Origin of the sequence: Blautia sp. LMAG:36, from assembly GCF_008680535.1 — a bacterium.
GTDB classification, from domain to species: domain Bacteria; phylum Bacillota; class Clostridia; order Lachnospirales; family Lachnospiraceae; genus Blautia_A; species Blautia_A fusiformis.
This window is the reverse complement of sequence record NZ_NALB01000005.1, coordinates 77,672-193,014: the sequence shown is the minus strand read 5'-3', so window position 1 is coordinate 193,014 and position 115,343 is coordinate 77,672. Positions and strand designations below refer to the sequence as shown.

General features: G+C 44.7%; 104 protein-coding genes, 1 tRNA gene, 1 pseudogene and 1 other annotated feature (1 of these 107 cut by a window edge). Of the genes and pseudogenes, 15 read left to right on the top strand and 91 right to left on the bottom strand.

The features are described from left to right. Positions 1-178: 178 nt before the first annotated feature. The 10 genes from dtd to CCC17_RS06875 all read right to left on the bottom strand — a co-directional run bounded on the left by dtd (position 179) and on the right by CCC17_RS06875 (position 9,163). Positions 179-628 (bottom strand): D-aminoacyl-tRNA deacylase, encoded by a 450-nt coding sequence (gene dtd, locus CCC17_RS06920; protein WP_015525153.1) that lies wholly within the window; start codon positions 626-628, stop codon positions 179-181. Then, positions 625-2,052: an AI-2E family transporter gene (locus CCC17_RS06915; RefSeq protein ID WP_173740289.1), complete on the bottom strand. Its 1,428-nt coding sequence runs from the start codon at positions 2,050-2,052 to the stop codon at positions 625-627. Before CCC17_RS06915 ends, dtd begins: the two co-directional genes overlap by 4 nt. Positions 2,053-2,222: 170 nt before the next feature. Continuing rightward, positions 2,223-2,864, bottom strand: a complete 642-nt coding sequence (locus CCC17_RS06910; RefSeq protein WP_022427272.1) for a cytidylate kinase-like family protein — start codon at positions 2,862-2,864, stop codon at positions 2,223-2,225. Positions 2,865-2,966: 102 nt separating this feature from the next. Further along, positions 2,967-3,881 (bottom strand): RluA family pseudouridine synthase, encoded by a 915-nt coding sequence (locus CCC17_RS06905; RefSeq protein WP_015525156.1) that lies wholly within the window; start codon positions 3,879-3,881, stop codon positions 2,967-2,969. A 47-nt stretch (positions 3,882-3,928) separates the two neighbouring features. Beyond that, positions 3,929-4,399: a signal peptidase II gene (gene lspA / locus CCC17_RS06900; RefSeq protein WP_242872557.1), complete on the bottom strand. Its 471-nt coding sequence runs from the start codon at positions 4,397-4,399 to the stop codon at positions 3,929-3,931. Between the two features lie 62 nt (positions 4,400-4,461). Continuing rightward, positions 4,462-5,553, bottom strand: a complete 1,092-nt coding sequence (gene aroB / locus CCC17_RS06895) for a 3-dehydroquinate synthase (protein WP_110103147.1) — start codon at positions 5,551-5,553, stop codon at positions 4,462-4,464. Positions 5,554-5,573: 20 nt separating this feature from the next. Beyond that, positions 5,574-6,326 carry a YlmH family RNA-binding protein gene (locus tag CCC17_RS06890; protein WP_021652062.1) on the bottom strand — a complete coding sequence of 251 codons (753 nt, stop codon included), beginning with the start codon at positions 6,324-6,326 and terminating at the stop codon, positions 5,574-5,576. A 4-nt stretch (positions 6,327-6,330) separates the two neighbouring features. Further along, complete coding sequence (locus CCC17_RS06885) at positions 6,331-6,984, bottom strand: cell division protein SepF (RefSeq protein WP_173739457.1); 654 nt, start codon at positions 6,982-6,984, stop codon at positions 6,331-6,333. 24 nt (positions 6,985-7,008) lie between these two features. Further along, entirely contained in the window at positions 7,009-7,701 is a 693-nt protein-coding gene (locus CCC17_RS06880) for a YggS family pyridoxal phosphate-dependent enzyme (protein WP_173745777.1), read from the bottom strand. A gap of 19 nt (positions 7,702-7,720) precedes the next feature. Beyond that, entirely contained in the window at positions 7,721-9,163 is a 1,443-nt protein-coding gene (locus CCC17_RS06875; RefSeq protein ID WP_287082788.1) for an HlyD family efflux transporter periplasmic adaptor subunit, read from the bottom strand. A gap of 214 nt (positions 9,164-9,377) precedes the next feature. Here CCC17_RS06875 and lexA point away from each other — a divergent pair, with 214 nt between their 5' ends. Further along, positions 9,378-9,998 (top strand): transcriptional repressor LexA, encoded by a 621-nt coding sequence (gene lexA / locus CCC17_RS06870; RefSeq protein WP_015525162.1) that lies wholly within the window; start codon positions 9,378-9,380, stop codon positions 9,996-9,998. 176 nt (positions 9,999-10,174) lie between these two features. On the opposite strand, the gene rsfS is transcribed toward lexA, so the two are convergent. From rsfS to CCC17_RS06780, 19 genes are all read right to left on the bottom strand, one after another. Beyond that, on the bottom strand, positions 10,175-10,540 hold the full coding sequence (rsfS, locus tag CCC17_RS06865) for a ribosome silencing factor (protein WP_015525163.1): 366 nt from the start codon (positions 10,538-10,540) through the stop codon (positions 10,175-10,177). A gap of 6 nt (positions 10,541-10,546) precedes the next feature. Then, positions 10,547-11,161, bottom strand: a complete 615-nt coding sequence (gene yqeK, locus CCC17_RS06860; RefSeq protein ID WP_015525164.1) for a bis(5'-nucleosyl)-tetraphosphatase (symmetrical) YqeK — start codon at positions 11,159-11,161, stop codon at positions 10,547-10,549. After that, positions 11,148-11,789, bottom strand: a complete 642-nt coding sequence (gene nadD / locus CCC17_RS06855; RefSeq protein ID WP_021652068.1) for a nicotinate-nucleotide adenylyltransferase — start codon at positions 11,787-11,789, stop codon at positions 11,148-11,150. The genes yqeK and nadD overlap by 14 nt, the downstream gene beginning before the upstream one ends. Before the next feature lie 16 nt (positions 11,790-11,805). Beyond that, the gene (yhbY, locus tag CCC17_RS06850; protein ID WP_021978046.1) at positions 11,806-12,096 is read right to left on the bottom strand and encodes a ribosome assembly RNA-binding protein YhbY; all 291 of its coding nucleotides are present in this window, start codon (positions 12,094-12,096) and stop codon (positions 11,806-11,808) included. Between the two features lie 11 nt (positions 12,097-12,107). Further along, positions 12,108-13,400 (bottom strand): GTPase ObgE, encoded by a 1,293-nt coding sequence (obgE, locus tag CCC17_RS06845; protein ID WP_114001606.1) that lies wholly within the window; start codon positions 13,398-13,400, stop codon positions 12,108-12,110. A 64-nt stretch (positions 13,401-13,464) separates the two neighbouring features. Next, positions 13,465-13,752 (bottom strand): 50S ribosomal protein L27, encoded by a 288-nt coding sequence (gene rpmA, locus CCC17_RS06840; RefSeq protein WP_015525168.1) that lies wholly within the window; start codon positions 13,750-13,752, stop codon positions 13,465-13,467. Positions 13,753-13,757: 5 nt separating this feature from the next. Further along, a complete protein-coding gene (locus tag CCC17_RS06835) occupies positions 13,758-14,078 on the bottom strand; it encodes a ribosomal-processing cysteine protease Prp (protein WP_015525169.1) in 321 nt (106 codons plus the stop codon). A 12-nt stretch (positions 14,079-14,090) separates the two neighbouring features. Further along, a complete protein-coding gene (gene rplU, locus CCC17_RS06830) occupies positions 14,091-14,396 on the bottom strand; it encodes a 50S ribosomal protein L21 (RefSeq protein WP_015525170.1) in 306 nt (101 codons plus the stop codon). A gap of 141 nt (positions 14,397-14,537) precedes the next feature. Beyond that, entirely contained in the window at positions 14,538-15,761 is a 1,224-nt protein-coding gene (locus CCC17_RS06825; RefSeq protein WP_059085871.1) for a ribonuclease E/G, read from the bottom strand. Continuing rightward, a complete protein-coding gene (locus CCC17_RS06820) occupies positions 15,745-16,461 on the bottom strand; it encodes a TIGR03936 family radical SAM-associated protein (RefSeq protein ID WP_334292737.1) in 717 nt (238 codons plus the stop codon). Before CCC17_RS06820 ends, CCC17_RS06825 begins: the two co-directional genes overlap by 17 nt. Next, complete coding sequence (locus tag CCC17_RS06815; RefSeq protein WP_287082787.1) at positions 16,436-18,307, bottom strand: TIGR03960 family B12-binding radical SAM protein; 1,872 nt, start codon at positions 18,305-18,307, stop codon at positions 16,436-16,438. The genes CCC17_RS06820 and CCC17_RS06815 overlap by 26 nt, the downstream gene beginning before the upstream one ends. Before the next feature lie 460 nt (positions 18,308-18,767). Next, positions 18,768-18,968 carry a hypothetical protein gene (locus tag CCC17_RS15200; protein WP_442859771.1) on the bottom strand — a complete coding sequence of 67 codons (201 nt, stop codon included), beginning with the start codon at positions 18,966-18,968 and terminating at the stop codon, positions 18,768-18,770. After that, positions 18,908-19,360 (bottom strand): alpha/beta hydrolase, encoded by a 453-nt coding sequence (locus CCC17_RS06810; protein ID WP_270389447.1) that lies wholly within the window; start codon positions 19,358-19,360, stop codon positions 18,908-18,910. Before CCC17_RS06810 ends, CCC17_RS15200 begins: the two co-directional genes overlap by 61 nt. After that, positions 19,288-19,560, bottom strand: coding sequence for a hypothetical protein (locus CCC17_RS06805; protein ID WP_287082827.1), 273 nt, complete (start codon positions 19,558-19,560; stop codon positions 19,288-19,290). The genes CCC17_RS06810 and CCC17_RS06805 overlap by 73 nt, the downstream gene beginning before the upstream one ends. 32 nt (positions 19,561-19,592) lie before the next feature. Beyond that, positions 19,593-20,054: an NUDIX hydrolase gene (locus CCC17_RS06800; protein ID WP_021652616.1), complete on the bottom strand. Its 462-nt coding sequence runs from the start codon at positions 20,052-20,054 to the stop codon at positions 19,593-19,595. 22 nt (positions 20,055-20,076) lie between these two features. Beyond that, positions 20,077-21,003, bottom strand: a complete 927-nt coding sequence (locus tag CCC17_RS06795; protein ID WP_287082786.1) for an AEC family transporter — start codon at positions 21,001-21,003, stop codon at positions 20,077-20,079. A 39-nt stretch (positions 21,004-21,042) separates the two neighbouring features. Next, on the bottom strand, positions 21,043-22,491 hold the full coding sequence (locus tag CCC17_RS06790) for an ATP-binding protein (protein ID WP_173753629.1): 1,449 nt from the start codon (positions 22,489-22,491) through the stop codon (positions 21,043-21,045). A 21-nt stretch (positions 22,492-22,512) separates the two neighbouring features. Further along, complete coding sequence (locus CCC17_RS06785; RefSeq protein WP_287082785.1) at positions 22,513-23,214, bottom strand: DNA alkylation repair protein; 702 nt, start codon at positions 23,212-23,214, stop codon at positions 22,513-22,515. Then, positions 23,211-24,527 (bottom strand): Na+/H+ antiporter NhaC family protein, encoded by a 1,317-nt coding sequence (locus CCC17_RS06780; protein ID WP_114001687.1) that lies wholly within the window; start codon positions 24,525-24,527, stop codon positions 23,211-23,213. Before CCC17_RS06780 ends, CCC17_RS06785 begins: the two co-directional genes overlap by 4 nt. A 314-nt stretch (positions 24,528-24,841) precedes the next feature. Here CCC17_RS06780 and CCC17_RS06775 point away from each other — a divergent pair, with 314 nt between their 5' ends. Then, positions 24,842-26,425, top strand: coding sequence for a glucose-6-phosphate isomerase (locus CCC17_RS06775; RefSeq protein WP_287082784.1), 1,584 nt, complete (start codon positions 24,842-24,844; stop codon positions 26,423-26,425). Positions 26,426-26,512: 87 nt separating this feature from the next. Beyond that, positions 26,513-27,343: a Cof-type HAD-IIB family hydrolase gene (locus CCC17_RS06770; protein ID WP_287082782.1), complete on the top strand. Its 831-nt coding sequence runs from the start codon at positions 26,513-26,515 to the stop codon at positions 27,341-27,343. A gap of 96 nt (positions 27,344-27,439) precedes the next feature. On the opposite strand, the gene CCC17_RS06765 is transcribed toward CCC17_RS06770, so the two are convergent. The 8 genes and pseudogenes from CCC17_RS06765 to CCC17_RS06730 all read right to left on the bottom strand — a co-directional run bounded on the left by CCC17_RS06765 (position 27,440) and on the right by CCC17_RS06730 (position 34,548). Then, entirely contained in the window at positions 27,440-28,888 is a 1,449-nt protein-coding gene (locus CCC17_RS06765; protein ID WP_287082780.1) for an Ig-like domain-containing protein, read from the bottom strand. Positions 28,889-29,181: 293 nt separating this feature from the next. Beyond that, positions 29,182-30,438, bottom strand: a complete 1,257-nt coding sequence (locus tag CCC17_RS06760; protein ID WP_022427252.1) for a competence/damage-inducible protein A — start codon at positions 30,436-30,438, stop codon at positions 29,182-29,184. A gap of 31 nt (positions 30,439-30,469) precedes the next feature. After that, positions 30,470-31,009: a CDP-diacylglycerol--glycerol-3-phosphate 3-phosphatidyltransferase gene (pgsA, locus tag CCC17_RS06755; RefSeq protein ID WP_015525184.1), complete on the bottom strand. Its 540-nt coding sequence runs from the start codon at positions 31,007-31,009 to the stop codon at positions 30,470-30,472. Then, a complete protein-coding gene (gene rimO, locus CCC17_RS06750; RefSeq protein WP_021978070.1) occupies positions 30,993-32,330 on the bottom strand; it encodes a 30S ribosomal protein S12 methylthiotransferase RimO in 1,338 nt (445 codons plus the stop codon). Before rimO ends, pgsA begins: the two co-directional genes overlap by 17 nt. A 100-nt stretch (positions 32,331-32,430) precedes the next feature. Beyond that, positions 32,431-32,685, bottom strand: a pseudogene (rpoZ, locus tag CCC17_RS06745) (DNA-directed RNA polymerase subunit omega); the annotation flags it as partial. Positions 32,686-32,738: 53 nt separating this feature from the next. Next, a complete protein-coding gene (gene gmk / locus CCC17_RS06740) occupies positions 32,739-33,359 on the bottom strand; it encodes a guanylate kinase (RefSeq protein ID WP_015525188.1) in 621 nt (206 codons plus the stop codon). Beyond that, complete coding sequence (locus CCC17_RS06735; RefSeq protein ID WP_059085886.1) at positions 33,352-33,624, bottom strand: DUF370 domain-containing protein; 273 nt, start codon at positions 33,622-33,624, stop codon at positions 33,352-33,354. Before CCC17_RS06735 ends, gmk begins: the two co-directional genes overlap by 8 nt. 45 nt (positions 33,625-33,669) lie before the next feature. Continuing rightward, positions 33,670-34,548 carry a YicC/YloC family endoribonuclease gene (locus CCC17_RS06730; RefSeq protein WP_287082779.1) on the bottom strand — a complete coding sequence of 293 codons (879 nt, stop codon included), beginning with the start codon at positions 34,546-34,548 and terminating at the stop codon, positions 33,670-33,672. Between the two features lie 149 nt (positions 34,549-34,697). Here CCC17_RS06730 and CCC17_RS06725 point away from each other — a divergent pair, with 149 nt between their 5' ends. After that, on the top strand, positions 34,698-36,449 hold the full coding sequence (locus CCC17_RS06725; RefSeq protein ID WP_287082778.1) for an Rqc2 family fibronectin-binding protein: 1,752 nt from the start codon (positions 34,698-34,700) through the stop codon (positions 36,447-36,449). A 176-nt stretch (positions 36,450-36,625) separates the two neighbouring features. Here the strand turns inward: CCC17_RS06725 and CCC17_RS06720 are convergent, their stop codons facing one another. The 6 genes from CCC17_RS06720 to leuS all read right to left on the bottom strand — a co-directional run bounded on the left by CCC17_RS06720 (position 36,626) and on the right by leuS (position 44,619). Further along, positions 36,626-37,864 (bottom strand): AGE family epimerase/isomerase, encoded by a 1,239-nt coding sequence (locus CCC17_RS06720; RefSeq protein WP_287082776.1) that lies wholly within the window; start codon positions 37,862-37,864, stop codon positions 36,626-36,628. Between the two features lie 169 nt (positions 37,865-38,033). Further along, entirely contained in the window at positions 38,034-38,237 is a 204-nt protein-coding gene (locus CCC17_RS06715; RefSeq protein WP_015525195.1) for a hypothetical protein, read from the bottom strand. A 147-nt stretch (positions 38,238-38,384) separates the two neighbouring features. Continuing rightward, positions 38,385-39,671 (bottom strand): chloride channel protein, encoded by a 1,287-nt coding sequence (locus CCC17_RS06710; protein WP_287082774.1) that lies wholly within the window; start codon positions 39,669-39,671, stop codon positions 38,385-38,387. 78 nt (positions 39,672-39,749) lie between these two features. Further along, positions 39,750-40,406, bottom strand: coding sequence for a TVP38/TMEM64 family protein (locus tag CCC17_RS06705; protein WP_287082773.1), 657 nt, complete (start codon positions 40,404-40,406; stop codon positions 39,750-39,752). Between the two features lie 91 nt (positions 40,407-40,497). Beyond that, entirely contained in the window at positions 40,498-41,859 is a 1,362-nt protein-coding gene (locus tag CCC17_RS06700; RefSeq protein WP_178016165.1) for a radical SAM protein, read from the bottom strand. Between the two features lie 342 nt (positions 41,860-42,201). Next, positions 42,202-44,619, bottom strand: coding sequence for a leucine--tRNA ligase (gene leuS, locus CCC17_RS06695; protein ID WP_021652634.1), 2,418 nt, complete (start codon positions 44,617-44,619; stop codon positions 42,202-42,204). Positions 44,620-44,872: 253 nt separating this feature from the next. Between leuS and CCC17_RS06690 the strand changes: the two genes are divergently transcribed. Beyond that, positions 44,873-46,102 (top strand): dicarboxylate/amino acid:cation symporter, encoded by a 1,230-nt coding sequence (locus CCC17_RS06690; RefSeq protein ID WP_021652635.1) that lies wholly within the window; start codon positions 44,873-44,875, stop codon positions 46,100-46,102. 217 nt (positions 46,103-46,319) lie between these two features. Here CCC17_RS06690 and CCC17_RS06685 read toward each other — a convergent pair whose 3' ends face one another. The 6 genes from CCC17_RS06685 to CCC17_RS06660 form a co-directional block, all read right to left on the bottom strand. Further along, positions 46,320-48,311 (bottom strand): glycoside hydrolase family 31 protein, encoded by a 1,992-nt coding sequence (locus CCC17_RS06685; protein ID WP_022426496.1) that lies wholly within the window; start codon positions 48,309-48,311, stop codon positions 46,320-46,322. Positions 48,312-48,325: 14 nt separating this feature from the next. Next, positions 48,326-50,002 carry a glycoside hydrolase family 13 protein gene (locus tag CCC17_RS06680; protein WP_287082771.1) on the bottom strand — a complete coding sequence of 559 codons (1,677 nt, stop codon included), beginning with the start codon at positions 50,000-50,002 and terminating at the stop codon, positions 48,326-48,328. A 218-nt stretch (positions 50,003-50,220) separates the two neighbouring features. Further along, the gene (locus tag CCC17_RS06675; RefSeq protein WP_118515381.1) at positions 50,221-51,228 is read right to left on the bottom strand and encodes a LacI family DNA-binding transcriptional regulator; all 1,008 of its coding nucleotides are present in this window, start codon (positions 51,226-51,228) and stop codon (positions 50,221-50,223) included. Continuing rightward, positions 51,225-51,395, bottom strand: coding sequence for a hypothetical protein (locus tag CCC17_RS06670; protein ID WP_015525206.1), 171 nt, complete (start codon positions 51,393-51,395; stop codon positions 51,225-51,227). The genes CCC17_RS06675 and CCC17_RS06670 overlap by 4 nt, the downstream gene beginning before the upstream one ends. Positions 51,396-51,553: 158 nt before the next feature. Further along, positions 51,554-53,644 (bottom strand): elongation factor G, encoded by a 2,091-nt coding sequence (locus CCC17_RS06665; protein WP_287082769.1) that lies wholly within the window; start codon positions 53,642-53,644, stop codon positions 51,554-51,556. A gap of 149 nt (positions 53,645-53,793) precedes the next feature. Then, a complete protein-coding gene (locus CCC17_RS06660; RefSeq protein WP_015525208.1) occupies positions 53,794-54,516 on the bottom strand; it encodes a phosphatase in 723 nt (240 codons plus the stop codon). 404 nt (positions 54,517-54,920) lie between these two features. Here CCC17_RS06660 and CCC17_RS06655 point away from each other — a divergent pair, with 404 nt between their 5' ends. The 3 genes from CCC17_RS06655 (at position 54,921) to CCC17_RS06645 (ending at position 58,585) form a co-directional block, all read left to right on the top strand. After that, positions 54,921-56,012, top strand: coding sequence for a prephenate dehydrogenase (locus CCC17_RS06655; RefSeq protein ID WP_287082768.1), 1,092 nt, complete (start codon positions 54,921-54,923; stop codon positions 56,010-56,012). 71 nt (positions 56,013-56,083) lie between these two features. Then, positions 56,084-57,358 carry a 3-phosphoshikimate 1-carboxyvinyltransferase gene (gene aroA / locus CCC17_RS06650; RefSeq protein WP_173775430.1) on the top strand — a complete coding sequence of 425 codons (1,275 nt, stop codon included), beginning with the start codon at positions 56,084-56,086 and terminating at the stop codon, positions 57,356-57,358. A 240-nt stretch (positions 57,359-57,598) separates the two neighbouring features. Beyond that, positions 57,599-58,585: a 2-hydroxyacid dehydrogenase gene (locus CCC17_RS06645; protein WP_287082767.1), complete on the top strand. Its 987-nt coding sequence runs from the start codon at positions 57,599-57,601 to the stop codon at positions 58,583-58,585. An 82-nt stretch (positions 58,586-58,667) separates the two neighbouring features. Here the strand turns inward: CCC17_RS06645 and CCC17_RS06640 are convergent, their stop codons facing one another. Both CCC17_RS06640 and CCC17_RS06635 read right to left on the bottom strand, forming a co-directional pair. Next, on the bottom strand, positions 58,668-59,204 hold the full coding sequence (locus CCC17_RS06640) for a ribonuclease domain-containing protein (RefSeq protein WP_215638347.1): 537 nt from the start codon (positions 59,202-59,204) through the stop codon (positions 58,668-58,670). 3 nt (positions 59,205-59,207) lie between these two features. Beyond that, positions 59,208-60,053, bottom strand: a complete 846-nt coding sequence (locus CCC17_RS06635) for a deoxyribonuclease IV (protein ID WP_186582299.1) — start codon at positions 60,051-60,053, stop codon at positions 59,208-59,210. A gap of 348 nt (positions 60,054-60,401) precedes the next feature. Between CCC17_RS06635 and CCC17_RS06630 the strand changes: the two genes are divergently transcribed. Next, entirely contained in the window at positions 60,402-61,523 is a 1,122-nt protein-coding gene (locus tag CCC17_RS06630; protein ID WP_442859770.1) for a CapA family protein, read from the top strand. A gap of 103 nt (positions 61,524-61,626) precedes the next feature. On the opposite strand, the gene queA is transcribed toward CCC17_RS06630, so the two are convergent. Genes queA through ylxM form a run of 7 tightly spaced genes read right to left on the bottom strand, consistent with a single transcriptional unit; the run spans position 61,627 to position 66,230 of the window. After that, positions 61,627-62,652, bottom strand: a complete 1,026-nt coding sequence (queA, locus tag CCC17_RS06625) for a tRNA preQ1(34) S-adenosylmethionine ribosyltransferase-isomerase QueA (RefSeq protein ID WP_129974522.1) — start codon at positions 62,650-62,652, stop codon at positions 61,627-61,629. Positions 62,653-62,654: 2 nt separating this feature from the next. Then, the gene (gene trmD, locus CCC17_RS06620) at positions 62,655-63,407 is read right to left on the bottom strand and encodes a tRNA (guanosine(37)-N1)-methyltransferase TrmD (protein ID WP_015525216.1); all 753 of its coding nucleotides are present in this window, start codon (positions 63,405-63,407) and stop codon (positions 62,655-62,657) included. After that, positions 63,408-63,914 carry a ribosome maturation factor RimM gene (rimM, locus tag CCC17_RS06615; protein ID WP_059085894.1) on the bottom strand — a complete coding sequence of 169 codons (507 nt, stop codon included), beginning with the start codon at positions 63,912-63,914 and terminating at the stop codon, positions 63,408-63,410. A gap of 59 nt (positions 63,915-63,973) precedes the next feature. Then, the gene (locus CCC17_RS06610) at positions 63,974-64,204 is read right to left on the bottom strand and encodes a KH domain-containing protein (protein ID WP_015525219.1); all 231 of its coding nucleotides are present in this window, start codon (positions 64,202-64,204) and stop codon (positions 63,974-63,976) included. A 55-nt stretch (positions 64,205-64,259) separates the two neighbouring features. Then, on the bottom strand, positions 64,260-64,505 hold the full coding sequence (gene rpsP / locus CCC17_RS06605) for a 30S ribosomal protein S16 (protein WP_015525220.1): 246 nt from the start codon (positions 64,503-64,505) through the stop codon (positions 64,260-64,262). Between the two features lie 45 nt (positions 64,506-64,550). Then, the gene (gene ffh, locus CCC17_RS06600; RefSeq protein WP_021652565.1) at positions 64,551-65,903 is read right to left on the bottom strand and encodes a signal recognition particle protein; all 1,353 of its coding nucleotides are present in this window, start codon (positions 65,901-65,903) and stop codon (positions 64,551-64,553) included. Positions 65,904-65,906: 3 nt separating this feature from the next. Continuing rightward, the gene (gene ylxM, locus CCC17_RS06595; protein ID WP_015525222.1) at positions 65,907-66,230 is read right to left on the bottom strand and encodes a YlxM family DNA-binding protein; all 324 of its coding nucleotides are present in this window, start codon (positions 66,228-66,230) and stop codon (positions 65,907-65,909) included. A gap of 358 nt (positions 66,231-66,588) precedes the next feature. Between ylxM and CCC17_RS06590 the strand changes: the two genes are divergently transcribed. Beyond that, complete coding sequence (locus tag CCC17_RS06590; protein ID WP_287082764.1) at positions 66,589-68,127, top strand: PucR family transcriptional regulator; 1,539 nt, start codon at positions 66,589-66,591, stop codon at positions 68,125-68,127. Positions 68,128-68,150: 23 nt separating this feature from the next. On the opposite strand, the gene CCC17_RS06585 is transcribed toward CCC17_RS06590, so the two are convergent. The 12 genes from CCC17_RS06585 to CCC17_RS06530 all read right to left on the bottom strand — a co-directional run bounded on the left by CCC17_RS06585 (position 68,151) and on the right by CCC17_RS06530 (position 86,300). Beyond that, the gene (locus CCC17_RS06585; protein ID WP_015525223.1) at positions 68,151-68,975 is read right to left on the bottom strand and encodes a TrmH family RNA methyltransferase; all 825 of its coding nucleotides are present in this window, start codon (positions 68,973-68,975) and stop codon (positions 68,151-68,153) included. A 131-nt stretch (positions 68,976-69,106) separates the two neighbouring features. Next, complete coding sequence (locus tag CCC17_RS06580) at positions 69,107-69,913, bottom strand: alpha/beta hydrolase (protein WP_278603477.1); 807 nt, start codon at positions 69,911-69,913, stop codon at positions 69,107-69,109. Between the two features lie 315 nt (positions 69,914-70,228). Beyond that, positions 70,229-72,037: a Na/Pi cotransporter family protein gene (locus tag CCC17_RS06575; RefSeq protein WP_173740301.1), complete on the bottom strand. Its 1,809-nt coding sequence runs from the start codon at positions 72,035-72,037 to the stop codon at positions 70,229-70,231. 252 nt (positions 72,038-72,289) lie between these two features. Next, positions 72,290-74,065 carry a hypothetical protein gene (locus CCC17_RS06570; protein WP_287082763.1) on the bottom strand — a complete coding sequence of 592 codons (1,776 nt, stop codon included), beginning with the start codon at positions 74,063-74,065 and terminating at the stop codon, positions 72,290-72,292. Positions 74,066-74,525: 460 nt separating this feature from the next. After that, positions 74,526-76,364, bottom strand: coding sequence for a glutamine--fructose-6-phosphate transaminase (isomerizing) (gene glmS, locus CCC17_RS06565; RefSeq protein WP_022427034.1), 1,839 nt, complete (start codon positions 76,362-76,364; stop codon positions 74,526-74,528). A gap of 107 nt (positions 76,365-76,471) precedes the next feature. Next, complete coding sequence (gene ilvA / locus CCC17_RS06560; RefSeq protein ID WP_287082761.1) at positions 76,472-77,683, bottom strand: threonine ammonia-lyase; 1,212 nt, start codon at positions 77,681-77,683, stop codon at positions 76,472-76,474. 6 nt (positions 77,684-77,689) lie between these two features. Beyond that, on the bottom strand, positions 77,690-78,628 hold the full coding sequence (gene ftsY / locus CCC17_RS06555; protein WP_015525230.1) for a signal recognition particle-docking protein FtsY: 939 nt from the start codon (positions 78,626-78,628) through the stop codon (positions 77,690-77,692). Between the two features lie 18 nt (positions 78,629-78,646). After that, entirely contained in the window at positions 78,647-82,207 is a 3,561-nt protein-coding gene (gene smc / locus CCC17_RS06550) for a chromosome segregation protein SMC (RefSeq protein WP_278603569.1), read from the bottom strand. A gap of 13 nt (positions 82,208-82,220) precedes the next feature. Then, positions 82,221-82,901: a ribonuclease III gene (rnc, locus tag CCC17_RS06545; protein WP_287082760.1), complete on the bottom strand. Its 681-nt coding sequence runs from the start codon at positions 82,899-82,901 to the stop codon at positions 82,221-82,223. Further along, on the bottom strand, positions 82,891-83,139 hold the full coding sequence (locus CCC17_RS06540) for an acyl carrier protein (protein ID WP_021652554.1): 249 nt from the start codon (positions 83,137-83,139) through the stop codon (positions 82,891-82,893). The genes rnc and CCC17_RS06540 overlap by 11 nt, the downstream gene beginning before the upstream one ends. Positions 83,140-83,187: 48 nt before the next feature. Then, positions 83,188-84,234, bottom strand: a complete 1,047-nt coding sequence (plsX, locus tag CCC17_RS06535; RefSeq protein WP_021652553.1) for a phosphate acyltransferase PlsX — start codon at positions 84,232-84,234, stop codon at positions 83,188-83,190. Between the two features lie 230 nt (positions 84,235-84,464). After that, positions 84,465-86,300, bottom strand: coding sequence for an ABC-F family ATP-binding cassette domain-containing protein (locus CCC17_RS06530; RefSeq protein WP_022427037.1), 1,836 nt, complete (start codon positions 86,298-86,300; stop codon positions 84,465-84,467). A 455-nt stretch (positions 86,301-86,755) separates the two neighbouring features. On the opposite strand from CCC17_RS06530, the gene CCC17_RS06525 reads away from it, so the two are divergent. Continuing rightward, complete coding sequence (locus tag CCC17_RS06525; RefSeq protein ID WP_114002550.1) at positions 86,756-87,484, top strand: LytR/AlgR family response regulator transcription factor; 729 nt, start codon at positions 86,756-86,758, stop codon at positions 87,482-87,484. On the opposite strand, the gene CCC17_RS06520 is transcribed toward CCC17_RS06525, so the two are convergent. From CCC17_RS06520 to pta, 7 genes are all read right to left on the bottom strand, one after another. After that, positions 87,423-89,291 (bottom strand): sensor histidine kinase, encoded by a 1,869-nt coding sequence (locus CCC17_RS06520; RefSeq protein ID WP_287082759.1) that lies wholly within the window; start codon positions 89,289-89,291, stop codon positions 87,423-87,425. The genes CCC17_RS06525 and CCC17_RS06520 overlap by 62 nt on opposite strands. Positions 89,292-89,331: 40 nt before the next feature. Further along, positions 89,332-90,006 (bottom strand): hypothetical protein, encoded by a 675-nt coding sequence (locus tag CCC17_RS06515; RefSeq protein WP_118369307.1) that lies wholly within the window; start codon positions 90,004-90,006, stop codon positions 89,332-89,334. A gap of 163 nt (positions 90,007-90,169) precedes the next feature. Beyond that, a complete protein-coding gene (locus CCC17_RS06510) occupies positions 90,170-91,537 on the bottom strand; it encodes an MATE family efflux transporter (RefSeq protein WP_118369305.1) in 1,368 nt (455 codons plus the stop codon). Between the two features lie 96 nt (positions 91,538-91,633). Then, complete coding sequence (gene rpmF / locus CCC17_RS06505) at positions 91,634-91,816, bottom strand: 50S ribosomal protein L32 (RefSeq protein ID WP_015525241.1); 183 nt, start codon at positions 91,814-91,816, stop codon at positions 91,634-91,636. 3 nt (positions 91,817-91,819) lie between these two features. Then, a complete protein-coding gene (locus CCC17_RS06500; RefSeq protein WP_092069907.1) occupies positions 91,820-92,347 on the bottom strand; it encodes a YceD family protein in 528 nt (175 codons plus the stop codon). A gap of 251 nt (positions 92,348-92,598) precedes the next feature. Continuing rightward, positions 92,599-93,789: an acetate/propionate family kinase gene (locus CCC17_RS06495; protein WP_118369303.1), complete on the bottom strand. Its 1,191-nt coding sequence runs from the start codon at positions 93,787-93,789 to the stop codon at positions 92,599-92,601. 27 nt (positions 93,790-93,816) lie between these two features. Further along, positions 93,817-94,824, bottom strand: coding sequence for a phosphate acetyltransferase (pta, locus tag CCC17_RS06490; protein ID WP_015525244.1), 1,008 nt, complete (start codon positions 94,822-94,824; stop codon positions 93,817-93,819). A gap of 428 nt (positions 94,825-95,252) precedes the next feature. On the opposite strand from pta, the gene CCC17_RS06485 reads away from it, so the two are divergent. Next, the gene (locus tag CCC17_RS06485; RefSeq protein ID WP_287082758.1) at positions 95,253-96,527 is read left to right on the top strand and encodes a tRNA(Met) cytidine acetate ligase; all 1,275 of its coding nucleotides are present in this window, start codon (positions 95,253-95,255) and stop codon (positions 96,525-96,527) included. A gap of 75 nt (positions 96,528-96,602) precedes the next feature. Here the strand turns inward: CCC17_RS06485 and CCC17_RS06480 are convergent, their stop codons facing one another. The 10 genes from CCC17_RS06480 to CCC17_RS06435 form a co-directional block, all read right to left on the bottom strand. Then, positions 96,603-97,763, bottom strand: coding sequence for a pyridoxal phosphate-dependent aminotransferase (locus CCC17_RS06480; protein ID WP_118369301.1), 1,161 nt, complete (start codon positions 97,761-97,763; stop codon positions 96,603-96,605). Between the two features lie 218 nt (positions 97,764-97,981). Continuing rightward, entirely contained in the window at positions 97,982-98,770 is a 789-nt protein-coding gene (locus CCC17_RS06475) for an ABC transporter ATP-binding protein (protein ID WP_015525247.1), read from the bottom strand. A gap of 3 nt (positions 98,771-98,773) precedes the next feature. Beyond that, on the bottom strand, positions 98,774-99,685 hold the full coding sequence (locus CCC17_RS06470; RefSeq protein WP_118624922.1) for an ABC transporter permease: 912 nt from the start codon (positions 99,683-99,685) through the stop codon (positions 98,774-98,776). Positions 99,686-99,757: 72 nt separating this feature from the next. Continuing rightward, on the bottom strand, positions 99,758-100,786 hold the full coding sequence (locus CCC17_RS06465; RefSeq protein WP_021652537.1) for an ABC transporter substrate-binding protein: 1,029 nt from the start codon (positions 100,784-100,786) through the stop codon (positions 99,758-99,760). Positions 100,787-100,918: 132 nt separating this feature from the next. Further along, positions 100,919-101,169: a binding site (T-box leader), on the bottom strand. 58 nt (positions 101,170-101,227) lie between these two features. Then, positions 101,228-102,592, bottom strand: a complete 1,365-nt coding sequence (locus CCC17_RS06460) for a PFL family protein (RefSeq protein WP_015525248.1) — start codon at positions 102,590-102,592, stop codon at positions 101,228-101,230. Between the two features lie 70 nt (positions 102,593-102,662). Next, entirely contained in the window at positions 102,663-102,935 is a 273-nt protein-coding gene (locus CCC17_RS06455; protein ID WP_015525249.1) for an ACT domain-containing protein, read from the bottom strand. 13 nt (positions 102,936-102,948) lie between these two features. Further along, the gene (locus CCC17_RS06450; RefSeq protein ID WP_022427103.1) at positions 102,949-103,746 is read right to left on the bottom strand and encodes an MBL fold metallo-hydrolase; all 798 of its coding nucleotides are present in this window, start codon (positions 103,744-103,746) and stop codon (positions 102,949-102,951) included. Further along, positions 103,733-104,332: a dephospho-CoA kinase gene (coaE, locus tag CCC17_RS06445; protein ID WP_287082757.1), complete on the bottom strand. Its 600-nt coding sequence runs from the start codon at positions 104,330-104,332 to the stop codon at positions 103,733-103,735. The genes CCC17_RS06450 and coaE overlap by 14 nt, the downstream gene beginning before the upstream one ends. Then, positions 104,333-106,972, bottom strand: coding sequence for a DNA polymerase I (gene polA / locus CCC17_RS06440; protein WP_287082755.1), 2,640 nt, complete (start codon positions 106,970-106,972; stop codon positions 104,333-104,335). 2 nt (positions 106,973-106,974) lie between these two features. Further along, the gene (locus CCC17_RS06435) at positions 106,975-107,358 is read right to left on the bottom strand and encodes an anti-sigma factor family protein (protein WP_022427101.1); all 384 of its coding nucleotides are present in this window, start codon (positions 107,356-107,358) and stop codon (positions 106,975-106,977) included. Between the two features lie 194 nt (positions 107,359-107,552). Between CCC17_RS06435 and CCC17_RS06430 the strand changes: the two genes are divergently transcribed. Continuing rightward, the gene (locus CCC17_RS06430) at positions 107,553-108,422 is read left to right on the top strand and encodes a DegV family protein (protein WP_129975042.1); all 870 of its coding nucleotides are present in this window, start codon (positions 107,553-107,555) and stop codon (positions 108,420-108,422) included. Between the two features lie 267 nt (positions 108,423-108,689). Here CCC17_RS06430 and ftsH read toward each other — a convergent pair whose 3' ends face one another. After that, positions 108,690-110,555, bottom strand: coding sequence for an ATP-dependent zinc metalloprotease FtsH (ftsH, locus tag CCC17_RS06425; RefSeq protein ID WP_015525255.1), 1,866 nt, complete (start codon positions 110,553-110,555; stop codon positions 108,690-108,692). A 221-nt stretch (positions 110,556-110,776) separates the two neighbouring features. On the opposite strand from ftsH, the gene CCC17_RS06420 reads away from it, so the two are divergent. Together CCC17_RS06420 and CCC17_RS06415 are read left to right on the top strand one after the other, a co-directional pair. Continuing rightward, positions 110,777-110,858, top strand: a tRNA-Leu gene (locus CCC17_RS06420). 77 nt (positions 110,859-110,935) lie between these two features. Continuing rightward, entirely contained in the window at positions 110,936-112,312 is a 1,377-nt protein-coding gene (locus CCC17_RS06415) for an MATE family efflux transporter (protein WP_287082753.1), read from the top strand. Positions 112,313-112,438: 126 nt separating this feature from the next. On the opposite strand, the gene CCC17_RS06410 is transcribed toward CCC17_RS06415, so the two are convergent. The 3 genes in view from CCC17_RS06410 to CCC17_RS06400 are tightly spaced (at most 52 nt apart) and all read right to left on the bottom strand, a layout consistent with a single transcriptional unit that may run on beyond the window. After that, entirely contained in the window at positions 112,439-113,728 is a 1,290-nt protein-coding gene (locus tag CCC17_RS06410) for a diaminopimelate decarboxylase (RefSeq protein ID WP_059085911.1), read from the bottom strand. A gap of 52 nt (positions 113,729-113,780) precedes the next feature. Then, positions 113,781-115,217 (bottom strand): pyruvate kinase, encoded by a 1,437-nt coding sequence (gene pyk, locus CCC17_RS06405; RefSeq protein WP_021653035.1) that lies wholly within the window; start codon positions 115,215-115,217, stop codon positions 113,781-113,783. A gap of 28 nt (positions 115,218-115,245) precedes the next feature. Next, on the bottom strand, positions 115,246-115,343 hold the end of the coding sequence (locus tag CCC17_RS06400; protein WP_022426903.1) for a hypothetical protein. It continues 793 nt past the right edge of the window; 98 of the gene's 891 nt are visible here — the last part of the coding sequence; its start codon lies beyond the right edge, outside the window; its stop codon occupies positions 115,246-115,248.

Here is a 115,343-nt window from a genome sequence, read left to right as displayed (position 1 = left end):
CTGAAACACCTGTTAAAAGAAGTGGTTTTACACTCATCTATATCTATACGACAAACCCGAGTTTTTCAAATAGATAGGTAGTATAAACAGCTACTTCCTGCAAAATTGCCTGTTTTTGATAAATTTTCAAGTAAATAAAGTGCCTCCTTATGGAAGCACTTTTTATTATTATTTGTCGTTACCCTCTGAGGTTTTCATCAAAAATAACGGTAAACGGTCCGTCATTTTCCAAAGATACTTTCATATCTGCACCAAAAATTCCGTGTTCCACAACCGGAACCTGTTTACTGGCTTCCGAAATAATATATTCATATAATTTATTTGCTTCATCCGGTGCACCGGCTTCTATAAAGCTTGGACGATTTCCCTTACGGCAGTTTGCATATAAGGTAAACTGTGAAACCAAAAGCAATTCCCCGTTTACATCTGCCAGAGACAAATTGGTCTTTCCATTTTCATCCTCAAAAATACGAAGTCCCAAAAGTTTTTTCAGATACCAGTCTGCATCCTCTTTGGTGTCCTCACGGCCAACGCCGATCAGAACAAGAAACCCTTTTCCGATTTTTCCGACAATTTCTCCGTCTACTTTGACTTCTGCATGATTTACACGCTGAATTACAAATTTCATAACCTGTTCTTCCTCCGTCTCCGTCTGTTTTTCTGCTTCAATCGAAAGCCTATATATTTCGCCTGAATAAATTTAACTAAAAATGTAAACATTCGTTTAATTTCATCCCAAGCCCCGGACCAGATTCTGTTTTTTTCCGCTTTTACTGTAACTTCCTGTGCTTTTGATACGGATTTTTTCACCGGCATTGGCAGGACCTTTCCGGAAACGGGGTCTACACAATCAATATCTCTATAAAACTCAGCATCTGCAGACATATCTTTTTCATCAAGACTACGTCCGATCAGCTTCCATACGGCAGCATTCAGCACAGCAAATACCGGAACTCCAACGATCATTCCCGGAACTCCAAATAAACCACCACCGACCATGATTGCAACAATAACCATAAAGCTGGACAGTCCGGTCGACTCACCCAGGATCTTTGGTCCAAGGATATTTCCGTCAAACTGCTGAAGAATCAGAATAAAGAGCAGGAAATACAAACTCTGAATGGGATCTACCAGCAAAATAAGAAGAAAACACGGAACTGCTCCCAGATATGGCCCGAAAAACGGAATAACATTTGTAACACCGACGATCACACTGACCAGAATCGCATATGGGGTTCCGATGATCGATGTTCCAACATAACACAATACACCGATAATTGCGGAATCCAGGATCTTTCCGCTGATAAATCCACCAAAGGTTTTATGCGTAAAACGCATGGAATGAACAAGAAAGGTTGCCCATTTGGTTGGAAGAACTGCATAAACAGCCATTTTTGCCTTGGCAACAAATCCCTCTTTATCCGCCAGTATATAAAGAGATACGATCGCTCCAATAAGGAAATTCTTCAAAAAAACAAGAAGATCCAGAAAGCTTGCGGATATATTTTTCATCATAAACTGCATCTGGGGAAGGATCGTATTTGTCAGATACTCCTGTAATCTGCTGGAATACTGATTGATCTGGCTGATCATATCCGGATTCAGTTTCCATCCCTTTTCCACGACGGAATTTAACCAGTTTTCCACTACACTTACGTAATGAGGAAAACTGTAGATAATATTCATGATGCTTCGAATCAATTGAGGAAGGATCATCATGACAAGGGCATAAATGACCAGAAACATAAGAAATACAGAAAGGATCACACAGATCCAGCGTACTACTTTCCTCCCCTTTTTCTGAAATGTTGTATTCCTTTTTTCAAAAATCGGAAAAATGATCTTCCGCTCCAGAAAATTAACAATGGGGGTTAGCAGATATGCTATGGCAGCTCCGTAAATGATCGGCGCCATAATACCGAAAAATGTTTTAATTCCGGTAATCAGAGATTTCATATGGAAAATCCCGTAATAAAATAAAATACTGGCAGCAATAACCAGAAATGCAGTCACACCTAACTGCACATAGCGATGGTTCCAACGAATTTTCATAGTAATTTCCTCCACCAGGTGATTATAACATAGCATCTCTGGTTTGTGTCTAAAAAAAACATAAACATTATTTTCCAATAACCTGCAAAGATAAATTCCGACTTCAGGGTATCGCGCTAATACAGAAAACACCCCGCCATAAAATGGCAGGGTGCCTAAAAATCTGATGTTTATTTTTTCAGGCTGTCATAAATGTGAATGGCTTCGATAATTGCCTTCGCAGTTCCATCAATGCCAAGCTTGCTGCTATCCAGACAAAGATTATAGCTGTCCGCAGATCCCCATTTCTTGTTGGTATAATAATTATAGTAGCTGGAACGGCTTTTGTCTGTTTTGTTGATCATGTCCTTGGCCTCTTTGGCATTTTTATTGTATTTCTGAGCAATACGGTTGATACGCCAGTCAAGGTTTGCATGAACAAATACACTGAAACAATCCGGATTATCTGCAAGTGCATAATCCGCACATCTGCCGACCATTACACAGGGACCTTCTGAAGCCAGCTTCTTGATTGCCTCAAACTGTGCAAGAAAAATCTTATGGTTCATAGGCATGTCTGTAAATCCGGCTGAGGAATACCCAAATGAATAAGTATCCATTACAAGAGAATAAAGAAAACTGTTTGTTGGCTTCTCATCATGATGCTCAAACAGCTCCTTGCAGATCCCACTGTCATTGGCTGCGTGCTCCAGCAGCTCTTTATCATAGCATTTGATTCCAAAATATTTAGCAACTTCCTGGCCGATCTGTCTTCCGGCGCTGCCATATTTACGACCGATAGTAATAATAGAACTTGTTGTATTGTTACTCATAACAGCCACATCCTTTCTGCTCAGATTCAGCGAATTTGCAAATATTAACTCCGCTTCCTCTTTAATATAGTTATTATACACTATATTCCACAAGTTTTCCAGCTATTTTCGCAATTTTGTCAGCAATTTAACAAAATATTCCGGAAGTGGGGCTGTAAATTCCATATATTCCCCGGTACGTGGATGAACAAATCCAAGGATCATTGCATGAAGTGCCTGTCCCTCCAGATGATAGGGATTTCTGGATGAACCATACACCGTGTCCCCAAGAAGCGGATGTCCGATACTGGCCATGTGCACACGGATCTGGTGGGTACGACCTGTTTCAAGACGACATTCCACATACGTGGCCTCGCCAAAACGTTCCAGCACTTTGTAATGTGTTATTGCATCTTTACCATTTTTATGATTGATGGCCATTTTTTTACGATCTGTCGGATGCCGTCCAATAGGTCCCTCTATTGTTCCCTCATCCTCTTTCAGATTTCCCTGCACAACTGCCCGGTAGCGTCTGCGGATACTGTGACATTTCAGCTGTTCTGCCAGATCCCGGTGAGCAATATCATTTTTGCATACCAACAGTGCCCCGGTGGTATCCTTATCAATTCTGTGGACAATTCCAGGCCGCATCACTCCGTTAATACCGGAAAGGCTGTCACCACAATGTGCCATAACTGCATTGACCAGTGTTCCCTGATAATGCCCGGCTGCAGGATGTACAACCATCCCTTTGGGCTTATTAACGATCAGTACATCTTCATCCTCGTAAAGAATATCCAACGGAATATCCTCCGGAACGATATCCGGCTCACTGGAATCCGGGATCTCCAGATGGATCCTGTCATTTTCACGGACCTTATAATTAGATTTGGCAGCCTTCTCTCCCACGGTAATCTGTCCTTCTTTCAGAAGTTTCTGAAGGAAAGACCTGGAAAGACCGCTGTCTTTCTCAGCAAGATAGCGGTCGATTCGTATACCTGATTCTTCTTTTTCTACTGTATAATCATATATTTCCATTTATATCTCCTACAAGAACAGATAAATGCATTATATCTCTGCCCGGATCACTGTTTGATATTCAGAAACGCAAAATCATCATCTCTGTATTTCGTGCATACAAACAGGATCAGAAAAATTCCACTTACAACCACATAAACATCCGCAAGATTAAATACCGGAAAATCGATCAGGGAGAAATAGATAAAATCGATCACATACCCTCTGAAAAAACGATCGATAAAATTTCCCAGTGCACCAGCTGCAAGTACTGTAGCAATGGTGAGCAACGGCAGATAAAACCGCTCTTTCGGAATACGGATCCATGCATAGAGGATCACTCCCAGAAACAGTACACTCACAATGGCAAAAAAGAGTACACTTCCCTGAAACATTCCAAACGCAATTCCCCTGTTTTCCGGATAGAGATAATGAAGTTCAAGTACGCCAGGAATCAGCGAAACCGATGGTTGTCCTTTCAGATACAGATATGACAGCCATTTTGCTCCCTGATCCGCAGCCACGAGTAAGATCAGCAAAAAAATGTCCCCCGACATACACTTACTAAAAGACATTTTCTGATGATGGTTAACACGACTGATCATAGAGTTATCTCCTGAATACAGGAAAGCATTTCTTCATCGGTAACTGTTTTGTCGATCAAGCTTTTTCCGATACCATCCATCAGGATAAACCTGATATGTCCCTGTTCCATTTTTTTGTCTTTCTTTGTTGCGGAAAGAACTTCTTCCGGGATAAGACCATCTACATGCACCGGAAGATCGTAATCCGAACATCCCTGGCAGATTTCCTGATATTCTTCTTTGGTCAGAAGTCCTCGTTTCATGGAAAGATATGCCGCAGCTACCAGTCCGACTCCCACACACTGTCCGTGGAGCAGGGTGAAATTCTTAAGTTTTTCTACTGCATGCCCCACAGTATGTCCCAGGTTAAGAAGCGCACGCTCTCCCTGTTCCTTAGGATCACGCTCCACAACGCCTGCTTTGATCTCACAGCATCTGCGTACCATTCTGGCAATCCGTTCCATATCCAGCTTTTTGATCCCTTTCTGCTCACAGCATACATAGCGGAAAAAATCTCCATCACAGATCAATCCTGTTTTTAAAATCTCACCCATTCCGCAGGCAAACTGTTCTGCCGGAAGCGAAGAAAGAGTGCTTAGATTCATATATACAAGACGTGGCTGGTGAAAAGCTCCTACCATGTTTTTGTACTGCTGAAAATCTACGCCGGTTTTTCCGCCAACGCTGCTGTCTACCTGTGCAAGCAGTGTTGTCGGTACCTGAATGAAGTCAATCCCCCTGAGATAAGTTGCCGCGCCAAATCCGGTAAGGTCGCCTACCACACCACCGCCTAATGCAACAAGCAGACTTTTTCGGTCAAGACCATTTTGGATCAGGGCCTGATACAATGCCGAAACGGTATTAAGGTTTTTGTTTTTTTCTCCTGCCTCAAAGGTGAACACAGAAATATCGGAACTTACCTCACTTAAAACCTGTTTTACAGATTCTTCATACAGTGGTCCCACATTAGAATCTGTTACAATGCAGATTTTTCTGTCAACAAGTCCTTCTTCCTTCATAACCTGTGCCAGATTAGAAAAATCTTCTTCAAAACAGATGGGATAATGAAAATCACCTTCTCGTTTTACAAGTAATTTTGATGCTGTCATTGCGTTTTCCTCCTAGCTGTTCAGATATAAAGCAGAATCCGTACTCCAAGACGTCCTTTTTTTGTCTGACGGGATACCCCATCATAAATAAAACGTCCCTTTTTCCGAACGGATATGATGTCTCCCTCTTTGGGCTCATAACCATTGGATGTGATCAGTTTTCCATTTACAAAAACAAGCCCTTCTTCAATACAATGCACAATACTGCTTCTGGAAGTCCCAAAAGCCAGTGCGATCAGAGAATCCAGGCGTACGGACGCACAGGTTCCACTAACTGGTTTCAGTTCCGGCCTCGGAAGATCACCCGGATCTTCTATCTTCGACGCCACAACTGTGGTATGTCTTACACGACACAGATTCTCCAGAAAAAAATCTGTCATCTGACGCAGACAAAAAAAACTCGCAGTATGATCTTCTATAAGAATATCCCCAACAACACTCCTGTCAACCCCAAGATTCAGGATCGCTCCCAAATAATCCCGATGTGTCAGATCTTCTGAAAATTTCACTGCTTTTGGCTCAAGCCGGATACAATCAATGGGATAATCCCATGTAAAAGCAAGAGCATCAGGGTGAAAGGCTACCATCTGACGCTCTGCATTCTCATATCCGCCAAAACCTTCCGCTGTAACACCCAGCTTATGAAAATTCTGACTGTTTAAAATATTCCGTTCATTTAAATTAAGAAAATCCGTAAATGTGGTAATATCTCTCTGATAGGCCAGATTTGCCAGTTCACGGATTCTCTTAACAAAAAGTTCTTCTTTATCCATGAGGTTAATAACCCACTCTAACAGACGGCACAGAACCGCCAAGGATATTCTGAAGATCACCTGTAATATCTACATTATATGGTCCAAGTACAAAAATATAGCTGGATACCTGCTGAAGGCTTCCTCCAAGTGAATAACATGCACCGGAAGTAAAATCGATGATCCTCTGTGCAAGCTCCACATCGATTCCTTCAAGATTCAGGATCACGGTAGAATTATCGACCAGTGTATCCGCAATTTCTCTTGCTTCCTCCATGGTTGTAGGCTTGATCACACAAACTTCCATATTTGCAGCCTGGGAAGAACGCTTGCTTGTACGCATTGGGGTGATTTTGGAAGAAGGTGCCGGTCTGGAAATACGTTCCTGCCTTGCCGGGGCCTTGGCTGCAGCTGTCTTTGCAGATGACTTGGCAACAGGTGCCTTAACCGTTTCATCTTCCGGCTCATCATCCAGAAAATCCTCTTCCTCGTCATTTTTTTTCTTGGAAAATTTCTCAAAAAATTTCTTCTTTGGTTTCTCTTCCATATCATCATCTTCATCGAGGAAATCGTCCTCATAATCGTCCTCATCCTCAAGAAGGCTATCATCTAACAATTCGTCATCGTCATAATCGTCGTTCAGTTTGATGGCATCTAAAAACTTGTCTAAAACGCCCATTTTAAATCTCCAATCTTATTAGTCTTATAATGCGTAATTTCTTGCACCAAAAATACCAGTGCCTACACGCACCATCGTAGCGCCCTCCTGCACGGCAACCATGTAATCTCCGGTCATTCCCATACTCAGAACACTCATAGTAACATTATTAATGTTTTTAGCAGCAATGTCAACACTTAATTTCTTAAGTTCACGGAAAATTTCGCGATTTTCCTCTGCATTATCAACATAGGGAGCAATTGTCATGAGCCCCTTTATCCGAATGTGTGAAAAATCTGCGATCTGTTCTATAAGCGGTAAAACTTCTTCCGGTTTCAGACCAAATTTACTTTCTTCCTGCGCTACATTTACTTCTATAAGGATCGGAACAATAACCGCTTTTTTCGCTGCTTCTTTTTCAATCGTCTCGGCCAGGCGAAGCGAATCTACAGAATGGATCATTGCAACTTTATCCACAATATATTTTACTTTATTACGCTGAAGATGTCCGATCATATGCCATTTGACATCTGAAGGCATCTGATCATATTTATCCACGATCTCCTGCACTTTGTTCTCTCCAAAGACACGTGCTCCGGCATCATAAGCCTCCTTCAGCATCTCCACCGGTTTGGTTTTGCTTACTGCGATCAGTGTGACTTCATTCGGATCTCTGTTAATTTTATTGCAGGATTCATTAATATTTTTCCGCACCTGTGCCAAATTTTCCGCTACCATGATATAAATCCTCCTTTAATTAGTAAAGTATATCCTGTTCACTTACTTTATCTGCATTTTTCACAATACGGTCATATCGGACAAGCCCATTATAGGTTTCCTTTGATACAACCGCATATTCCTCATTTTCATCCAGGATCTCGATCCGGCGGAATACCGCATATCCCTGATTGACACAGAAAACTCCCTCCAGAACTTCTGTATCTCCGATGATAAACTTCTCTCCACTATCCGGCTCAACAAGAGCATCGCCTTCTTTAAATTTATTCTTGTCTACGTAATAAATATAGCTTGTTTCCTGTGTTTCTTTGTCTATGATCTCATCACGGCCATAGATACCGGCACTGACAAAGGTTATCGTACTGTCGCCTTTTTTATTTCTTCCGGAAAGCATAAATCCGGATTGCTGTGTTTCATCATCCGTCGTAAGATATTTGGAAGGTATTGCATAAAACTCCTTCGTTACGATAGAAGATAACGGGATCTTTAAACCTGTCACATTGTTCGTGACAAGTTCTATTTCCAGAAACCGGTCTGACGCATATCGAATCAGTCCCTTATTAAAATCAATCTTACCGTATTTAGCCCCATCGATCTCCATGATCGAAAAGTCTCCTGTCTGCGTCAGATCATCTTTCAGGAACTTGACACGGATCGATGTACGCTCCTTCAGATTAGCAGCCTGCTTCTCACTTAAAGGAATCAAAAGACTCCAGCGTTCATCTGTAATGATCGTATAAATATCATCTCCGGCCTTTATCTGTCCATCTGTTTTCAGATCCGTTTCCTGATAGGAATTCTGATCAAAATCAGCAGCTGTGACATTATCAACGGTTTTGGTTTCGTAGCCATCTGTAGAATACAGGATGATCCCGTCTGTCTGCGCACGGCGGATATTCGGATCACTGGAAACTATTGTTGTAACTGTGGCTTCCTCTCCATCTTCAGACGTCGTGCTTGCAGAAGAAGCTCCCGAACTGTCTGAAGCATACTGAAGGATGCTTCCATTGAGCTGATATTTAAAACTATAGGCACTGTTGAATTTGCTGGGATCAAATCCTTTGGAAAAGCTTTGCATATTACTGCGTATATCCGCCAGTTCCTCTCTGCTCAGAGAGGTTACATTGTCTGCAGATCTTGAACTGTTCAGGCTGTAGACAGCACCGTTGGCATTGATCTTGGTACCTTCCCTTGCGTAATATGTAACGTAACCGCCCGCATCTGCCTGCACTACGTTCTCTGTCATGATCGTCAGCCCTGTGTATGTCTCATTCATGGATAACGGACCGGAGGGAACCTGATAAGATTCCATATGAGAAGCTGTAAGATAAAGAATCACACTAAAGATCATATAGATAAAAATTGCTCCGAACATTACAGTTCCAATGTTCAGACCAAAAATTTTACGAAGCTTTGCTAAGAATCCCGGAGTTTTTCCGGAATGTACTTTATTATCCGGCAAATGAATGCCTCCTTTACATCGTTCATCTCTTAAAGTTCGTTTTATTGTAACATTTTATTTAAATGAATACAAGCTTTAAAACGTGCGAACATACTTTCCGAATATCCGTTTGCCATTTTTTCAAAAGTATGTTATACTATTCAAAATATAATTTCGTGATGCTGTCATATTATGGTCGACAGCAGATAAAATCAACCCAGGGAGGTAAGTACACATGACATATGGCAGAATCAGTAAAAAGCAGCAGGAAATACTGGATTATATGAAAAATGAGATCCTTAACAGAGGTTTTCCGCCCTCCGTCCGTGAAATCTGTGAAGCAGTAAACCTGAAATCCACATCTTCCGTTCACTCCCATCTGGAAGCTCTGGAAAAAAACGGATATATCCGCAGAGATGCCACCAAGCCCCGTGCGATCGAGATCATTGATGATAATTTCAATCTGGTCCGCCGCGAGGTTGTCAATGTTCCTCTTGTAGGCACTGTTGCTGCCGGACAGCCGATCCTGGCAGTGGAAAATATCGATGCTTACTTTCCGATCCCGGCTGAATATATGCCCAATGAACAAAGTTTCATGCTGACTGTCAAAGGCGACAGTATGATCAATGCAGGTATTTTTGATGGAGATCAGGTTCTTGTAAAGCAGCAGGCAACAGCAGAAAACGGCGACATGGTAGTTGCTCTGATCGATGATTCTGCAACAGTTAAGACTTTCTACAAAGAAAATGGTTATTATCGACTTCAGCCGGAGAACGACAATATGGAACCGATCATCATCACCGGTAATCTGCAGATCCTCGGCAAAGTATTTGGTGTATTTCGTTTCTTTTCATGAAAATATAAACAACAGATCCCACCCAATGTAATGTGATCTAAAAAGAGAGATATCTTTAAGGTAGCTGTACAGCCCCACAAAGATATCTCTCTTTTTTTCAGCAGAAAACTTCTGCTTTTTGATTTCTTCTTATTTAGTTCACATAATATTTTTACAGTAAACCAATATAACAAATTTTACTCATTCTCACCAAGAAATTCTTCCGCATCAAGAATCTTGCCGTCTCTCCAGATCCTCTCAAGATCGTAGAAAAGTCTGTTTTCCTCATCAAAGATATGGATGATCATGTCACCGTAATCCATGAGGACCCAGCTGGAGTTTCTGGTTCCCTCGATCTGTTTTGCTTCATATCCGGCACGGCCAAGCATTTCATCTGCATTGTCAACCATTGCCTGTACCTGATTCTGGTTGGAAGCACTTGCGATCACAAAATAATCTGCGATCACGGAAACCTCATGGATATCAATGATCTTGATATCCTTTGCTTTTTTATCATCCAGTGCCTTGCAGGCGATCCGGACCATCTCTTTTTCGATACTCATAGAATTTTAATCCTCCTGTCTGTTGGCTGCATCCTGCATTTTTCTGTCATGGAGTTCTTTATAATAAACATAAGCATCCCTGGTCGTACTGTCAATTTCCTTGGGATTTTCCTCCAGATATTCCAGTGTATCCTTTAAAATCTCATACATACACTCATCCAGATCTTCAAAAGCAATCTTTCGCACCTTCGCAAGATTCGGAGCTTTGTCACGCATTGGTTCAATATAGTCTGAAATATATACGATCTTCTCAAGAAGGCTCATTCCCGGTCTTCCTGTTGTATGATAAGTGATCGCTGTCAGGATCTCTTCGTCTTTAATATCATATTTACTGCTGGCCACATAAGCCCCCAGTTTGGCATGAAGAAGAAACGGATGATCCTTTTCAAAATCTGATACCGGAATATCATGCTGGCTGCACAGCTTCAGTTTCTTTTTATTAGGAATACACTTTGCACTGTCATGAAGAAGTCCTGCAGCCTGTGCATCCTCCAGATCATAATCATAAACCATGGCAAGCGCAGCACAAGTGTACATAACCCCCATTGTATGCTCAAATCTGGCCTCATCCAGATATTTGGAAAGTTTCTTTTTTATCTTGATAAAATCATATTTTCCCATCTGAATCATTTCCTTTATAGATATCGTTTTTCTCAATATAGGAAATCACAGGCTTGGGAACATAATAGCGGAGACTCTGCCCGCTTTCATGCCAGGAACGGAGCAGCTCACTGGAAACATCAATATTCATGGTATCCAGTCGAATAAAATTCCCGTTATACTTCTGTGACAGAAGTTGCATCTGCTGATCAAGTTCCTTCAATGGAGTATGATCTCTGGTTGCCACTACCAGTACTGCTTCCTGACAAATGCGTTCCGGTTCCATCCAGGTATCAAAATTAAAAAGCGAATCTGCACCGATGATAAAATAATACTCTGTGTCCGGATTCGCTTTATTCAGCTGTTCCAGAGTCCGGTAAGTATACGTATAGCCTTCCTCATGCATCTCGATCAGAGACAGCTCAAAGTGAGGATTATCCTCTATGGCAAGACGGACCATTTCCGCACGCTGTTCATCAGTCGCTCTGCCCTTACGGTTCCGTTTATGAGGTGGATTTCCGCAGGGCATGAACAAAACTTTATCAAGCTCAAGCTGTTCATAGGCTTTTTCTCCCAGGATCAAATGCCCCATATGAATGGGATCAAAAGTACCACCCATGATTCCTATTTTTTTTGTTGCTTTGCTCATTTATAACCTCCCGAGATTACGGAAGAATGATTTTTTTCTTGTCCTTTTTACCTTCTCTGTAGAGAACGATCTTTTTACCGATCACCTGTACTACCTGAGATCTTGTTCTCTCTGCAAGAACCTGTGCCATTTCACGTGGATCCTCCAGACAGTTCTGAAGAACGCTGATCTTGATCAGCTCTCTTGCTGCAAGAGCTTCCTCAACAGCAGCGGTATTTTCAGGAGTAAGACCACCCTTGCCAAGCTGAAGGATCGGATCCATTGTCATGGCAAGGCCTTTTAAATATGCTCTCTGCTTACTTGTCATTGTCATACCTCTTATTTATAATAATCAAAATCAAAGCCATACATACGAACCGTATCGCCTTCCTGGATACCGGCTTTTTCCAGTTCCTCCAGGATACCGCCCTCTTTCAGGAATTTCTGGAAGAAGGCAAATCCCTTCTCAGAATCCAGATTTGTATAGCCAAGCATTTTTTCAATCTTAGGACCTTCCACAAGGAATACTTCCGGATCTTCCTCGCTGCGCTCCACAGTAAACGGAAGATTTTCATTTACAAGAACATCTTCCGGGAAGAATTCCTGTTCAAACACTACCGGTTTCATCGGGCTCTTATCTAGAAGCTCTTTCACATGGAAAAGGAGTTCTCTGACACCCTGCCCGGTAACGGCTGAGATTGGATAAACCGAAATACCCTGTGGCTCAAATTCTGCTTTCAGTTGATCAATAGGGCTTTCTTCGCCATCATCAAAAATACAGTCAATCTTGTTGGCTGCGATCACCTGCGGTCTTGCTGCAATTTCCGGATTGTAGGCCTCCAGTTCTTTATTGATCTTGTGGATATCCTCCACTGGATCACGACCTTCTACGGAAGCGGCATCTACAATGTGGATGATAACTCGTGTACGCTCAATATGACGGAGGAATTCATGTCCAAGTCCCACACCTTCCGATGCACCTTCGATCAGTCCCGGGATATCAGCGATAACAAAGCCGCCGTTATCAGTATCTACAACTCCAAGATTAGGGCTCAACGTTGTAAAATGATAGTTGGCGATCTTCGGCTGTGCATTTGTCACACGGGAAAGGAAAGTAGATTTACCAACATTCGGAAATCCTACCAGACCGACATCTGCGATCACTTTAAGCTCAAGGAGAACCTCAAGTTCCTGAGCCGGCTGTCCAGGCTGGGCATATTTCGGTACCTGCATGGTAGCTGTTGCATAGTGCTGATTGCCTTTTCCACCACGACCGCCCTTTAATACGATCTGTCTGCGATTCTCACCGGACATATCCGCGATGACCTTGCCGGATTCCGCATCCATGATCACCGTACCTTCCGGAACCTTCAGGACCACATCCTTACCGTCTGCACCATGGCAGCGTTTTTTACCGCCTTCCTGGCCATCCTCAGCTTTATATTTTCTTCTGTGTCTGTAGTCTCCAAGAGTATTCTGGCCCTCGTCGATCTCAAAAATCACATCACCGCCACGGCCACCATCGCCGCCATCCGGCCCGCCATTGGGTACATACAGCTCACGTCGGAAGCTTACATGTCCGTCGCCGCCTTTACCGGAGCGGATAATGATCCTTGCTCTATCTGCAAACATATTACACCTCTATTCCAAAAAAAGGCTCCAAACCGGATCGATTTGAAGCCTTTTACCTATTTCATTACTCTGCGTCTACAGGAACGATAGAAACCTGTTTCTTATCGCGACCTTTTCTTGTGAATCTTACGACTCCGTCTGTAAGTGCAAATAAAGTATAGTCTTTACCGCAGCCTACGTTTTCACCTGGGTGAATCTTGGTTCCGCGCTGTCTGTAAAGAATGTTTCCGGCTTTTACAAACTGTCCGTCTGCTCTTTTCGCACCTAATCTCTTAGACTCGGAATCACGACCGTTCTTTGTAGAACCAACTCCCTTTTTATGTGCGAATAACTGAAGGTTCATCTTCATCATTGTTGTTACACCTCCTTGACTTTTACTGTCAAATATCGATTGTTATAACTACCAGCAATTTCCGTCAGACCGAGAAGTAAGGAATCCATAAGGAGCATCCCCCGTTCAGAAAGATCATTTCTGAAATGAATGGAAACAAATCCATCCTTTTCCTGCACATCAAATTTATCATCTGTGAATTTCTCAAGAGAATTCACCGTGGTAATGATCAGTGCAGATACCGCAGCACAGACAATATCCTGTCCGGCTTCTGCATAACCGGCATGTCCCTTCGAAATAAATTCTTCGTAAGATCCGTTTTTCTTTCTGACTTTAATTGTAATCATGATGACACCAGATTAACCGTTAATCTTTTCGATCTTAACTTTGGTGTACTGCTGTCTATGTCCGTTTTTCTTGTGATATCCAGTTTTGCGTTTGTATTTGTAAACGATGACCTTGCGATTCTTACCGTTTTCAACTACAGAAGCGGTAACACTGGCATCTTTTACATCCTCGCCAACCTTTAATCCGTCATTGCTGACTGCGATCACGTTGTCAAATGTTACGGTTTCACCAGCTTCTACACCGAGCTTTTCAACTTTAATTACGTCACCCTCGGCAACCTTGTACTGTTTACCACCTGTTGCAATAATTGCGTACATCTGTGGCACCTCCTAATTATTTACTCGCCAAATTCGGTGGCTCCTGTTCTGAAACTGAAGCTCTTTAACCTCTTTGTGCGGCATACTCGATTATCATAACAGTGACATACTGTTATGTCAATAGTTTTTTTGATATTTTTATTATTTTTTTGTAAGCTCACGAATGTCCTCGATCACCGGACGTCTTACTTTCTTTCTGGTCATTTCCAGGATATGCAATGGTGTGATATCAATGGCCCTGCTCTTTATCGGATCCTTTCTGAGAAGCTTCTGTAAAACATGAAAGAGTTCATCTCTGTGATCCGGATTTTCCATGTTGATAAAATCGATCAGGATAATACCTGAAAGATTACGCAGCCGTAACTGCCGGCCGATCTCCGCAGCCGCTTCCAGATTGATTTTGCGGAAGGTTTCTTCCATTTTCTTCTTTCCGGTATATTTTCCACTGTTTACATCAATGGATACAAAGGCCTCCGTCTGCTGGATCACCAGAAATCCGCCGCTGTTCAGCCATACTTTTTCTTTCTGGATCGCATCCAGTGCAGTTTCCACGCGATACAGCTTATAAAGCGGAAGAAGTTTGTCCTGATAAAAACGAAGCTTTTCTTTAAGCTCCGGGCTGATCTCTTCCAGATATCCCAGGATCATTTCTCTGATTTCCGGCACGTCGGTAATGATCTCATCCAGGTCACGGCCATAAGCATCTCTTACAGCCGCCACATAAAATGGTTCTGTCTCCAGTACAAGACTGAAACAGGTACGGTTCCGTCCCTGAACTACGGCTTTATGGTAGCGGCCCTTCAGCCACTCCAGTTCCTTCAGGATCTCTTCTTTGGAAGCGTCTGCGGCATTGGTCCGGACAATGATACCGAATTCCTTATCCGGACGCTCTGCTTCCTCTTTCAACCATCCGCTGAGGCGATGGCGATCTTCCAGTGCCAGCTTGGAAGACAGACCAAACTTTTTATCTCCTGTAGTGAGAACAAGATATCTTCCCGTAAAATTCAGATTGGATGTCAGTGCCGGAAGTTTTCCCTTCATGGCATCCCTGCTCACCTGTACCAGGAGCTCATCTCCAGGCCGCAATGGTCCGTTTCCTTTTCTTCCTGCGGAAAAAACAGCTCTCTGTGCCTCTGCAAGAGAATAGTAGCATCTCTTTCCAGGCTCGATCTGCACAAAAGCCGCCTGGATATTGGATGCGATATTTTCGACCTGTCCGGTATATATATTTCCAAGAATGGATTTTTCCTGATCGGATTCCAGTCGGATCTCAACGATCCGTTCCTCCTCCGAAAGGGCTGCTACTGTACAGGGCACACCATGGATCTCCATTCTTGTTATGATCAGTTTACTCAATTTCCTCACCTAATGATTCCAGAGTCACAAAACGTGGGCTTGCATTCTCTCCTTTATCGGCATACATTTCCAGACGTTTCACTGTGAAGGCAAATTCCGGAAGTTCTTCTCCAATCCAGTGGAAAAAGGTGTTTGTTACCATCTCCGGCTTCGTATAATTAGAGCTTGCAGATGCCAGCATATAAAAGAACCCATTCTCTCTTACTTCCATTTTATAGATATTCGGACGAAGATCGATCTCCTTTTCGCTGCGCTTGGTCTGCTTGGTCACTTTGATCTCCGGCTGTGCCAGAAATTCTTTCACACGGCTTTTCCAGTCAATCGAAGGCTCTTTGCCCGGACGGAACTCCACAAGATAATCTGCTGCTGCCACCAGTGCCATCGCTTTACCCGCTTTTCCATCCTCTACCTTGCGGACGCTAACGATATGCATCCCCTCTGCCATCTGTTCCTCCAGACGGGCTGCGATCTCTGCAGTAGGCATATCTTCTGCCATTTCCAGGTCAAAATAATCTCCGAGACTCTCCATCCCCACTCCAAGTGGAACCGCAAAAGACATGATCATATGCGGGCTGTATCCACCGGAAAACGCTACCGGAAGCTCTGCACGACGAAGTGCTTTCTGGAAATAACGCATGGTATCCAGATGTCCCACAAACTTCATAGGACCCTCTTTGCTGAATTTAATTCTTACCTTCAAGGCAGACACCTCCTTTAAATTTCATAGCTCCACATGCGGAACATTTCTGACGGCAGTTTTCCGTCACAACACCCTCTTTTGCACGCTGCCATTCACGCTCCAGGAATCTGCGGCTGACACCGGTATCAATGAAATCCCATGGAAGGATCTCATCCAGGCTTCTTTCACGAAGTGTGTAGAATGTCATATCCACTCCGCATTCAACCATAGCTTCCTTCCAGATATCATAATCAAAATTTTCTGTCCAGGCATCGTAAAGGGCACCTTTTTCATAAGCTTTTAAAATTACATCCGCACAGCGTCTGTCACCACGTGCAAGGAAACCTTCCAGCGCTGTTACATCCGGTTCATGCCAGTTATAACGGATACTTCTCTGATTCAGCTGGGCGCGGACTTCATTTTTAACCACCTTGGCTTTTTCCACAAAATCCTGCTCTGTATACATTGGTGCCCACTGAAATGGGGTAAACGGCTTCGGCACAAAGAAAGATGTGCTGACGTTGATCTGTACCTTACCTTTACGCTGTTCTTTCGGAACTACCTCATAATAGGTCTCTGCGATCTTCTGTGCCAGATGAGCAATCCCTTTCATATCGTCTTCTGTTTCTGTGGGAAGACCGAGCATAAAGTAAAGCTTCACCTGATTCCAGCCACCCTTGAATGCTTCGCCCGCACCATGGAGGATCACTTCCTCTGTCAGACCTTTGTTGATAACGTCACGAAGTCGCTGAGAACCGGCCTCCGGAGCAAAAGTCAGGCTGCTTTTCTTTACATCCTGCACTTTACTCATAACATCCAGTGCAAACGCATCGATCCTGAGAGATGGTAAGGAAATATTAACAGCCTTTCCATGAAACTCTTCGATCAGGAAGTTTACCAGTTCTTTCAGCTGGGAATAGTCACTGGAGCTTAAGGAACTAAGGGAAATCTCTTCGTGTCCTGTATTTTTCAGCATGATACGCGCCGATTCCTTCAAAGTCTCCACATCACGTTCACGGGTCGGACGATAGATCATACCTGCCTGGCAGAAACGACAGCCTCGAATGCATCCTCTCTGGATCTCAAGAGTTACACGATCCTGTGTTGCCTTAATGTGAGGAACGACCGGTGCCTCCACAGCACGATATTCCTTTTCCATATCAATGATCAGCTGTTTCTGGACCTTCTCAGGAACACCATCCGCCGTCGGTGCAAAGGATGCGATCGTACCATCTTCTTTATAGGTAACTTCATAGAGAGACGGAACATAAATTCCAGGAATCTTAGCTGCTGCCAGAAGGAAATCTCTCCTGCTGCCGCCAACCTTTTTATTGGCCTTGTATGCATCAAAAAGTGCATCATAAACCGTTTCCCCTTCTCCGATATAAAACATGTCAAAAAAAGGTGCCAGCGGCTCCGGATTATACGCACAGGCACCGCCACCGATCACAATAGGGAAATCCTCACCACGGTCTGCGCTTTTCAGCGGAATACCACTGAGATCCAGTACCTGAAGGATATTGGTATAACACATTTCATAACCAAGAGTAATACCAAGAAAATCAAAATCACGGATCGGCTCCTGGGACTCCAGTGCAAATAACGGGATATTCTGTTCCCTCATCACTTTATCCAGATCCGGCCACGGAGAAAAAAGGCGCTCACACCAAACATCCTCACGCTGGTTGAACATGTTGTAGAGGATCATCATACCGAGGTTGGACATGCCGATTTCGTAGACATCCGGGAAGCACATTGCAAAACGGATTTCTACCTCATTTTTATCTTTCATTACAGAGTTGACTTCGCCGCCAATATAGCGGGCAGCTTTATCAACTTTGAGCAAAATTTCATCACTTAATGCTAATTTTCTCATTATATCCCTTTCTAAAATTAGTAATATTTCACAAAGAATTTAAAGATATAAAATTCAGTGAAACATCAAAAATGTTTATATTTGTAAGCCAATTCAAATGTTTATATTTGTAAGCCAATTCTTGTGTAAAAAGTTGCTATAAAATGATGCCCAAAACCCCGTTTGGTCAAAAATGGACATTTTTTCAACTTGCCAACAATGGTTATCATTACCCACAAACAGTTAATATCCTGCGGATTTTCGCGAACTTATCGTAAAGAAAAATGGCATTTTGTATATTAAAATACAATGCAATGCCAAATATCACTAATAGCACAAAATTGACATACCTTCTCCCTATTATAATCATCTATGGTTAGGATTTCAAGAAAATTGTGTTCTTAACTGTATATAGCGATTGCATCCTTGTGCAGGGAGAATAATCCGGATCCGGACTCCAGTAAGGTTTCCTGGCATTTCATCAGTATTTAAAAAGAAATTCCACCATCTGCGTATTTGCACGTTTACTTTCCTCCATTTCAGGAAAAGTTGTACTAAAAGCATGCGGAAGTTTTTTGTCCACCTCATAATCTTCAAGATGACAGATCACACCGGCTTTTTTTATCGCTTTTGCATACTGTCTGCTGTAATTTCGAAGAGTATCTCCATAAGCTGTGACCAGAAATGACGGTGGCAGGTTTCGGATAATTTCTTTGAATACATTCCACTTGCCAGACCCAGCGCCCGAATTTTCAGATCATTTGGAACAACCTGAAAAGCCTTTGCCAATTCAGGACTTTTTAACATAGCGGCCAGATATACGCACAGGCTCGCCCCCGCACTGGTTCCTGTCATATAAATATGTTCTCCGTCACCATCATAGATTTCAAAATATCTCTTTGCATTTCCCATTCCTGTCATCAGATCCTTAAGAATCTGCGGAAACAACGCTTCCGGTGCAAGCGGATATTCAAATGAGAACACCAAAAAAACTCTCTGACTCATTTCTGCACAGAACAAATGGCCCTCTTCTTTTTTCCCAAGGAGAAAACCGCCTCCTTGCAGGTTAAACATGACTGGAAGTTTTCCTTCATAATTTTTCGGGGACGGTAAATATCCATGAAATGACAGGGCTTTCCATCTCCCATATAGTCAATGTCATAAATGAGTTCCACATCTTCCGGAAACGGATATTCCGCTTCATGTTTTTTCAGAAAATTATCAAGAAGTTTTTCTTTTTTTGCGGTTTGCTGTGCAATCATTTTATTAAACATGATTTCCCCTCCAGCTATGAAACAATCTACTATTAATACAAATGAATTTTCTTCTCTACAAGTCTGTCACCTTCATACTGCAATTTTACAGAAAAAAAGCGTTTTTCTCCTGAAAGGAGCAGATCAAGAAATACCTGATCCCCCTCCCATGCCGGAAGATTCGGCACCATGGCTTTGTCAACCCAGCAAAGTTCTCCCTCATCACATTCAATCAGTTCTCCTGCATATTCATCGGCCGTGAACACACACATAAGTTCTGATTCGCATTCACTGTTTATAAATGTCACCAGGCCACGGAACTTATAGGAGGTAAGTGTCAGCCCTGTTTCCTCTTTCACCTCACGAACAAGGCATTCTTCCGGAGTTTCCTGACTTTCCACATGCCCGCCAACGCCGATCCATTTACCCTCATTCATATCATCCTGTTTTTTTACTCTGTGAAGCATCAGGAATTTATCATCGTTTTCTATATAACATAATGTCGTTGTCGTCATTTGATCCCTTCTTTCAGTTCCATCATCCTGCCACTGCCAGTGTGATATAAACCAGGATTGAGACCACACAATACAGAGAATTTGTTGTGGATGCATAAGCACTGCTCTCTTTCTTTCTCAGAAAAGTCTGCATACTGAATGTAGCAGGCGAGGACATATATGTAATAACCGCCAGGTTCAGAAGCCTGGAACCTCCTACCAAATATTTTACTGCCATGAGAACTCCCGCAATCATCACTGCCTGCAAAAGGACTCTCAGCAATATAGTTTTGAGGCAGGGGCTGATAAGTTCCGGCGCAAGTTCCATACTGTACCCAACTACAATAAGAATAATCGGCGTAATGGCCGTTGTCAGAATATTCTCCACACTGAGATAACAATTGCCAAAAGGACTGTCCAGAAGCCGGGTGATCATTCGTGTCAGTCCCACAATAATTCCAAGAACCGTTCCTATAAAAGCAGGGGTTCGCAATGCACTGTAAAACAGGCTTTTTGCATTGATCTTTTCCCCGTTTTCCGTCTGTCCCAGCATTCCCATATACACACTGAATCCAAAAAGAAGTCCCGCAATATCCAGCACTGCAATCTGTGAAAGATTTTCGCTGCCACAAAGACTTGTATACAACGGGTAAGCCATCATTCCACCTTCATAGATACAGACCAGAAACGGAAGATATTTCTTATATGGCTCGTCCATAAATCTTTTCATCCAGAATCCTGCCCCAAATGAAATCAAGAGCATCACAAACATGATCAGAACCAAAATTCCGATCTTTCCACTGTACTCTGCTGTTGCCAGTGCATGAAAAATTGCCACAGGAAGCATAATATTTGTTACCAGTGTTTTCATGTTATTGACACCACTCTGATCTAAAAGTTTCCATTTTCTGCACAGGATTCCAAGAATGATCATCGCCAGTACAGGCAAAACAATCTCCAAAACTTCCATCTCTCTGTCTTCCTCTCCATTGTCTTTAATCTTTTGTTTTTATCTGTTTCTGTGCATCTGCAAAATCTCCATCATCACTTCATATACCGCCATATTCTCTCTCACCACCAGAGCCAGGCTCTCTTTCGCCTGATTCAAAAGATGAAAAAGTTTTCGTACACTGGAATATTTTTCCGCGGAGCACCTGGATCTTAAATATCCTTTTTCGTCGTAATAATACTGTTCATCCAGCAATACAACGATCTTCTCCGCATCTCTCACTGCCTGGATACCAAGCTGTCCAGAACCCTCTGGCATCCGCTGCTGATATCCCTGTCCCGCAAAATCATTCAGAAAATTTTCCGCCTCACTGTCATTGTTGGCATACATCACCACAATATGCGGATACCATCTGGAGCTTCTTTTTTCCGGCAGATGTAACATGTTCTGGATAAAAGAGGAAAGCTCCGCATTGGTACGGATCCGGTTTGTCAGATGGAATTTCTGAATTCCCGGCAGCTTTCCCAGTCCCTCCACAATACTTCGATCCAACTCCTTCGGTGATATCACATCTTCGGAATCACTGGAAAAGATCACAGGCCGGCGCTCACTCCAGGTAAGCAGAACAGACAATTTTTCCGGGGAAAGAAGATGTGCTTCATCTACCAGAATGCTGCTGTAACAGCCAAGATCCGTCGTTCCGTCCAGCTGAGTATCTGCCAGAAAATCTATCCGCCGCAGACGTTCATGAAGAATCTTCCATTCTTTTCCCGCCTCTCCACAGTGAATGATACAGACTCTCTGGCGCACGGACAACTTCATCGCAATATCATAAAGCAACAATGTTTTTCCGGTTCCTGGAAGTCCGCTGAACCAGAAATATCCTCCTCTTTCTCCACGTATTCTCTTCAGAATCTGCCGTTCAATATCTCTCTGCTGGGAAGTAAGGAAATACTCTTTTTTGAGAAAACGCTCCGGTTCTGTCAGCGGAGAGATCAGATAAAGCTCTGCCTGAAACAGATCCTCGATATCTCCCTCATAGTCCGGGCTTTCTTTCCCCAATGCAATACATAGCTGTTTCCAGTCCCCCTCCACAATGTGATCGTGATTGGTCAGTCTCACCAGACGATCTTCACTGCTGATATAGGTATAGGATAGGATCGGTTTCCCAAAAACAGACAGATAATACCGGTTCTGGATCAGCTGTCTTCGAATAGCCTCATCCGATACACTGCCACTTTTCAGTTCAATATTTACGATCTGATCATCCTTGATCTGAAGGAGATCAAACTCCTTTCCAAGCTTCGGGATCTGGAACGAATAAAAAAGCCGGAGCTTATATACTTCTTCCATATGCAGTTCCAGTTGCTTCACCAGTACTTTCATACTTTCCAGTTCCCACTCTTTGATCCTGAGAAAAAAATCTCTGCCGGAAAGCTGGCGTTCCAGCTTCTGGACACATTCCATATTCTGATTTCTTGTAAGTGCATAGATTGATATTGCCTTCATATTCCAACCCTTACCTGCTGTTTATTTCTTTATCCGCAGTGTCCTGAGATGATCCTTCTGCTCCTGTGTGATCCGGTAGCTTTCAATGGATTTCTGGATCGTCTTGTTATGAGTCCAGATATCCATTCTCTGCTCTTCCAAGAATGGAAGGATCTTCTCATACTGTTTTGCCAGTGCTGTAGCAAAATACCAGGCTCGCATCATATTTACATAATATTCTTCCGAGCGGATCGCTGCCACTTTCTCCGGATATTCCGGTTTAAATCCTTCGTCCAGATAATGGCGCATCAGCATACCGATCCCGAACCGGATGATATACGGCTTATCCGACTCCATCCAGCGATAAATCTCCCGGATAAATATATCACGGTGTTTTTTCATCATATGGAGCGCCAGCAGATCACAGGTCGCCCAGTTATCAATATGCGGAAGAAAACGCTCCAGTTCTCCCAGACATTTATCATAATCTCTGATCTGCTCGATCAGCAGGCCATGGAGATTATTTTCCTCATAATACTGATGAGGAAGAACCTTCAGGAACATTTCGGATCTTTCTGTTTTTCCAAATTCTTTTGCAAATTTCCGGAGTATCGGTGTCCGGATACCGATGATCTTTTCTTTCTCCACAGTCGGAACCAGCCTTGCATGAAAATCCCGATATCCTGTATCCTGCATTTCAAACAGTCTTTTCCGGACATCCCGGATCATCTCTTCCTGATTCATTTATCATCCCCGCCTTTTATACCAAAGATCGCGATCAGAGAACTCACAAGCAGAAGCATGGGGTAAAACAGTTTCGGCATGATCTGAAAAGCAGAAAGCTCAAATCCCAGTTCCTTTGCCGCAGAAATGGCAACCAGCATCTGGGCTCCATATGGGATCACCCCCTGGAAAATACAGGAAAATGTATCCAGGATAGAAGCTGTCTTTCTGGAAGTGATCTTATATTCCAGCGCCATTTCCTTTGCAATGGGGTTGGCCATAACAATGGCCACCGTATTATTGGCTGTTGCGATATCCATAGTTCCAACCAGAAGTCCCATACCAAGAAGTCCGCCTTTTTTCCCTTTAAAAACTCTCTGTATTCCGGAAAGCAGTGCTTCAAAGCCTCCATGCTCCCGGATCAGCGCACACATGGCTGCTACAAGGATAGCCACCATACATGTCTCAAACATCCCGGAAACACCGGAGCCAATATTTGTCAGAAGCTCCACTGGCGTGATATGTCCTCCAAGAAGCATAATAAATGCTCCGGAGACAATTCCGATCAGAAGTACCACAAATACATTGATGCCGATAATCCCGCCGATCAGCACCAGAACATACGGAAGGATCTGCACAAGATGATAATCCTGTACCACTCTTCCCTGAATCTCTGTCTGAAAAGACAGAATAAGGATCAGGAGCAGTGTAACAACAGCTGCCGGAAATGCGATCCAGAAATTTTCCCGGAATTTATCTTTCATTTGACAGCCCTGACCGTTGCAGGCTGCGATCGTGGTATCAGAAATAAAAGAAAGATTGTCACCAAACATGGCTCCTCCCATCACCGATGCCACGCAAAATGCCATATCAAAACCGGAAGCTTTGGAAACCGCTACCGCAATAGGGGTAAGAAGCGTGATCGTCCCAACGGAAGTTCCCATAGCCACAGATACGAAGCAGGCAACTACAAACAATACCGCAACAGAAAAACGTGCCGGTATCAGAGAAAGCATACAGTAGGCCACACTTTCTGCACTGCTGCGCCCCACAACACCCACAAAAGAGCCTGCGGTCAGAAAGATCAGAAGCATGGTGATGATATTTTTATCTCCTACTCCTTTTGCCATAAGCTCCAGCTTTCTGTCAAAGCTGATCGTTCTGTTCTGAACACATGCCACCAAGATCGCAGACAGAAAAGCCACAACGATCGGTACATTATAAAATCCCATAGGGATCTTCATCACATACTCAAACAAAATCCCCAGTCCCAGATACAGGACCAGAAAAACACCGATAGGCAGCAGTGCGATCACATTTCCTTTTTTCTTCATTTCCTCCATAAAACAATTCCCTTCATCACTTATTATATTCCCGGCTTTTTTCTCCGGGTGATCTGTTTTCTATCATATCATATTTCCCCATTCCTGTCCTGCTGCTGACGGAAACTTCTTCATATTTCCGTCACGATCCTGTTATCTCTGATATTTTTTACCTTATTTAACAAGATTTTCACCAATTAAATCGTTCCTTCCGTTGAAATCCAGAGCTTTTTTCAGTATAATTGGCTGTAGACAATTGTGAAAAAGATATCCGAAGGATTTATGTTGATATCTCTGATCACAGTCATTAAAGGAGGAATATGATTATGGCAACATGGAAAAATCTGGACACTCTTGCTTCTTACAGCAAACTTAACGGTCTGAAAGATCACGTGAACATTGCAGAAGCAATGTCCGGCGAGCAGGGTGCAGAACGTGTAAAGAAGTACAGCGTACCGATGGCAGCAGGTCTGGCTTACAATTACGCAGCTAAGGAAGTGGACGAGACCGTTCTTGACGCACTTTCCAAACTGGCTGATGAGGCAGAACTGATCGAAAAATTCCAGGAATTATATAACGGCGCAGTGATCAACACAGGCGAGAAACGTATGGTCCTTCATCATCTTGCACGTACACAGCTTGGCGAGCCTGTTGTTGTTGACGGTGTGGACAAGCGAGAATTCTATGTAGCTCAGCAGAAGAAAGCTGCAGATTTTGCAAACAAAGTACATGCAGGCGAGATCACAAATGAAGCCGGTGAGAAATTCACTACGGTTGTACAGATCGGTATCGGCGGAAGTGACCTAGGACCGCGTGCATTATATATCGCACTTGAAAACTGGGCAAAGGCAAACAACACCTTCAAGATGGAAGCAAAATTCATCAGCAACGTTGACCCGGATGATGCAGCTGCTGTTCTTGCATCTGTAGATCTTGCTCACTCTCTTTTCATCGTTGTATCCAAATCCGGTACAACCCTCGAGACTCTGACTAACGAGGCATTCGTAAAAGACGCTCTCACAAAAGCCGGCTTAAACCCGTCCAAGCATATGCTTGCAGTAACCAGTGAGACTTCTCCTCTGGCAAAGAGCGATGACTACCTTACCGCAATCTTTATGGATGATTATATCGGCGGACGTTATTCTTCTGTTTCCGGTGTAGGCGGAGCGATCCTTTCCCTGGCATTCGGACCGGAAGTATTCGCAGAGCTGCTTGACGGAGCTGCCGAGGAGGATAAGCTTGCAACAAATAAGAACATTCTTGAGAACCCGGATATGCTGGATGCCCTGATCGGCGTTTATGAGAGAAATGTACAGGGATATCCTTCTACTGCAGTTTTACCATACTCACAGGCATTAAGCCGCTTCCCTGCTCATCTCCAGCAGTGTGATATGGAGTCTAACGGTAAATCTGTAAACCGCTTTGGTGAGCCGGTGGATTATGTGACCGGGCCAGTGATCTTTGGTGAGCCAGGAACCAACGGACAGCACTCCTTCTACCAGCTTCTGCATCAGGGAACCAATATTGTTCCGCTTCAGTTCATCGGCTTTAAGAAGAGCCAGCTTGGTGTTGATGTTGATATCGAGAACAGCACAAGCCAGCAGAAGCTCTGTGCAAACGTTGCAGCACAGATCGTTGCTTTTGCATGCGGAAAAGAAGATGAGAACCTGAACAAAAACTTCAAGGGCGGACGTCCTTCCAGTATCATTGTTGGTGAAGAACTTACACCGAAGTCTCTGGGTGCGCTTCTTGCACACTTTGAGAACAAGATCATGTTCCAGGGCTTTGTATGGAACCTGAACAGCTTTGACCAGGAGGGTGTACAGCTTGGTAAGGTTCTTGCAAAACGTGTTCTTGCTCATGATACAGACGGAGCACTGAAAGTTTACAGTGATCTTCTTGATATCTGATAAACAAATAGGTACCGTCCCGGAAAATGTTTTTTCGGGACGGTTTTTCTGTATATGTGACCTTAACCGGGAAAGGAAATCTTAAATATGCAGCAGATAAAAATGATCGGTCTTGATCTGGACGGAACTCTTCTGAATACAAAAAAAGAACTCACAGAAAATACCAGGCGCGTTCTCAGGGAAGCTATTGATGCAGGTATCCTTGTTCTGATGGCTACCGGCCGGCCATATACCGGCATTCCCGCGGAACTGAGAAATTTTCCGGGAATTCACTATGCTCTCACCTCCAACGGAGCCAGAGTCCTTGATACAAACCATAATAAACTTCTTATCGAGCAGCTTCTTCCCATGGAAAGTGCAAAAAAAGCTCTCCGTATCTTTGAAAAATATGATACTTTAAGTGAGATCTATTTTGACGGTCAGGGATATGCAGACGCTGCCAAGCTTGATAATATAGGAAAATACCATCACGACCCTAATATGTGGAATTATGTCCGTACTACCCGTATCGCGGTTCCAGACATCCAGGATGTCATTACAAAAGAAAACAGAAGCATGGATAAAGTCCAGGCGCTTTTTGCAGACATGGAGGAACGTGCCGCCGCCTGGAAGGAATTAAGTGAACTTAAGGAGCTGGAGCTTGTAGGCTCCTTAAGCTACAATATTGAGATCAACGCCGCCGGTGTCAACAAAGGAACCGCTCTTGTTGCTCTTGGCGAAATGCTGGGAATCCCAAGAGAATCCATTATGGCATGCGGAGACGGTGACAACGATGTCCATCTTCTCCGGGAAGTCGGTTTTGGCGTAGCCATGGCCAATGCACAGCCCCAGGTAAAAAAAGCAGCCGATTATATTACTGCTTCCAATGACGAAGACGGTGTAGCACGCGCCATTGAAAAGTTTGCGCTGCACCGATGAGATATTCTATTATGTATGCCAAAAAGGAACCGACAGTTTTTACGCTGTCGGTTCCTTTTTTAGAATGGGATTGAATAGCGGTACATTCACATTCGATCAATATTCATAGTTTCCTGCCGGCTGTTTGATCCTGGTAAGAAGATCATGCCAGGACTGATCCCAGATATACCATTTTCCGGTTTTGGAGTGCTTATATGTACAGATCCATCTGGAACTGTCGCTGCCTGCAAAATCAGTAAATGATCTGTAGATCGCAGGAGTGGTCTGAGTCGGTTCAAAATACGGGATATCTTCACTGATGGAATTTCCCTTACCCGGAAGTGTGTCCTGTCTTAACGTAATGGAAATCGGTTTAGACGGAGTATAATTGTTGGCCGGAGTTGCTCCATTCAGGTAAGAATTGCCAAGATATTTATATCCGTTATCCGCTTTCATACGATCCCTCAAAAAGTTTTTGTAATACTGAGTCATCTCTTTATTGTTGAGATAAGAAATCATCTCCTCGCAGTCCGTCGGATTGGTCGGTGTCCAGGTACGATATGCAAGAATCAGAAGAGCCATGGTCTTATAGCGTCCGTCTGCCGTTGTGATATCATACTGTTTCAGTTCCTCTACATTGGTCGGGATCGTGGTAAAGGTGTAAGTATAGGTATTTATCGTTACATTAATAACTTCCTTCTGTCCTTTATCATTGGTGATCTCTTTTTTTGCAGATTTAGTTCCTTTTGTAAGAACCGGCTCCACCTGTTTCTTTACTGTCTGTGTCACGTGGACAGTACAGCTGCCTCGCCAGGTACTCTTATCCCGTACCTGGATCTTTGTTGTTCCCACATTCACTGCCGTTACTTTGCCTTTACTGTCTACAGTTGCAACAGATGTATCATCACTGGTCCATACAAGAATCTCTTTATAATTCTTTACCTGAAGCTGTCTCACATCACCTTTATTCATATTTAAGGTGGTGGCACTTAAAGATGGTTTCGGCACCGGTGTAGGTGTCGGCTTCGGTTTCGGTTTCTGCGCTGCTTTTACTGTAACCTTACAATTGAATTTCTTCGTATTTGCCTTCGCTGTGATCACTGCCGTTCCTTTTTTCACTGCGGTGATCTTTCCTTTGGAATCCACACGTGCGATCTTCGGATTGGAAGAAGAATATTTCACCTTCACAGTTGTTCCTGTCAATTTAATGGCACTGGATTTCTTTTCTGTTAATGTCAGCGATGTCCTGCTGAGCTTCGGTGTTTCTACCTTTACAACACATTTATATGTTTTTTTGCTTACCTTTGCATAGATCGTTGCGGAACCTTTATTTTTGGCAACCACCTGACCTTTGCTGTTTACGGTCGCAACGCTCTTTTTGGAAGATCTCCAGGCAACCTTCTGCCTGGTTCCGGTAACCTTAAGTGTTGTCTTCTCACCTTTTAAAAGAGTTACTTTTGTTCTGTTCAGTTTTGGTGCGGCGCTGACCGTCACACTTCCAAATGCCATCGTAAAAATAAGGCTGATCAGCAGCACAAAACACAACAGATTTTTTTTCTTTTTCATTCTGATTTCCCCCTTTCCGGTAAAACGTATATTTACGTCATATATTGCTTTAATCACATTTTAGAGGAAATCCCTTATAAAAACACTAGCACTTATGATAGTATCCTTGTAAATATGATCGTTTATATTCTTTCATCGCCCATACCGGGGCTTATTGTCAGGAAACAAAAATAAAACAGGACTGATTTTTGATACAGATACTTGAAATCAAAAGTTTCATCTGTTTAAAAATCAGTCCTGTTATATAAAAATATCATGGTTGATCCGTAATAGCAGGCAGATCAAGGCATTCGCTATCTGCTCATAATGATACAGTCACGTAACATCGCCAGTGCATGCGCTGTAGTCTGCTCGCGGATCCGCATGCGGTTTCCTGTAAAGTGGAACTCTTTGGCAATAGCCTTGCCCTTATAGCAGCAGCCCATAAATACAGTACCAACCGGAGTTTCCTTTGTTCCGCCTCCCGGTCCTGCCAGACCCGTCACGGAAATACTGATGTCTGCTCCGGATGCTTTGCAGGCGCCCTTTGCCATTTCTCTGGCACACTTGGCGGAAACTGCCCCCTGCTCCTTCAGAGTACGCTTCTTCACTCCCAGACATTTATGCTTGGCCTTGTTACTGTAAGTCACAAAGCCATAGCCAAACACCTCAGACGCACCGGATACATTGACAATGCGCTGGGCGATCATACCGCCGGTAAGCGATTCCGCCAGGGAAAGCTTCAGATCTTTCTCTTTCAGAAGATCGATCACCGCTTCCTCCAGTGTCTTGCTCTCATCTGTGGCGAAAACATTCTCTCCAAAACGCTTCTTTAGCTCCTTGACAACCGGTTTGATCAGCTTTCTGCAGGCCTTTTCATTCTCTGCGCTTGCTGTCACACGAAGATGCACTTCACCGGTTTTTGCATAAGGTGCAATGGTAGGATTGGTCTGGCTTTCGATCAGATCCTGGATTTCCTCTGCTACCTGACTCTCACCGATCCCGCTGATCTTTACCATCTGGGACACAATGATCTCCGGCTGGTTTTTCTGCAGATATGGGACAACGTACTCCTCGAACATGGGCTTCAGCTCATTGGGAGGTCCAGGAAGAAGGATCGCGGTTTTTCCTTTTTTTTCAAGGATCAGTCCCGGAGCAGTTCCGTTATGATTATCAAGAACAATGGCTCCCTCAGGAACCATGGCCTGTTTATAGTTGTTCTTCGTGATACGTCTCTGAGGATTGTTTTTCTCATATTCCTTCAGATATTTATCGATCAGTTTCCTTGAGTGGGAATCTTCCTTAAGAGGCATTCCCATCAGATCCGCAGTTACTTCCTTGGTGATATCATCCTCTGTTGGTCCAAGACCTCCGGTGAGGATCACAACATCGGAACGATCCAGTGCAGTACGGATCACGTCACGCATACGGCCTTCATTATCACCTACTACATCCTGATAGTAAACACTTAACCCAAGCAGGGCGCATTTTTCAGAAAGATAGGCGCTGTTGGTATTTACGATATTTCCTAAAAGGATCTCGGTTCCTACGGATATCAGTTCTGTGATCATGAAAAGAAACTCCTTTCGTATACTCTGATCCCTACTCCTGCATGGAAAGGACCTTTCTGTTCTGCATGATATAAGTCAGCAGGGAGATAATGGTCAGTGCAACGGACAGCCAGATAAATATCTGTGTCAGCACTGCAAAAACACCTCCGAAATCCAGCATCAGAAGTATGATCATGATCATCTGGGAAACGGTTTTGAATTTTCCCCAGTAGTTTGCGGCAATGACAATTCCGTTCTCCGCTGCGATCAGACGGAAACCGCTGATGATAAATTCCCGTCCGATGATAATGATCACAACCCATGCCGGAAGCTTGTCAACCTCGATCATGCAGATCATGGCAGAGCATACCAGAAGCTTGTCTGCCAGCGGATCCATAAATTTTCCAAAATTGGTTATCAGGTTATATTTTCTGGCAAGATGACCGTCAAACCAGTCTGTCACACTTGCTGCGACAAAAATCGCAAGACAGATCCAGCGGTTTGCTTCTCCTCCCCATCCTGTCAGTAAGAAAACTACAAGAAATGGTACAAGTATCATTCTTGCAACTGTAAGTTTATTCGGTGTATTCATCGCTCAGCACTCCTATCAAATCATACTCAAGCGCACCTGTCACACGTACCTTTGCAAAATCACCTGTCATAAGCAGTTCGCCTGTCTGAACGAAAATGTATCCGTCAACCTTCGGTGCATCCCCGTAGGTACGTCCGATATAGGCACTTTCATCTGCAACTTTTCCTTCGATCATAACAAGAAGTTCCTGTCCGATACGGTCCTGGCCTCTGTCATAAGAAATCTCCTGCTGAAGCTCCATCAGCTCGTCTCTGCGTTCTTCCTTCACTTCTTCCGGAACCTGGTCTGCCATCTCTGCTGCCGGGGTATTCTCCTCCGGAGAGTAAGTGAAGACACCGAGACGGTCAAATTCCATCTCATCTACGAACTCCTTCAGTTCTTCATGGTCTTCCTCCGTCTCACCCGGAAATCCGGTGATCAGAGTTGTACGCAGTACGATATCCGGAATCTCCTTACGGAGCTTTCCGACAATATCGATCAGTTCCTGTTTGGAAGTACGGCGGCCCATTCTTTTAAGAATTCGGTCCGATGCGTGCTGGATCGGAATATCCAGATAATGACAGATCTTCTTCTCATCACGAATGGTTTCGATCAGTTCATCGTAAATCTCCTCCGGATAACAGTAAAGGATGCGGATCCAACGGATACCTCTGATCTCACAGAGCTTCTTTAAAAGAATGTGAAGAGATTTTTTGCCGTAAAGATCCTTTCCATAAACAGTGGTCTCCTGTGCTACCAGGATCAGCTCTTTCACTCCCTGTTCAGCCATATCCTCTGCCTGGGCAATGAGGCGCTCCATTGGGACGCTTCGAAATTTACCTCTGAGCTTCGGGATGATGCAGTAGGTACAGTGCTTGTCGCAGCCTTCCGCGATCTTCAGGTAGCCGAAATGTCCACCTGTTGTAAGGACACGTTTGCTTCCTGTATCCGGCAGATAATCAATATCACGGAATTCTTCGAAATGATTTCCGGCTACTGCTTCCTCCAGAGCCTTTACGATGTCGCCGTAGGATGTAGTTCCAAGAACAGCATCGACCTCCGGAACCTCCTCAATGATCTCTTTCTGGTATCGCTGTGCCATACAGCCGGTAACGATCAGTGCATGGCAGCTTCCTGTTTTTTTGTATTCTGCCATTTCAAGAATGGTTTCCACACTCTCTTCCTTGGCATCCTTGATAAAACAGCAGGTATTGATCACGATTGCATCTGCCTGTGTTTCATCGTCTGTGATCTCATGACCTCCGGCTGTAAGAAGTCCCAGCATTTCCTCAGAATCCGCCAGGTTCTTGTCACAGCCAAGAGAGATGAATAATATTTTCATAAAATTACTCCGCTTCTGTCTGAGCTGCTTCTGCAGTCTCAGTGCCTTCTGCGGTCTCGCCCTCTGCTGCCTCAAGAGCCTCCTTCTCAGCTTCAAGAGCCTCCAGCTCTTCCTCTTCCTCCTGTCCGGGAAGGATCTTTACTTTGCCCTTGTACAGCTCATCAATGGCAACGGAAAGCGGTTTCTTTCCTGCTGCACCCGGTACAAGCGGCTCTGCTCCTGCGATCAGCTGGCGGGCACGTTTGCTTGCTGCAAGTACAAGAGAATAACGGCTGTTCAGCACGAGAGCCTCATCGTCGTCCTCGTTGTTTGTGTTGATAGCCTCAATTAATTCTGAATAAGATGGATGTATCATATCTTTTCTCCCTTCTGTAACGGCAGGGCCGTATTTAACTTGTTAATTGGTATTTATAAAAAAGCTTCCGCTTCTTTCTGGATCCTGGATACAAAATCATGATTCCTGGATGTACGCATGCGCTCACACCGGATGGTCTCATGAAGTGTATCAACACATTCCTCCAGATCATCATTGATCAGGAGATAATCATATTTATCCATTCCTCTGGATTCTTCAACTGCTCTTCTGAGACGCCCGTTGATCACATCCAGAGTCTCTGTTCCGCGACCTACCAGACGGTTCTTAAGCTCCTCCATAGACGGCGGACATACAAATACCAGCAGTGTATCCGGAAACTTCTCACGGATCTTCATGGCACCCTGGATCTCGATCTCAAGGATCACATCTTTCCCTGCGGAAAGCTGCTCCTCTACATATTTGCGGGGTGTGCCATAATAATTCTCCACATACTGTGCATACTCGATCAGTCCGTCTTCCCGGATCAGCTGTTCAAATTCTTCTTTTGTGCGGAAGAAATAAGCCTCTCCGTCCTTCTCGCCTGGTCTTGGATTTCTGGTAGTAACAGAAACAGATAATGCATAATTGTCATATTTTTCCATCAGCCGTTTCATGACAGTACCTTTTCCGGAACCGGAAAAGCCCGAAACAACAACTAAAATTCCCTTACTCATTTTCTTCCTCCCTCGTTTCCTCTCCATACGCTTCCGAAAATCTCCTGGCAATGGTTTCCGGCTGCAGAGCGGAAAGGACAAGATAATCATCGGAAGTAACGATCACTGCTTTTGTTTTTCTTCCCTGTGTGGCATCGATCAGAGTTCGGGTTCCCTTGACACTCTGTATCATGCGCTTTACAGGAGCGGCATCCGGACTTACCACAGCCACGATCTTGCGTGAATTGACAACATTTCCAAAGCCTACATTAATAAGTTTCGCCATTTACGCTCTCCCTTTCTGTCTGTGTACAGCCTGTTTCCTGCCCGATTACTCGATATTCTGGATCTGCTCACGGATCTTCTCGATCTCTGTCTTCAGATCGATGGCCGCGTTGGATACGGTAAGATCATTGGATTTAGACAGGATGGTGTTCGCCTCACGGTTCATCTCCTGTGCCATGAAATCCATCTTACGTCCCACGCCCTCGTTCTCATCCAGGATCTTTCTCATTCCGTGGATGTGGCTTCGAAGACGTACCGTCTCCTCATCATTACAGATCTTATCTGAAAAAAGTATCACCTCTGCGGCGATCCTGGAATCATCGATCTGGTTATCTTCAAGTAGCTCGTGCATCTTGGCTTCCAGTTTCTCCCGATAAGCCTTCACTACTTCCGGAGAACGTTTTTCCACTACATCGACCTTTGCTTCCAGTCCGTCCAGCTTCCCAAGAAGATCCTGTTTCAGATTAGCACCCTCACGCTGGCGGGTCTCCACAAATTTCCGGCAGGCCTCATGAAGCGGACCCTCCAGAAAATTCCAGAGCTCTTCCTCATCCGGAGCCTGCTCTTCCATTGTAAACACATCCGGATATCTGGAAAGTGTGGAAACACGGATATCATTCTCGATCCCCAGTTCCTCACTCATCTGGTTCAGATAGCCCAGATATTCCTTTGCCAGCTCTGCATTGTATTTCAGAGCCATTCCGCCCATTGTATAGTCTTCATAGGTGATGAACACATCGACTTTGCCGCGGCGGATATAAGTCTTCATCACATTTCGGATCTCTCCCTCAAAATAGCTGAGTCTTTTCGGCATTTTGATGTTCAGATCCAGATATCTGTGATTGACGGATTTCAGTTCAACAGAAACCTTACGCTCTCTGGAAACTGCTTCTGCCCTGCCAAAGCCGGTCATACTTTTTATCATGTTATCCTCCAATACTGCCTCTTAAGTTTATCAGCTGCTGATAAATACAGTAACTGATTGCATACGGATTTATTATAGTTCATTCCAAAACCCTAGTCAAACTCTTTTTTTACTGTTATAATGATTGATGTTGAAATGGAGGTAAAATCATGGCATTTGACGGAATTACAGTTTCTGCTCTTGTGGCAGAGATTGATGATAATTTAAAAGGCGGACGTATCAATAAAATCGCCCAGCCGGAAAACGATGAACTTTTGATCACAGGAAAAGGCTCAAATGGACAGAAACGTCTTCTCTTAAGTGCAAGCGCATCCCTTCCTCTGATCTATTTTACAGATAAGAACCGTATCAGTCCTTTAACTGCACCGAACTTCTGCATGCTTCTCAGAAAGCACATCGGAAGCGCCCGTATCCTTGATGTGAAGCAGCCTGGAATGGAGCGTGTGGTGGAATTTGAGCTGGAGCATCTTAATGAGCTGGGGGATCCCTGCAGAAAGCGTCTGATCATGGAACTGATGGGTAAGCACAGCAACATCATCTTCTGTGACGAAAAAGGCATGATCCTGGACAGCATCAAACATGTCTCTTCTCATATGAGCTCTGTCCGTGAGGTTCTTCCCGGAAGAGAATATTTCATTCCCAATACCAGGGATAAAGAAAATCCGCTGACTGTTTCCGAGGCGGAGTTCACACAGCACATCTGTAAAAAGCCTGTGAATATTTCCAAGGCGCTTTACACTTCACTCACAGGTATGAGCCCGGTAATGGCTGAGGAGATCTGCTACCGTGCATCCATTGACGGAAGCGATGCATCGCAGTCCCTGGATGAGGCAGCCTGCACCCATCTTTATCATACCTTTCTCCGCCTTATGGAACAGATCCGGAACAGAGAGTTCACCCCGAATATTGTCTACCGCGGAGAGGAGCCTGTGGAATACGGTGTCTTTCCTTATCAGCAGTTTGGCAGTGAATACCGCAGCGAAATCTTTGACAGTGTCTCTGTTATGCTGGAGACCTATTATGCTACCAAAAGTCTGCTGACACGTATCCACCAGAAATCCTCCGATCTTCGCCGTGTAGTACAGACTGCTCTGGAACGTAACCGAAAAAAATACAACATCCAGAAAAAGCAGCTGAATGATACTGCAAAAAAAGATAAATTCAAGGTCTACGGTGAACTGATCAACACCTACGGATACGGGCTTGAGGAAGGCTGCAGATCCTTTAAGGCACTGAACTATTACACCAACGAGGAGATCACTATCCCTCTTGACCCGACACTGACTCCGGCACAGAATTCCAAGAAATATTTTGATAAATACGGAAAGCTGAAGCGTACAGAAGAAGCCGTCACAGAACAGATCACAGATACGGAAAGTGAGATCTCTCATCTGGAATCTATCTCCAATGCTCTGGATATCGCCAGATCTGAAAGTGACCTTTCCCAGATCAAGGAAGAGCTCACTGAGTACGGCTATATCAAACGTCACTACACAAACAAAAAAGGCCAGAAAGCCCAGCCGAAATCCAAACCGCTCCACTACATATCCAGTGACGGTTTTGATATCTATGTGGGAAAAAACAATTTCCAGAATGATGAGCTGACTTTCAAGTTCGCAACCGGAAATGACTGGTGGTTCCATGCAAAGAAAATGGCTGGTTCCCATGTGATCGTCCGCACCAAAGACGGTGAACTTCCGGACCGTACCTTCGAAGAAGCAGGCCGCCTGGCAGCCTGGTACTCCAAAGGACACTCTGCTCCCAAGGTAGAGATCGATTATATCCAGAAAAAGCATGTGAAAAAACCTGCCGGTGCGAAACCCGGTTTCGTTGTTTATTACACCAATTATTCTCTCATGGCTTCTCCGGATATTTCGGATCTGAAAGAGGTTACGGAGTAATAACTATTCACCAAAAACCTTCCTGTGTTCTCTTATTTCTTCAAGACCGGATACCTGTATCTCTGCAAGTATCTGTCCTGAGAAATTTTTCTGTAAACACAGGAAGTTTTTTTTATTGAACATTCGCACTCCGCTTCGTTACATGCTCACGAACAAAAATCGCAAAACGATTTTGTTCAGATCTCCAGTTTTTTCTTCACTGCCGGTGCAATAGACGTATCTGCTTTATGATATGGGATCAGTGTAGACTGCAGTGCATGGTACAGATCGGATTTTCCGGGCCATACAGTTCCTTTCAGATGATTCTGCTCATCCAGCTGATGAAACCAGGAGCCGTTTTCGTGATCCATGACCACTTCATCCAGGTACTTCATAAACGCAGCATAATCTTTCGCATATTTCTCCTTACCGGTCACCTGATAAAGAACTGCAGAGGTATTGATCGCTTCCGCAAGAGTCCAGTGCATACGGTCATGTACCACCGGTTTGCCATTCCAATCTGTCGTGTATACAATTCCCGGTGCACCATCTGCGTTCCAGCCGTCTTTTATTGCTGTTGTGTAAAGGTTTTCTGCTGCCTGAAGATGTTTTTCCAGTTTTTCTTTCTCTTCTCCACAGTTTGCAAGCGTCCACTGTGTGATCAGCCTTGCCCATTCGATTCCATGTCCCGGTGTTGCGCCATATGGCTTGAACGGATCATCCGGACGGTCACGGTTGCAGTCAAGATCTGCCACCCATTCCCTCGTAAAATGTTCCGGGATCCTCCAGGAGTTATCTTCTGCCCACTGGATCACATGATCAATGATCCTGCCTGCACGAATGTGATATTTTTTATCCCCGGTGACATCTCCTGCTGCCAGAAAAGCCTCTACCGTATGCATATTGGCATTTAATCCCCGGTAATCATCCAGCACAGTAAATTCTGTATTCCAGGTATCGCAGGCCAGCCCCTCCTCTTCATTCCAAAAATGCCGGTCATAAACAGCCAATGCCTCTTCAAGGAGCTCTTTCGCCCCGGGCCTTCCGGCTGTCAGTGCGGAAGATGCAGCCAGGATCACAAATGCATGGGCATAACACTGTTTATTGGGCACAATATCTCCTTCCGGTGTTACACCTGCATACCAGCCACCGTTTTTTTCATCGTGAAGCTCTCCCTTCAGACCTTTCAATGCCGCATCCGCAAGCTCTCCGCTTCCCTCATGGCCAAGCATCAGACCCAGACTGTATACATGAGCCATGCGACAGGTGATCCAGGTTTCCCGGTTTCTGTCCTTCCATGGTGTTCCGTCGTCCCCCAGATAATAGGAACCTCCATTCGGTGAAGGAAACCGATGTCCGAAATTCAAAAGCTCCTCACAGGATGCTTTCAGGAATTCCCGGTTTTCTTTTGTGCTAATCTCATATTTGCTGTTCATTTCAACCACCCCATCTACTTTTTTCTTTAGGATACCATTCTTTTTTGGGGACTTCAATTCCTTTGGATTCTTTTGACAAATTGACGAAAAAAGGAGAATGCCCTATATGCATTCTCCTCATATCAGATTTCTTAATTCCATTACCGTAACGGTCACAGATAGCCCTGTATTAATCTTCAAAACAGGTGATCACATAACGCTCACTTTCCATGATCACATCGGAAACATTATCCCTGTCCCAGATCGCATCACTGATGATATCTTTCAGCTTATCATCCATAACGATATTAAAATTCTCCTCGATCACCTGAAACGGAACTCCCTCATTCTCCTGTGCATACTCCATGATAAAATCAAGAATCTTCTCTTCCATACCTTAAAATCTGCCTTTCTGTAAATACTAACGTTTAATATATTACATCAGATTTTCGCAGATGTCCAGATATTTTCCAGCCATGTCTATGCGGTATTCCATAAGATATTATGCCAGTATACACACCCCTTCACATTTCGTTCTATATCAAAATCTGGTATGTCGGTTCACATATTTTGCTTTATATTTGGAGTACACAATGGTCTGATCCTTGTAAAGGCCATAATATCCCGATGCTGCATAGCTGATAGATACTGCGATCAGATAGAAGGATACTCCCTTAAATCCAAACATTTCAAAAGCGATCAGGATCGAAGTGATCGGACAGTTGGTCACACCGCAGAAAACTGCTGCCATTCCGCAGGCTGCACAGATTGACGGAGAAATTCCCATAAGATTACCCATCACACAGCCAAAGGTAGCTCCAATGCAGAAAGAAGGTACGATCTCTCCCCCGCGGAATCCTGCGCGCATAGTCAGTGCTGTAAGCACCATTTTCCAGAAAAAGGCGAAAGTATCCGCCTGTCCGTTTTCCACCGCTTTTTCAATAAGCTCCGCACCAGCGCCCATATATTCATCTGTTCTCAGAATAAAGGTGACAACAATGACCAGGCAGGCGCCCACTGCAACCCTGACATATTTATTCTTAAACCATCTGCCATAAAGTCCTGCTGCACCATTCAGCGCAATACAGAACATAATGCTGACAATTGCACAGCCCAGAGCGATCACTCCCATTTTCAGGCCAGTTTCCACAGTCAGTGCCGGAATATCCGTCACATGAAAACTTTCCGGTGTGACTCCCATTCCGGCTGCAAATCCGGAAGCGATCAATGACGCGATCATACACGGCATCAGTGCTGCATAATACATCACGCCCACACTGACCACTTCCAGCGCAAAAACTGCCGCTGCCATCGGTGTTCCAAACAGCGCGGAAAACGCCGCGCTCATGCCGCACATGACAATTACATGACGGTCCTCCTCGTCCAGATGGATCCATCTTCCAAGCTGGTTGGCAATACTTCCTCCAAGCTGGATCGCTGCTCCCTCACGTCCCGCAGAACCACCGGCAAGATGAGTCAGCGCCGTTGTGATAAAGATCAGAGGCGCAGAAAGGATCGGCACATCATCTCTGGAACGCACGGTAGAAAGAACCTGATTGGTCCCTCCATCCTCTTTTCCAAGCTTCTCATACAAAAATACAATGACAAGTCCGGATAATGGCAGCAAAAAGAAAATCCATTCATGCGCCTTCCGGTAATTGGTCACTGCCTTCAACGTAAAAGAAAACAGTGTGCTGGCAGCTCCTACGATACATCCTGTAATGACAGCAAGAACCAGCCACTTGATCAGATTTGAGATATCCCGGCTGATTCTTGCACTGTAATAATATAAATGTTCCTTTAATCTTTTGTTATGATCGATCCCCATGTTCCTTCCCTTCTTTTCTTTACTGTCTGCATTATACTACATTTTTCCTCTCAGTAAAAGCAGGAAGAGAAAGCCCTGTTATTTTTTCTTCCGGGAAATATGCCTGTGTATCAGGATCGAGAATACACTGATCATCACAAGAAGCACTGCGGAAAGCCAGAATGCCGGTGATCCGGGATTCTTGATATTTGCTCCAAATATCGTGGCTAGGATAACTCCCGGAAATGTTCCCAGCATCCCGCCCAGCATATATACTTCAAACGGGATCTTCACCGCGCCCAGAAACAGGCTCACTGCATCCCCGGGCAAAAAATTCAGCGTTCTCATAAAAAAAGAGATATACAGCGGATTTCCGTTCTGATAGTCCACCACTGTTTTCAGCTTCGGATATTTGGAAGTAAGATTCTCCACCATGGAAGAGCCGGAAAAACGTCCCATCCAGTAAGGAAGCGCCAATGTAACTGCTCTTCCCAGAAAGTTCACCAGAAGTGCAGTTCCTGTAGAAAACAGATGTCCTACAGCCAGCTGCAAAACTGCAATGGGGAATACAAAGGAAACACTTTTCACGGCATAAAACACAAGCATAAGCAATGCAGCCTTAACAGGTTCCTTCGGCGTATAGCGCAGAATCTTTTCCACAGACAGATCCTCTCTATAACGGATACAGAAAAGGAGAAGCACAAGAAGGAGCACCGCTGGCAGATATTTTCTGATGTTATCAATCATTTTTTTCATGGTCTGATCCCTCCGTTTTCAAAAAAAGAGCACCGGCACCTGTTTCCGGTACCGTGCTCTTTTATAAGTTCTGCTTTTTTAAGTTTCAGGATCAGCAGCCTTTCTTCGCTGCCTTTCTCTCCTGGTCTTCCTTCCACATTTCCTCTGCTACCGGCTTCCAGTTTTCAGCATACCGGTCACATTTCGCACAGAGATGCTCTGCACTCTCCGGTGACTGAAGATCTGTGGAATGTGCTCCGGATTTTTCTACCATTTCTCTCAGCTTCTGCGGATTTTCAAGCATCGGGCATGGACGGTACATATTGTCATTAAACGGCTGTCCGTCATGATATGCCATCATCATCGGAGACTGCAGTGCTTCCAGAAGTGTTTTCTCGCGGATATTGGAATCAGAATAATGGATAAACACACATGGATCGATATCGCCGTTTGCATTGATATGCAGATAGCGACGGCCGCCTGCAATACATCCTCCCACAAACTCTGCATCATTCTGGAAATCCATTGCAAACAACGGCTTTGTTGCACGGTATTTACGGATACGCTCATAGGTTTCTCTTCTCTGTGCAGGAGTAGGAAGCAGCTCCGGTGCTGCATCATTTCCAACCGGCATATAATGGAAATACCAGATAAAGTACGCTCCAAGATCGATCAGGCTGTCGTAAAATGCCTCTGATGTGATAGACTCGAAATTTGCACTCGTATAACATGCAGAGATACCAAATACAAGCTTCTTCTCTCTGAGAAGATTGATGGCCTTGATAACCTTCTGGTATACACCATTTCCTCTTCTGCCATCTGTTGCAGTCTCAAATCCTTCCAGTGAAATCGCAGGAACAAAGTTTCCTACCCGAAGCATATCATTTGCAAAATCCTCATCGATCAGTGTTGCATTTGTGAAGGAAAGGAAGATACAGTCATTATGTTTCTCGCAAAGACGGATCAGATCCTTTTTTCTTACAAGTGGCTCTCCGCCTGTGTAAATATACATATAAACGCCAAGCTCCTTACCCTGGCGGATGATGTCATCAATCTCATCGTAGGTGAGGTTCAGCTTGTTTCCATACTCTGCTGCCCAGCATCCTGTACAGTGCAGGTTACATGCACTTGTTGGGTCAAGAAGGATTGCCCACGGGATATTACAGCCATATTTCTCACGGCATTCATCCTGTTTCTTCCAGCCTGCAAGATTTGCATTGATAAAGAAGTTTGCAACCAGAGTTTTCATAACATGCGGATCAATATCAGTTACCAATCTATGAATAAACGGATAATACGGATGTTCCGGATTAGAAATGGCTTCGCGGATCATTGCTCTCTGTGTAGGAAATCCACCACCGGAAAATTTATCTGCCCAGTCCATGATCTTGATAAAATTCTTATCCGGATCTTTATAAACATAGTTAAATGCCTGTTCAAGTCCGAATTTCTTAAGTGTGTTCATTGCGCTCATACTATCTCTCCTTATTTCTCTCAATGTAAATATGCAATCTAGCTAAACGGACATCTTCATTCCGTCACACTGCATTTCGAGTACCAAAGCTTTCTTGCTATCTTTGCCTGACTCATGGTGTTACTGTACGTTTTTTCCATTTGAATAACAATAGACAATATAATTGGCATGACCAAAAACTAGGCAAATCTGTTAAAATGCCTAAATATTATTGGCATTTATTCTAAATAACATTAGTTATTTTTGTGCATACTTACTTCACGATGTTTATCCATATAAAAAACACCCTGGCAAAAGCAGAAATATCTTCCGCCCTGCTTCGGGTGTTTTTGATTTATCTTATTACTTTACTACGATATTGATGATCTTCTTCGGTACGTAAATCTCTTTGATGATATTTCCGGAAATCTTATCTGCAACTGCCTTCTTTCCTTCGGCAATCGCATCTTCTTTGGAGATTTCTGCCGGAATACTGATAACAGCCTTGGTCTTGCCGTTGATCTGAACCGGAACCTCGATCTCATCATCCTTCATAAGCTCCTCATCGTGAGCCGGCCACTGTGCATGGAAAATGGAATCCTCATGACCAAGCTTCTCCCAGATCTCCTCTGCAATATGAGGAACAAATGGCGCAAGAAGAATGGTAACTGTCTCGATGGTTTCTTTGTCAACAGCGCCGTCATTCTGCTTTGCGATAGCGATCAGCTTGTTTGTGTATTCCATAAATCCGGACACTACGGTATTCAGGCTGAAGGCCTCAAGTCTGCTGGTGATATCGTATACCATCTTATGACGGGTCTTCTCCATCTCTTTGGTAGCCGGGATATCTTTCTCAATGCTGTCAAGAGCCAGATTCCAGAAACGTTTCAGGAATCTGGATACACCATCGATTCCTCTGTCATCCCATTCTGCATCCAGTTCCGGCGGTCCTACGAACAGCTCATACATACGTAAGGAATCACATCCGTAATCATTTACAAGATCATCCGGTGAAATAACATTTCCTTTGGATTTACTCATCTTGATTCCGTTTTTACCTGTGATCATACCCTGGTTGAACAGCTTGACAAACGGCTCATCGAAATCAATAGCTCCGATATCATACAGGAACTTGGTGTAGAATCTGGAGTACAGAAGATGAAGAACAGCATGCTCTACACCACCGATATACATATCTACCGGCAGATATTTATCAGCTTTCTCTTTGGAAACCAGTTCTTTATTATTCTTATTATCTACATAACGGAGGAAATACCAGGAAGATCCTGCCCACTGAGGCATGGTGTTTGTCTCACGTTTTGCAGGAGCACCACAGCATGGGCATGTGGTATTTACCCACTCGTCAATAGCTGCAAGCGGTGACTCTCCGGTTCCTGTCGGCTGGTAGCTTTCTACCTCCGGAAGTCTTAACGGAAGCTGATCCTCCGGTACCGGTACCGCACCGCATTTCGGGCAGTGTACGATCGGGATCGGCTCACCCCAGTAACGCTGGCGGGAAAATACCCAGTCTCTCAGTTTGTAGTTGACAGTCTTACGTCCGATACCCAGCTTCTCGATGATATGCGGTGCTTCCTTCTTCAGTACGGAAGATTCCATTCCGTTCCACTCACCGGAGTTGATCATGGTTCCGGAAGCCTCTGTGTAAGCTTCTGTCATATTCTGAATTTCTTTACCATCTTTTGCGATAACCTGGATGATCGGAATATCGAATTTCTTTGCGAACTCAAAGTCACGGTCATCATGAGCAGGTACACACATGATAGCACCTGTACCATAATCAGCAAGTACATAGTCAGAAAGCCAGATTGGAAGCTTCTCGCCGTTCAGCGGATTGATCGCATAAGTACCTGTGAACACACCGGTCTTCTCTTTATCCTGAAGACGGTCTACATTGGATTTCATGGAAGCATCAAAGATATATTTCTCTACAGCCTCTCTTGTCTCGTCTGTTGCAAGAGATTTTGCAAGAGCATGCTCCGGTGCAAGTACCATGAATGTTGCTCCATGAAGAGTATCCGGTCTTGTTGTATAGACCGTGATCTTCTCTTCTCTTCCCTCAACCGGGAAATCGACCTCTGCGCCGTAGGATTTGCCGATCCAGTCTGTCTGCATCTTTTTAACCTTCTCCGGCCAGTCCAGTTTATCCAGATCACTTAAAAGTCTGTCTGCATATTTTGTGATGCGGAGCATCCACTGACGGAGGTTCTTTTTGGTAACCGGAGTGCCACAACGCTCGCAGCATCCGTTTACAACCTCTTCATTTGCAAGACCTGTCTTACAGGAAGGGCACCAGTTGATCGGGAACTCCTTCTCATATGCAAGCCCCTCTTTGAACATTTTTACAAAGATCCACTGTGTCCATTTATAGAATTCCGGATCTGTTGTGTTAACCTCCATATCCCAGTCATAGATCGCTGCGATATCGTTGATCTGACGTTTGATATTTTTGATGTTTGCTGCTGTAGATACTGCCGGATGAACACCCATCTTGATGGCATAATTCTCAGCCGGGAGACCAAAAGCGTCCCATCCCATCGGATGGATCAGGTAATAACCCTGAAGCATTTTATAGCGGCTCCATACATCAGAGATCACATAGCCTCTCCAGTGTCCTACATGAAGACCGTTTCCGGACGGATACGGGAACATATCCAGACAGTAGTATTTCGGTTTCTTGCCATCATTGACATTTACCGGCTTTTTCTCCCAGTTTGTGCGCCATTTCGCTTCGATGGCTCTATGGTTATAAGGTGCAGCCATTTTTTTATTCCTCCTGACAAATTACTCAGTATTAATACTTTAATGCTTTCACACACTGCTATTAATTTTAACTACTTATGATGTATTTGTCAAACAAAAATCCAAAAACAGCCCTTTTCCATCAAAATATACATGAACCTGCAATCCTGGCCTGGTTTAGTTGACGCTTCTTTTTTCACATGATATAATTTCCTGCATGTATTTTCCTATATTATACATACCATACATATTTATCTTAGGAGGGAACGCATAAATGAAATCTTTTTATTCCTGGTACCGGAAGCATATTACCGGTGCGATCTTTACAGGACTGATCCTGGGTATCCTCACAGGACTTTTCCTGGCCGGACGGTTTGAACCTGTCCTCACTGTGACCAGTCTGATCGGAAGTATCTACATGAACGCCCTGAACATGATGATCTTTCCCATGGTCTTCTGTTCCATTGTCATTGGAATCTGTTCCATCGGAAACGCACGTACTACCGGCAAGATCACTGCAGCATCCATGATCTATTTTCTCTGCACAACGGCACTTGCCAGCCTGTGCGGACTGATCATCCCGAGACTGATCCATCTCGGAAAGGGAGTCAAATTTGAGATGGCAACAGCCGATATCCAGGCTACAGAAATGAGCAGTATCCTTGACACCCTGAAAAACCTGATCCCTTCCAACCCAATCGCCGCATTTGCTGACGGAAACATGCTCCAGGTTCTGGTGTTTGCCCTGATCATCGGTTTCACACTGATCGCAGTCGGTGAAAAAGGAACTCCATTCCTGAATCTGATTGATTCCATCAATGAAGTATGCCTGAAGATCATCACAACCATCATGTACTTTACACCCATCGGTGTTTTCTGTACCATCGTACCGGTTGTGGAAGCCAACGGAACTGAAACGATCATTTCCCTTGCAACACAGCTTGTCATTCTGTATGTGGCATTCTTTGGCTTCGCTATTGTAGTGTACGGTCTCTCTGTAAAGCTGATCGGCAAACAGAGTCCGCTGAAATTCCTGAAAGCGATCCTGCCAGCAGCACTGAACGCCTTCGGAACCTGCTCAAGCTCCGCAACCATTCCATTAAGCAAGCAGTGTATGGAAGAAGAAATGGGCGTATCCAACCAGATCACCAGCATCGCCATTCCTCTTGGTGCTACCGTTAATATGGATGCTGTATCTATCCTGATGTCCTTTATGATCATGTTCTTTGCAAACGCCTGCGGGATCCATGTAAGTATTCCTCTTATGATCATTATCCTTCTTGCAAACGTACTGCTTTCCGTTGGTACTCCAGGTGTTCCCGGTGGTGCTATCGCATCTTTCGCAGCACTGGCAACTATGGCCGGACTTCCTGCCGGAGTTCTTGGTGTTTATATCAGCATCAATACCCTCTGTGATATGGGCGCCACCTGTGTCAATGTTATCGGTGACATGGCATGCTGCTCTGTACTGAAAAATGTTATCCAGATTGAGGAAGAAGCATAAACAAATCTTTCTGAAGTGTTATTTAAACAGAATGCGAATTACTTTACATAAAATATTTTATGTAAAGCAGCAATAGCAAAAGCCGTAAGATATATGTTTAAGAAACTTTCACATATACTTACGGCTTTTCTGTTTATCAACTGTTCACATCCTGTATTCTTTATACTGTTTAACGCAAATGATGTAACACAGAAATTTATATTTCATTTTGCTGACTTTATTTTTTCAGAACACGGTAATTTTCTTCTCTGTCGTAATCCTTATGGACCCCATCGTCCTCATATAAGGTATACTCCGCACCTTCATATCCGAGAAGCTGCATATTTTTTGTATCCAGAGCTGCCACACATTCCGCTGCTTCTGCAACCGGAATACATTTTCCCTTCCGGATAAACAATGGAATCTCATTCAGTGCCACCTCTACATAATGAACACCCTTTTCAAGGATCTCCTCTGCAATGGTTCCATCCGGAAGGAATTTCACAAACTTCATCTCCTCCGGAAGATATACATAACGGCCTCTTGCGTTCTGTTCATAAACCGGAGCGATCATGATCTCATTTCCAAGAAGCAGCTGGTCTTCCACATGTACAGCAATCTTATCCTCCGGATAAACAAAGCCCAACGGCCGGAAATACATATCATCGTTCAGAGCCGCCTTCATATATTCACTGTAAAGATATGGAATAAGACGATATCTTACACCGATCACATGACGGAAATCTTCCACATTTTCAAACTGGTAGCATTCCTGCTCTCTGGTACCGATCGCTGTATGATCACGCATCAGCGGTGTGAATACTCCAAGTGCCAGGAAACGAAGCAGCAGTTCTCTTGTTGTATCAGCGCCAAATCCACCCAGATCTGCTCCTGCATACAGGAAACCACACATATTCAGAGATGGCATCATCTTCAGGTTCAAAAGGATATGAGCCCACCAGGATTTATTATCGCCGGTCCAGATCCCACCATAACGATGCATACCAATATAGGATGATCTGGAGAACATCAGAAAACGTTTTTCCGGATCGATCCGTTCAAAAGCCTCCCCTGCTGCTCTGGTCATATTGTAGCCAAACAGGTTATGGACTTTGTCATGGCGGATCTTTCTGCCATCCACATTATGGTAAAATCTCCGATAATCTTCCGGATTGTTTGCAACATTGCGAAGTGCACTCTGCATCTTCCAGATATGGATCTTTCCTTCCGTATCTTTTGCAAATTCTCCTGCAAGCTCTTTGACCTCTTTCATTCCCTCTGTGGAATAGAAGATCGCCGGCTCATTCATATCGTTCCAGAAACCGTCGATTCCCTTCTCGATCAGGAAACGGTATTTGTCACCGAACCATTTTCTGGCATCTTTGTTCAATACATCCGGAAAATGAGTATCCCCCGGCCATACAGCAGCTACAAAATCACTGCCGTCCTCTCTCTGGCAGAAATAGCGGTTTTTAACACCCTCCTCATAAACATCGTATCCCGGCTCTACCTTGACGCCGGCATCGATGATCGGGATCAGACGGATATCCTGATCCTTCAGTTCCTTTACGAATTCCGGAAAATCCTGAAAATTCTCTTCACTTAATGTAAAGTCCTTATAAGACTGCATATAATCAATATCCATATAGATCATATCAATAGGAATATGATTTTCACGATATCCAGCTGCAACCTTCCGGAAATCCTCTTTTGTAGTATAGCCCCATCTGCTCTGGCCAAATCCAAAGGCAAATTTCGGCGGGATATAGCTTCTTCCGATCACATGACGGAACTGCTTTACAATATCATAGGGACTCTCCCCTTCGATCACATAAAGCTTCAGGTCTGCATTTTCGCAGGTTACCTTCATGGTATCCATTCTGGTATAGCCAATGTCAAAGGTGATCGCCGCCGGATAGTCAAAAAACATTCCAAAGGTTTCTTTTCCGGACACAATGATAAGATTATGTGCACCGTACAGGGAATGTTTATCCTCTGTATGCTCCGGATCATCGGTACAGTTACTGGTGTAAATGAATCCTCTCTTGTTGATACCGCGGTTGGATTCTCCCAATCCGTAGACGATATCCTCTTCATCCATGATATAAGTAAAAGAAAATCCATCTTCTGCACAGATTTCTCCATATCCTGGCTTTCCTTCTGCTGTCTCAATGTTTTCTGTCAGTGCCTCAGTCTCAAAGGGCTCTCCATATACATATTTTTTTATCATTTTTCCCTCTCCTGTTACAGATTTCTGTAAAGAACAAATGCCTCATAAGGTTTCAGGACCACTTTCTTTCCAAAATCCTTTCTTCCAAGATTTGTGATCAGACATTCTGCATTTTTCTGAAATTCTTCCGGAATTTCCATTTCTGCCACATGCTCACTGAAATTGCAGACTGTGAGAAGCTTCTCTCCCTCAAGGGTTCTGGTATATGCAAAAATCTGATCATGATCTCTGTAAAGTGCCTCAAAAACACCGTAAACGATCACCGGTTTTTCTTTTCTTAAACGGATCAGCTTCTGATAATAATGGAAAATAGAATTCGGATCTGAAAGCTGCTGCTTCGCATTGATCTCCTTATAATTAGAGTTTACCCTGATCCATGGCGTTCCCTCCGTAAAGCCGGCCTGATGAGAATCCTCCCACTGCATTGGTGTTCTGGCATTGTCACGTCCTCTCAGCATCAGGCACTTCATCATATATTCCGGTGTATAAATACCTGCTTCTGTATATTCATGGAAATACTGAATACTCTCGATATCACGATAATCCTTAAGCTCTGTAAAATAAGCATTGGTCATTCCAAGCTCTTCTCCCTGATAAACATAAGGAGTTCCCTGCATCATATGAAGACAGGTTGCCAGCATCTTGGCTGAAGTTTCCCTGTATGCCGGATTATCATTTCCAAATCTGGAAACACTTCTTGGCTGGTCATGATTTCCAAGAAACAGACTGTTCCATGCTTTTCCCGCAAGCTCTTCCTGCCATTTGATCATAACCTTTTTAAATTCCTGGAAATCGTATTTCTCGGTAGTCCATTTACCATGTTCTGATCCCTGTCCCTCTACATGCTCAAACTGAAACACCATGTTCAGCTCATTCCTGTCCTCACCTGCATATTTCTGTGCCTCTTCGATAGTCACACCGGAGGTTTCTCCAACTGTCATCACATCATATCGGGATAAAACCTCTCTGTTCATTTCCTGAAGAAACTCATGGATCCTCGGGCCATGGACGCAGTAAGGACCGAAATCACCGTATAATCCTCCGTTCATTTCTCCATCCGGATATGACTGATCCTTGGAGATCATGCTGATCACGTCCATTCGGAAACCGTCGATTCCTTTTTCACACCAGAAATTCATCATATCATAAACTTCCTGACGGACCTTTTCATTTTCCCAGTTCAGATCCGGCTGTTTTCTGGAAAACAGGTGAAGATAATACATCTCTGTCTGAGGATCATACTCCCATGCAGGTCCTCCGAATACACTTCCCCAGTTATTCGGTTCTTTTCCATTCACCGGCTCTCTCCAGATATAGTAATCCCTGTAAGGATTATCTTTGGATTTCCTGCTTTCAATAAACCAGTTGTGTTCGTCGGAAGTATGGTTTACGACCAGATCCATGAGGATCTTAATGCCCCGTTTATGCGCTTCTTCAAGAAGTTTTTCATAATCCTCCATAGTTCCATATTCTTTATAGATCCTACGATAATCGGAAATATCATAGCCATTGTCATCCTGCGGAGATTCCAGCATGGGTGAGATCCAGAGAACATTTACTCCCAGTTCTTTCAGATAGTCCAGTTTTTCTATAATCCCGGGAATATCACCAATTCCGTCTCCGTTGCTGTCCTTAAAACTTCTCGGGTAGATCTGATATACCACACTTTCTTTCCACCAACTTTTTTTCATGATAAATGGCCTCCTTTTTCTGTTTATTCTGAAATCAGCATATCCTATCCACCCTTTAAAATCAACAGGTTTCTCGTGAAACTTAAATTACTGCCAAACTTTTCTGTTTTTTTTATGCAGTTTTAACAATAAAGCACTGCTGTCCGGCGAAAGAATTCCCACCACATTCCGGAAAGGCGCCAGGAAAAGTCATCACAACATAAAAAAAAGAGATCCTGCTACTCTTTTACAGAATCTCTCTTTACAAGCCAGACAGGGCTTTTTACATTTTTTTCAGCAGGTTCCTTTCCCTCTGCCATAAGAAGCAGCTTCCGCAGGGCCAGAACTGCTTTCTGATGAATATCCTGATGAATAGTGGTCAGCTTTGGCCTGACGATCTGCGCATAAAAATTATCATCAAAGCCGGTAATGGAAATCTGATCCGGAATCCGGATTCCCTTGTCTGTAAAAAAATTGATGGCCTCCACAGCTGTGTAATCCGAAGAAAATGCCAGTGCTTTTGTCTCCAGAAAATGAGGCAGCAGCTCTTCATATTTTTTCAGTCTGCGCCGGGGTTCCTGGGGAACCACCACATAGCGGGAGCGGCTGCAGAAGCCGCCATTTTTTTCCATAGCCTGTTTGAATCCAAGCCATCTGGCATAATCACTGTCCTGCTCTGTTTCCGCAACAAAAAGTGCCCGGTGGTATCCACAGGAATACAGATATTCCCCGATCTGATATCCGCCGGAATAATCATCCACTCCTACATTCTGAAAGCTATATCCGCCCTTCGGATAGGCATCGATCAATACCATTTTTTTATTCAGCTTTCTGGAAAGCTGATGATACTGTTCTTCGTTATACCCTATAATGATAAGACCTTCCACATTCCAACGGGATGCCATATCTACCACATTATCGATCCGTTCACCGCCAATGAGCATAATATAATAGCCTCTGTTTTCTGCTTCGACCTGCAGCGTTCCGGTGATCTCTCCCACAAAAGAATCCTGCAGAGACTGCATACCATGAATGAAGGAAAAACCAAGAACCACTCCAATGATCCTTGAGCCGTGTCCGGATAGCATCACAGATCCCATGTGGGGAACATAATTCTGCTCCTTCAGGATCGCCGTGATCCGGTCAATGGTGCTCTGTGAAACCCGTTTTGTATTTCCATTGATCACATTAGATACGGTTGTACGACTGACACCTGCCATATCCGCGATATCCTGCAGCCTTATCATTTCATTGAATACTGCATCAGCTCATAATGAAGCTCACAGCCCTCATAGATTTCTGCCGGAAGTAATGCTCTGGCAACCACTTTCAGTTCCTCCTCCGGCTGATCCACACGCTTCAGATGTGCATAATCTCCGTCAATCTGTTCCACGATATAATCACATACTAACATTTTTTTGTCCTCTCTCTTTTCTTTTTGCTCATGCTTCAATAACCTGTATGAGCACAATTCGTTTCTCTGACTGCTTATTTTCAAATGCACCTAAAAACAGGCTACAGCAAATGCTGCAGCCTGTCAACTCTTTATTCTGCCTTAAAGGATCTCTCTGTTTATTCGTCAGCACTGTCAATCTTGCTTGCGCGTGCCGCGATCTCTTTCTCCTGGATATCATTAGGAGCCTGCTCATAGCGTGCAAATTCATAGGAGAAATCTCCGCTTCCACCGGTCATGGAACGAAGGACTGTGGAATAACCATAAATCTCAAGAAGCGGAACATCTGCCTCAATGATGGTATTTCCTTCGTGATCCGGATTCATTCCGAGAACACGACCACGTCTCTTGTTCAGATCTCCCATAACATCACCGGTATATTTATCCGGAACTGTAACCTTCATGGAGATGATCGGCTCAAGAAGTACAGGAGAAGCTTCCATAAAGCCCTTCTTGAAGGCAAGGATAGTTGCCATCTTAAATGCCATCTCAGAAGAATCTACCGGATGATAAGATCCATCGTAAAGGGTTGCCTTCACACCAACGACTGGATATGCAGCCAGAGGTCCCTTCAGAACACATTCCTGAAGTCCCTTCTCAACAGCCGGGAAGTAGTTCTTCGGAACTGCACCACCTACAACTACCTGCTCAAATACATAAGGTGTCTCCAGATCACCAGATGGCTCAAAGCGCATCTTAACGTGGCCATACTGTCCGTGTCCGCCGGACTGTTTCTTATGTTTGCCTTCCACATCTGAATTCTTACGAAGTGTTTCACGGAACGGAACCTTCGGTTTGGAAAGCTCCACATCCACTTTATAGCGCTCCTTCAGCTTGCTGACAACGATATCCAGATGCTGATCACCCATACCGTAGATCAGACTCTGACGGTTTGCACTGTCATTGACAACCTTCAATGTTCTGTCCTCTGTCATCATCTTGGCAAGGGATTGTGCGATCTTATCCTCGTCACCCTTCTTCACTGCCTTAAATCTCTTGTATGTATATGGCGTGGAAAGTATAGCCTTTGGATAAAGGATCGGATTCGCCTTGGTTGCAAGGCTGTCACCGGTCTGTACACTGCCAAGCTTGGCGATGGCACCGATATCCCCTGCAAAAAGCTCCGGAACTTCGATCGGTTTGGAACCTTCCATGACATAAAGCTTGTTTACACGCTCCTCTGTTCCCTTCTCTACATTAAGAAGTGTATCATCGGATTTCAGCACACCGGAGCATACCTTGATCAGAGAATATTTACCAAGGAACGGATCTGCGATGGTCTTAAATACATAGGCAGATTTTGCCTTGGCAAAGTCATAATTGGCCTCAAAGATCTCGTTAGTCTTCTGTGCGATACCATTGCAGGAACGTCCGCTTGGGCTTGGGAAGTAACCGCAGATATCATCCAGAAGGTTAGATACACCGCGAAGGTTCACTGGTGATCCCATGCATACCGGAACAATACTTCCATCCTGTACATTGGTTGCAATAGCTGCGGAAACCTCTGCTACGGAGAAGGTATCTCCCTCGAAATAACGATCCATAAACTCTTCGCTTGTCTCTGCAACAGACTCCATCAGAGTTTCATGATATTTCTCAAGATATTCTGTCAGATAATCCGGAACCGGGCATTCTTCCTTGCCGGCCTTGTCAATATATCTTCTTCCTGCCTGCTTCACAACATTGACATAACCTACAAACTTACCATCCTCACGGATCGGGAAATGAAGAGGAGCGATCCTCTTGCCGTACAGCTCTGTCAGCTCTTCCACGACCTCACGATAGCTGACATCATCCACGTCCATATCTGTAACAAAGATCATTCGCGGAAGCTTATATTTCTCGCAGAGATTCCATGCTTTCTGTGTTCCTACCTGAACACCGGCCTTACCGGAAACAACGATGATCGCTGCATCTGCAGCACTGACTGCCTCCTCAACTTCTCCCACAAAATCGAAGTATCCGGGAGTATCCAGTACATTTACCTTCACCTTGTCCCATGGTACCGGGATCAGAGAAGTTGTGATGGAAAAATGTCTCTTTATTTCTTCCTTGTCATAATCGCTGACAGTATTGCCATCCTCAACACGTCCGAGTCTGCTTGTCATACCTGCCAGATAAGCCATTGCCTCAGCCAGTGTTGTTTTGCCTGCGCCACCATGACCTAATAGGACTACATTTCTGATTCGGTCTGTTCTGAAAACGTCCATATGTAATACCTCCCTGTTTGTCTTACTTAATATGTTCACATTTTACTAAATTTCCATGCAAATTTCAAGTATTTTATTCAATTTTGACAACTTTTTTTCAGAAAGTTTTTCGTATTACCGTCAATTAATACAGAACAGTCGTCTATCTTTCAGAATTTCCGGTTTACATACTTTTTCACGGCATCCACAGAACGGTTCAGTACCAGCTCTTCCGGAAAATCCAGTTTAGTCAGAAGGTCTCTGGCAAGATCAAATTCCCCGATCAGAAGATCAAAATGGGCATCACTGTCCATAACCACAGGTACCCGATATTTTTTGCAGTATTCCAGCATGATGGTATCATTCTCCACTGCATTCTCACGGTTACAGTCAGGGTCCATGGAGTGATTGTTCAGCTCCAGGACTTTACCGTATTCTCTGGCTCCCTGTACAAGCGCCTCATAGTCAACCTCGTATCTTCCGTCATCCGGATGTCCGATGATATTGACACACGGATTCTTCATAGCATTAAGATAGGCCTCCGTATTCTCCTGTCTGCTGCCTGGTCTGATGCATGGAACATGAAGACTTGCAATGACCACGTCCAGCTTCTCCAGGGTTTTCTGCTCAAGATCTACCGTTCCCGCCGCATCCAGGATATTTACCTCCGAACCCAGAAGCAGCTGGATTCCATACATTTCACGGGGTACTACCTTTATATTCTGGAAATAAAACTTATGACAGGTTCCGGGCATTTTCGGTGCATGCTCTGTGATTCCCAGGAGTTCAAGGCCTTTATCGGAAGCAGCCCTGGCCATCTCGCGAAGTGTGCAGTATGCATGTCCGCTGGCTACGGTATGTGTGTGAAGATCCATAACTGACTGATATTTCATGATAAATTCTCCTCTGTATCTTATATTGTTTTTTTCTTATTATATTATACGTCCGAAATCTCCGATTTCTCAAGCCTTTTTCTATTGTTACTGTTTACTCCGTTCTCAGCAACACGCTTCGCGATGCACAGAATTTATGCTGATCGCATAAATTCGCGCGGTATGTCTCGGGTTTTCCGTGACCTTCGCTCACAAAAAACACCTCGCGGAATATTACCAATGAACAGTAACTTTCTATTACTCTTCCCTGTTCGCAAAACATTACGGTAAACAACTATAAAAATGGCCTTCCTGTTTCCGCTAACATTTGTTGACATTTTTCACACTTTCTTTTACAATATAGTCGTGATTTACACTATTAAAGAATAAAAGTAAAAAGTAACCTGAAAGGACTCTGAAGTACTATGAAAACCATAGGTTTTATCGGCCTTGGACTGATCGGCGGCTCCATTGCCAGAACCATACGAAAATTTCACCCGGATTATCGCCTGCTTGCCTTTGACAAAGACAGAAGTTCTCTGGCAGAGGCAGTCAGTTTAAACGTGATCAACGGGATCTGTGATATTGACGATGAGCAGTTATATAACTGTGATTATCTTTTTCTCTGTGCACCTGTAGAATTCAATGTGGAATACATGGAAAAGATCAAAGATTCTCTTGGAAAGAACTGTATCCTCACAGATGTAGGCAGTGTAAAAAGTGTTATCCACGAAAAAGTAACCGAGCTCGGACTTGAAGGACGCTTCATCGGCGGTCATCCTATGGCAGGCTCCGAACGCAGCGGTTTTTCCAATTCCAGTGATCATCTTCTGGAAAATGCTTATTATATCATCACTCCGGGAGGAGAAGTTGCTTTGGAAAAGATTTCTGATTTCACAGAACTGATCTCCTCTCTTGGTGCGATCCCCCTTGTTATCACTGCAGAAGAACATGATTTCATCACGGCAGGAGTCAGCCACCTTCCTCATATCGTAGCCTCCGCTCTTGTAAATCTTGTAAATCTTCTGGATAACGACGCCCAGTATATGAAAATGATCGCAGCCGGCGGTTTCCGTGATATCACACGTATTGCCTCTTCTTCACCGGTTATGTGGGAACAGATCTGTCTGGAAAATCAGAAAAACATTTCCACGGTTTTGGATGAATTTATCCGTATGCTGATCCAGATCCGCTGTTCCATTGACAACAAAGAAGCTGACAACATCTTTGACATGTTTGCAAGCTCCAAGGATTACCGTGACTCCATTGACATTGTAGACAACAGCCTGATCCCCCGCTCCTATGTCCTTTATATCGATGTGGCAGATGAGGCCGGTGCCATTGCAACCATCGCAACCATCCTTGCAACAGAAAAGGTCAGCATCAAAAATATCGGTATTATCCACAACCGAGAATTTGAAGATGGCGTTCTGAAGATCGAATTTTATACAGACGCAGCTCTGGAGCAGGCTAAAGTGCTTCTTACAAAACGTAATTACAAGATCTGCGAACGCTGATATATAAACGGCAGCAGATATCCGATCTGCTGCCATGTATTTCAAAAATAACAATACAGGCAGGTACTAATATGGAAATCAAAAAAGCAAAAAAATTATCCGGCTCTCTTGCCATTCCCGGAGATAAATCCATTTCTCACAGAGCTGTCATGTTCGGCTCTCTTGCAGAAGGCACTACCAAAATCACAAATTTTCTGGAGGGTGCAGACTGTCTCTCCACTATTTCCTGTTTTCGGAAAATGGGTATTAACATTGAAAATACAGAAGGAGAGATCCTGGTCCACGGAAAAGGTCTCCATGGTCTCAGTGCTCCGTCAGAGACTCTTGACGTCGGCAACAGCGGCACTACCACCCGCCTCATCTCCGGGATCCTTGCAGGACAGGACTTTGTATCAGAGCTTACCGGCGATGCTTCCATCCAGAAACGCCCTATGAAACGGATCATGACTCCGCTTTCCCAAATGGGTGCCGATATCATAAGTCTCAACGGAAACGGATGCGCACCGCTTAAGATCTCCGGAAAAAAGCTCCATGCCATCCACTACAATTCTCCGGTAGCATCTGCCCAGGTAAAATCCTGCGTACTTCTTGCCGGAATGTACTCTGACGGTATTACCCGTGTAACAGAGCCGGTCCTTTCCAGAAATCACACGGAGATCATGCTGAATTACTTTGGTGCCAATGTAACCGCAGAGGGAACAACAGCATCCATCAAACCGGACCCATCTCTTTACGGACGTGAGATCCTGGTTCCGGGAGATATCTCTTCTGCAGCTTATTTTATCGCAGCAGGTCTTCTTGTTCCCAACAGTGAGATACTTCTGAAAAATGTGGGGATCAACCCGACCCGTGACGGCATCCTCCGTGTATGCAGGGCCATGGGAGCAGATATCACTCTTCTCAATGAAACCACAGAGGGCGAACCTACTGCCGATCTTCTGATCCGCTCCTCTGCGCTTCACGGGACCACAATAGAAGGCGCGATCATTCCTACTCTGATCGATGAACTTCCGATGATCGCCGTTATGGCAGCTTTTGCAGAAGGAACCACTGTTATCCGGGATGCACAGGAGCTTCGTGTCAAAGAGTCCGACCGCATCCAGGTTATGACGGAAAATCTTCGGAAAATGGGCGCAGATATCCAGGAAACCGAAGATGGCATGATCATTCATGGTGGAAAAGCCCTTCATGGCGCAGAGATCGATTCTCATCTGGATCACCGTGTAGCCATGTCTTTTGCAGTAGCAGGACTGCTTTGTGAGGGAACTCTTTCCATCAAAAATGGAGAATGTGTCAACATCTCCTATCCGGAATTCTATTCCGATCTTTATAGTCTGGCAGAATAATTATCTCATATCCAGACAGAGAGCATTTTCATGTATCACAGCGTCTGTTCCATCAGATGACAGTGCATAAAATGCTCTCTTTTTTTGTATTTCGTATAATTTTTATTTATTATGGATATCATAATTCCAAAATGAAACCATTTTTTTGATAAATTTTATCGTTTTTCCCACTTTCCAAATTCCTACTATTATGGTATTATTTTTTCGGAAAATAATTATTTCCAGAGAGGAGCAACGATTATGAAAATTTTGTTTTACGACACCAAGAGCTACGATAGGGAATTTTTTGAGAAGCTGCTTCCATCTTATCCAGGTATTGAAATTAAATTCATTGAAGCAAATATCCATGAAGAAACCGCAGCTCTTGCCCACGGCTACGATGCCATCTGTGCATTTGTAAATGCAGATCTCGGCGCACCGGTCATTGAGGAGCTTCACCGCCAGGGTGTAAAACTGATCCTGATGCGCTGTGCCGGATACAATAATGTTGATCTGGAAACTACAACAAAATGTGGGATCCAGGTGGCACGTGTTCCCGGTTATTCTCCGGAAGCAGTTGCCGAACACGCCATGGCACTGGCCCTTACCGCCAACCGGCACACCCACAAGGCATATATCAAATGCCGCGAAAATAACTTTGCACTGAACGGTCTCATGGGCGTTAACTTTTATCAGAAAACTGCCGGCATCATCGGCACCGGAAAAATCGGTCAGGCAATGGCAAAAATCTGTCGTGGCTTTGGCATGAAAGTAATTGCTTATGATCTTTTCCCTAATAAAAATCTTGACTTTCTGGAGTATGTTTCACTGGACGAACTCCTTTCCACCAGTGATCTGATCAGTCTGCACTGTCCGATGACTCCGGAAACAGAGCATCTGATCAACTCCGAAACGATTGCAAAAATGAAAGATGGTGTGATCCTTGTAAACACCTCCAGAGGCGGACTGATCAAAACCGATGACCTGATCGCAGGTATCCGTGATCACAAATTCTTCGCCGTTGGTCTGGATGTTTACGAAGAAGAATCTGCATATGTATATGAAGACATGTCAAGCAGCATTCTTCCTACTTCCACGATCCAGCGTCTTCTGTCCTTCCCAAATGTGACCATGACCTCACATCAGGGATTCTTTACGGTAGAAGCACTGACCAATATTGCGGAGACAACCCTGGAAAACGCAAAAGCTTTTATGGATGGAGCTGAAATGAAAAATCTGGTCCACTGATCAGTCTCAGACCTGACATGCAAAATCCCCCGGATACTGATCGTTTATCTGTATCCGGGGGTCTTATTTTGTTCTTTTGATTTTAATAGATCTCGTCAAAAGACTGTCCGTCATCGTCTGTGTAATAAATGCGCTTTGCATCCTGAGTGAAGATCAGCTTCTGTTTCCCTGCATCATCAAGGCTGCACTGCTGATAGGTTACGCCATCCTCTACCGGAAGCATACTGTCTGCATTATCATAGTCTGCAGCAGTCAGATTGGAGGGTACATGGCCATACTCATAAATATACTGGGCCACTTCATCTTTATCTGTATAAGTGCCATTTTCATCCAGTTTCTTTTCGCTCTGCGAGTCTGCTGCATCCGATGAATCGGACCCATCTGTATCTCCTGCTCCTGCAGCATTTTCAGAATCCTGCAGCTGCTCCAGGTCGCTTTCATCAGCTACTGCCATCTCATCGTCACCATTCTGGTCCATGGCCTCCACTTCATCCTCACTCAAAGGTTCCAGGTCATCCTGAAAAGCGGATTCGTCGTATTTTTCCTTATCTTTGCAGCCTCCCAGCATCATCGCTGCCACCCCGGCAAGCACCAGGATAAAATATCTGAACTTTTTCATGGATCAATCTCCTTTCATGGAATATCGTTCTCGTAAAAGTGAAATTTCTCTTTTCCATCCTTCATCATCATTTGGTGTCTCCAGAATAAAGGGAATTCCCTCAAGAGCCGGATGGCACACCACATTCACAAGTGCATCCAGGCCGATCTGACCTTCACCGATCTTTGCATGACGATCCTTATGACTGCCCAGTCCGTTTATACTGTCGTTAAGATGAACAGCCTTCAATCTGGAAAGGCCGATCACCCGGTCAAACTCATCAAGAACACCATCCAGATCATGGACAATATCATAACCGCCATCCCATACATGACAGGTATCCAGGCAAACACCCAGTTTATTATTTTTTTCCACCCTGTCAATGATATCACGAAGTTCCTGAAACGTTGCTCCTACTTCTGAACCCTTGCCGGACATAGTTTCCAGAAGGACGGTCGTACTCTGTTCTTCTGTAAGGACATCATTGAGGATTTCCGCAATTTTGGTAATTCCCGTCTCAGTTCCCTGCCCTACATGACTGCCCGGGTGAAAATTATAATAATTTCCCGGTGTATATTCCATACGTTTCAGATCATCTGCCATGATCTCTCTTGCAAAATCTCTCAGATTTTCTTTTGCGGCACAGGCATTCATGGTATACGGTGCATGTGCCACCAGCTTTCCAAAATGATTTTCCCTGGAAAGCTCCAGAAATCTTTCCACATCTGCGGGATCGATCTCTTTTGCCTTGCCTCCTCTGGGATTTCGGGTAAAAAAAGCGAACGTATTTCCGCCGTTTTTCAGCATCTGACGTCCCATGGCAGCATAGCCTTTGGACGAACTTGTATGATTTCCGATATATAATACCATATCAGCACCAGCTCCCTGTAGTTTATATTTCTGCCTTTTGGCCTAACTATTATATCAAAAACTTCTTTTTCTGAAAAGTCCGCGATTCTTTCTTTACAATACTTACCATTCTTTCTATAATAAAGATATCTTTACATATGAAGGAGAGAAAGAATGGCAAACGACAATCGAAGGCGGCCGCCTCATGGCCATGATCCGGAGCAGGCACGCAGAGAAGCCGCCAAAGCACGAGAAGCACGGCGGAAACATTCTGGTTCTGCATCCCGTAATTCCCGTTCACATTCCACCGGGACTCACAAGAATGACATCAGCAAAAAATCCAGATATTACCAGGTACGCCGTCAGAAAATGTTTCTTGCAGCTGGCGGGATCCTGATCATACTTGTTCTTGTGATCATTTTTTCCGCACGTGCATGCATTTCTTCCCGGAAAGCTGCAGAAGCCGCCGCTTTGCAAAAGGCCCAGGAAGAGGAGGCCGCAAAAAAGGCAAAAGAAGAAGCTGCTGTGAAAGATCCCGTTTCACTGACGCTCAGCGTAGTCGGGGACTGCACGTTGGGTACCGATGAGACCTTTGATTATGACACAAGTCTGAACGCATGCTACGATAACAACGGCAAAGATTATTTCTTTAAAAATGTAAAAAGCATCTTTGAGGCAGATGACCTGACAATTGCCAATTTTGAAGGAACTCTCACTGATTCCGATGCCAGAGAAGATAAAACCTTTGCATTTAAAGCACCCGCCGAATATGCTCAGATACTCACCAGCGGTTCCGTTGAAGCCGTAAACACTGCAAACAATCACAGCCACGATTACGGAGAGCAGAGCTACACGGATACTCTGACTGCTCTGGACAATGCGGGCATTACACACTTCGGTTATGATGATACTGCAGTTATGGACATCAAGGGGATCAAAGTTGGTCTTGTCGGAATTTACGAGCTGAAGGATCATCTTGGACGCGAACAGCAGCTGAAAGATAATATCGCAAAGGTCAAAGCAGATGGAGCAGAGCTTATAGTTGTGATCTTCCACTGGGGCAATGAGACTGAAACAGTTCCTGATACCAATCAGATGACCCTTGGCCGTCTTGCTATCGATGAAGGTGCAGATCTGGTATGTGGCCATCATCCGCATGTACTCCAGGGAATCGAAACCTATAAAGGAAAAAACATCGTCTACAGTCTTGGCAATTTCTGTTTTGGAGGAAACAGCTCTCCAAGTGATATGGACACCATGATCTTCCAGCAGACCTTCACTATCACCTCAGAAGGCGTACAGGCTGATAACGTGACCAATATCATTCCCTGCTCTATTTCTTCCGCAGATGGCTACAACAACTACCAGCCAACTCCTGCATCCGGAGATGAGGCATCCAGGATCAAATCCAAGATAGAGGAACGCAGTGCTGCGATTCCTGCCGCGGATTCTTCATCCGCTACATCGGAAGGCTCTGACAGTGAAGAATAAATAGAATAACCAAAAAATAATATCCCAACAGATCCTGTGATAATGCATGTTTCCATGCTGCGATCCGTTGGGATATTATTTATATAAAAAGTAATTTTAGATCTTATTCGATCATCATCGCATCTCCAAAACTGAAGAAACGATATCTTTCCTTCACAGCTTCCTCATAAGCAGCCATAATATGTTCTTTTCCGGCAAGGGCTGAAACCAACATCAGAAGCGTGGACTCCGGCAGATGGAAATTGGTGATCAGTCCATCGATAGCTTTGAATTTATAACCAGGATAGATAAAGATCTCTGTCCATCCGCTTCCGGCCTTCACGATTCCGTCCTCTCCGGTTGCGGACTCCAGGGTACGGCAGCTGGTAGTTCCCACAGAAATCACTCTTCCACCGTTTTTCTTTGTATCATTGATCAATTTTGCCTGATCTTCTTCCACAATATAAAACTCCGAGTGCATGTGGTGCTTTTCTACATCATCTACCTTTACCGGGCGGAAGGTTCCGAGACCTACATGTAAAGTTACATGTGCAATATTCACACCCTTCTCCTTTACCTTCTCAAGAAGCTCCGGCGTGAAGTGAAGTCCTGCGGTAGGTGCGGCAGCAGATCCCTCATTCTTTGCATATACAGTCTGATAACGGTTCTTATCCTTCAGCTTGTGGGTAATGTACGGCGGCAGCGGCATTTCTCCCAACTGATCCAGGATTTCTTCAAAAATCCCCTCATAATGGAACTGGATCAAGCGGTTTCCCTCATCTACAATATCAATGATCTCACCCTTCAGGATACCGTCACCAAAAGTGATCTTTGCACCGGGACGTGCTTTTTTTCCCGGCTTTACAAGACACTCCCAGATATCATTTTCGCGGCGTTTCAGAAGCAGGATCTCGATCAGTGCTCCAGTTTCTTCCTTGTGACCATAAAGACGTGCCGGGATAACCTTGGTATCATTGATCACAAGGCAGTCTCCCTTATGCAGGTAATCCAGTATATCGGTAAAATGACGATGTTCAATACTTCCATCTTTCAGGGACAGATGCATCAGTCTGGAAGAGCTTCTGTCCTCCAGCGGATCCTGAGCGATCAGTTCCTGCGGCAGATCATAATAAAAATCTGATGTTTTCATAATTATTTTTCCACTTCCTCTTTCCACTGTTTGCGAAGCCTGCGGACCTCGTTCCACTCTTTGTTGGTCAGATCAGCCTTTGGCAAAAGATCCGGCCTCCATTTGGCTGTACGGATGATAGACTGCTCTCTTCTCCATTTATCCACATTGGCATGATGTCCGGAAAGCAGCACCTCCGGAACCTTTTTGCCATGCCATTCCTCCGGGCGGCTGTACTGGGGATACTCCAGAAGATTCCCGGAAAAGGATTCCGTCTCACCGGATTCCTGATTATTCAGAACACCTGGTACCATTCTGGAAATAGAATCCATCATGACCATAGCCGGAAGTTCTCCACCGGTAAGTACATAATCACCAATGGAAACATAGTCTGTTACGATTTCTTCCAGAACGCGCTCATCAATTCCCTCATAATGACCACAGAGGAAAACCAGGTCTTCTTCAAGGGCAAACTCTTTTGCCATATCCTGATTGAAGGTTTTTCCCTGAGGAGTCAGAAAGATCACGCGGGGTTTCCTTCCAATACGTTCTGCAATGGATTCATAAGACAGATATACCGGCTCTGCCTGCATCAGCATTCCGGCTCCGCCACCATAAGGATAATCATCTACCTTCTGGTGCTTATTGAATGCAAAATCCCGTATATTGATCGCTTCCAGTGATAACAGTCCCTTTGTAATGGCACGGCCTGTAATACTTGTGTTCATTCCGTTCTCGATCATTTCCGGAAACAATGTAAGTACATGATAATTCATTTAAACAAGCCCTTTCATCAAATGTACAGTCATGGTATTTTTTTCAACATCCACATCAAGAACACAGTCATGGATCGCAGGAAGCAGAATTTCCTCGCCATCCACACGATCTACAATATAAACATCATTAGCACCGGTCTCCATCACATCACGGAGCACTCCGAATTTCTCCCCATTCTCCAGAAGTACTTCCATTCCGATGAGATCCGCCACATAATATTCGTCCTCGCCAAGCTCCTGTGCCTCTTCACGTGGGATCCAAAGCTCACGGCCCTTGTACATTTCAATATCATTGATGTTGTCAATGCCTTCAAATTTCAGGATCGCAAGATTTTTAAAAAACTTTACATTCTGAATATTCAGTCTGCGAAGCTCTTTTCCTGTATCCAGAAGCACATATTCAATATCAAGAAAACGCTCTGCGTCATCCGTTGTTGGAAAAACTTTTACTTCACCACGGACGCCATGGGTCGTTGTAATAACTCCTACCTTTAATAAATCTTCCATTTTTGCTCCTTTTCAGAGTAAAAACAGGAGCCATGGAATCCACAGCTCCTGTCTCTTTTTCATTGCAGAATATCTACAATCACTTTTTTGCTGCTTTTTGAAGAAGCCGCTTTCACAACAGTACGGATTGCCTTGGCAATTCTGCCCTGTCTTCCGATAACCTTACCCATATCGGCTGGTCCGACCTTCAGTTCAACAACGATCGCGTCGTCTTTTTCAGTCTCAGTAACGACTACTTCATCCGGATTTTCAACAAGAGATTTTGCAATTACTTCTACAAGTTGTTTCATTACATACCTCCTTGCTCCTGCCTCATTGAGGTCACAGATCCAAATCTGTCAGGTATTATTTCTCGATTCCGGCAAGTTTAAGAAGCTTAGCAACTACCTCTGTAGGCTGAGCACCAGCTGCAAGCCATTTTTTAGCTGCCTCTTCATCGATTTTGTATACGCTTGGGTCAAGATTCGGATCATATGTTCCGATCTCTGCGATACATCTTCCGTCACGTTTGCAGCGGGAATCTGCTACTACGATTCTATAGAAAGGTGCTTTCTTCTGTCCCATTCTTCTTAATCTGATCTTAACTGCCATTTTTGTTTTCCTCCAATTATCTTTCTGAAAATTTATTGTTATTTATTAAAAGGGAAGCTTAAAGCCGCCTCTTTTTCCCATGTTCATCTTGCCGCCTGTTAATCCCGGCATCTGTTTCATCATCTTCTTGCTCTGCTCAAACTGCTTCACAAGACGATTTACTTCTGTAATATCCACTCCGGCGCCTCTGGCGATACGATTCTTGCGTGAGATGTTCAAAATGTTGGGGTTACTTCTCTCCTGAGGTGTCATGGAAAGAATGATGGACTTGGTACGGTCCATAGCCTTTTCATCGATCATACCCTCAATATCCTTCATCTTACCGCCCATTCCGGGAAGCATGTTCAGGATACTGGAAATACCACCCATCTTGTTCATCTGCTCCATGCTGGTAAGATAATCATTGAAGTCGAAGTCCATTTTCTTCAGCTTCTTCTGCATCTCCTGAGCCTGTTCCTGATCCACAGAGGCTTCCACCTTCTCGATCAGACTCATTACATCTCCCATTCCAAGGATCCTGGAAGCCATACGTTCTGGATAAAACTGTTCCAGATCTGAAAGCTTCTCTCCCATACCAACATAGAAGATCGGTTTGCCGGTCACGGCTTTAATGGAAAGCGCAGCGCCGCCTCGTGTATCACCGTCCATCTTAGTCAGGATCACACCATCAATGCCGACTTTATCAGAAAAGTTCTGCGCCACATTTACTGCATCCTGTCCTGTCATGGCATCAACTACAAGCACTGTAGCATCTACATTCACATTCGCTTTGATATCCTCAAGCTCCTGCATCATATCCTCATCAATGTGAAGACGTCCTGCTGTATCGATGAGCACAACATTCTGCTGATTGGATTTCGCATGCTCGATAGCTGCTTTTGCAATATCCACGGGATTCTGCTTATCTCCCATGGAAAAGACCTCGACGCCCTGTTTCTCACCGTTTACCTGCAACTGTGTAATCGCTGCCGGACGGTAAACATCACAGGCCACAAGCAGTGGTTTCTTTCCCTTGGATTTCAGTTTGCCTGCCAGCTTGGCAACCGTCGTTGTCTTACCTGCACCCTGAAGACCGACCATCATAAGAACGGTAAGATCCATTCCCGGTTTGATCGGAAGCTCTGTTGTCTCACTTCCCATCAGGTTGACCAGCTCATCATTTACGATCTTGATCACCATCTGTCCCGGATTCAGACCATTCATAACATCCTGTCCGATAGCCTTTTCCTGAACGGATTTCGTAAACTGCTTAACGACCTTAAAGTTAACATCCGCTTCCAGAAGCGCCATCTTAACTTCCTTCAGTGCCACCTTGACATCAGCCTCTGTGAGACGGCCCTTGCCCTTCAGCTTCTTAAATACATTCTGCAGTTTATCTGTTAAACTCTCAAATGCCATTGATCATAACTCCTCTAATATCACATTGGAAATCGCCGCAATATCTTCGGCGTGGTACTTGTCAGCCAGTTCATGGATCTTTATGACCTGACTGCGGATGTTCAGGAATTTCTCGACCAGATGAAGCTTCTCTTCATATTCTTCCAACGTCCGATTGCACCGTCTGATCATATCATGCACACCCTGTCTGCTGATGCCAAGTTCCTCAGCAACCTCACTTAAGGAATAATCCTCAAATACCACACTGGTATACACCTGCCGCTGCCTCTCTGTCAGAAGCTCTCCATAAAAATCAAATAAAAATGTCTGCTCTACAAATTTCTCCATCTGTAATCACCTTGGCTATCATACACGATTCCGGCACACCTGTCAAGGGTTTTTGCTTTACAAATTTATTTTTTCCTGAATTTCACAAAAAAGGCCGGAAAAGCACTTTTCTGCTGGGTTTTGCAGGCTTTTCCGACCTTTGTTATTCTATTTACTTCTTATTAATAAATGTGATATCTTTTCCATATTCTTTGATCAGCTTCGGAAGATCATTAACAGACATACAGCCCTGCCCTTTTTTCTGCACTTGTTTTTTCCTTATGATTCTATTATACTGTAAATCAAAAGAATCACAATTCCACATAACACGGCTATTATTCCTGTTTTTTCCTACAAAATATAGGAGGGAGGATTTTCCTTGAAACTCAGTGCAAAACTCATCTGCTATCATTTACAGAAATCTTTTCCCCTGCATACATCCAGGCTGGATACATTCCCCACCCTTTCCTGCCCTTCCCGCTTTGAAAAGAACACCTCTCTTCAGGATGGGCGTGTTTACCTTATCACAGATCCGGATTTTCAGCTCACTTTTCATCATCCCAAAAATATTCTGTTCCTGATGATTGGAAAAATCTATCAGAACTACGAATTAACTCAGCCAAACATGTGTATCATCCCTGAAGATATTCCGGTCAATATTGTCTTTAACAGGATTCAGGATATTTTTATCCTCTATGATCAGTGGAATCAGTCCCTGATGGATTCCCGTCTCCGGAACGCATCTATCCAGGAGCTTCTGGATCTTACAGCTTCCATTATTCCCAATCCAATGATGCTGATCGGTATGGATTTTACTATCATTGCCTCCAGAGACTGGAATCTAAGTGATCTTTCCAATTCTGTTTTGGGTTCCACTGAAAATTCCTGGGCTATTGTGGACAGCCTGAAGCAGGATCCTCATTACGAAGAGGCTTTTTATAAAGCCGGATATTTTTATTATCCGGGAAATGGCCTTACTGCTCCTTCTCTTTGCGTAAATATCTCCAATAATGATAAAGCAGTATACAGGCTGATGTTTTCCGAAGGTGAGGTTCCCCTGGATGATACGTTTGGTTTTGTTCTGGAGTACCTTTCCCAGATGGTATTCCATGCACTTTCCACAGGAATCATGCACAGCCGGGATAAAGCTTTTCCTCTGCATCAGATTTTTATGTCCATTCTGACTGATCCCGGAGCTGATTATGTAAAAGTCAGTCAGCAGCTGACAAATGTAGGGTGGCTTTCTTCCCATATATATCAATGTATTTTGATCCAGACCGGGCTGATCGACCAGAAAAATCTGACCCTCAATGCCATCTGTAATTATCTTGAAAATACAATCCCGGCCAGCTGTGCTACCGAATATAAAGGAAATGCGGTGCTTTTTATCAATCTGGATCTCTGCACTCTGACTATCCATGAGATTTCCGATAAGATCGAGGGTTTTATCAAAAGCAGCATGTTAAGCGCCGGATACAGCCGGAAGATGCTTGGACATTTCAATTTCCACCGGCAATACACGCAGGCTTCTGTTACCCTGCAGGTTGGAAAACGCAAAAATCCCGCAGAAAGTATCCACTATTTTGACTCCATCGCTCTGCCCTATATTCTGGAACAGGCAACCAGAAAGCTTCCTGCTTACATGGTCTGTCACGAAAAGCTTCTGTCAATGAAATATAAGGATGAGGCAAAGCAATCTCATCTCTATGAAACACTGCGTTGTTTTCTGGAGCACAACCAGAACATTTCTCATACTGCCAGCGCTTTATTTATCCACAGAAGTACTCTTCTTTATCGTCTGGATAAGATCAAAGCTTTTCTGGATTCAGATCTTACAGACAGAAACGAGATCCTGTATCTGTTGCTTTCTTTTCATCTGATGGATATGGAAGAAGAAAACCGGAATACAAGATCATAAAAAACGGGAACTCTCTTAAATATTTAGCGTTTTCCCAGCTGCCAAAATGCAACTGCACTGGCTGCCGCCACATTCAGTGAATCCACACCGTGTGCCATTGGAATACATACTGTATAATCACAATCCGCAATGGTCTCCGAAGCAAGGCCATCCCCCTCTGTTCCAAGAACTACTGCCAGTTTTTCTTCTGCCATCAGATGAGGATCATCAATATCAAAGGAATCCTCCCTAAGAGCCATGGCTGCCGTCTTAAATCCCATCGCTTTCAGAGACCGGATTCCTTCCGTTTTCCACTCTGTTTTTTCATCAAAAAAAGTCCATGGTATCTGAAATACAGTTCCCATGCTGACACGGATCGCACGGCGATACAGTGGATTGCTGCATCCCGGTGTCAGCAGTACCGCATCCATTCCAAGAGCCGCCGCAGAACGAAAGATCGCGCCTATATTAGTAGGATTTACCACATTTTCCAGAACTGCGATCCTGCGGGCATTTTTGCATACATCGACTATATCAGGCAACGCCGGCCGGCGCATTGCACAGAGCATTCCTCTTGTCAGCTTGAATCCAGTCAGCTGCGTCAACACATCAAATTCTGCCGTATAAACCGGAATGTCTCCACAACGACGGATGAGTTCTTTTGCCTCACCCTCAACATGTTTATGTTCCACCAGAAAAGAAATCGGCTGGCACCCGGAATCCAAAGCTCTCTCAATAACCTTCGGGCTCTCCGCAATAAAGATCCCCTTCTCCGGTTCTGCCCGGTTCAAAAGCTGTATCTCCGAGATCCTGGCATATACATCCAGCTCCGGAGCGTTAAAATCTGTGATTTCTATGATATTTGACATGGTTATTTTTCTCCTGTTCTGTCTTCTTGTTTTCATCCTGCTATTGTAACAGAATCTCTTTGCAAAAGAAAGCCAGGTGCTATATGTTTCCACCTGGCTTTGCTGCTACTTGTAAAACAATTTGTTTATATTCAGATCCTCACTTCCATCCACCGGATCATATCCCCGATCACTTCATCTTTACAATACTCATTCAGGATCTCATGAAAAAGTCCGCCGTAGATCTTCATCTGCTTGTCTTTTGATCCTGCTTCTTTAAAGAAATCATAGGTATCCTGTACACTTACCAGACCGTCTTTCTCGCCGTGTGTCATAAGGACCGGATAATAGAACTCTGCTTTTTTCTCTTTGAACCAGTCAAGTCCGTCGCAGATCGCATAGCATAACCCCGCTGTAAAGGACTGTTTATTGTATGGATCTTTTCCGTACCAGTCTACCACTTCCTGTACAGAGCATACGCCTGACCCCAGCTGATTGGCAAGGCGCGTATGTACATCCATTTCTCCCGGCACACCACGTATCAGATTGCCGTTATCTGCGGTCAGCGCACCACTGGTAATGATCCCCCGGAGCTTTTTATCCGGATATTTGGCTCCGTACAGAGAAACTGTAAAGCCTCCCATGCTGTGTCCAAGAAGAAATACCGGGATATCCGGATTTTCTTCAATTGCCATATCCACAACTACGTTGGTGTCGTCCAGAAGCTCGTTGAAATCTGAATAAAAAGTCTCTTCACCCTCAGACCGTCCATGTCCTCTGTGATCAAAACGATAGGTTCCGATTCCCGCCTCATGAAGTTTTTCCGCAAAATAATCGTACCTGCCTTGGTGCTCACAAAGTCCGTGGACAATCACGATCACAGCTTTATTGTCTGCTGCTGTTTCTTTTTTCAGATACAGTTTCGTTCCGTCAAACGATGTGATCATACTTTCACCCATAATAAAACCCTCCCTTTTCTTTCTGCGAGATACATATCCCCATTATATGTCTCACGCTATCTGATAGATTTATCATATCATGAAATCTGTATTTTGATAACCCCTATTACTAATTATCAGCAATTATATGATTTTTACAAAAAGTAATGAAAAATAGAGGAGTGACATATTTTGTTCTCTGAACTATAATCACCTCAGTACAAAGGGGCTGTCGCACTAAAAAATTAGTGCGACAGCCCCTTCTTTTTTCATTGTTAGGGCAAATCCCTAACAAAAACGGCAGCGGAATATCTACATTTCCGCTGCCTGAATTTCTTATTCTACTTCTTCCGGCTCCATGCTGAGCATATGGCCTTCCTGATTTCCAATATCATATTTCTGTCCGTATTCCTTGAAATACTGGTAGTAGTCCGCATTGTTTGTGGGATAGATCTTGGAATCGTGAATATGAAGATCAGATCCTGTCTCTCCGCTCTTCATAAGTGCCACCATAGCACTTGCACAGTGAGTTGCGATACGACAGAAACTGTTGAGGATATCACTAAATACCGTTCCCTCTTCCAGTCCGCATTTGCCTTGGCTCAGTCGCTCTGCATGACGCATCTTCAGTACATCACAAAGTCCTGTGATCACAGCTCCGAGAGGTGCTACTCTCTGTGCCATTTCTTTATCGTCTTTCATGAAAGCATTGCAGGTTATATTGATATCCTCACGAACTGCCTCCATAACAACATTCAGCTCATCCCAGGCTTCCTGTGAAAAATTCGTATGGTTATCATGCATTTCATTGGACATATGAGCAATGTAAGAAGCATGATCACCGATACGCTCAAAGTCATTGATCGTATGCAGATACAGTGAAGTCTGTCTTGTCTGTGCAGAATTCATCTCTCTCTTTGTCAGCTGGATCAGATACTCTCCTAGACGACTTTCATACTTGTCGATCAGATCCTCTTTTCGCTGAACCTTATCATACTTATCCTGCTGATAATCATTCAGAAGATTCATGGCTCTGTTGACATTCTTACGGAGCTTCTTGGACATTCCGTTCATTACACGGTGACACTGTGCGATAGCAAGGGCCGGGTAATTCAGAAGACGCTCTTCCAGAAGATCAAAGTCTGCCTCATCTTCCAGATCTTCTTTGTCATCCTTCACAAGCCAGCATACCAGCTTCTCGATCTTTGGAATGAATGGAAACAGCACGATAACCGTTGCCAGACGGAACACCGTATTCAAAAGTGCGATCGCTACCGGTGTCATGGTCATATCCATAAATGTAAAATGTACAAACGCATTCACGGTATAAAAGATCACTGACCAGAGGATCAGACCAAACAGGTCATTGATCAGATATACAAGAGCAGTTCTTTTACCGTTCTTATTTGCTCCGATGGCTGAGATCAGAACTGGACATGCAGCACCAACACCGATACCAAGAACGATCGGAAATGCACTTGCAAATGTCAGGATACCGGTTACGGAAAGAGCCTGGAGCACACCGACTGTTGCAGACGCACTCTGGAGTACCGCAGTAAAAGCGATACCTACGAGAATACCTGCGATCGGATTGGAAAACATAGTCAGCATCTTGATGAACATCGGACTCTCACGCAATGGAGATACCGCACCACTCATCATCTGCATACCTGTCATCAGGATCGCAAAACCAAGCATGATATTTCCCACATTCTTATGTAAGGTACGCTTACAGAACATACGGAAAATAATACCAACTACAGCCACAACCGCAGAAATAGTTGCTGTGGAAAGAACGCTGGCGATTCCATTGGATCCTTCAATATAAGAAAGACATAAGATCCAGCCAGTAATACTGGTTCCGATATTGGCTCCCATGATGATACCGATCGCCTGTTTCAGTTTCATCATACCGGAGTTTACAAAACCGATCACCATAACTGTCGTCGCAGAAGACGACTGGATCACACTGGTAACACCAGTACCAAGTGCGACACCCTTCAGCGGAGTATTGGTCATCTTATAAAGAAATGCTTCCAGCTTATTACCTGCTGCCAGCTTCAGACCGTCGCCCATTAGGGACATACCAAACAAAAATAATGATACTCCACACAACAAAGATAAGATCATTGAAAAAATTGCCATAATTTTCTCCTTTGTCATACTCGCTTCCTGTCATAATTTGTCAGGAGCCATGTTATCCTGAAAATGCAACTTTACATTTCCTTAATCTGGATTTTTCTTATTTTTAACATTTTCCCATTTATTATGCCACATCAATTTCCATATTACAACAACAGATTTATTTCGAAAATAAAAAAAATCGAAGGCAGCGGATCATCTTCCAAAACTCTGCCTTCGAAATGAGTATTTTTGAGTTATTTTTCACAAAATTTTCTATTTTTCCAGGCGCATCAGCATATCATCCAAAATATCTTCCAAATACCCTCCCGTTGTTTTTTCCCCTTCTTTTTTTATCTGGAGCATCGCTTTCAAATCTTCATCGGACAGGCAGATGATCAGTTTCCCGCTTTCCCGTAGACTTCCCCGTGCAGCCATTTTCGCATGTTTATCCGCTCCTTTTCTGGAAATAATGATCGCAACTTTACGGAGAGCTTTTTCGTACAGATATTTTTCTGTAGTGTAAATTTCCCTCTGAGTAATAGGCTTTTCATAGTTTTTAAACTCGAACACGATATATTTCGTAGAAAAATACTTACAGATCGTGTCAAAAAAATCCTGTGTCACCCCGTTTTTGATCTTACAGCACATGTCAAAACGATACAGATTTTCCTCTGTTGTCTTCTGCTGCTCCCACAAAGTCAGATATTCTCCAAGGATATATTTCAGAATAGAAACACAAAGTTCCTCATATTTCTTGAAAGCTGCACTACCGGTCTCCAACACTTTTAACTGCGCTATATAGCTGTCAGCAACCGATTCCGGATCCGTATTCTCCATCTGGCTGCTTTCCTCAAAGATAAAAGGCTCCGGTCTCTCCGGTTCTATGTTTTCCACCGAATAATTCAGAATCGAGATCAGTTCGTTCTTCAGTTCCGGATAGTCCTCAAAGAGCCACAGCACATTTCGGATGTCCCAGACATATCCAAGCTTCGCCTCTTCGTACTTTCTCTTAGTCTCATCAGAGACCAGATTCGCCACTACACAGATATTTTGTAATGGCAGATCCTTTTTTTGATCTGACACTGCTTTTCCAACCAGACGGCTATAACTCTGCAACCGTTTAAGTGTAGCGATTTCTTTGGAATCACTGTACATTCTGGTCATAAAGACCCATTCATCGCTTTGGAAAGAAGCCCCTTTATATGTAAGGTATTTTTCAAAAAGCTGCTTAAAGCGGGCCATATTTTCCCAGTTTTTCATCTGCACATCACCCTCTGAATTTATATAGGGTTCTACGCAGAGATTGCGAACGACCTGTTCTGTCACTTTTATGTTCGGCGCATATATCAGGCTTCTGTACATCCGGCTTTTGTTTGGCACAGAACGTGGAAAATCTTCCGGAAATCCCTTTAATCTGGCTATTTCTTTGTGTGTGATCTTATGATAGACGCCATGGATACGGATCAGCGGCATTTTTATCAGATTCAGACGAACCTGCCCGGATTCCCGATAACCGCCTTTTTCCCAACACAAAACGCTGTCGCCGGCATGCGAAGCATCTATCTTCTCTTTCGCAAAATCAATCCTGTAATACCAGGAATCCTGTGGATTCATTTCCACCCAGCCATCTAGCAGGATACTACTCTTATGGAACTGCACCGGCATGATCATATCCGAAGCATTCACTCTTTTTAAAACAATATATGCAAATTCTTCCCGCAGCGGAAATGCAGTAACCTCCGAACTCTGGATATTTTTATGCGTGATATGGTATCCATATTCTTGCAGCTGAAAAATGTGCTCCTTTATGAACCCTTTCCATAATTGCTTTTTCATAACAAAAAGAATGACCGGCGGCCGTCTTCTTTGCACCAGGGCCAAACTACGAAACACCTCTTCTTCTTTCGACTGCGTCAGACCAAAAGCCCAGACATTACTATCCGGAACTGTGGCAGGATCTATGGAAGAAAGGCTGCATGCAGTTACATTTTGACTTATATTTTCCTGATAGATCTCTGTCACTTTCCTGTCCGGCTCATATGCTTTCAAAATTCATAACCGGCATTTTTAAAACCCAGAGTCAGTGCACCGATACCGGCATTAAAGATCACCACTGTATTCTTCATATATTTTTTCCTATCTTATTATTTGTACTGTGACAGCAGCTCCAAAAGCTTACCACTGTTGATTGGTTTGTTATAATTGATCCCCACAAGCCAGGATATTCCCTGTACATTTCTGTAAAGAATCCGGATAATTTTTCTCCTTTATCTGCTCTATGGCTGTCCGGGCACTCTGGTTTCAGTTCAATCTCCTCTCTGGCACTACCGGCATAAGCATGTACCCGTCACCCCTTCTTAATATCCCCTGAAAAGCAAAATAATTTCACAGCATCATATGTCTATATGATACCATGAAACTATTTTTGCGTAAAGATTTTATAAAAAAGCCTCAGAGTATTTTCGCATATACATACTCTGAGGCTTTCTCTATAGTCCATATATATTTTTTACTCCACTGTCACGCTCTTCGCCAGATTTCGTGGCTTATCCACATCCAGGCCTTTGGCTACGCTTACGTAGTAGCCCAGAAGCTGAAGCGGGATCACTGCCAGGGATGTTGCAAAGTGCGGGTCTGTTTTCGGGATGTAGACGGTGAAATCTGCGGTATCCTCGATATTGTAATTGCCAAATGTGGTCAAGCCCATAAGGTAGGCGCCACGGCTCTTACACTCAACCATATTGCTGACTGTTTTTTCGTAGAGATCCGGCTGGGTCAGCACACCGATCACAAGAGTCCCGTCTTCGATCAGGGAGATCGTTCCGTGTTTCAGCTCTCCGGCAGCATAGGCTTCAGAATGAATGTAACTGATCTCTTTCATCTTCAGACTGCCCTCCAGGCTGATAGCGTAATCAATTCCTCTTCCTACAAAGAAAGCATCTTTTACATTTGCCTGTTTTGAGGCAAACCACTGAATACGCTCCTTATCTTCCAGGATCTTACAGATCTTATCCGGAAGTGTCTGCAGTTCACTGATATAATTGCTGTAGGCTTCTTCTGTGATCGTTCCTCTTACCATTGCAAACTGGATCGCAAGTGTATAAGCTGCGATCAGCTGTGTGCTGTACGCCTTGGTAGTAGCTACAGAAATCTCCGGTCCGGCCAGAGTATAAAATACATTATCAGCCTCACGTGCAATGGAAGATCCCACTACATTAACGATTCCCAGTGTACGAATACCATTTTCCTTGCATTTACGAAGTGCTGCAAGACTGTCTGCTGTTTCACCAGACTGGCTGATGATCACTGCAAGGCTGTTGGTGTTAAGGGCCATTTTTCGGTAACGGAATTCGGAAGCGAGCTCTACCCTTACCGGGATCTGTGCAAGATCCTCGATCACATACTGTGCTGCCATTCCTACATGATAAGCGGAGCCGCAGGCTATGATATAGATCTGCTGGATGTTCCGGATGCTTTCTTCTTCCAGGCCAACTTCACTGAGGTCGATCTTTCCATCCTTGAGCACGGAATTCAACGTATCCAGTACTGCCTTTGGCTGTTCATGGATCTCTTTCATCATGAAATGCTCATATCCGGCTTTTTCCGCTGCTTCTGCATCCCATTCAATGGTTTTCAGCTCTTTCTCGATCTCATCTCCATCAAGATTGTAGAAGGTGACTTCGCCTTTTTTCACACGCGCCATCTCCAGATTGCCGATATAATATACATTGCGGGTGTATTTCAGGATCGCCGGTACGTCAGAAGCGATAAAGGATTCATCTTCTGCCACTCCAAGGATCATGGGGCTGTCTTTTCTGGCTACATATATTTCACCCGGATAATCCTTGAACATGATCGCAAGGGCGTAGGAACCACGGATACGTACCATGGAATGTGTGATGGCATCCACCGGTGTTCCCTCATATTTCTTGTAATAATAATCAATCAGCTTGACTGCTACCTCGGTATCGGTCTCAGAATAGAAAGTATAGCCTTTACGGGTGAGCTTATTTTTCAGTTCCTGATAGTTCTCAATGATGCCGTTGTGGACTGCTACGATATTACCGTCGTCTGTCATATGCGGATGTGCATTGTTCTCAGAAGGTTCACCATGAGTTGCCCATCTAGTATGACCGATACCACAGGTTCCCGGTACAGTCTCTCCGCCGTTTGTCTTTTCTGACAGAACTTTCAGTCTTCCCTTGGCTTTGATCACTTCCGTCTCGTCCTCGCCGTCACGTACGGCGATTCCAGCGGAATCATATCCTCTGTATTCCAGCTTGGAGAGTCCATCTAAAAGGATCGGAGCTGCCTGGTGTCTACCTGTAAATCCTACAATTCCACACATATTTATCTGTCCTTTCTGTCTATGCAGGTATTTTCGCAAAAGACCGGGCTGTTACATCATATGCAACAGTCCGGTCAGAAGTTTCAGTTATTGCAATATAACACGTCCTACAGTATAGCACGTACCACTCTCGGTTTGCAACCCGCTTTTTCCAGAGCTGCAACGATCTGATTCTTATGATCTGTTCCGAATGCTTCCATAGTGATCCGAAGTTCTACGGCTGCATTTCGGTTGGTACTTACAAACTGGTTATGATCCAATTTGATAACATTACCCTGATTTTCAGCGATCACACTTGCAACACGTACCAGTTCACCTGGCTTATCCGGAATAAGTACGGATACGGTAAAGATACGGTCACGCTGGATCAGTCCGTGCTGTACAACCGATGACATGGTGATCACATCCATATTTCCACCGCTTAAGATGGAAACGATCTTCTTATTCTTTACATCCAGATGACGGAGAGCTGCTACAGTAAGAAGTCCTGAGTTCTCTACGATCATCTTGTGGTTTTCTACCATATCAAGAAAAGCCACGATCAGCTCATCATCATCGATGGTAATGATATCGTCCAGATTTTCCTGGATATATGGGAAGATATTTTTTCCCGGAGTCTGTACTGCAGTACCATCTGCGATAGTATTTACGTGAGGAAGCGTTACGACCTCCCCGTTCTCCAGGGATGCCTTCATACATGCTGCGCCTGCCGGCTCAACACCGATGACTTTGATGTGTGGGTTCAGAAGCTTCGCAAGTGTAGAGACACCTGTAGCAAGTCCGCCCCCTCCGATCGGTACCAGAATGTAATCTACAAGCGGAAGTTCCTGTACGATCTCCATGGCGATAGTTCCCTGACCGGTTGCTACTGCCGGATCGTCAAATGGATGGATAAAGGTATATCCTTTTTCTTCTGCAAGGGCAAGTGCGTGTGCGCAGGCTTCGTCATATACGTCGCCGTGAAGGATAACCTCCGCACCGTAACTCTTGGTGCGCTCTACCTTGATCAGTGGTGTGGTAGTTGGCATGACAATGACTGCTTTTACTCCATATTTATGTGCAGCATAAGCAACACCCTGGGCATGATTTCCTGCAGATGCAGTGATCAGACCTTTGTTCCTCTCTTCGTCAGAAAGTGTGCTGATCTTGTAATATGCGCCACGCACCTTATATGCACCGGTACGCTGCATATTCTCTGGCTTCAGATAAACCTTATTTCCCGTCATATCTGAGAAATAACTGCTGTATATCAGCTTTGTTTCCTGTGTCACTTCTTTTACTTTTGCTGCCGCTTCCTCAAAGCTCTCTAATGTAAGCATTTGTATTTAGCTCCTTTCTTCTACGTCAAAGAGGGCGTTTACAAATGCGTCTGCATCAAATTTCTGCAGGTCATCGATACTTTCGCCTACTCCGATGTATTTTACTGGTATGTCAAGCTCAGACTGGATCGCTACTGCGATTCCGCCCTTGGCTGTACCATCAAGTTTGGTAAGAATGATTCCGGTAACGTTTGCGACCTCGGCAAACTGTCTTGCCTGGGAAAGCGCATTCTGGCCCGTGGTTCCGTCAAGAACTACCAGCGTTTCCAAATATGCTTCCGGATACTCACGTTCCAGAATACGGTAAATCTTGCGAAGCTCTTCCATAAGGTTTTTCTTATTATGAAGTCTTCCTGCGGTATCGCAGATCAGAATATCTGCATTTCTGGCTTTGGCTGCTGCCACTGCATCATAGACAACAGATGCCGGATCTGCTCCGTCCTGGCCGCCGATGATCTCAACGCCGGCACGGTTGGCCCACTGTGTCAGCTGCTCCCCGGCTGCCGCACGGAAGGTATCTGCTGCTCCGAGGATGACCTTTTTTCCCTGATCCTTTAATTTACCGGCCAGTTTGCCTACAGAGGTAGTCTTACCTACCCCGTTGACACCGATCACAAGGATCACGGATTTCCGGTTCTCAAACTCATATTCTGTGCTTTCTACCTGCATCTGTTTTTTGATGCTGTCGATCAGAAGCTGTTTGCACTGGGACGGCTCCTTGATATGCTGCTCAGCAACCTGCTCCTTTAAATGCTCCAGAATGGAAGTGGTTGCGTTAATGCCGATATCTCCCATGATCAGGATCTCTTCCAGTTCTTCATAAAAATCATCATCAATACTGGAAAAACCGCTGAAAATGGAATCAAAGCCGGCAACGATATTGTCTCGCGTTTTGGTAAGTCCGCTTACCAGACGTTTAAAAAATCCTTTTTTTTCTTCTGCCATACTGATTCATCCCCTCTGCTACTGGGTAAGCTGGTTCTCTACTAAATCTACGGATACCAGCGTGGATACCCCTTTTTCCTGCATGGTAATTCCATAAAGCCTGTCTGCTGCATTCATGGTACCACGTCTATGTGTTATTATAATAAATTGTGTGTTCTTCGTCAACTTCTGAAGATATCCCGCAAAACGTCCTACATTGGAATCATCCAGTGCAGCCTCGATCTCATCCAGAAGACAGAATGGTGAAGGCTTCAGATTCTGGATCGCAAAAAGAAGTGCAATGGCTGTCAGTGCTTTTTCTCCACCGGAAAGCTGCATCATGTTCTGAAGTTTTTTTCCGGGCGGCTGGGAAATGATCCGAATCCCTGCCTCAAGGATATCCTCGTCTTCCGCAAGTTCCAGAGTTCCCCGGCCTCCGCCGAACAGTTCTTTGAAGGCTTTATCAAATTCTTTCTGGATCTCTCCGAATTTTTCGGTGAACTGCTTCCGCATGCCCTCATCCAACTCCTGGATGATCTGTTCCAGCGTTTTTTCCGCTTCCAAAAGATCGTTGTACTGACCGCTTAAGAACGTATGCCGTTCCAGAAGTTCTTTGTAATCCTCAATGGCATTGACGTTGACAGAGCCAAGAGCTCGAATCTCGTCCTTTAATTTATGGATCTGCTGCTTCATCACATGCCTGTCATTCATTTCTTCTTTCCTGTACTGCAAGGCATTATTCGGAGTGATCTCGTATTCTTCCCACATATAGGAAATCCTTGCTTCCCGGTTCTCTTCGATCTTTTCTGCCTGAGTCTTCAGTCGGAAGCATTCTTTGTCCAGAAGACTGATCTGGCCGGACAGCTCATCACGCTTTTCAAAAAATTCCTTATGGCTTTTTGTGCGCTCTTCCTTTTCCTGCTGCCATTTTTCCAGCTGTTTTGCAGCCGCCTCTTCTTTTGCGGCAAAGCCTTCGATCTCCTTACGGACCTGGTCGATCGTCTTTCTCTTTTCTGCAGTTTCCTGGCTGCCTTTTTCCAGAGAATCCAGAATTTCTTCCCTCTCTTTCGAAAGAACTTCGATCTCCTTTTTCAGACGCCGCAGATTTTCCTTTATGAAGCTTTCCTTCTGCTGGGATGCAGATGCGTCAAGACGGATCCTTTCCAGCTTCTCTGAAGTCTCCGCTTCGTCCTTTTTCCAGTCCTCCAGCTCCTTCTGCCGGGTCTCGATAAACGTTTCCAGCTCTTCCTCATCCCTTTTGGATGCTTCAAGTTCCTGCGTGATCTTTATGTTATCTGCCTGCATGTCTCTTGCCTGAAGACGGATCTCCTCCTGCTCCCTCTCGATCCTGGTATAACCGCCGCGGATCTCCTCCGCTTTTTTCTCCAGCTGTTCAATGTTCAACCTGGCTGTATTCTGCTGAATGGATTGTTCCTGAAATTTCTGCTGCAGCGTCGCCACCGTATCACGCATCTCATTTCTTCTGCTGCGGTTATCTTCCATGGACTGTCGGATCTCATGATACCCGGCTGCCAGCTCTTTTACCTTCTTTTCCAGTTCCTCGATCTCACGACGACGCCCAAGAAGATTGCTGTTGTTCTTAAAAGCTCCACCGGTCATGGAACCGCCTGGACTTAAGGATTCTCCCTCCAACGTTACCATACGGATACTGTGTCGGTATTTTCTGGCAATGGCAATAGCATGATCGATATGATCCACCACCAGCACTCTGCCAAGAAGATATCCGATCAGACCGTCATATTCCTTCTCTGCAGTTACCAGGCCACTGGCAAGACCAATAGCTCCCGGTTCGTTCAAAGCACCGCTCTGATTAAACTCGCCTCTTGAAGAAATGCTGTTTAACGGGAGAAAAGTCGCACGACCATACCGGTTTTTCTTCAGGAATTCGATCATCTGCTTAGCAGTCTGCTCGTTATCCGTAACGATATTCTGAATACTTCCGCCAAGAGCTGTCTCAATAGCGATCTCATAATTTTTTTCAACGTGAATGATATCCGCCACTACGCCACGGATCCCAGGAACATGATTCTTCTGTTCCATGACACGGCGGATACTGTTTCCATATCCATCATAACGTTCTGTGATATTGCGGAGGGATTCCAGTCTGGATGCCTCTCTATGATAGGACGTCTGTTCCTTTTCCAGCTGTATATTCTGCTGTTTAAGGGTTTCCTGAATGGCATGGATCTCTTTTGTAAGACGGCTGCCTTCTTCTCTGGTTTCCTGAATGGCCTTCGTGATAGTGTCGTATTCCTTCTGTGCCTGATCGATCGCTGACTGCTGCTCCTCTTCCTGGGTTTTCAGGGAAAGGATCCTCTGACTGATCCCTGCTTTCCGGATATCCAACTGCTCCTTCATGGCATCAAAACGCTGTGCCTTACCTTTGGTGTTTGCACGAGAATTAAGGATCTCAATGATCTCATTCTTACCATCTTCCACTGCCTGGGTACATTCTTCTATGCTGCTCTGGATATTGTCCATTTTTTTCTGCTCGTCAGCAAGTTTTCTGTTGATCTCCCGTAAATTTGCCTGAAGATCCGATTTTTGTTCTTCCAGCGCCTCCTGGTCTGCAGCTTTTTTCTCCGTATCTTCCTGAACTGCTAAAAGACGGCTGCGATAATGACTGTCGTTCTGCTCTCCTGCCAGGATCTGCTCATGAAGAACATTGATCTCACCGGACAGCTGTTGTTTACGGATAGCACGATCCCTGCTTTCTTCCCGCAACGCCTCCATCCGCTCATTCAGCTCTTCCAGTATTTTTTCCAGACGTTCATATTCATCCTTAGTACGACTATGAGTATCCTGGGCTTCTTTTAACTGATTTTCTGCGATCCTGGTTTTTTCTTCCAGCTCGCGGATCAGATTTCCGGTGTGTTCATATTCCAGGAGGAACATATTTATATCCAGCTCTTTCAGATTATCTCTTTTTGCCAGATATATTTTTGCAGTCTCAGACTGACGTTCCAGCGGTTCCAGCTGCTTGGTCAGCTCACTTAAGATGTCCGTGACACGAACCAGATTCTGTTGTTCTTCCTCCAGCTTCTTCAGTGTGGTATTTTTTCGTCTTTTAAATTTGACGATCCCGGCTGCCTCGTCAAAAAGCTCTCGGCGTTCTTCGGGTTTTCCACTTAAGATCTTATCGATCTGACCCTGTCCGATGATGGAATATCCTTCTTTTCCGATACCGGTATCATAGAACATCTCATTGATGTCCTTTAAACGACAGGAGCTGCCGTTGATGCGGTATTCGCTCTCACCGGAACGATACAGTCTTCTGGTAACGGTTACTTCTTCAAAATCCACCGGGAGCTTGTGATCACTGTTATCAAGTGTAATAGCCACGGACGCAAAGCTCAGAGGCTTGCGAAGCTCCGTTCCTGAAAAGATAACATCCTGCATATTCCCGCCTCGAAGCTGCTTGGCGCTCTGTTCTCCCAGAACCCAGCGGACTGCATCGCCAACATTACTTTTTCCGCTACCGTTAGGTCCTACGATGCCGGTGATCCCGTTATGAAATTCAAAATTTATTTTCTGTGCAAAGGATTTAAATCCCTGCACCTCTATATTTTTCAGATACATTGGCCACCTGCTGTTATTTTATACTGCGTATTGCCTCTAGGGCTGCAACCTGTTCTGCTGCCTTTTTTGTATGGCCGGTTCCGGTTCCCATACTTTTTCCATTGATCAGCGCCTCCACAGTAAAGCTCTTGCTGTGGTCCGGTCCCTCTTCTTTCAGAAGACGATATTCCACCGGATGATTTCCGCCTTCCTGTACCATTTCCTGAAGCACTGTCTTGCTGTCATAAAAAATCCTCTTATCCTCCAGATCGTTCAGGATAAATTTCATAACAAAAGCCTGTGCCGGTTCAAATCCACCGTCCAGATACATAGCCCCGATCAGAGATTCCAGGGCATCAGAAACGATGGAATCTCTTTTACGACCGCCCATCATTTCCTCACCTCTTCCAAGGAGGATAAACTCCGGAAGCCCGAATTCTCTTGCACAGTAGGCAAGACTCTTTTCACATACCATGCTGGCACGTTTCTTGGTCAACTCACCTTCCTGATTATTCCGGAATTTTTTGTACAGGAAATCACTGCTGATCAGCTCCAGCACCGCATCTCCAAGGAACTCCAGGCGCTCATTGCATCCAAGCTTTCCAAGATGTTTTTCGTTGGCATAGGAGCTGTGTGTCATTGCCTGCTCCAGTAAAGATTTTGCGGTAAACTGGTATCCGATAGTCTGCTCCAGCTTTTTTAAATTATTTTCCATTTCTTCTTCCCTTCGTTACCCGGCGAAGAGTCTCCACTGCATCGCCGACAGTAACGATCTCCTCGGCTTCCTCCGGGGCGATACGAACATCAAAAGTTTCCTCCAGATCAATAAGAATCTGAAAAAAATCCAGAGAATCCACTCCCAGATCATCCACAAAGGTAGTTTTTTCTGTAATGGCATCCATATTTCTTCCCAGAGTTTTTTCGATGATGGTCTTCAGCATTTCCAGTTCCACGACTGTTCGCCTCCTGTTCTGTCTGTAATATTTCCGGCAATCCCGGTTTTATTTTTTTTCGCTTTTTTCTTCTGCCTGTGCTTTCTGCTCAGCTGCTATAAACTCCTCGATCTTTTCATTGATCTTCTCTTCCTTAAACTGCTCGCACTGAAAGATCGCATGACGGATTTCTACGCTTTTGGCACTTCCGTGGCTTTTGACCACAAGACCTTTCAGACCAAGAAGCGGTGCTCCGCCATATTCACTGGCATCAAATGATTTTAAGGTTTCCTTAAGAGCAGGTTTTACCATCAGAGCTCCCATTTTACTTCGAATGTTTGTCATCATACCTTTTTTGATCATAGATATCAGAGTAGCTCCAACACCTTCATAAAGCTTGAGGATCACATTTCCTACAAAAGCTTCACAGACTACTACATCTGCATAACCTGACGGGATATCTCTCGCCTCAATACTTCCGATGAAATTGATATCCTTACATGCTTTTAACAGAGGGAAGGTAGCCTTTACCAGCGCATTGCCCTTTTCTTCCTCAGCACCGTTATTAACGATAGCAACTCTCGGTTTCTTAATACCCACTACATTTTCCATATAGATGGAACCCATCTGCGCAAACTGTACCAGATGATCTGGTCTCGCATCTACATTGGCACCACAGTCGATCAGAAGGGAAACGCCCTTTGCCGTAGGGATCAGCGGAGCAAGAGGTGGTCTCCGGATCCCTTTGATCCTGCCTACGATCACCTGGCCTCCTACCAGTACCGCACCGGTGCTTCCGGAGGAAACAAAGGCATCGGCCTCCTGTTTTTTTACAAGATTTAATCCCACTACAATAGAGGAATCTTTCTTTTTCTGGATAGCCATGACCGGAGGTTCCGCAGTCTCGATCACCTGAGACGCATGCACCACACGAATCCTGTCCTTAGGATAATCCGGGTATTTCCGAAGCTCTGCTTCGATCACATCCTGTACTCCTGTAAGGATAACCTGGATGTTCTCTTTTTCTTTCACAGCTTCCACTGCGGCTTTTACCGGTTCCTCGGGAGCATTGTCACCACCCATTGCATCTACAACGACTTTTACCATTTCTGACATATGTTGTCCTTTCTCTGTCCGAAATCTTTTCGGAATGCATATGGTACACTGTAGTGAAAATCCTCATACACATCCGTATAAGGATTTTCATTGCAGAGTACCAAAAGTTAAGCGGATATTCGAAATCCGCATTCGCTACCTACTCATAACCGAATAACTGCTTCGCAGTTTATCCGGTTAACGTACCGTTATTTATGATACTAGAGTTTTGCCTGAGAAGTCAATATCTTTTACTCTTTCTGATTTTCAATCTGTTCTGCAAGATCATTTAAATATACCCAGCGATCCATTTTTTCGTCCAGCTTCTGCTGGATTTCCTGCTGCTCGTCGGAAAGCTCCCTGAGTTTTCCCGCATTTGTGGCATTGGCAGCCATCTCTTTGTCGATCTGCTCCAGACGTTCTTCCAATGCTGCGATGTCATCGTCAATAGTGTCAAATTCTTTCTGTTCTTTATAGGTGAATTTTAGTTTCTGTTTCCGGTTCTGTTTCCAGGTATCTGCAGCGGATTTCTTTTTCTCAGGCTCAGCTGTTTCTCCCTGTACTGTACCGCCATTCATATCTGAACGCGTTTCCAGAGACTGTCCCTTTCTTTCCTTTGCTTCCAGATAATCCGTATAACCGCCCTCATACTGGACAAGCCGGCCATCTCCCTCAAATGCCATAATACGGTTCACCACATTATCCAGGAAATAGCGGTCATGGGACACCGTGATCACGATGCCGGAAAAAGAATCCAGATAGTCCTCAAGAATGGTCATGGTGGGAATATCAAGATCATTTCCGGGCTCATCAAGAAGAAGAACATTTGGCGCCTCCATCAGAACCTTCAAAAGATACAGTCTTCGCTTCTCACCTCCGGAAAGCTTCTCCACCGGAGTGTACTGCATGGCCGGATCAAAAAGAAATCTCTCAAGCATCTGGGAAGCTGTGATCCTTCCTTCTTTTGTCGGAACATATTCCGCCACCTCACGGATATAATCGATCACCCGCTGTCTTCCATCCATATCCGGAACGTTTTGGGCAAGATACCCGATACGGATCGTTTCTCCGATCTGAATCTCTCCGGAATCCGGCAAGATCAGTCCATCTGCCATTTTAAGAAGTGTGGACTTACCGCAGCCATTTGGTCCGATGATCCCGAGACGCTGATCACGAAGAACAATATGATCAAAATCATTGATCAAAAGACGACCTTCGATGGTTTTACTTACATGATGAAACTCTATGGTTTTCTTTCCCATACGGGTCTCAATGGAATCCATTTCCACATTCTGCTCTTTCAGCGGGGTTTTTCCCGCCTTCAGTGCTTCCAAACGGTCAAGCCTTGCTCTCTGTTTTGTACTTCTGGCACGACAGCCTCTTGCTGCCCATTCCAGTTCCATCCGAAGTACACTGCGGCGCTTCCGGTCACTGGCAAGCTCCATTTCCTCTCTCTGCGCTTTCAGCTCCAGAAATCTGGAATAATCTCCTGCATAGGAATATAATTTTCCGTGGCTGATCTCCAGGATCCGGTTTGCCACACGATCCAGGAAATAACGGTCATGAGTGACCATGATCACCGTCCCACGAAAATTCCGGAGAAAATCTTCCAGCCATATGACCATTTCTCCGTCCAGATGGTTGGTAGGCTCATCCAGGATCAGAATGTCAGCCGGATTTAAAAGCATCCTTGCCAGCGCCACTCTTTTCTTTTCACCACCGGAAAGATTATCCATATTGATATTCTGATCGGTAATACCAAGTGTATTCAGCATGCGTCTGGCCTCACTTTCGGTACTCCAGTCCTTCTGCCATTTGCCTTCTGCCACATAGTCCAGAATGGTCATATGCTGCGGAAATTCCGGAGTCTGGGGAAGCCAGCTGATCCGGATCCCGTTCTGGGTGATCACCTGCCCTTCGTCCGGTTCTTCCTCTCCGGCGATCACGCGGAGCAAAGTAGTCTTACCGGTTCCGTTTACACCGATGATACCTATTTTTTCTCCCTGATCGATGCCGCAGGAGATATCATCAAATATCACCTTATCTCCAAAAATTTTGTGGATATGTTCTATATTAAGAATGTTCATGCGCATTTTCTCCGTTTTCTTCCAAAGTATATAAAAATCATTTCCATGATAGCGAATTTCCACGATTCCGTCAAGAATCACTGTTATGACAGGGGAAAGGGCTGTACCTCAAATCTGGAAGTACAGCCCTCTTGGGGGATTGTTTTTTATCTGGATCTTGGTCAACAGTTTCTGGTGTCGCCAGCTGCTGCCCTTATTTTTCGTATATCCACCGCCTTTCGTATCTTTTGACGCTATTGTAAAAAAATTATCGGGAAATGACAACAGACCTGTGACAAAATGACAGTTTCCATGAAATATGACATTTTTATGTTAAATATCTGCTAAAATCACGTTCATTCCTAATAATTTTCTACACAATACGTCATTTCAGGCAAAAATCCGATATTGGATATACACAAAAGTTATGATATACTATTTTTACTACTCTTTTATAAACCGGAGGTTATATTATTTTGAATATTGCAATTATTGATGACATCTCAACGGATGCAGAAGCCCTGAAGAATATCGCTGTTTCCTATTTTGAGAAAAAACAGATCCGGGCAGAAATCTGTCATTTCTTCAGCGCAGAAGAATTTTTTGAAGATTATCAGCCCGGAAAATTTCAGATCCTGTTCCTGGATATTTATATGGACGGAATGACAGGTATGGAAGCTGCGCGCAGGATCCGAAGACAGTCCGATAACTGCATCCTTGTTTTTGTCACTACCAGCAGTGATTTCGCTGTGGAAAGCTATGATGTAGGAGCCTCCTATTATCTTCTGAAACCATTTCAGCCAGAAAAACTCTGTTCCATTCTGGATTCCTTTCAATCCAGGCATTTACTGGCATCCCGTTACATTGAAGTCGTTTCTGACCGGGTTCCCATCCGGGTCCCTCTGCGCAGTATTTTATATGCAGATACATTCCGAAATGCAGTGTGCCTTCATACCGACGCCGGTCCGGTCCGTTCTTATCTTACCTTTCACAAATTTGAGGAGCAGATCCGGGACTGTCCTAATTTTCTCTCCTGTTATCGTGGCTGTGTCGTTAATATGGACCGTATACAGGAAGCTTCTGAAGAAGGCTTTCTTCTGGACAACGGGGAGGTTGTCCAGATCCGGAAACGTGGCTCTTCTGCTATCCGTAAAGCCTATCTTCAGTATCTCTTTGCGTCAGATGAAGAAATATCTCAGCTTTGAAAATGCCATTTTCAGACTGAAAATCCGCAAACCCTCCATAACGTGCCGCAATTTCCATGATCGACGCAGTTCCGATCCCCTGTCCGGAATGCTTACCTGAAAAAAATCCTGTTTTATTTCTGCGTAAGGGATCTGTGCAACTGTTCTCTTCTTTTATAAGAAGTTTATTACTTCTGGTACGGATCTGTACACGGACAAATCTGGAACTGCCTTTCGGACAAAGCTGTGCCGCTTCTATGGCATTTTCCAGAAGATTACCAAAGAGACGACAGAAATCTGTATCCTGGATCCCTGTTTTTTCCGGTGCTTCTACCTGACACTGAAAAACGATCCCGTTTTTTCTGCATAGTTCTTCATAATAATGTAAGATCGCATCGGCAACCTGATTTTTACAGTAAGAATGATAGGTCAAACGTTCCTGAAATTCACGGGTATACCGGCAAAGGTATTTCTGCATTTCTCCATACTGCTCACGTTCCAGTAATGCAGACAGAACACGAAGGTGCTGACGCATATCATGACGGACACGGCTGGTTTCTTCCATCTGTTCTTTTAATCGGTCGTAATGATTTTTCTGGGCAAGGAGACGAAGTTCAGTCTGATGACTGTATACCTCATAAGTCAGACGGATCTTATATGCTTCTGACAGGTCTCTCCACAGAACACAGCCAAACGCAGCTGTCAGTATCAGCCCACCTGTCTCCGGGAAACCTCCTCCCAAAATCGGCTCATAAAGATACCCTATCCGATCTGCCACAAGGGAACAGGCATAAATCGTTGTTCCCACCAAAACGATCTTTCCATATCTGCAATCTGTTTCTCCAAAAGTATTGAGCAGCATATAGATCGCTGCCACCCATTTGACTGCCTCACTGATCCAGACAACATCATAAAGAAGCCTGGCTGAAGGAAGTATATCCGCAAAAATCTCCAGAAAGAAAGCTACTACGATCCAGAGATCGATCAAAAGAAACAGATATATGCCCCTTTTTTTTCCTATAATACAATCCTCAAGCCGGATCATGCAGGAAAGGATCAGATAATAGATCATAGTTTCCAGGGCATACCAGGGCTTTGTGGGAAGAAGAAAAAAATTATGTACCAGGGAGCATAACGAATACCCTGCCACACAGAGACAGACCAGATTAAAAATAGCAAATTCTTTTGTCCTGGTTCTGACATGTACCATAAGAGTCCCAAACATGATACAGATACAGAACGCAATGGCACAGCCGCTTCCGAGTACCCGCAGTCCTCTCTGTATGCTTACACGGACCGGAGATCCCAAAACCGGAATAGTCTGGATTCCGGATCTGATATGGCTTTTGTCTGCTACTGCTATGACAATCTCCACAACCCCGGATCCCTGAAACGTAAAAACACGGTTCATGACCCGATCCATATAGGTTTTTTCGTCAGGATCCCCCACTTCCCCGGCCAGTTCTCCATTGATATAGATTCGGTATGCGGAAAAAACCTCCGCCATAGATATAGCCCAGATTTTTTCCTCTTCGGGCAGGATCAGAAACATCCGGTATGTCCCACATCCATACGTAGAAGCCTCTTTATTCCCCAGTTCCATTTCATTACGTTCTCCGATCGAAATATAACAACTGTAATATCCTGGATCCTTTTTCAGCATCTCAGGTGTAAGCAGCTTTCCCGGAAAATATTGCCATTCCCTGGCAAGATAATGTAGCTTTGCCGCCGCATCTTTATCATCCAGACAAAGGATTCCCTGAATGGGCTGCTCGCCTTTCGCTGTATATTCATTATTTATGAGATACATCATAAAAAAAGCAGTCATAGATAACACCACAGTAAGTCCAAAGATCAGGGTCCATTGCCTACTTTTCTCCTTTATGACTGTCACCTCGCTTTCCGGATCTGCTTCGGATTCCTACGATCAGCACTGTTATCATTGTTGCTGTCGTCAGGACTGCCACTGCAAAAGGATTCTCTTCTATATCATCTATTTTCCGACCTCTTACGCAGAAGATTCCTGTCTCGTCCGTGTCAACGATCAGAAGATCCTGCTTTTTATCCAGGAATGTCTTTAGTTTTCTTCCTCGGGAATCCGTAATTTCCATAGTTTCCGGATCTCCGTTGGGAAACATCTCTTTTACCGGTATCATGATCCGGCTCCCCGGAATATCCGTGATCTTCTGAGTGCCTTTATAGATCTTTATTTCATATGAATGATCGGGAACCTTTTGTACCAGTGCCTGTATTGTACCATTCTCTGCTACCTTCCAGCTTTGTGCCACAGAAGCAGGGATACGAAGACTGATTCCTTCTTTTTCAAAATTTATATCTCCCATATATTTCAGGATAAGATCCAGACGTTTTCCACTGATCACAGTCCATTTTTCAGTAACAACTTCTGTTACCTTTCTGGCCGGCTGCTGTACTTCAGGTTCAGCCCGTACAGTTCTCGCACTATAAATCATACCGACACACAGCGCAATAACTTCAAGTATCAACCCAAAACCATATCGTATTGTTTTTTGCAGATTATACATATCTGGTCATCCCCATTACATATGTTTCATCTATCTGCATCCAGAATACCTCTTTTTCAGCTTTCAGGCAATCAAATCTATACGTAATAAATCGACATCTTTCGAACAAAACAAAGGTGCTGATCACTGCTATTGCACAGAATCAGCACCTTTTCATATATCGTTATTTCTTTTTCTGCATACCTGGAAATCGCCGAAAATAATAGATGACAAACAGCACCGCAGTAATTATCCAGGACACCGGATAACTGAGCATGATACTTTCGATCCCCGGATGAGATCTTACAAAGGCAAACAACCAGATGATACGTAAAAGACAGACTCCTCCACAGGTCAAGATCATAGGAACCAGTACTCTTCCGGCACCGCGCAGCGCTCCGGAAAGAATTCCGATCACAACATAAATAGCATAGGACGGAATCAGGAAACGGATCATATGCACCCCAATGTCTACAACCACCTGATCGGTTGTAAACAAATGGTAGATCGGATTTGCGAACAGAATAAGTGCTCCGCTTACAATAAACGCCGAAATGTATGCCATCATCATACAGACGCGGACACTTTTTCGCATGCGGTGGTATTTTCCGGCACCATAATTCTGTCCCACAAAGGTGGTAATTGAGATGGCAAAAGCATTGCATACCATCCAGAACACCGCATCAATCTTTCCCATAGTTCCCCAGGCTGCCACTGTGTCAGTCCCCAGTTCATTGACAAAAATCTGAATGGTGAGATTGGCAATATTATACATCACCGATTCCAGTCCTGCCGGAAGTCCAATCCTGAGAACAGCCCCCAAAGACCGGAGATCAAAACGAATCTCATGAAATTCCAGACGATAAATATCCTCTGCGCGCATCAGGAACCAGGTTACAAGGATGGCACTGACTGCCTGGCAGCTGACTGTTGCAAGTGCAACACCGAGGACTCCCATATGGAAGATCACTACAAATACAACATCCAGCAAAATATTCAACAAACAGGTAATGATCAGCACATAGAGCGGTCTTTTGGAATCCCCCACTGCTCTTAAGATACTGGATACCATGTTGTAGACCAGATTGAAAAATGTTCCCGCAAAATAGATATGCAGGTACAGCACAGAATCGGGAATTACTTCTGCCGGTGTTTTCATCAGGTGAAGGATCGGCTCAGCCAGGATAAAACCTGCTGTTCCCACAATAATACTGGCAGCCAGGCAGAAGATCATGGATGTGTGAAGTGCTTTTTTAAGGTTTTTGTGGTCTTTCGCTCCGTAAAACTGAGAAATCACTACAGACGCACCGGAACATAAACCTACAAAAAAACCTACGATGAGATTCACGATCATACTGGATGAGCCTCCTACTGCTGCCAATGCTTCTTTTCCCACAAAGCGGCCTACTACAACTGTATCGGCAGTATTGTATATCTGCTGGAACAGAGTTCCAAACAAGATCGGAAAAAAGAATATCAGAAGCTGCTTCCAGATCACACCCTCTGTGATCTGGTTCACGGCGGTATTTTTCTGATTCTTGTTCTGTTTCATATTTTTTTATTTCCCCCCAGAGTATAAAAAAAGCCGGTATACTTATCTCAGCATACCAGACTCTTTTCGCATCATATATTGACTGTCTAATTAAAATTAGTCCTCAACTTTGATGATTTCCTTCTTATTGTAGCTTCCGCAAGCTTTGCAAACTCTGTGTGGCATCATAAGTGCTCCACATTTGCTACATTTAACAAGGTTCATAGCGCTCATTTTCCAGTTCGCTCTTCTCTTGTCACGTCTAGCTTTGGAAGATTTGTTCTTAGGACAAATGGACATAGGTTACACCTCCTTAAATTTACTGAATATATCACTGATAGCTGCCATGCGGGGATCCTTAGGCTCCTCCTTGCATCCGCAGGGACCTTCGTTCAGGTTCTTCCCGCAGCGGCTGCAGATACCTTTACAGTCTTCTTTACATAAGACCTTTAAAGGCCAGCATATCAATACCTCAAGATAGACCAACCGGTCCACATCCAGGTTCATACCTGTGAGATAGCTGCTTTCATCCAGATCATTGACACGCTCTTCATCAGAAAGCTTCATATCGAGCTTCTTCTTAAATTCCAGCGGTATCTCGACGGCTACTGTCTCAAGACAGCGGTCACAGGGAATACCCACTGTAATCTTACCGGTTCCTGTAAGCTCAAGAACCTTATCACCGGTATTGGTGATCGTAAGCTCTACCGGTTCCTTCGCAAGTACCGGAAAACTTCCCATCTGAAAATCAATCTTCTCCAGTTCAGGAACAACTGATTCCTGGATCGTCTTGCCATCACAGGAAGAAATGTCTAATAAATGAATCTGCATAAGTCTCTCCTATCCACACTCAATCCATTATACATATGGTCTTGTGATTTGTCAACGTTATTTTCGGGAAAATATTACATTTTTTTAATTTTTTGTTACTGTTGGCTTAATCAGAAATTCGGGGTAAATTACGGGGGTGGACCTTTAATTGTCCGCCCCCCGAATGTATACTGCTGATCCACAGTAATATATAATTCTGCCTGATTACCGATCATGCCCGAACGGTTCTGTACCGGTACTGAAACAGCTGATTATACCAGTGCTACAGTCTCACGGCAGATTGCAAGCTCCTCGTTTGTCGGGATAACTGCAACCTTAACCTTGGAATCCGGTGTGGAGATCACGATTTCCTCGCCACGATGTCCGTTAGCATCTTTGTCAAGTGTTACGCCAAGGTATCCGAGATAGCTGACAACCTTCTCACGTACCGGGATCGCATTCTCACCGATACCTGCTGTGAAGACGATCGCGTCAACACCATTCATTGCTGCAACATATCCGCCTACGAATTTAGCGATGCCATAGCAGAGAACGTCGATGGCATTAGCTGCATCCTCGTTTCCGCCTTCAGCTGCCTCGTTGAGGTCACGGAAGTCGCTGGAAAGTCCGCCGGAAAGTCCGAGAAGACCAGATTTCTTGTTGAGTACGTTCATAACGCCCTCAATGTCCAGGTTCTCTTTCTTAGCAATGAACTCCATGATAGCCGGATCGATGTTACCGGAACGAGTTCCCATAACAACACCTTCAAGTGGTGTAAGACCCATTGTTGTATCTACACATTTGCCATTTACAACTGCGCTGATGGAAGATCCGTTTCCAAGGTGGCAGACAATAACTTTGGAGTTGTCTTTGTCAAGGCCAAGGAAATCAACAGCTCTCTTGGATACGAAGCTGTGGGATGTTCCGTGGAAACCGTATCTTCTTACTTTATATTTCTTGTAGAAGTCAAGCGGAAGTCCATAGAGATATGCTTTAGCAGGCATTGTCTGATGGAAAGCGGTATCAAATACGCCTACCTGCGGTACGCCTGGCATAAGCTCTGCACATACACGGATACCAATGAGGTTAGCCGGGTTGTGGAGCGGTGCAAGGTCATTGCACTCTTCTACTGCTTTGATCATCTCGTCTGTGATCACTGCGGAAGAAGCAAATTTCTCGCCTCCGTGTACGACACGATGTCCGATCGCATTAACCTCTTTAAGGCTTCCGATCGCACCTGTCTTATCGTTTGTAAGAGCATCCAGTACCATCTGGATTGCTTCTTTATGTGTTGGCATAGCTGCCTCTGTGATCTCTTTGTCACATCCGGCTTTCTGGTATACCAGTCTTCCGTCGATACCGATTCTCTCGCAGAGACCCTTTGCAAGTACATTCTCTGTCTCAGAATCGATTAACTGATATTTTAATGAAGAACTTCCACAGTTGATAACTAATACGTTCATGATTTAACTCTCCTGATCTTTTAATAATTATTTATCCTCTGCCTGGCACTGTACTGCTGTAATCGCTACAACACCTACGATATCATCTGCAGAGCATCCGCGAGACAGGTCGTTTACAGGTTTTGCGATACCCTGTGTAACAGGTCCGTATGCTTCTGCTTTACCAAGACGCTGAGCAAGCTTGTATCCGATGTTACCTGCATCAAGGTCAGGGAATACCAGTACATTAGCTTTACCTGCTACTTCGCTTCCCGGTGCTTTGGATGCGCCTACGCTTGGAACGATAGCTGCATCAAGCTGGAACTCTCCGTCAAGTTTAAGCTCCGGATGCTCCTCTTTGGCAATTCTTGTAGCCTCTACGACTTTATCTACGTCAGGATGCTTTGCACTTCCCTTAGTGGAGTGGGAAAGCATAGCTACGATCGGCTCCTCCTGAACAAGGAGTTTGAAGGACTCAGCAGAAGATGCTGCGATCGCAGAAAGCTCATCCGGAGTCGGGTTCTGGTTCAGACCGGAATCAGCAAATACGAATGCACCGTTTGCACCATACTCGCAATCCGGAACAACGATCAGGAAGAATGCGGATACAAGCTTGGTTCCCGGTTTTGTCTTCAGGATCTGAAGGCATGGACGAAGTGTATCTGCTGTAGAATGGCATGCACCGGATACCATACCGTCTGCATCCCCCATCTTAACCATCATTACGCCATAGTATGGGTACTGAGTATGAAGGATCTCTTTCGCTTTCTCAGGTGTCATTCCCTTCTTTGCTCTCAGCTCTACAAATTTATCAATATATGCCTGAGTTCTGTCAGATTTCTCCGGATCTACGATCTGTGCACCGGAAATATCAAAGCCGCCCTCTGCAGCTTTCTTGTTGATCTCTTCCTCATTACCGATGAGGATGATCTTTGCAACTCCCTCTTTCAGAATCTTGTCAGTTGCCTCAAGAGTTCTCATATCCTCTGTCTCTGGCAGTACAATTGTTTTTACGCTTTCTTTTGCTCTTTTTTTAAGCAGTTCAACAAATCCCATGATTAAATGGCTCCTTTCTTGATGTAACAAAAACGCTAGTGTCTGTTCGGGCACTACACTATGTTTATTATACCCCCTTACCCTTTTCTTTTCAAGCGTTTCATTGTCAGAAAATGGCTATACTGCGTATTTTTTGAAGTGCAATTGTTACTGTTTACCGACAATGTTCTGCGATGTGTTTTTTGTGGATAAAGATCACAGATGGCCCGAGGATTTCGGCGCATGATCATAAATTTGCGTGATTTCTGTATCTCACAAAGGGTGTTGCCGGGCCCAGAGCGGACAGCAGCATTCGGGTTTATGGCAGCAAAACAGATTTCGAATGCCGCTTAACTTTTTACATTGCTTATGTTAAAATAGCACCATTATTATAATATAAGAACTTATTTCAAGATTTGAATTTTCAGAAACGGCAGGTACTTTTTTATATGAAAATTGTTGGAATCATTGCAGAATATAACCCATTTCACAAAGGTCACGAATACCAGATCCGCTATGCCCGGGAGATCCTTGGTGCTGATTATATTGTGATCGCCATGAGCGGGGATTTTGTCCAAAGAGGGGCTCCTGCCCTTATGGAAAAACATCTCCGGGCTGAGATGGCTCTTCTCGGAGGCGCCGATCTGATCCTGGAAATGCCGGTACAGACAGCAACGGCCAGTGCGGAAGGATTTGCCGCAGGTGGCGTAAGCCTTCTTGACGGGCTTGGTGTTGTAGATGAGCTATGTTTCGGAAGCGAATGCGGAGATACAGAGACTCTTATGAATATTGCACAGATTCTTGTAAAGGAACCGTTTAAATACCGCAAACTCCTTCAGCAGAATCTTCGTACCGGAATGAGTTTTCCTGCTGCAAGAAGCAGTGCTTTGATCCGTTACATGCGAGAAAAAGCCACTTCCGTGTATAACACATTCGGCGTTTCATCAGAACATATTGAACTCATTCTTTCTTCTCCCAATAACATCCTGGGAATCGAATACTGCAAAGCGCTTCTCCGTCTTAACAGCCGTATCCTTCCTCATGCACTTTTAAGAAAGGGAAGTGGTTATCATGATACGGATTTTTCTCTGCTTTCCGACGAAGAATTTCCCTCTGCTTCCGGCATCCGGAGCCTTATGAAAAAATCCGAAGGAACTGTGCAGTCTGCTAATCTTTCCCGGTTGATCCCTTCTGCTTCCCTTCCCGGATTCCTGAATTCTCTCAAAAAAGGAGCATGGCTTTCTGACTCAGCACTGGATCTTCCTCTGCATTACAAACTGCTTCTGGAATCCGAAGAAACTTTAAAAATGTATCCGGAGCTTTCGGATGCACTGATCCGGCGTATCCTGAAATCCCGAAATCAATATGAAGGTTTTTCCCAGTTTGCGGATCTTTTGAAAACACGGGATATTACCCGTTCTGCTATCTGCCGCAGCCTTGTCCGGATCTTTCTTGACCAAAAAACAAAAGCACCCGGACACATTCCCTATGCCCGGGTACTTGGCTTCCAAAAAAACAGCGCTCCGCTTCTCAGCCAGATCAAGAAAAACGCCTCGATCCCGCTGATCACCAAAGCCGCCGATGCATCTGCGATCCTCGATGAAACTGCGTTTCGACTTTTTAATGAAACCTGTGCGGTTTCCAATCTTTACGAAATGCTTCTCTGCCACAAAACAGGTCAGCCTTTCATCCACGAGATGAAAAAACCGCTGCGGATCATTTAAGATCCACAGCGGCTTGAACGCTAATAAGTAATCTTTTCATGGCTTGAGATCGGATTTTGAACAACTTTCAGTTATTCAGTTTAATCCGCTTTTTCGGATCGCTTCCACTGCTTCCCGGATCTTCTCCGGCGGAAGTACCAGGGCGAAACGTACGTAGCCCTCTCCGTGGGGACCAAAGCTTGCTCCCGGAGTCACGATGACGCCGGCCTTTTCCATCAGTTCCATACAGAATGCCATGCTGTCGGTGCGGCCACCCGGGATCTTCGCCCAGACAAACATGGTGCCTTTTCCATTTGGAAGTTCCCATCCGATATCACGAAGTCCCTGGCAGAGAGCATCTCTTCTCTCCTGGTACTTCTGACACTGTTCTTTTACGCTGTCCAGCGGTCCCTGAAGTGCTGCAATAGCTGCTTTCTGAAGCGGCAGGAACATGCCGAAGTCGATCTGGCTTCTCAATTTGCGGAGCGCTGCGATCACATCCGGCCGGCCTACCAGAAAGCTAAGTCTTGCGCCTGTAACATTGAAGGATTTGGAAAGACTGAAAAATTCCACGCCAATATCTTTCGCTCCCGGAGTGGCCAAAAAACTTCCTCCAAATGCCCCGTCAAAAATAATATCGCTGTACGCATTATCATGAATGATCAGAATATCATATTTTTTCGCAAATTCCACGATTTCTTCGTAAAGTCCCGGAGTGGCAATGCTTCCTACCGGGTTGGACGGCAGGGATACTACCATATATTTAGCCTTATTCGCTATTTCTTCCGGAATTCCCTTTACATAGGGAAGGAAATCATGCTCTGCAACCAGCGGATAATAGTAAGGAACTGCTCCTGCCATCAGACTTCCTGCTGCAAATACGGGATAGCACGGATCCGGAAGAAGTACTGTATCTCCCTCATCACAAAGCGCCATGCCAAGATGCCCCATTCCTTCCTGACTTCCATAAACAGTCATTACCATGTCCGGTGTCAGTTCCACATCAAAACGTTTCTTATAATAAGTACAGACTGCGTCCAGAAGCTCCGGCAGATCGCGGAGACTGTATTTCCAGTTGTTATCATCCATAGCTGCTTCCGCTACAGCTTTCTTGATATATTCCGGAGTCTTGAAATCCGGAGTTCCCACACTCATGTTATAGATCTTCATGCCCTGTGCTTCCAGCTCCATACGCCGGTTGTTCAGAGCAGCAAAAATTTCATCTCCAAATCGGTCCAGTCTTTTTGAAAACTGCATATCATTCGTCCCTCTTCCATAATAAAATTAAACGGATATTCGCAATCCGCTTCGCTACTTGCTCATAAATGAAATCACAAAGTGATTTCATTTATTTTATCACGGTAACGTGACATACTCAAGAATTTTCATAAAAAAAGAACCATCACCTGTGTAAAGCAGCTATTCATTTTCCACTTTACACATGATCGGTAACGGTTCTTCATTATTTATTCCGTTTATTCAGACAAAAGAATACGGTCATTATCCAAAGCCTTGCCCACTCCCGTTTTAAATTTCTCAAGAAGGCCATCCACGGTCATATCCTTCTTCTCTTCCCCTCCGATATCCAGCACGATATTGCCGGAGTCCATCATCAGGATACGGTTACCAAGATCAATTGCTGACTGCATATTGTGTGTGATCATCAGACAGGTCAACTGATTTTCTTCCACGATCCGTCTGGTGAGATTAAGGACTTTCTCAGCAGTTCCCGGATCAAGGGCTGCAGTATGCTCGTCCAGAAGAAGTAATTTCGGCGGATTCATGGTTGCCATCAAAAGCGTCAGCGCCTGTCTCTGTCCACCGGAAAGAAGACCTACCGGATGACTCATCCGCTCTTCCAGCCCAATGTCCAGCTTCTTTAATTCCTCACGAAAACGCTCTTTTTCCTGCCGGGTCGTGCGGGAAAGCCACCCACCCTTGCCGGCTGCAAGTGCAAGATTCTCTTCGATCGTCATTCCCGGTGCAGTGCCACGCATCGGATCTTGATAAAGACGTCCGATCTCTTTTGCGCGTGCATGCTGCGGCATAAATGTGATATCCCTGCCATCCAGCTCGATTGAACCGGCATCTGTAAGAAAATCACCGCAGATCGCATTAAAAAGTGTTGATTTTCCTGCACCATTGGAACCGATGATCGTAGCAAAGTCGCCTTTTTTCAGTTCCAGGGAAAGATCTGTGATCGCCTTTTTTTCGTTTACGGTTCCCGGATTAAATGTTTTTGAAATATGGCTGATTTTTAACATAGATCATCTTCCCCCTTTTGCATGAGTCATTCTTCTTCGGATCTGCGGCCACTGTTTCTTAAGATATGGACCGGAAATTGCAAGAACAACGATCACAGAGGATACCAGCTTCAGCATAAATGCCGGCATATTGAACCGAAGTGCGATGGTATACACAAGGCGGAAGATAAAGGAACCAAGCACCATTCCCACCGCTCTCACAAAAATTCCTCCATGTCCGAGAAGAGTACCTCCGATCAGCAATGATGCCAGTGCGATGGTGACCATACCCTGACCGATGTTGATATCTACGGATTTCTGTGACTGAGACAGAAGACATCCGGAAAGTGCGGTAAATGCATTTGCCACGCAAAGGCCGATCACCGTTGTAAAGACCGGATTGATGGAGGAAGATTTTACCATATCAGAATTATTTCCGGTTGCCCGGATCGCAAGGCCAAGTCTTGTTTTCAGAAAGAATACCAGAAATACGATCACGAGGATCACTGCGATGGCTGCAATCAGGATATCTTCCCTGCCTTTTAACGGTGTACCTGCAAGCGCATCCTTCATCATGGTAAATACTGTGGTCGTCCGATTCATATTGATCAGGGATGAGCCTCCCATAACTGCGATATTTACGGAATATAACGCCGTATTTACAATGATACCTGCAAGCAGGCTGTCTACTCCCAGCTTCGTCTGCAGGATAGCCGTTACAAATCCTGATGTAACACCTGCTGCCATGGCTGCCGCAATGGACAGAAACGGATGTCCGCTTACAGCAACTACGGCTCCTACAGCGGCCCCGAAGGTAAAGCAGCCATCTGTAGAAAGGTCGCAGACATTCAGCATGGAATAACTAAGGAACAAAGCAAGAACTGTCAGAGAACAGATCAGTCCAAGCTTCAGGGCAGTCTCCCCGAGGGAGAGCATAGTTGCAATCGTCACAGTGATTTCCTCCAATTGGATTTATTTCATAACTGCTCACAAAAGTGAGCGGTTAATTTATTTTGATTCTACTTCATCAAAGCTTTCTGCAGTTGTGATCTCATTTACCTGTGTGCAGAGAGGCTCAAATGCCTTCTTTACGGTATCGAAATCAAGTCCAAGTGCCTTGCAGGTTTCTGTATTAACTGTTGCAGTACCATTGTCAAAGGTTTCAACAGCTGTCTTAGACGGATCCGCATTATCTATCAGGATGTCAGCGATCATATCGGCTGTTTTCTGTCCCAGATTTGCATAATCAACACCATATCCTACAAAGGCACCATTTAATGCAAAGGAGTCGGCACCTGTGTAGTGCGGGATTCCTGCGTCGATGAATTTTTCATAAATAGAAAGCTCTGCTGTCATGATGGTGTTGTCCGTAGGTGTAAATACGGCATCCACACCGTCAGCGATCAGTGCATCTGCTGCGAGCTGGACTTCATCTGTAGTGGTTCCGGTACGCTCTACATATTCGATTCCCTCTTTATCCAGATAATCTTTTGCTTCCTGGATCGCTGTTGTGGAGGAATCCTGTCCTACATCATAGAGAAGACCGATCTTCTTTACATCCGGATTCTGTGCCTGGATCAGCTTCATGATAGAAGAAGTATCCAGGTAATCGCTGGTTCCTGTGATATTTGCACCAGGAGCATCCAGAGAATCTACAAGACCGGAGCCAACCGGATCAGATACTGCGGAGAAAACAACCGGTGTATCGCTTCCCTCTGTAGCGGACTGCATACGCATTGCCACCGGTGTAGCCACACCAACCATCAGGTCAACCTTATCCGCCTGAAAATCTGAAATGATCTGTTCCATAACACTGGCATCTGCATTACAGTTATCATAAGACACATCAAATGTGACACCCTTTTCTTTGCCAAGCTCCTCCAGACGGGACTGGATGTTGTCTACGATCTGGTTCAGGGAAGCATCATCTACATAATTGCAGATGCCCACTTTAAAATCCTCCGCCATAACCGGGCTTGTCATCATCATAGTTGTTGCTGCTACTGCTGCTGCGATCACTAACATTCTTTTTTTCATGGTTTTGTTCTCCCTTCTTATTTCCGCTTATGATTACCTTTTGTACACCTTGCGGTCTGCTTTTCCGGAACAACTTTCATGCGACAGAATCGCTTTTCCTGTAACACAAAAACCGTCCCAAGCTTATATCATGCTTGAGACGGTAATAAAAGTTCTTTATTATCGCGGTACCACTCAAATTGACGAATCGTCCACTTTCCGGTGTACTAACATACACTCCTCATTGGTAACGGGTTCGGTTCCCGTCGGCGCCTACTGTACAGATAAATAGTTCGGGCCGCCCTCGAAAGTCCATTCAACATCTGGTCCCCTGCGGATTTCCACCATCACCGCTCTCTGTGAAGCTTCCTGAAATGTTTACTTCTCTTTCTCACTGGTTTGTTTTTTAAGTTGTGTTTACTTTAGCACATCAACGTGAGTCTGTCAAGCCCAAAAATAAAATTAATTCTTAAAGCTGTGGATCGGTGCCGGGATCCTTCCACCTCTCTGTACAAATGCATCACAGGAGAAGGAATTTACAGGCATGATCGGAGCATAGCCAAGAAGACCTCCGAACTCAACCGTTTCGCCCACACCCTTACCGATAACCGGGATAAGACGTACTGCAGTTGTCTTCTGATTTACCATACCGATGGCAGACTCATCTGCGATGATACCTGCCAGTGTAGTCGCCTTGGTATCTCCCGGAACTGCGATCATGTCCAGACCAACAGAGCATACACAGGTCATGGCTTCCAGCTTCTCCAGAGTAAGAGCTCCCTCGTTTACCGCATCGATCATTCCCTGATCCTCGCTGACAGGAATAAAGGCACCACTTAATCCGCCCACAGCAGCTGCTGCCATAACGCCGCCTTTCTTCACCTGGTCGTTGAGAAGTGCAAGCGCTGCAGTTGTTCCAGGTGCACCGGCTCTCTCAAGGCCGATCTCTTCCAGGATCTCAGCTACGGAATCACCGATAGCCGGTGTCGGTGCAAGAGAAAGATCCACAATACCAAACGGCACGTCAAGACGCTTGGATGCCTCACGTGCAACCAGCTGTCCAACTCGTGTAACTTTGAATGCGGTACGTTTGATCATCTCGCAAAGAGTTCCGAAGTCCTCGCCACGAACCTGCTCCAGAGCTTTCTTTACAACGCCAGGGCCACTGACACCTACGTTGATGATGCAGTCCGCCTCTGTGACACCGTGGAACGCGCCTGCCATAAACGGGTTATCATCCGGTGCGTTACAGAATACTACCAGCTTGGCACATCCAAGAGAATCCTGGTCCTTAGTAGCCTCTGCTGTTGCGAGGATGATCTCGCCCATCAGCTTTACGGCATCCATGTTGATACCGGTCTTGGTGGAACCAACGTTTACAGAACTGCAGACGCGCTCTGTTTCTGCCATTGCCTGAGGAATGGAGCGGATAAGAAGCTCCTCTGCCGGAGTCATTCCTTTGCTTACCAGTGCAGAATATCCGCCGATAAAGTTAACGCCAACTTCCTTGGCACATTTATCCAGCGTTCTTGCGATGGTCACAAAATCCTCCGGTTTCTTACATGCAGCCCCGCCAACCAGAGCAATGGGTGTTACGGAAATTCGTTTATTTACAACCGGGATACCGTACTCGGTTGCGATCTCATCACCGGTAGCTACCAGATTTCTGGCCTTTGTGGTGATCTTTTCGTATATTTTCTGATTCAGTGCATCCAGGTCAGGATCGATACAGTCCAGAAGGCTGATACCCATGGTGATGGTACGCACATCCAGATTCTCCTGCTCGATCATTTTATTTGTCTCGTTTACCTCAAAAATATTGATCATTTTATTTTCTCCCTGATGATTGATGTAAAGTAGATATCATATGCATTGGCAATCCGCATTCGCTGCTTGATCATACTCGATGCATCATGTTAAAAATATCTTCATGCTGGCAGTGGATCACAACACCGATCTCCTTGCCCAGATTTTCAAGCTCTTTTGCAAGTTCACCGCCATCCTTTTCACATTTTGCTGTGTCTGCGATCATCATCATGTTGAAGTAACCCTGAACGATGGTCTGAGAAATATCCAGAATATTAACCTGATTCTCTGCAAGATATGTACAAACCTTTGCAATAATTCCTACTGTGTCATTTCCTACTACTGTGATAATTGTCTTCTTCATCGTTTTTTCCTTTCTACACTGTGATTATTTCTGATATGTGATCCCTCTTCGCTACCTGGATCTTAAAATCCCTGGAACGGTACGGGTTGTCACCAAGTGTCACCTCCGAGCACACAGTCTCGTAGGCAAGTTCTTCATAGTTGTTTTCTCTGCTTAAATGGCCAAGAAAAACCGCCTTCAGATTATCATGGAGGATCCGACAGAGCAGACGTCCTGCATTCTCATTGGAGAGATGCCCACGGTCTCCCAGAATCCTCTGTTTGAGATAATAAGGGTATTTTCCAACCTGAAGCATGCGGATGTCATGATTTGCTTCCAAAAGCACCGCATCCAGATTCTCCAGATTTTTTACAATGTAATCATTATATTTTCCAAGGTCCGTGGCAATGCCCACAGAATGCTCTCCGCATTCCAGGCGGTAACCCACCGGCTGTGCAGCATCATGGGGAATGGTAAAAGGATTTACCGTCAGGTCCTTGATCTCAAAAGGCTCATCCTCCCGGATCTCGTGGATCAGTCCCTCCGGCATTTTTCCAAGGGATTTCATACGAAGCATGGCATCTGCGGTTCCACCTGTGGTATAGATGGGAATTCCGTATTTTCTGGAGATCACTCCCAGTCCCTTGATATGGTCGGAATGTTCATGTGTGATCAGGATGCCGTCCACATCTTTCCCTGTAAGATCCAGGGAATTCAGGCCTTTTTCGATACTCTTCCCGCTGATCCCCACATCTACCAGAACATGTGCCTCCTCAGATCCCACATAAATACAGTTGCCGCTGCTTCCGCTGGCAATACTACAAAGTCTCATTTCTCTCTATCCCTTCTCTGATCTGTCTCCGGGTACTCTTCAGATCTCCATTATTCTCGATCACATAATCCGTATGTTCTCTGAAAACCTGGTCAGATACCTGGTTTCGGATAATGCCAAGAGATTTCTCTCTGGAATAGCCACGGCTTTCCATCAGACGACGGATCCGGATTTCCTCCTCTGTATACACATACCAGACTTCATCACAGAATTCCTGATAATTCTCTTCCAGAAAAAGAGCAGCTTCCACAACACAGATCTCTCTTCCGGCTTCCTTCTGTTCTCCAAGAAGATCTAGGATTCTCTGCTTTACAGCCGGATGGATGATCCCGTTTAATTTCAAAAGCATATCCTTATCTGTGAATACTACATCAGAAATCCGTCTCCGGTCAATAGTTTTATCTTTTTTTATGATTTCTTTTCCAAACAATGCGATCACCGCATCGTAACATTCTTCCCCCGGTTCCATCAGAATGTGACCAAGCTGGTCTGCCTGGATCACATATGCCTGGAAATCTTCTTCCAGGATTCCAAGCACTGTACTTTTTCCGGCCCCTACTCCGCCGGTTACTCCGATCACTCTCATTTATTTCGCCTCATACCAGCTGTCACCCTGGTGCATATCTACGTCAAGTTCCACTGCAAGGTCTGCCGCTCCCTTCATCTCTTCTTCCAGAATACGGGAAACTTCCTCGATCTCTTCTTTCTTTGTCTCGATCAGAAGCTCATCGTGAACCTGCAGCACCAGCCTTGAACGCAGTCCCTCTTTTTTCATTCGTTCATAAACATGATTCATGGCTATTTTGATGATATCTGCTGCAGTACCCTGGATCGGAGAGTTCATGGCTACACGTTCTCCGAAGGAGCGCTGCATGAAATTACTGGATCTCAGCTCCGGCACGGGCCTTCGTCTGCCGAACATAGTTGTCACATAACCGTGTTCCTTGCCATCCTTTACCAGACCGTCCAGAAAGCCCTTGATCTTCGGATAGGTCTCGAAATATTTCTCAATATAGGCAGCTGCCTCTTTTCTGGTAATACTCAAATCCTGGCTCAGTCCAAAGGAACTGATCCCATAAACGATTCCGAAATTTACCGCCTTGGCATTTCTTCGCTGAAGAGATGTCACTTCATCCAGCGGCACATGAAACACCTGGGATGCGGTGAGCCGGTGGATATCCTCCGCCTCACGATAAGCCTGGATCAGTTTTTCATCACCGGACATATGTGCCAGCACACGAAGCTCGATCTGGGAATAATCAGCATCCAGAAATACAAATCCCTCTTCCGGCACAAAAACCTTACGGATCAGCCTTCCCAGCTCCATGCGGACCGGTATGTTTTGAAGATTCGGATCTGTGCTGCTGATACGACCGGTTGCTGTGATCGTCTGATTAAAAGTAGAGTGGATCCTTCCATCTTCTCCGATCACATTTCCGAGACCATCTGCATAAGTGGATTTCAGCTTAGTCAGCTGGCGGTACTCCAGGATATCTTTTACGATGGCATGATCCGGCGCCAGCTTATCCAGGATATCCGCCGCTGTGGAATAGCCGGTCTTGGTCTTCTTTCCACCTGGAAGTCCCAGCTTTTCAAAAAGGATCACACCCAGCTGTTTCGGGGAATTGATATTAAACTCCTCCCCTGCTTCCTGCCAGATGGTTTTTTCCAGCTCCTGGATACGGACTTTAAGTTTTTCACCATAGCTCTTAAGCTCTTCACCCTTAACGGAAATCCCCCATTTTTCCATGGAATCCAGGGTAAAGACAAGAGGAAGCTCGATCTCATCATAAACCTTACGCATGCCTGTTTCATCCAGTTTTTCAAGAAGAACCTTTCGGGCCATGCAGGGCACAAACGCCTGATAACAGGCATAATTTCCAAGGCATTCCAGTTCCTCTTCCCAGGCCTTTTTCAGAGAAGTCTTTCCAAGAAGGTCTTCCTTTGAGGGGAGCATCATACCATCCAGATATTCTCTGGCGATGTCATCATAGGAATAGGAAGATTTCAGCGGGTTCAGAAGATATGCAGCAACCCCCGCATCAAAAACCTTCTTCGGATCATCAAGGGAAACATGTTTGAGAACTGATTTAATATCCATAGCACAGAGCACCGTACTGTCCGCCAGAGTTTTCAATTTTCCGCAAAGGTAATCCCCTGTGAGAAGTCCTCCTACCGGAATCTGATAGATTTCTTTTTCATCCAGGACCAATCCCACGGTATACACCTGATCCGGATCTGCAAGAACAGAAATACCCACCTGATCTTTCTGCGATGCTTTTTCAAACAGTGCCTCCACACCGGAAAGATCATTACAGGTAAAAAATTCCAGTTCCATGGAGGAATCTGCTGTCGTAGCCGGATCAAAACGGTTCAGCATGTTCTTAAATTCCAGGCGTTTACACAATTCATATGCCTCCGGAGTATAGGGATTTTCCACTTTCGCTTTTTCGTAGGAAAATTCCAGCGGACTATCTGTGTTGATGGTTGCAAGCTCTTTGGAAAGCTGTGCCAGATCATAATGCTCGCGGAGAGATTCTTTCGCCTTATTAGGCTTTACCTCTTCCAGATGCTCATGAGCATTCTCAATGGAACCGAACTGCACGATCATCTTGGTCGCGGTTTTCTCTCCAACGCCCGGGATTCCCGGAATATTATCGGAGCTGTCGCCCATCAGCGCTTTCAGTTCTATGATCTGCGGCGGCGTTACCTGATATTTCTCAAGAACTTCCGCTGTATGGTAGTTTTCAATGGTTGTCTTTCCCCGGACAGTCTTCGGAAGCCGGATCAGCACCTTATCTGTGGCAAGCTGAAGAAGATCACGGTCTCCGGAAAGAATGGTAACATCCATACCCTTTGCTTCACTTCTTCTGGCGACCGTACCAAGAAGATCATCTGCTTCATAGCCTTCCAGGGACATGATGTTGATTCCCATGGCAGAAAGCATCTCCTTGATCAGCGGAACCTGTTCCCGAAGCTCCTCCGGCATGGGTTTTCGGGTACCTTTATAAGCTTCATATCTCTTATGCCGGAACGTAGGTGCACTCAGATCAAATGCAACGGTAAGATACTCCGGCTTCTCTTCCTCCATGATCCTGAACATAATATTCAGAAATCCATATACCGCTCCTGTATGGCATCCTTCTGCATTGGTAAGATCCGGCAGACCATAAAACGCACGGTTCAGGATGCTGTGACCATCGATCAGTAATATTTTTTCACTCAAAATCAAATTCCCTCCTTCAGTTCCAGGATCACAAAAACAAGAAAGACCACCAGTGCCGCGATCAGAACGCAGACTGCCACTGCAGCGATCGCTCTGTGAAATTTCTTTTTTCGGATATACCTTCTGGATTTTCGGATATCCTCTTCCAGAAGCTCCTTAAAATCCAGAACAGTATCTTCCTGTTTCTCATCCAGCTGCTGCATGGCCTTATGTACAATGAAATATGTGGCAAGCTCATCGTAGCAGGAGGAACACTTCTCAATATGCTCTAGAAAATCCTCCAGATCATTCAACGGCAACGTATGATCGATATATTTATTAACCATTCCCTCTGCAATACGACAGTTCATATTTTCCCTCTCTTTCAAAGCAGCGGATTCTCCCATATGATAAGCCTCTTCTGAGATCCCGCTTCACAATTTGCCCCAGACTGGGGAAATATTTCCCAGAATATTATATCATTATAGCGAATTAAACGTTGAATGACAAGGGCGGTTTCCTGTGGTATACTTGAGATATCCCGGTCAGAAAACAGAAAAACTGACCAAATATGAAAATCCAGGCAAGGAGGATCACCATTATGAAATCTATAGCAATCGTTACAGACAGTAACTGCGGCATGTCTCCCGCTCAGGTAAAAGACCTTGGCATCTACATGCTTCCAATGCCGTTTTTTATAGATGATAAGGAATATCTGGAAGACATTGACATGAACCAATCAGAGTTCTTTCAGCATCTTGAACAAAATCCAGGCTGCAAAGTTTCCACATCCCAGCCCACACCGGAATCCGTCACTACCCTCTGGGACAAGCTGCTCAAAGACTACGACGAGATCGTACATATCCCCATGTCCAGCGGTCTCTCCAGTTCCATGCAGACTGCCCGCATGCTTGCAGAAGACTATGATGGCCGTGTACGTGTCGTAAACAACCAGAGGATCTCCGGAACCTTACGTTACTCTGCCATCGAGGCTATCCAGCAGGCTAAAAACGGTCTCTCTGCCGATGAGATTGGAACTTGGCTGGAAGAAACCCGCTTCGACTCCAGCATCTATATCACTGTAGCTACTCTGAAGTACCTGAAACAGGGCGGCCGCATCACTCCTGCAGCTGCAGCCATCGGAACCATGCTCCGTCTGAAACCGGTTCTGCAGATCCAGGGCGAAAAGCTGGACGCCTTCTCCAAGGCCCGCACCATGACCCAGGCAAAAAACACTATGACTAAAGCCATCAAAGATGACATTGCAGACCGCTTTGGAGAAAAGATCAACCTGGATGTCATCCACTCCCACAACCTGGAAGCAGCCGAAGAATTCCAAAAAGAAGTCCTCACCACCTTCCCGAATATCGGTGAAGTCAACATCTTCCCTCTCTCCCTGAGCGTCTCCTGCCACATCGGCCCCGGAAGTCTGGCACTCACCTGTTCCAAGGTACACCCGGAAATATGGTAAAGACTAGTCAGAAGCAATCCACATGGCCAGAGCACAGCCGGAGGGAATACTTCTGTATGGCTCTGTCTCTGGAGGAGGGCTGCTAGTCCTTAGGTTCTGGAAATCTGCGTTATAAAAAAAAGTTCGGCTGTCTGAGCGGCAACAAGCCGCGAGTTCCGAACTTTTTTTAATGGTTTTAGCAGATTTTCAGGGCCTTAGAACTAACGCCCAACGGAAGCCGAAGACCTTACAGAAGTATTCCCTTCGGCGTCCCTCCCGCCAACATATTTAATTTTCCTGTGTATTCTCAATCTCCACCGGCGCTTCATTCAAGATCTTCATAAACTCCTCACCGGTGATCGTCTCATGCTCATACAGATACTTGGCAATCTCATGGAGCTTTCCGATGTTATCTGTCAGGATCTTCGTAGCCTTTTCATGCTCCCGTCTTACAAGCTCCACAACCTTCTTATCCAAAAGCGTCTGCGTCTCAAAGGAACAGGTTAGACTTGCATCTCCGCCAAGATACTGATTGCTTACATTTTCCATGGCAACCATGTCAAAATCATCACTCATACCATACCTGCTGATCATCGCTCTGGCAATCTTAGTCGCCTGCTCAATATCATTGGAGGCACCGGTAGTAATGGAATGGAAGATCAGCTCTTCCGCTGCACGGCCGCCTGTAAATGTAGCGATCTTATTCTCCAGTTCTTCCTTAGTCATCAGGAAATGTTCCTGCTCATCTACCTGCATGGTATATCCCAGTGCACCGGAGGTACGTGGAATGATCGTGATCTTATGGACCGGTGCAGAATCTGTCTGCTTGGCAGCAACCAGTGCATGACCAACCTCATGATAGGAAACGATCAGCTTTTCCTTATTGGAAAGTACACGGTTCTTTTTCTGATATCCGGCAATAACAACTTCGATGCTTTCTTCAAAATCCGCCTGTGTGGCAAATTTCCGTCCGTCGCGGACTGCACGGAGAGCTGCCTCGTTGACAATATTGGCAAGCTCCGCACCGGAGGCACCGACTGCCGCCTTGGCAATTTCATCAAACCGGACTGTATCCGCAATTTTGATCTTCTTGGCATGAACCTTCAGGATTTCCTCACGCCCCTGAAGATCCGGAAGCTCAACCGGGATCCTTCTGTCAAAACGTCCCGGGCGAAGAAGTGCAGGGTCAAGGGAATCCGGTCGGTTGGTAGCTGCCAGGATCACAACACCCTTGGAACCGTCAAAACCGTCCATCTCTGTCAAAAGCTGGTTCAGTGTCTGCTCACGCTCATCGTTTCCGCCGCCCATTCCGGAGCCGTCACGTTTCTTGCCGATCGTATCGATCTCATCAATAAATACGATACATGGTGCCTTCTCATTGGCCTGTTTAAAAAGATCACGGACCTTGGCAGCACCCATACCCACAAACATCTCCACAAATTCCGAACCGGAAATTGAGAAAAACGGAACCTCCGCCTCACCGGCAACTGCCTTGGCAAGAAGAGTTTTACCGGTTCCGGGAGGGCCTACAAGAAGGGCACCCTTCGGCATGGAAGCACCGATCTCTCTGTATTTCTCCGGATTATGAAGGAAATCTACAATTTCCGTCAAAAGCTCCTTGGCTTCATCCTCACCGGCAACATCTGAAAATTTGATTCCCGTAGAGGATTTCACATAAACCTTGGCATTGCTTTTGCCAAAGGACATCATTCCTCCCGGTCCTCCGTTTCCCATGGAACTCATCATCTTCTTGCTGAGCCAGCGTCCCAGGAGAATAAAAATTGCGATCGGGAGTACATATCCCAGGATCAGAGATAAAAGCAGGGACTGTCTCTGCGGTGCAGTACCCTCTATACTTACGCCCGCATCGTAAAGATGGGATACAAGATCCTGATCCTCTACAGATACCGTCTTACAATAGACATCATTTCCATCTACCTTCATCGTATAATAGATATAATCAGAATTAATAGTTGCTTCATATACTTTTCCTCTGTCTACAGCTTTCAGGAAGGTGGTGTAATCGGTCTCTTTTACACTTCTCTCAGAAAGAGCAGGAAGAGCAAAAACATTCAGCAAAACAATAATTACGACCGCAATAATGTAATATACATACAGCGGCCGCTTCTCTGGTTTTTTTGAATTCAGATTCATGCAGTCTCCTCCGTTATCTTATAGTATATTGCTATATCCACAGTGCTATATCAAGTGGTACAGCCTTGTAGTACACTCTACCACTTTTTTCAGTCAATTTCAAGGATGCCTCATCCGATTTCATAAACTTTTTAGAATTAAAAATATTTCCAAATAATACCTTTATTCTGAAAAAATCCTTGCAAGCCACCTGATACTGTGCTATTATAATAAATGGTTATGCCGCTGTGGCGGAATTGGCAGACGCACTTGACTCAAAATCAAGCGGAGCGATCCGTGCCGGTTCGAGTCCGGCCAGCGGCATTCGCATAAAAGACCTGACGGAGAAATCTGTCAGGTCTTTATTATATACTATCAAAAAACACGAAAGGAATAAAAAAATGAAAAAAGACAAAAGCTTTTTAGGAACCGAGTCTGTCGGAAAGCTTCTTCTGCAGCTTGCACTTCCTACCGTTGCCGCACAGCTCATCAATATGCTCTACAATATCGTCGATCGTATCTATATTGGTCATATTCCCGGAGAGGGTGCTCTTGCCCTTACCGGTGTAGGTGTATGTATGCCGCTTATTATGGTCGTATCTGCCTTCGCTGCTCTTGTCGGAAACGGAGGCGCTCCCAGAGCCAGCATCTTTATGGGTAAAAATGACACGTCGAAAGCCGAACAGACTCTCGGAAACTGCTTCACCATGCAGATCATCATCTCCCTGATCCTGACTGTTATCCTGTTTCTCGGAAACCGCAGCCTTCTCCTTGCATTCGGCGCCAGTGCAAACACCATCGACTATGCGGTGGGTTACATGAATATCTATGCAGTAGGAACTATCTTTGTACAGCTGACTCTTGGCATGAATAATTTCATCACAGCCCAGGGATTCGCAAAAACCGGAATGCTCTCCGTATTGATCGGTGCGATCTCCAACATTATTCTGGATCCGGTTTTTATTTTCGGATTCCACATGGGTGTCCGGGGCGCTGCTCTGGCAACAGTGATCTCCCAGGCATTTTCCTGCATCTGGGTCCTCTCCTTCCTCTTTGGAAAAAAGACCTTCCTGAAGCTTCGGAAAAGCACCATGAAACTGAAAGCCGATATCATTCTGCCCTGTATGGCTCTTGGCTCTTCTCTCTTTGTCATGCAGCTCAGTGAAAGCGTTATCTCTGTCTGCTACAACTCCTCACTCTTAAAATACGGCGGGGATGTTGCAGTAGGAGCCATGACTATCCTTACCAGCGTCATGCAGTTTGCCATGCTTCCTCTTCAGGGACTTGGTCAGGGTACACAGCCTATCATCAGCTACAACTATGGTGCACGTAACGAAAAACGTGTACGTTCTACATTTAAGCTTCTTATAAAAACAAGTGTTTCTTATTCCGTGATCCTGTGGCTGATCATTATGATCTTCCCGCAGATCTTTGCCGGAATGTTTACTTCGGACAGTACATTACTTGCTTTCACAAAAACAGCGCTCCGGATCTATATGGCAGTTGTGTTTATCTTTGGTATCCAGATTGCCTGCCAGATGACCTTTATCTCCCTTGGCAGAGCCAAAGATTCCATCATTGTGGCTATTGTCCGGAAATTTATTCTGGTCATCCCGCTGATCTATATCCTGCCCAATATTTTCCGTGCTGACCGGACAAATGCAGTTTATATGGCCGAGCCGGTTGCGGATATCTTGGCCGTTACATTTACTGCCATCCTGTTTTTCTTTGAGTTTAGAAAAGCCCTGGCAGAAATCTCCGGCAGCCGGAAGCAGTAACCCTGCATTTGACCACCTTCCGCCCTGCTCGCGATCTTATGCCTACCAGATACTTAAACATAAAACAGCCCTCTATGCATCATTACCAAGATGCATAGAGGGCTGTTTTTATATATTTCCGCTATTTTATTTCAGTTCGTCTTCATCCTGAAGAAGTTTCTCAAAAACAGGGAAGCAGTCAAAGGTTGCAAAATAATCTCTCGGTGTCTCGGCACGACGGATCATCTCAAAGCTGCCGTCCTCATGAAGAAGGATCTCTGCAGATTTCAGTTTACCATTGTAGTTATAACCCATTGCAAAACCATGAGCACCTGTATCATGGATCACAAGAAGATCTCCCTTGTCGATTTTCGGAAGCATACGGTCAATGGCAAATTTATCATTATTCTCACAGAGGGAACCTGTCACATCATATTTATGATCGCACGGCTCGTTCTCCTTACCCATAACCGTAATGTGATGATAAGCACCATACATAGCCGGACGCATCAGATTTACTGCACAGGCATCTACGCCGATATACTCTTTATGTGTATGCTTCTCATGGATTGCTTTTGTGACAAGGCAGCCATACGGTCCCATCATGAAACGGCCAAGCTCTGTATAGATCGCAACATCACCCATTCCTTCCGGAACAAGTACTTCTTCATAAACCTTGCGGACACCCTCACCGATCACACGGATATCATTTGGCTCCTGATCCGGTTTATAAGGAATTCCGATACCACCGGAAAGGTTGATGAATTTAATGTGTGCACCTGTCTCCTTCTGAAGCTTCACGGCAAGCTCAAACATAACCTTTGCAAGCATTGGATAATAATCATTGGTCACTGTGTTGCTTGCAAGGAATGCATGGATTCCAAACTCTTTGGCACCTTTGGATTTCAGGATACGGAATGCGTCAAAGATCTGCTCGGTAGTCATTCCGTATTTTGCATCTCCGGGATTATCCATGATACCGTTACTGATCTTAAATACTCCACCTGGATTGTAACGGCAGCTGATCACTTCCGGGATTTTTCCGAGAGCTTTCTCTACGCTCTCAATATGTGTGATGTCATCAAGGTTGATGATCCCACCGATCTCATCTGCATATCTGAACTCTTTCTCCGGTGTGTCATTGGAAGAAAACATGATATCGCCCTTTTTGCAGCCTACTGCCTTGGCCATCATAAGCTCTGTTTCTGAGGAGCAGTCGCAGCCACAGCCATACTCCTGCAGAATATTGATCAGATATGGATTCGGTGTTGCCTTTACCGCAAAAAATTCCTTGAATCCTTTGTTCCATGCAAAGGCCTCTTTCAGGGCTTTTGCATTCTCACGGATCCCCTTCTCATCATAGAGATGGAAGGGTGTCGGAAACTTTTCAGTAATTTCGTTAAGTTTCTCAAGTGTCACAAATGGTTCTTTTTTCATAATAACTGCATCTCCTGTTTTTCCGACTGCTGTTCCCGAAGAAAACTCAGTCTTATTCTGCCTCGATCACGTGCATCATATTTGTCACTGCACCACGACCGTTTGTCATGTTGGTCGCAGGGTCTCCTGCTGTAAATACAACAAGGTCTCCTTTATGTATCAGATGACGGCTGCGGACAACATTCATAGCCTGAGACATGATATGGTCCGTGGTATCTCTCTGATATCCTTTCAGAGGTGTTACACCCCAGATCAGCTGAAGTTTATGCTGGATGGTTGAGTTTGGTGTGATCGCATAGATTGGAACCTTCGGGCGGAAATTGGAGATCAGTCTGGCTGTATTTCCACTCATTGTCGGTGTTACGATAGCGTTCGCCTTCAGGTTCTTTGCAGTACGCACCGTTGCAAGTGCCACTGCACTGGAGATCTTCTCTCTTCCATCCATGGAACGATGTTCAATAAACACTTTATAATCCAGATGCGGCTCTGTCATCTCTGCGATATCTGCCATCATCTTAAGAGCATCAACCGGATATTTACCAGCTGCTGTCTCTCCGGAAAGCATGATCGCATCGGTTCCGTCGTAGATCGCATTGGCAACATCAGCTACCTCTGCACGTGTAGGACGCGGATTACGGATCATGGAATCAAGCATCTGTGTTGCTGTGATAACCGGTGTATAATGTTCGTTACACTTACGGATGATCTCCTTCTGGATGTGAGGTACCTGACTTGCAGGAATTTCCACACCGAGATCTCCTCTGGCAACCATGATACCGTCAGATGCTTCAATGATGGAATCAATATTCTCAACACCCTCTGCATTCTCGATCTTCGCGATAATACCGATATCCTTTCCACCATTATCATTCAGAAGCTTACGGATCTCACGGATCACCTCTGCGGAACGAACAAAAGATGCCGCGATGAAATCAAATTTCTGCTCGATACCAAAGATAATGTCCTTCTTATCCTGCTCTGTGATTCCCGGAAGATTTACTTTTACATAGGGAACATTTACACCCTTCTTCTCTCCCAGCTCACCACCGTTTAAGATATCACAGACAATATCGGTTCCCTTGATCGCCTTAACCTCCAACTCGATCAGACCATCATCAATGAGGATCCTGTTTCCCGGTTTTACATCCTTGTAAAGTGTCTCATATGTGATAGCAACCTTTGTGCTGTCGCCTTCAAAATCGCCAATTCCAAGTACAAACTGTTTTCCCGCTTCCAGCTTAACCTTCTGTCCGTCCTTTAAAAGTCTGGTACGGATCTCCGGTCCCTTTGTGTCAAGAAGCATGGCAATAGGCATATCAAGCTCCTCACGAAGCTCCTTGATCATATCCACACGGCCCTTCTGCTCCTCGTGGTCTCCGTGAGAAAAGTTGAATCTGGCAATATCCATTCCATTCTCCATAAGAGCCTTCAGAGTTTCCCTGTTATTGCTGGCAGGTCCAAGTGTACAAATGATCTTAGTTTTTTTCATAATCAATTATTCTCCTTCTTTTTACGTTTTACTGTACGTGTTTATGTGTAAATAAATGATCCTGACAATATTCATAATTTCCGTTGCACTTTGAGCAGAAACGAAACTCCAGGTTTGGGTCATCCT

Excerpts from the sequence above, each read along its gene's own strand:
- plsX (WP_021652553.1), bottom strand. The coding sequence starts at position 84,234 with ATGTCAGAAATGGTAAAAGTCGTTGTAGATGCAATGGGTGGTGACAAT.
- CCC17_RS06640 (WP_215638347.1), bottom strand. The coding sequence starts at position 59,204 with ATGAAAAAGTTCAGATATTTTATCCTGGTGCTTGCCGGGGTGGCAGCG.
- rimM (WP_059085894.1), bottom strand. The coding sequence starts at position 63,914 with ATGGAAGATTTATTAAAGGTAGGAGTTATTACAACGACCCATGGCGTC.
- CCC17_RS06730 (WP_287082779.1), bottom strand. The coding sequence starts at position 34,548 with ATGATAAAAAGTATGACCGGCTTTGGCAGGGCAGAAGCAGTTTCCAGA.
- CCC17_RS06810 (WP_270389447.1), bottom strand. The coding sequence starts at position 19,360 with ATGTTTAACCTGCAAGGAGGCGGTTTTCTCCTTGGGAAAAAAGAAGAG.
- CCC17_RS06410 (WP_059085911.1), bottom strand. The coding sequence starts at position 113,728 with ATGAAAAAAGAACCATTTGTGACACTTGAGAAACTTAACGAAATTACT.
- pgsA (WP_015525184.1), bottom strand. The coding sequence starts at position 31,009 with ATGAATACACCGAATAAACTTACAGTTGCAAGAATGATACTTGTACCA.
- smc (WP_278603569.1), bottom strand. The coding sequence starts at position 82,207 with ATGTATCTGAAAAATATAGAGGTGCAGGGATTTAAATCCTTTGCACAG.
- CCC17_RS06705 (WP_287082773.1), bottom strand. The coding sequence starts at position 40,406 with ATGAAAAAAATGATTGATAACATCAGAAAATATCTGCCAGCGGTGCTC.
- pyk (WP_021653035.1), bottom strand. The coding sequence starts at position 115,217 with ATGAAAAAAACTAAGATCATTTGTACACTTGGACCTGCCAGCAATAAC.
- CCC17_RS06610 (WP_015525219.1), bottom strand. The coding sequence starts at position 64,204 with ATGAAACAACTTGTAGAAGTAATTGCAAAATCTCTTGTTGAAAATCCG.
- CCC17_RS06905 (WP_015525156.1), bottom strand. The coding sequence starts at position 3,881 with ATGGAAATATATGATTATACAGTAGAAAAAGAAGAATCAGGTATACGA.
- rimO (WP_021978070.1), bottom strand. The coding sequence starts at position 32,330 with ATGAAAATATTATTCATCTCTCTTGGCTGTGACAAGAACCTGGCGGAT.
- CCC17_RS06700 (WP_178016165.1), bottom strand. The coding sequence starts at position 41,859 with ATGAGCGCAATGAACACACTTAAGAAATTCGGACTTGAACAGGCATTT.
- CCC17_RS06660 (WP_015525208.1), bottom strand. The coding sequence starts at position 54,516 with ATGAAATATCAGTCAGTTATGGATCTTCACACACATACCGTAGCCAGC.
- CCC17_RS06785 (WP_287082785.1), bottom strand. The coding sequence starts at position 23,214 with ATGAATCAGGAAGAGATGATCCGGGATGTCCGGAAAAGACTGTTTGAA.
- CCC17_RS06885 (WP_173739457.1), bottom strand. The coding sequence starts at position 6,984 with ATGGGCGTTTTAGACAAGTTTTTAGATGCCATCAAACTGAACGACGAT.
- CCC17_RS06690 (WP_021652635.1), top strand. The coding sequence starts at position 44,873 with ATGAAATCTTTTTATTCCTGGTACCGGAAGCATATTACCGGTGCGATC.
- trmD (WP_015525216.1), bottom strand. The coding sequence starts at position 63,407 with ATGAATTATCATGTACTTACATTGTTTCCGGAAATGATCGAGAACGGA.
- CCC17_RS06910 (WP_022427272.1), bottom strand. The coding sequence starts at position 2,864 with ATGAGTAACAATACAACAAGTTCTATTATTACTATCGGTCGTAAATAT.
- CCC17_RS06515 (WP_118369307.1), bottom strand. The coding sequence starts at position 90,006 with ATGTATAATCTGCAAAAAACAATACGATATGGTTTTGGGTTGATACTT.
- CCC17_RS06435 (WP_022427101.1), bottom strand. The coding sequence starts at position 107,358 with ATGGGAGAATCCGCTGCTTTGAAAGAGAGGGAAAATATGAACTGTCGT.
- CCC17_RS06645 (WP_287082767.1), top strand. The coding sequence starts at position 57,599 with ATGAAAATTTTGTTTTACGACACCAAGAGCTACGATAGGGAATTTTTT.
- ylxM (WP_015525222.1), bottom strand. The coding sequence starts at position 66,230 with ATGGAGAAATTTGTAGAGCAGACATTTTTATTTGATTTTTATGGAGAG.
- CCC17_RS06685 (WP_022426496.1), bottom strand. The coding sequence starts at position 48,311 with ATGATAAAAAAATATGTATATGGAGAGCCCTTTGAGACTGAGGCACTG.
- CCC17_RS06585 (WP_015525223.1), bottom strand. The coding sequence starts at position 68,975 with ATGTCAAATATCATAGAAATCACAGATTTTAACGCTCCGGAGCTGGAT.
- obgE (WP_114001606.1), bottom strand. The coding sequence starts at position 13,400 with ATGTTTGCAGATAGAGCAAGGATCATTATCCGCTCCGGTAAAGGCGGC.
- CCC17_RS06495 (WP_118369303.1), bottom strand. The coding sequence starts at position 93,789 with ATGAACGTATTAGTTATCAACTGTGGAAGTTCTTCATTAAAATATCAG.
- glmS (WP_022427034.1), bottom strand. The coding sequence starts at position 76,364 with ATGTGTGGAATTGTAGGATTTACAGGTAGACACCAGGCAGCTCCGATC.
- CCC17_RS06580 (WP_278603477.1), bottom strand. The coding sequence starts at position 69,913 with ATGGGTGAAAGTATGATCACATCGTTTGACGGAACGAAACTGTATCTG.
- CCC17_RS06890 (WP_021652062.1), bottom strand. The coding sequence starts at position 6,326 with ATGGATAAAGAAGAACTTTTTGTTAAGAGAATCCGTGAACTGGCAAAT.
- CCC17_RS06720 (WP_287082776.1), bottom strand. The coding sequence starts at position 37,864 with ATGAACAGCAAATATGAGATTAGCACAAAAGAAAACCGGGAATTCCTG.
- ftsY (WP_015525230.1), bottom strand. The coding sequence starts at position 78,628 with ATGGCAGAAGAAAAAAAAGGATTTTTTAAACGTCTGGTAAGCGGACTT.
- CCC17_RS06470 (WP_118624922.1), bottom strand. The coding sequence starts at position 99,685 with ATGCTCTCCCTCGGGGAGACTGCCCTGAAGCTTGGACTGATCTGTTCT.
- CCC17_RS06735 (WP_059085886.1), bottom strand. The coding sequence starts at position 33,624 with ATGGCGAAACTTATTAATGTAGGCTTTGGAAATGTTGTCAATTCACGC.
- CCC17_RS06655 (WP_287082768.1), top strand. The coding sequence starts at position 54,921 with ATGAAAACCATAGGTTTTATCGGCCTTGGACTGATCGGCGGCTCCATT.
- CCC17_RS06915 (WP_173740289.1), bottom strand. The coding sequence starts at position 2,052 with ATGAAAATTCGTTGGAACCATCGCTATGTGCAGTTAGGTGTGACTGCA.
- CCC17_RS06450 (WP_022427103.1), bottom strand. The coding sequence starts at position 103,746 with ATGAGACTTTGTAGTATTGCCAGCGGAAGCAGCGGCAACTGTATTTAT.
- rpsP (WP_015525220.1), bottom strand. The coding sequence starts at position 64,505 with ATGGCAGTTAAGATCAGATTAAGAAGAATGGGACAGAAGAAAGCACCT.
- CCC17_RS06675 (WP_118515381.1), bottom strand. The coding sequence starts at position 51,228 with ATGATAAGGCTGCAGGATATCGCGGATATGGCAGGTGTCAGTCGTACA.
- CCC17_RS06485 (WP_287082758.1), top strand. The coding sequence starts at position 95,253 with ATGAAAATTGTTGGAATCATTGCAGAATATAACCCATTTCACAAAGGT.
- CCC17_RS06805 (WP_287082827.1), bottom strand. The coding sequence starts at position 19,560 with ATGTTTAATAAAATGATTGCACAGCAAACCGCAAAAAAAGAAAAACTT.
- CCC17_RS06665 (WP_287082769.1), bottom strand. The coding sequence starts at position 53,644 with ATGGACGTTTTCAGAACAGACCGAATCAGAAATGTAGTCCTATTAGGT.
- CCC17_RS06780 (WP_114001687.1), bottom strand. The coding sequence starts at position 24,527 with ATGAAGAAAAAAGGAAATGTGATCGCACTGCTGCCTATCGGTGTTTTT.
- yqeK (WP_015525164.1), bottom strand. The coding sequence starts at position 11,161 with ATGGGAAAATATGATTTTATCAAGATAAAAAAGAAACTTTCCAAATAT.
- rnc (WP_287082760.1), bottom strand. The coding sequence starts at position 82,901 with ATGGAAAATAATTTAAAAAAGCTGGAGCAGACTATCGGATACCAGTTT.
- CCC17_RS06760 (WP_022427252.1), bottom strand. The coding sequence starts at position 30,438 with ATGATCACAGAACTGATATCCGTAGGAACCGAGATCCTTTTAGGAAAT.
- CCC17_RS06670 (WP_015525206.1), bottom strand. The coding sequence starts at position 51,395 with ATGTTAGTATGTGATTATATCGTGGAACAGATTGACGGAGATTATGCA.
- nadD (WP_021652068.1), bottom strand. The coding sequence starts at position 11,789 with ATGAGCAAAGCAACAAAAAAAATAGGAATCATGGGTGGTACTTTTGAT.
- dtd (WP_015525153.1), bottom strand. The coding sequence starts at position 628 with ATGAAATTTGTAATTCAGCGTGTAAATCATGCAGAAGTCAAAGTAGAC.
- ffh (WP_021652565.1), bottom strand. The coding sequence starts at position 65,903 with ATGGCATTTGAGAGTTTAACAGATAAACTGCAGAATGTATTTAAGAAG.
- CCC17_RS06575 (WP_173740301.1), bottom strand. The coding sequence starts at position 72,037 with ATGGCAATTTTTTCAATGATCTTATCTTTGTTGTGTGGAGTATCATTA.
- CCC17_RS06775 (WP_287082784.1), top strand. The coding sequence starts at position 24,842 with ATGGCAACATGGAAAAATCTGGACACTCTTGCTTCTTACAGCAAACTT.
- CCC17_RS06430 (WP_129975042.1), top strand. The coding sequence starts at position 107,553 with ATGAAATCTATAGCAATCGTTACAGACAGTAACTGCGGCATGTCTCCC.
- pta (WP_015525244.1), bottom strand. The coding sequence starts at position 94,824 with ATGGGATTTGTTGAACTGCTTAAAAAAAGAGCAAAAGAAAGCGTAAAA.
- CCC17_RS06715 (WP_015525195.1), bottom strand. The coding sequence starts at position 38,237 with ATGGAAGAGAAGATTCTTGATTTTATCATGGAGTATGCACAGGAGAAT.
- CCC17_RS06465 (WP_021652537.1), bottom strand. The coding sequence starts at position 100,786 with ATGAAAAAAAGAATGTTAGTGATCGCAGCAGCAGTAGCAGCAACAACT.
- leuS (WP_021652634.1), bottom strand. The coding sequence starts at position 44,619 with ATGGCTGCACCTTATAACCATAGAGCCATCGAAGCGAAATGGCGCACA.
- CCC17_RS06415 (WP_287082753.1), top strand. The coding sequence starts at position 110,936 with ATGAAAAAAGACAAAAGCTTTTTAGGAACCGAGTCTGTCGGAAAGCTT.
- coaE (WP_287082757.1), bottom strand. The coding sequence starts at position 104,332 with ATGAGAGTGATCGGAGTAACCGGCGGAGTAGGGGCCGGAAAAAGTACA.
- CCC17_RS06815 (WP_287082787.1), bottom strand. The coding sequence starts at position 18,307 with ATGAGAAAATTAGCATTAAGTGATGAAATTTTGCTCAAAGTTGATAAA.
- CCC17_RS06680 (WP_287082771.1), bottom strand. The coding sequence starts at position 50,002 with ATGAAAAAAAGTTGGTGGAAAGAAAGTGTGGTATATCAGATCTACCCG.
- CCC17_RS06500 (WP_092069907.1), bottom strand. The coding sequence starts at position 92,347 with ATGCAGATTCATTTATTAGACATTTCTTCCTGTGATGGCAAGACGATC.
- CCC17_RS06455 (WP_015525249.1), bottom strand. The coding sequence starts at position 102,935 with ATGAAGAAGACAATTATCACAGTAGTAGGAAATGACACAGTAGGAATT.
- CCC17_RS06725 (WP_287082778.1), top strand. The coding sequence starts at position 34,698 with ATGGCATTTGACGGAATTACAGTTTCTGCTCTTGTGGCAGAGATTGAT.
- CCC17_RS06835 (WP_015525169.1), bottom strand. The coding sequence starts at position 14,078 with ATGATTACAATTAAAGTCAGAAAGAAAAACGGATCTTACGAAGAATTT.
- CCC17_RS06480 (WP_118369301.1), bottom strand. The coding sequence starts at position 97,763 with ATGCAGTTTTCAAAAAGACTGGACCGATTTGGAGATGAAATTTTTGCT.
- rsfS (WP_015525163.1), bottom strand. The coding sequence starts at position 10,540 with ATGAGTATCGAAAAAGAGATGGTCCGGATCGCCTGCAAGGCACTGGAT.
- CCC17_RS06635 (WP_186582299.1), bottom strand. The coding sequence starts at position 60,053 with ATGGTATTATATATCGGAAATCATACAAGTTCGTCCAAAGGCTATGCT.
- ftsH (WP_015525255.1), bottom strand. The coding sequence starts at position 110,555 with ATGAATCTGAATTCAAAAAAACCAGAGAAGCGGCCGCTGTATGTATAT.
- CCC17_RS06765 (WP_287082780.1), bottom strand. The coding sequence starts at position 28,888 with ATGAAAAAGAAAAAAAATCTGTTGTGTTTTGTGCTGCTGATCAGCCTT.
- CCC17_RS06475 (WP_015525247.1), bottom strand. The coding sequence starts at position 98,770 with ATGTTAAAAATCAGCCATATTTCAAAAACATTTAATCCGGGAACCGTA.
- CCC17_RS06710 (WP_287082774.1), bottom strand. The coding sequence starts at position 39,671 with ATGGGGATCGATCATAACAAAAGATTAAAGGAACATTTATATTATTAC.
- CCC17_RS06520 (WP_287082759.1), bottom strand. The coding sequence starts at position 89,291 with ATGACTGCTTTTTTTATGATGTATCTCATAAATAATGAATATACAGCG.
- CCC17_RS06510 (WP_118369305.1), bottom strand. The coding sequence starts at position 91,537 with ATGAAACAGAACAAGAATCAGAAAAATACCGCCGTGAACCAGATCACA.
- lexA (WP_015525162.1), top strand. The coding sequence starts at position 9,378 with ATGACATATGGCAGAATCAGTAAAAAGCAGCAGGAAATACTGGATTAT.
- CCC17_RS06880 (WP_173745777.1), bottom strand. The coding sequence starts at position 7,701 with ATGGTAGCGGAAAATTTGGCACAGGTGCGGAAAAATATTAATGAATCC.
- rpmA (WP_015525168.1), bottom strand. The coding sequence starts at position 13,752 with ATGATGAAGATGAACCTTCAGTTATTCGCACATAAAAAGGGAGTTGGT.
- gmk (WP_015525188.1), bottom strand. The coding sequence starts at position 33,359 with ATGAGTAAGGGAATTTTAGTTGTTGTTTCGGGCTTTTCCGGTTCCGGA.
- rpmF (WP_015525241.1), bottom strand. The coding sequence starts at position 91,816 with ATGTCCATTTGTCCTAAGAACAAATCTTCCAAAGCTAGACGTGACAAG.
- yhbY (WP_021978046.1), bottom strand. The coding sequence starts at position 12,096 with ATGACAAGTAAGCAGAGAGCATATTTAAAAGGCCTTGCCATGACAATG.
- CCC17_RS06770 (WP_287082782.1), top strand. The coding sequence starts at position 26,513 with ATGCAGCAGATAAAAATGATCGGTCTTGATCTGGACGGAACTCTTCTG.
- aroB (WP_110103147.1), bottom strand. The coding sequence starts at position 5,553 with ATGACAGCATCAAAATTACTTGTAAAACGAGAAGGTGATTTTCATTAT.
- CCC17_RS06790 (WP_173753629.1), bottom strand. The coding sequence starts at position 22,491 with ATGAAGGCAATATCAATCTATGCACTTACAAGAAATCAGAATATGGAA.
- CCC17_RS06630 (WP_442859770.1), top strand. The coding sequence starts at position 60,402 with ATGTTTCTTGCAGCTGGCGGGATCCTGATCATACTTGTTCTTGTGATC.
- CCC17_RS06460 (WP_015525248.1), bottom strand. The coding sequence starts at position 102,592 with ATGATCAATATTTTTGAGGTAAACGAGACAAATAAAATGATCGAGCAG.
- CCC17_RS06530 (WP_022427037.1), bottom strand. The coding sequence starts at position 86,300 with ATGAACATTCTTAATATAGAACATATCCACAAAATTTTTGGAGATAAG.
- queA (WP_129974522.1), bottom strand. The coding sequence starts at position 62,652 with ATGAAAACATCAGATTTTTATTATGATCTGCCGCAGGAACTGATCGCT.
- CCC17_RS06795 (WP_287082786.1), bottom strand. The coding sequence starts at position 21,003 with ATGGAAGTTTTGGAGATTGTTTTGCCTGTACTGGCGATGATCATTCTT.
- rplU (WP_015525170.1), bottom strand. The coding sequence starts at position 14,396 with ATGTACGCAATTATTGCAACAGGTGGTAAACAGTACAAGGTTGCCGAG.
- ilvA (WP_287082761.1), bottom strand. The coding sequence starts at position 77,683 with ATGCTTACATTAGAGAGCTTTGAGGAAGCGGCAGCAAAAGTAAAAGAA.
- aroA (WP_173775430.1), top strand. The coding sequence starts at position 56,084 with ATGGAAATCAAAAAAGCAAAAAAATTATCCGGCTCTCTTGCCATTCCC.
- CCC17_RS06800 (WP_021652616.1), bottom strand. The coding sequence starts at position 20,054 with ATGACGACAACGACATTATGTTATATAGAAAACGATGATAAATTCCTG.